The sequence below is a fragment of the Virgibacillus kekensis genome, from assembly GCF_042654125.1.
GTDB classification, from domain to species: domain Bacteria; phylum Bacillota; class Bacilli; order Bacillales; family Amphibacillaceae; genus Lentibacillus; species Lentibacillus kekensis.
In genome coordinates, this window is the sequence record NZ_JBHSFU010000009.1 from 1 (window position 1) to 115,343 (window position 115,343).

Below are 115,343 nucleotides of genomic sequence, written 5' to 3' on the forward strand. Positions count from 1 at the left end.
TTTGAGAAAAACCAAGAAATTGTACATAGGTGTCCAAAATTAGGGGGCTGGACCGGATTCGATGATATTTCGCGATTCTGCCAAAAATTCGATGATAAACGCTTGTGATTCGATGATAAAACTCCTCGGAGAGTCTACTTTTGAATTCCAATATGCCAAAAACCGCCGCACGAGCATCTTTGCTCCTGTGGCGGTCTTAGATTACGTCAATTAATCGTCCCATACAGCACTTTTCAGTGTATTGTTTTTTTCATGGCGGTCAATAGCCAATTCAATCAGCTCGTTGATCAGTTCCGGATAAGAAATTCCGCTGATTTCCCACAGCTTCGGATACATGCTGATTCGAGTAAATCCTGGCAAGGTATTGACCTCGTTTACATAGATTTCTCCATCCTCAGTCAGGAAGAAATCCACCCTAGCAAGACCTTCGCATTCGAGAGTTTCAAAAACCTTCACCGCTGACGTTTGGATTTTAGCTACCAATTCATCAGATAGTTTCGCAGGAATCTCCAGCTTGGCCCCGCTCTCATCAATATACTTGGATTCATAGGAGTAAAACTCAGTTTGCGGCAGAATTTCCCCTGGCAATGAAGCCTGTGGATATTCGTTACCTAAAACGGCACATTCAATTTCACGTCCCACGATATTTTCTTCGATAACCACTTTATTATCGTACTGGAAAGCCTCGTCAACTGCCTTTTCGAAAGCTTCCTTGTCGGATACCTTACTTACACCGACGGAGGAACCCTGGTTGGCAGGTTTTATGAACATTGGCACACCGATCTGTTCTTTAATCTGTTCAAAGTCAATCTTATTTCTTTTCGCACGGGAGAATGCCACGCCGTTCGCAACATTGATTCCCGCCTCTTGCAACAAACGCTTTGCGATATCCTTATCCATACATACAGCAGAACCAACAACACTGGAACCGACAAACGGCAGATTCGCAATCCGCATCATTCCCTGAAGACTGCCATCTTCACCTAAAGTCCCGTGAACAATTGGAAAGACAACGTCAAGCTGATCCAGTGCACCGGCACTTGTAGCATGGATAATCTGATTATTTGTTTCTCCCGGGACAACGGCGACCGGATCATTTGATTTGTTCAATTGAATCAGTTTCGGGTTCTCTTCGTTAAGTAGATATGAAGACTGGTCATTGATATGCCATTTCCCCTGCTTATCAATCCCAATAAGTACAACATCATATTTATCCTTGTCAATTGCGTCAACGATATTCTTGGCTGACTGCAGTGATACTTCATGTTCCGCGGACTTCCCGCCAAATATAATACCAACTTTTTTCTTTGTCATCCTCAGAACTCCCTCATAAAAATCATATATATCTAAAATAGCACAAAACAGCTTGATTGAAACAGCGTATTTTGAACTGTTTCATTATTTTTTGAAAAAAGCCTTGACATCGAAAGCGGAATCCACTATCATTATTTTCAATCAATTAAATCGATTGGCGTAGACGAAGATTAGTAATCTGCTGGAACACTGAAGAGAGCTGGTGGTTGGTGCGAACCAGTGTGGGAAAACAGATGAATGGACTTCCGAGCCTCCAAACCGAACATTCAATTCAGTAGGCTTTGGCGACCATGTCTCATCGTTACACGAGACAACTATTAAGCGGCTAACGCTTAGTAGCCAAAGTGAGCTGATTACAGCTAATAAAGGTGGTACCACGGTCCCTCGTCCTTTTTCGGATGAGGGGCCTTTTTGTATGCAAAATTGAATATTAATTAAATCGTTGAGTAAGAGGAGTACGCTTTGTCTTAGTGGTCAAGAGAGCCGGTGATGGTGGGATACCGGCACACGGACAAAGCCGAATGGACTTACGAGAGGTTTCCGGAAAAACAAGTATGGAAACACGGAGTTCCGCCGTTACACGGATAGGATATAGGAGTAAAAGCGAAAGTACCCAATTTGAAGCTTTTCTCTCCCGTATCCGAAACAAGATGGAGATAGAATTCCTGTATCTCCAAAAAGAGGTGGCACCGCGGTCACAATCGTCCTCTGCAGACACATTCCATATGTGTTTGCAGAGGATTTTTTTATTCGCTTAAAAAGGAGTTAGTGCAAATGACAACAGAATCCCAGGAAACACTGTCCTACAAATTTATTAAACAGAATGCCGATACACTGACACCAATCGGCATATATAAGAATCTTACCGGCAAAAAGAAATTCCTGTTGGAAAGTTCATTCCAGCACGAAACAAAAGGAAAGTATTCATTTATCGGGGCGGATCCTTTCAAAGAAATTCGCGGCACCGGTCACAGTACTTCTGTCGCAAACAATGGCAGCACCGAGGAACATGACCAGCCAGCACTGGAGGTTTTAAAAAAGGAACTTCCCGAACTGAATTATGAGCTCCCCTTCCCTTTCTTTGGCGGAGCGGTCGGTTATATCGGCTACGATTCCATTCGGAGCTATGAGGATATTGGTGAAGCTCTTCTTGATCAGATTGGGATGCCGGAAGTTCACCTGATGCTTTACCAGAATGTCATTATTTTTGACCATAGCGATGAATCGGTCTACCTGGTTGTAAACAATTTGGACCATCAACCGGAACACATGCTTGATGAACGTATCGACCAGTTAAAACTTGCGCTGATTCCAGGTCAATTTAATGAACCAGCAGCTGATGAAAATATCACGTTCCACCCGGATATCGATAAAGAAACCTTTATGCAAAACGTCGAAGCTGCAAAGGAACATATCAGACAGGGGGATATTTTCCAGGTTGTTTTATCACAACGGATGAAAGCGGAGATGCACGGGGATTCATTTTTCTTTTACCGGAAATTGAGGAAAGCCAACCCGTCTCCCTATATGTTTTACATCGACTTTGACGACTATCTGGTACTTGGCGCATCACCGGAAAGCCTGGTGGAAACCTCGGGCAGGCATATCATCACAAACCCGATTGCTGGAACGCGCCCCCGTGGTAGTACACCCGAAGAAGATGCAACCTTGGCGAACGAACTGCTGGCCGATGAAAAAGAAATATCGGAACACCGGATGCTGGTCGATTTAAGCCGAAATGACCTTAGCCGTGTCTGTGAAGCAAACAGTGTATCGGTGCCGGCGTATATGAATATCGAAAAATATCAGCACGTCATGCATATCGTTTCCGAGGTTCACGGCAGGCTTCGTGAAGAGTTCACAAGTATTGATGCATTGATAGCCTGTCTTCCTGCCGGTACTGTCTCAGGTGCACCAAAAATCAGAGCAATGCAAATTATTAATAACCTGGAAAAGGTCGCACGGAGGGCATACGCTGGCGGAATCGGCTACATCAATTTTAATCACGATATGAACATCGCTTTGGCCATCCGCTCCCTAATTGTTAAAAATAACGCTGCTTACCTGCAGGCAGGCGCTGGAATTGTCTATGACTCTGATCCGGAAACCGAATATAACGAAACACTGCACAAGGCAAGGTCACTGATGGAGGTGAACAATTATGATTTTACTAATTGATAACTATGATTCTTTTACCTATAACATTTTCCACTACCTGGTGAGCGAAGGAGCTGAGGTTAGGGTTTGTCGAAACGACCGGATCACCACAGAGGAGCTTGCTGCATTGGATCCACAGGCGATTGTCATCTCACCTGGGCCGGGAATTCCCGCAGAGGCTGGAATTTCAGAAGCTGTTATTCGGGATTTTCACCAGACAGTCCCGATTTTGGGCATTTGTCTGGGGCATCAGGCCATTGCCAGTGCATTCGGTGCATCAATAATCCGCGCTGGATCCATTAGACACGGCAAAGCATCCATGATCACCCATGACGGCAACGGCTTGTTCGACTATATGCCACAGCCCCTTGAAGTGATGCGCTACCATTCGTTGGCAGTTGATCGCACTACCCTACCGACACAACTGAAAATCACCGCCACATCAATGGACGATAAGGAGATCATGGCGATCAAACATCGGAAGTACCCGGTATATGGCATCCAGTTTCATCCAGAATCGATCGGAACCCTTAATGGAAAGGAAATGATTCGTAACTTCCTGAAAAAAATTGGAGAGGAGAATTACGTTGAAACAATATCTTGAAAAGTTACTGCGAAAAGAAGACCTGACCCTAAACGAAATGAAAGAGGCATCTGCATACTGTTTTACCAGCGAGGCAAACGAAACAGAATTGGCAGCATTCCTGACTGCCTTGAAAGCGAAAGGGGAAACTCCTGAGGAAATGGCCGGTTTGGTCGAAGTAATCCGTGCCCAATCCAGCCAGACCACCGGAACATTGATGAATGTCATGGATAACTGCGGAACCGGAGGCGATGAATCATACAGCTTCAACATTAGCACCACTTCCGCATTCGTCATTGCAGGGGCTGGCGTTAAAGTCGCCAAGCACGGCAACCGCAGTATCACCAGTAAAACCGGAAGCGCGGATGTGCTGGAACATTTGGGTGTTTCCTTATCTTTCTCTAAAGAACATGTTGAACAGCTGCTCGATGAAAACAACATAGCTTTTCTATACGCACCGCATGTTCATAAGGCTATGAAACGATTTGGAAAAGTACGGAAAGAATTGCGGGTACCAACCATCTTTAATCTAATCGGCCCATTAACAAATCCGATTAACCTGGACACCCAGCTTCTCGGTGTTTACCGCAGTGATATGCTGGAGGCTCTTGCCGAAACACTTCACAAACTTGGCAGAAAACGAGCACTTGTAGTTAATGGCGCAGGGGGAATGGATGAAGCATCACTTGCCGGAGATAACCATATCACCCTGCTTGAAGAAGGTGATATCACATCATTCACCTTACATCCGGATGATGTCGGGCTACCGGTTTATGATAACACACAAATTCGCGGTGGTGACTCGAAAGAAAATGCAGCAATCCTGTTAAAGGTCTTAAAAGGTGAACCCGGAGCCCATCTCGACACGGTTCTTTTAAATGCCGGACTTGGAATTTATGCAAATGGAGCAGCTCCATCCATCACTGAGGGAATCAATCAGGCCAAAGAAAGTATCGACAGCGGGGCGGCACTTGAACGATTGCAGCACCTGGTTAGCTTCAGTAATAAAACCGCAAGTGAGGCGATATAAATGACGATTTTAACTAAAATTCTCAAAAAGAAAAAACAGGAAGTGGAACAACTGAAAAAACAACCCGGACCGCTTAGGGAAACCGGCACTAGTCTTAGCAGCATACCTAAAATTGCCGATACCTTCCGGAACAGGGAGCGGATGAATATTATCGCAGAAATTAAACGGGCCTCCCCTTCCAAGGGTGAAATCGACATGACTGTTAACCCGGCAGCAAGAGCAAAGCAGTATGAATCATACGGGGCAAGCGCAATTTCCGTACTTACCGATAAAACTTTCTTCAAAGGATCAATGGATTATCTGCAGCAGGTGCGCACAGCCGTTAATCTCCCAGTCCTTTGCAAAGATTTTTTTATCGATAAGGTTCAGATCGATCAGGCTAAATCTGCCGGAGCATCCGTTATTTTGCTAATAGTCGCATCTCTACAGGAAAAGAAACTAAATGAACTCTATACCTACGCAACAGAGCTTGGACTGGAAGTATTGTGCGAAGTCCATAACGAACAAGAAATGGAAACAGCTCTCCGAACCGGGGCAAAGATTATCGGGATTAACAACAGAGACCTGAATACGTTTGAGGTAGACCTGGAGACAACTGGAAGGCTGTCCTCGATGGTAAAAAACAGCGACACCATCCTGATCAGCGAAAGTGGAATCAAAACCGGGAAGGATGTACTCCAAGTGGCAGGTCATGGTGCAAATGGCATCCTGATTGGCGAGACGCTAATGCGTTCAGAGAATTTGCAGGCTACCTTTGAAGAATTACGGAAGCCGCTAACAAAGGAGGGTCAATTCAATGCTCGTTAAGATTTGCGGAATAACCACCAAAGAGGCTGCCAGGGAAGCTGTCACTGCAGGGGCCGATTTTATCGGATTTGTTTTTGCCAGGAGCAAGCGGAAGATTGACCCGGAGGATGTTCGGCAAATCGTGTCGACACTACCCCCTTCCGTTAAAAAGGTTGGTGTATTTGTTAATGAGAGCCGCGATAAAATCGTGCAAATAGCGGATCAAGCAGGCCTAGATTACATTCAACTGCATGGCGATGAACCGGCAGATTTCGCTGAAAGTCTTCCATACCCGGTTATTAAGGCTTTTTCCATTGAAAAAACGGAGATTTCAGCAATCAATTCCTACCCATGTGACTATTACCTGATTGACAGTCCCGCGGGTAAATACCGCGGTGGGAATGGGACTACTTTTGACTGGACGCTCTTAAAAGAATCCAGAATTGATCGGGAGAAAGTTATTCTGGCCGGAGGGCTTAATCCACAAAATATACACGAGGCAATAACCACTGCCCGCCCTGCTGGAGTTGACGTTTCGAGCGGCGTGGAGACAGACGGATATAAAGACCTTCTAAAAATAAAACAGTTTATCACAAACGCGAAAGGATGATTAATAATGACAACCTATACAATGCCTGACACTAAAGGCAGATACGGAAAATTTGGAGGACGATTTGTTCCTGAACTGCTTATGCCGGCAGTGCTCGAACTAGAAGAAGCTTATGAAGCTGCAATAAAGGACCCTGACTTTTTAGAAGAACTTGATTATTATTCCAAAAACTATGTCGGCCGTGAAACGCCACTCTATCACGCCAAAAATCTATCAGAAAAACTTGGCGGACCGCAGATTTATTTAAAACGTGAAGATCTGAATCATACAGGCGCACATAAAATCAATAATACGGTTGGGCAGGCTCTACTTACAAAACGGATGGGCAAGAAAAAAGTTGTTGCGGAGACCGGTGCTGGTCAGCATGGCGTGGCAACAGCTACAGTCTGTGCGCTGCTCGACCTGGAATGTGTCGTCTTTATGGGTGAAGAAGACATTCGCAGACAAAAGCTAAATGTATTCCGGATGGAACTGCTAGGTGCAAAAGTGGAGAGCGTTTCGCAGGGGAGCGGAACATTAAAGGATGCAGTCAATGAAGCACTACGATACTGGGTGAGCAATGTGGAAGATACCCATTATATTATTGGATCAGTGGTAGGTCCTCATCCGTTTCCGAGAATTGTTCGTGATTTCCAGTCCGTAATTGGCGAAGAGACAAAACGACAACACCAGGATGAAACAGGAAAACTGCCAAATGCAGTAATTGCTTGTATTGGTGGCGGCAGTAATGCCATGGGAATGTTTTATCCCTTTGTTGAAGATGAAGATGTTAAGCTTTACGGGGTAGAAGCAGGCGGCAGCGGGCTTGAAACCGGGAAGCACGCTGCTACGCTAACAGCAGGGAATGTCGGCATTCTTCACGGAACGATGACCCACCTGCTTCAGGATACGAATGGTCAGATAACAGAGGCTCACTCCATTTCTGCTGGCCTCGATTACCCGGGAGTTGGACCGGAGCACAGTCATCTGCATGACACAAACCGAGTGACTTATGAATCGATAACCGATGAAGAAGCATTGGACGCTTTTAGGTTTCTTTCCCAAACGGAAGGAATCATCCCCGCCCTGGAAAGCGCGCACGCGGTGGCATATGCTTTAAAACTAGCTAAAGAACTGGATGAGCATGAATCTATCGTTATCTGCTTGTCAGGCCGGGGCGATAAAGATGTCGAACAGGTTAAAGATGCAATAGGAGGGAATGCAAATGAGTAATAACAAATTAAAACAGGCATTGGAAGAAAAACGTCAAGCCGGCGAAAGCATTATTGTCCCATATATTATGGCAGGAGACGGTGGCCTTGATGTATTGGAAGACCGCCTCACGATTCTTCATGAGGCGGGAGCCGCTGCGGTTGAACTAGGTATACCATTCTCCGACCCTGTTGCCGACGGACCCACCATTCAAGAGGCTGGAAAGCGAGCACTCGAAAATGGAACTACTCTCTCAGGTGTGCTGGGAACATTGAAGACTATTAAACGGTCAGTTCCTATTATTCTAATGACCTATCTGAATCCAATATACGCGTATGGACTTGAGAAATTTGCCAGAGATTGTGCCGAGGCTGATGTAAATGGCGTCATCATTCCCGACCTTCCGATTGAAGAGGAGGATGTCATAACTGGTTATTTAAAAGAATATCAGATTTCAAGCATTCGTCTTGCTGCCATGACCAGTCCGGATGAACGGCTGGCAATGATTGCTGGCCGAACAGAGGGATTCCTTTATGCCGTATCAGTGACAGGAACTACCGGTGCCCGGGCAAGCCATGGAGCCAATGTAAAAACATATCTCAAAAAACTAAGCGGAAAAACCAATACGCCAGTACTTGCCGGATTTGGTGTTTCCACTTCCGCTCAGGCGCGCGAGCTGGCTGCCGACTGTGATGGGGTGGTGATCGGCAGCACAATCGTCAACCTGTTTTATGAAGGGAAGTCAGAGGAAGTAAAGAAACTAATTAGGGAAAGCTCTCTGCCCGTCCGGCCTGTCACCTCTTAAGGTGGCAGGTTTTCCCTGTTTAACCTTCCCGTTCCTTCCAGTAATCACCTTGTTTAGAAAACTTACATCTCAGGGTATATACTAACCTGTATTATCATAGAAAGAAAGGGAGCCTTAATCCTGTATGAATAAGCAGCTGAAAAGCTTTATATGGAAACTTGCGGCGCTATTAAGTGTGGCTGGTTTATTAATATTACTAAATAAAGTATACTTCCATATTACTCCTAAGCAAATAGAAATGTGGATTAACGGGCTCGGCTTCTGGGCGCCGGTCATAATTCTATTGGTTTTTACTATCAGACCTTTTACATTAGTTCCCCTTTCGATTTTCGCAATTGCTACAGGGATGATTTTCGGTCAATACATGGGTACCCTTTATATTGTAATTGGCACGGTTCTGGGTGCTACCGCCTCCTTTATAGTCATGAAAAAATTCTTTAAAGACGCAAAAATAGAAGATGACAGCAAAGAAACTTTACGGCAATTAAAAAAAGACCTCGAGTCACATGGATTCAAGTCAGTTCTAATGCTTCGGGTTGCCCCAGTCTTGAACTTTGATTTGGTTACGTTCGTCTGTTCAAAAACAGACGTTTATCTTTGGAAGTATATTGCAGGAACGGCACTCGGGACATTACCTGGTTCCTTCATGTTTGGATTCTTCGGTTCAAGCCTCCTTAAGCTGAATCCAGTCAATCTGATAATACTCACAGTGATCATTATCGTGATAGCTGGTCTCAGTTACGTTATGTACAAGCAGCTTGGCAAAAAATATAATCTTCTGAAGTTGCAGGAAGAAATTAAAGAACTTAAAAATGGAAACTAAGCTAAAGACTATAAAACCAAAATCTTACCCCCATTATCAAATCAGGGGGTAACTTGCTTATCGGGATCGCCTTCCCAATACTTTACGTCTCCGCTGCCTCCATATTGTAAGTTCCAGAGCTGTTATACATGTAAACAGCCAGGTTAAACCGATTGCCAGACCTGCCGCTATATCAGTCACATAATGAACACTCAGAAACACACGGCTGAATGCAACAAGAAAGATTACTACAGCCAGCAAACTATTAATTGTCCATTTCCACTTTTTCTCCAATGGACTTATTAAAATAAGATAGATTATAAACCCATAGAACGTTATGGCTCCCGTAGAATGACCGCTTGGAAAACTGAAGCCCGTCCCATCAAATTGCGCTAGCACCTCTGGACGCTGCCGCTCGAACAACAGCTTAAGTCCCTTTGTCAATCCACTTATCCCTATCATATTTATCGCAAAAGATATTGCGACCCATCGGCTGAATTTGGAAAAGAACATCAGATAGATGAACAAGATAACAGAAGCAATTGACAGCCAGATGACTGAACCGGCTTCCGTTATATAACCCATCGTGTCCTGCAGCCAAGGTGTATTGAACGATGCAATAAAATCATTAACCGTAGCATCAATTATAAATTTCTCCTTCTCCATCACTTCTTCCGCCAGAGAAAGAAAGAAAAATACAGAACTACCGATTATTACGAACCCCGCAAGTATAAGAATGATGGAAACCTTTGATAAATCTTTTATATGTGTACCCTTAAAAAGCAATGGCATTCCTCCTTCTATGTAAATAATAGACCTTCATACAAAGTAATTTACAAAATGTACTATATCGTCAAACATGGCAGGATATATAATGATTTCTTCATCAAAAACTAACATTTCATTTAAGTTATTACTCAATTTTTATAGTAAAATACTGAAAACTTAGACAAATGTGTACTTTCATTGTTTTCTTTTAAAAAAACCCAGTCTGCCCTATCTCTTACATACCCATTTAATACATCAACAACACGAACAATCTACAAAATATCGCTTTTTATAATAGTCGTTCAATGTTTTTCTTCACGATGTTCTAATAGAGAGAGAAAACCTTATCAAGTAGAGTTTAGAACTGCTATCTTTTTAAATGATCCTTGTTTTATAAAACAATCGGTTCCAATCTAATGGTAAACTAAAATGACTCTTGAAATTCTAATGATTAAAACAACTATACTGAAATAAATGCCTCTGGCTCAGAACTGTTCTACATGTTGCTTGGAGTTATTTTATAATGCCGGGCACTAGGTGATGGGCGCTGGAGCTGGACGTGACTCTTGCTGGCAAAGAGCTTTATAGAGCCAAGATTATATACTTTCTTACCTTGTTAAAAATACCTATAGTTATAGTGTCCTTTTAAAAGAGAAAAGCTAGCTTGAGTCCTTCAGTGTTTGTGAAGTAAAATTCCTGTTAAAACGCCTTCTCACAGACTAATGTGTTAACTTTAATTAACGGTAAACCCCTCTGTATTAACCAAGAGGGGTGTGGAAAATTTAATCATTTGATAATTATGAAGACTACTATATTAGAAGTTAGTAAACCATGTAAATTTGCTTTATAAAATTGACAGGCAGAACTACCGATTCTCCTACCTCCTATTCAATTACTTCAAACCATAACTTAGATTCATCATTAGGATCTCCATTATAATTGACCATTATTTCTTCTTCCTCTTCAATATGTGTCAATGCATAAAAGTCAATTGTTTTTTTAGCGAGGTTATTAACAAATTTAGCATTAGGTTTGTAAGAGTGGTTATATAACGATCCATAGCCTAGTGCAATGGCAAAACTTTCATTGTTTTTTTCCCAGTTAAAAAAGTACTCTGAGATCTTTGTTTTTTTGATATGCCTCCGTTCAAAACCTGGTAGGATAATAACAGGTGTAGATTCGATTAGCTCTCCTTTTTTGAACTGACGCAAAGCAAAAACTCCTCTGCCATACTTACCAGTATTCTTAATATAGATATCACTCAAGACAATTCCCTCCTTTCTATCACGATTATTGATTACGATTCATACTTTCATTTCACTCAACAGTTACTATATCTTATAGAATCTTGTATAAATTGATACAACTATTTAATTATAACGATATAGTTAAAATGCTTTTATTGTGAGCTGACAATCAAGCTTTCTTATATTGAAACAGTTGAGTTGCTCAATTGATGTTTGGAAATCATTCCGTAAATTATAAATCCAACTACTTACTGTTATTCCGTGACGTTTTACTTATTTTCGAAGGAAAATAGACTAATAAACAGACAAGATTCCTTAATGTACATACTCTACTAGTGCAATACCAAATAAAAAAGAAAGGAGAGATTTAAACATGAGTTGTGGACACAAAAAAGACGGTGAAAACTGTGTATGCGATATTGTAAGAGAGATTGTTGCTGTACAAGACGAAGTTGTCGATAAAGGCGGTTGTTGTGTAACTAGCTGTGAGCGTTCCATACGAGATTTGCTTTCACCTACAACTAACGGCAATGGTCCTGTTGCTACTACAATTCCATTCATTTTGTATTGTAAGGGAGACTGTGACGCGTTTATTCCAAGCGGTGTCTTCCAGGCTCCAATTGGTGGTTCAGGCATGAATGCATTTCAGTGTGTGGAAACTCCAATAGTTCGTGCCAAAAAATTTACTGATGAAGATGAATGTTGCGTTAAACTCGAGTTACTTCTGCCTGTTACGGAAGGTGGTAGTACTCCTGGACCTGGTGGTGATAATGTGTGTGACTTCTTCCCTGGAGAAGAAGGAAACGCCATCCGCGATCTTCAGGCAACCGGCATCTGCCTAACTGTAGACCTTGACTGTTTCTGTGGTATTCAGTGTCTTGATCCGGTCACACCACTTCCAGTTTCTGAGTTTTTGAACGGAAATGGCGGTAAGGGAAAAGGCAAAAGTAAATAAATTATCCACAATCTGTGAATGACTCTGACCTTCCTCCCATAAATTAACCCCGTAGCACTAGCTACGGGGTTCTCTTCATTCTTCTTACTTCCCTTCACCTGGAAACTTCCGCTCGCTCGAGGATGCGTCCTGTGATTTATGTTTCTTCCGTTCCTGACGCTGTTCAATCTTGACATCTTCTTGGGGCATCTCATCGTCTAGGGTAGGATTATCAAACTTATCGTCCGGCATAACTTCCCGCTCGTGCTTCATCTGCCTGGAACTCGTCTTTCGTTTATCGTCATTATTAACCATATGATCACCTCAATCTTTTTAAAGTTGTTTTTCCTTATTATCGGGTAAAATAAACATTAGGAGGGATCGGTATGCGCACATTTGAAAATCTTGACTCCATGGATGATGTTAACCAATTTATTGAAGGTCACCCGTTGACCCTGCTCTATATTTCTCGGCCCAACTGCAGTGTCTGTCATGGACTTCTGCCACAAGTACAAGACTTGCTCGGTCATTACCCAAATGTTCAATCCGGTCATATAAACGCCGCGGAAGTTGAAGAAATAGCTGGCCGTTTTGATATTTTCACCGTACCGGTTATCTTGGTGTTTTTTGAAGGAAAAGAGTATATTCGTGAAGCAAGAATAGTCCATATGGATTTGTTTGAGCAAAAACTTCAAAGGTTATACGACAATGCTGTATAACACAAAAACCTGCTCTCTCTTTAGAAAGCAGGTTTTTGTTTGAGTCGTACTTTACCTTACAAACGATGTTAAAGAGCAACTATTTCTTAAGGTCCATAGAGTACATGTGAAGAAATGCATCCTCATTAAGTGGTTTCTTACTCTTAATATAACCATGGTATAAAGTCTTTCCTGAAGATCCCTCGATTACGTGGAAACTGGATGAACCCTTGGTCAGCGCTTTTCCATACTGGGAAGTAAACACATACACCTTTCCATCCTGTATCCTTACAATTGATTGGATATCCAAAGGAGCATTCTCCTGCAAGGAAGGCGTTGGGATTGTGAATGTGTTCTTCACCCGCTCCTTCTCCATATCATATACCGCAATTTCGCCCTGGCTCTCTGACCGCTCCATTAAATAAAGCAGCGAACCGTTGGATGCCATAGGAACCTTACTTTGATGTTCTTCAGGAATTTTAATTTCCATTTTCTCATCTTTTTTTAAATCATATGCGATTAATTCAACCTCAGGTTCAGGCCTTTCTGTTTGATCACGCTTCCCCTCAGCTCCAGGTTTTAACCCTTCCTGCGTTTTTTGAAAAACAATTACTTCATGACCTGAGATGTCTTCTGCGTTCACCACGTTCATATGTGTATAATAATCTGTATCACTGTCATCAGCAGATAGAACCGTCTCACCATCAATCAGTTTCTGCTTACCTATATCAAAAGTATAGATGTGTGTCTCCTGGTTAGCAATTGATGACTGGTTACCTGCATTCCGTAAAAAGTTTTGTGTCACAATCTTAAGCTGTCCATTAATCATTTGTACATCCTCCACATATATCTGATGATACATGGCACGGTTTGGGACAGGAACAATAAACTCAGTTACTTGGTCCGTCTTTTTATTAAGAACTTCAACGGTGAATTCCAATTCACTTGTAGTCCCATTAATAAACTGATTGCTGACATTCGCGTAGGCAACAGCATTCTCTCCCTCGTAATAGGATGAAAGGGAACCTCCTTTACCGCGCATAAAACCCCGGTATTTATCAATTAGACTGCTCACTTCCGGACTGTACATATGCTTCAGACGTTCAAACAGTGATAATTCACTACTGTATTCAGCCCCCTCATTTGTCAGTCTGATGCTTTCACCTGCCCCGTTTACAACAGCCTGATAATTACCAAACAGGACAACAGGTTCTAGTTCAGAAGGATTGCCACTTACTTTTTTAAAGATAAATTCTGGATTATTGCCCGCTGACAGTGCTGATTGAACATAGAATGTACTGATAGATAATACAATTACTACCGCAATAGCTATTAGCCTCCAATATCGTTTCATTACAATACTCTCCTTATACTGTTATTTTCTTATTCAGAAGGTGATTACCCAACCAGATTGAAAAACACATTACCACAACCCCGAGAATGATTTCCGCGGCCAGCATTTCCAGAGGATAGAGATAATCTTCCCCAGTGAAAAGGATTGTCAACAGTGGTGTCAGGAATACAACCGCTGATAATACTACATAGCCAACCCCAATTAGAATACCTTTCCATCTAAAACTCCGTTCAAAGAGTATTGCCGCGAACAGCATTGTGATCACCATAAACCCGGCACCATAATAAAGCACAAATTCGAGGAAACTTTGCGGCAGTAAAATACTCAAGTACGGGAAATTTTGGATGATTTCCTGTATGGGTAAATCTGCTCGGAACTCAGCAGGAACCCGCCAATTCATGATCGCTGTCTCGAATGGTAGGAGAATGTATTGAACTGAAACCAACCCAAGTACCATTAGAAAAATAGATGTTGCTTTCGATAGCAAAACATTTAACCTTGCAGTCGGCAGCATCAGTAGCCGGTAAATAAATGTGTTTTTACCAAACCAGTCCCGGTACCAAATCATAAAGATATAAAATATCAGAGCAGCCGCGCTCAATGCGATTGGTCCCATAAACCAAGTGGTCCGTGCTATATTTAGAAAAGAAAATTGCCCGTATTGCTCAATAAATTGAGTCGCAGGGACTAATTCCTCATAAATAGCCTTGTTTGCCCGGCCGAGATATTCATTCGCCGTTAGAATAACACCTGCTGTCTGCGCCAAAATAGTAATCACAATTAATGCCAGATAGACCTTCATAAACCGTTTTAATTCAAAGTTAACTAATTTAATATACCTGTTCATTGCTTATACACCTCTCTCATCACATCAACCACCGACTTACCTTCACTCGCTCTGACTTCTTCACTGTTGAACTGTTTAAGGACAACCCCATTATCAAGCAGAACTACTTTATCGATCAGATGCTCAATATCATTTATTTCATGGGTCGTAATAATAACCCCGCGGTCCTCGACAAGATGACTGGTAAACACTTCAGCAATCTGTTCCCGACTGAAAATATCAATCCCGGAGAACGGTTCATCCATCAGGACAAAATCAACATCTAATGCAAGACCAAGCAGCAGGTTAACCTTCGCTGAGTTACCCTTTGACAAACTGGACAGCTTTTCCGTTTCCTTCAGGCGGAAAAAACCAAGCAGCTCAGTTGCCCGCTCCTGATTCCAGCTGTTATAAAAGTCATCCATGAATTGCATCGCTTCGGCAATGGTCATTTGCGGCAGCATGGTAATGGCATCAGGGATAAACGTTACCTTTTCATAGCTGTTTTTATTGATTTTTTCTCCGTTAATAAGAATTTCACCTTTACTAAAAGGCGTGAGGCCCATTATCGAATTCAAAATGGTGGTTTTACCAACCCCGTTGATTCCGATTAGACAGGTGATTTCACCTCTATTGGCAGTGAAACTCACCCCGTCGAGTACTGTCTTCCGGCCGAACTTTTTCCGGACATCCTTTATTTCAATCATGATTCTTCCCCCTGTACGTCGTTTGCATTTTTATACTTTTCTTTCACAAGATCGACAACCTCATCGACTGGCACATTGATGCTGCGGATTGAACTAACAAACGCGTCAACCGCTTCCAGAATAAGTTCTTCCCGTACTGCACCAAGGATTTGTTCATCTTTTGTAATACGACTAGGCAAGTTCCGTTCCGTATAAATCAAACCCTCTTCCTCCATTTCCTTATAGGCCCGCTGTGCGGTGTTTGGATTTATCTTTATCCTGTTTGCAAGTTCCCGTCTGGACGGGATCTCCTGCCCCGGCTCAAGCATCCCGGTTGCAATCTGTTCTTTAAAATAGCGAATCACCTGCACATAAACCGGGTCACGGTTGTTCAAATTAATTTTCATAAACACAGCTCCCAGAAGTATTCATTTCTTCCAAGTGTATTAATAAGTTAATACACTTCACTCAAAAAAATATCGCGTATTAAGCATGTAATACACCGTATGAATGTATTATAGTCTTAATACACTTGGAACGTCAATACAATTTTGAAAAAAATTTGACAGACCATCTTAAAGCAGCAGTTTTTCGTCTATGATAAAATTAAGGTATAAGTATTTTAAAGGTGGCATTAACTATGTTTCGTGATATATCATTTCCCGAAGTACTGGAGAAGCAAGAGAAAGAAAACCATACACTTATCGACGTCCGCTCCCCGAAGGAGTATGAGGAGGCTACCATACCAGGCAGTGTCAACATTCCGGTCTTTACCGATGAAGAGCGGGCTGAAGTCGGTACACTATATAAACAGGTCGGTAAAAAGGCCGCTAAACAGCGGGGCCTTGAAATTATGTCGGCTAAGCTCCCCGAGTTCATCACCCGTTTTCAGGAAATTGATACCCCTAAAACTGTTTTTTGCTGGCGGGGTGGAATGCGCAGCAAGACAGCAGCGACACTGGTTGATTTGATGGGTGCTGACGTGAACCGTTTAACTGGCGGATATCGTTCCTACCGGCAATGGGTAGTCAGTTTTCTGGAGAAAGAGGATTTTAAGCCTGAACTGCTGGTTCTAAACGGGAATACAGGCTCAGGGAAAACAATCCTTTTAAAGAGGCTGGCTGATGAAGGCTATCCTGTTATGGATTTGGAAGGCATGGCCAATCACCGCGGCTCTATTTTCGGTCAAATTGGATTGAATCCAAGCAACCAAAAAAAATTCGATTCCCTATTAGTGGACAACCTACTACGCTTCCAGGAATCCCGATTTGTTTTTGTCGAAGGGGAAAGCAGAAGAATCGGTAGGATAACCATTCCTGAATTCCTTTACCGTAAGAAAGAACAAGGCATTCAGCTGTTCATCGAACTTCCTGTTGAGGAGCGTATTAATAATATTCTTGAGGATTATCAGCCATGGAATTCTCCGAAACGATTCATGGAAGCATTCCAGCTAATCAGGCGGAAAATCCATACACCGATTGCCAAAGAAATAGAGTCGGCCCTTACCGAGGGACACTACCGTAATGCGGTAAAGCTCCTGCTTGAATATTATTATGATCCGCGATATGAACATGCCGCTGATCAGTATCCTGAGGAGCGGAAAGTCCATCTTCAAGCAAATACGATGGACGAAGCCTACCAGCTTGTGGTTGACTGGTGTAATTCCCGTAAGCTCACCTCTCTTACCTAAAAAAATTGCCGGACATGCTTACCTTCCTTATGAACGGATAAATAGAAATCTTAGAAAGATAAGTGATTTCGCGTTACTTATTCTTTCATGAAAAAATTCTAATCGGAGGTGGAGCAAGATGGCTAACAAGTTCAAAACAGGCGAAAAAGCACCTGAGGGCGGTACGTATTAAGATAGAAAGTCTTGTAAGCGGTGGAACAAATAACGATGATACAACTATTCAGATCGAGAAAGATGAACAATTCCCACCTTCCCCTTCAGAAAATGAAGCGGCATATTGGGTAAAAGTATAAAGCAACAAGAAAATATTACGGTTAACCCCCTGTGACGGAAAGTTACAGGGGGTTTTACTGTAGGTATCAGGTTTATTTTAATTGCCTACGGGTATTAAAAATGCCAAAGCACCACTGCATTCAAAATACTTCTCTACTTCTATGTCAGGATTTTGAAGCAAACAGTGGAAGACTTCTTCAAGTCATTAATCAAAACTAACACACCATGCCGGTTCAACTAAATGGCATGGTGTTTCTTAACCCTAACATACAATCTGCAATGAGAGGTGACAGAAATGAGTTCAACAACCAAACATTACTTTTCGCAGGACTTTGAGCAATCACGTGAAACATTCAGAGGACATTTGGAAAAAATAAAGAAAAAATGGCCGGATGCTGAACTGACATCAACATCAATCGGTAAAGAACAGGACAATACAATTGATATGATTTATTCCCAGGCAACAGGAAAAAATGAGAATGTTATTTTCATGTCATCAGGTGAGCATGGGATTGAGGGTTATGCAGGTGCTGCATCAATCCATGTATTCGTTGATGAATTTCTCGATAAAATTGATCCGGAAAACAACGGCATCTGCCTTATCCATGCCTTGAATCCCTGGGGAATGCGAAACTTCCGCCGCGTAACCGAAAATAATGTCGATCTGAACCGCAACTATGTTTATAACCGTTCTGAGCTTCTGGAAGACGTAAATAAAAAGTATGAAAACGAGGAAGAACTGTTTGTGCCTAGCCATACAATTAAAGATTTGAAAAAAGAAAAGGCCAAGCTGTATACCGACCTATCAAAAGCACTAGCAAGAGAAGGATACAGCGGTGTCAAACAGGCTAAAGGGATGGGACAATTCGAATTTGAGAAAGGTGTCTATTATGGTGGTAAGAATGTTGAAGAAAACACGCTGTTTCTGAAGCGCGTACAACAGGACCTGCTTGGCAATTTCCAGCGTGTCATTCATATGGACTGGCACACCGCACTGGGGCCAAGTAATGAAGTTGCAATGGTTCTACCAGGGACTGACAGCCGTGACACCGAGGAAGTCAAAGATAAATATGGCATGAAAAATATCGTCAGGTCTTCTACCGACACTATCAAAGGTGATTCCAATAACCATTTTTACCTTGTTAAAGAGGATTATCCGGAAACGTATCTTTTCTCCGCCCTTTTTGAATTTGGCACATTCGGTGAAGGCAAAAAAGCAGAATTGCGAGAGCTAATGACAATTGTCTTTGAAAACCAGCTGTACTGGGAAGGTGCCGAAAAGGAAGAAGACCGGCAATATATTATGGACGAGTTTATGGCTATGTTCTATCCGCAGGAAGAAGAATGGCAGGAGGACGTCATTAAAGAAGCACGTTATGCAATTGAATCCTTATTAAAAGGTGAAAAAGTATTGTAACATTATTGGCAAAAAAGGCTACCCGGGGCTGAATGCTCCGGGTTTTTCTATGGTTTGTTACTTATGACGGGCTGTACTGCAAGGGACATTCTGCTAAAATTGAGATATGTTACTACGATAGTAAAGGGAGAGACTAAAAAAAATGAATACATACAGTAAAACGCTATTGCGCGTCTCAGCGCTGTTCGCGTTAGTCGGAGCATTTCTAGGTTCCCACATGGCTGGAGCGGGGAGCATCGCATTTAAAACGGTACACGCCCACATTCTGGTCGTTGGATGGCTCACATTGTTTGCCTGGGCGGTCTACTACAAGCTCTTCACTCCAGCCAATAGAATAGTTGCAGCTTTTCATGTATGGTCTGCAATCCTTGGAGCAATAGGATTAACTGCTGGTATGTGGCTTTACTACCTGCGCCCGTTTGAAATCAATGATGGCTTTGTAACCGTATTTTTCATCGTCGGCGGGTCTATTATGCTACTAAGCTTCGTCTTTTTTGCACTGCTGACGTTTATGCGTACGGAAGAAGATAACTAAAAGTATGGAGGAATTAATATGAATAAACTGATTCCACATATTCGTATTAAAAACTGTAAAGAAGAGTTACCCTTCTATCAGGAAGTTTTTGGGGGAAAAATAAAAAACACCCAATTAGCTGACGGCATCGAGATGTTCAAAGGATATGAAGGTAAATTCATTCATGCCGAGCTGCACATCAATGAATACTGCATTATCTACTTTGCAGACGTATTTGGTGAATCATATGCCGAAAATGGCAATATCCTGCTGGGGCCTGACCTGGAGAGTGAAGAGGAAATCAACACAATTTACTCAAGACTGAAAGAAGAGGGTACGGTACAAATGGAGTTGAAGGATACTTTTTTTGGGGTGCCAAGCATGCCATCGTAAAAGACCGTAACGGGATCACCTGGGAACTGAATTACACGAAAGAGAGCTAATTTTATGTGGTGCCTGTCGCAATTGGATAGGCACCATTTCTTTATTGCTTTATCCTTAGTGGCTGACTTGTTTTTGAAACCATAAACTGCGGCTTAACAGCGTGTAAAAGACTGGGAATTTGTGTTAATAATAGAATGAGGTTCCGGGCGTCCATCAAAGTGGAACCTCATTCCGTTAAAAGGCAGAAAAGTGGCCCCTGGTGAGACTAAGAGGATCCTGGTTCCGCTATATGACAAATTTTGTCGATTTTGACGATGAAAAAGGCAAATAGCGGAAGGAGGTTCCATATGAAAAGCAAAATGACAAAAATGTAGAGGATAACGGAATGACGTTCCTCAAAAGCGTCGACTCAGTTCCACCTAATACATTATCTGAAAGTATTTCTCCTTAGCAGTGCATCTCCACTTATCAGACGACCGGATGATAAACAACTTTTCATTACGTCACAGTTTATATCGACTGCGTGGGTTAACAAGCAACGCTTATTAGAAAATAGCTTTATTGCTTAATTTTTTTAAGATAATCAATAATACCAAGCGCACTTACTTGCATGTCTAAATTAATCAGCACATATACATCATGTTCTTCCCGAACACCAAGCCCGCTTAGATGTTCTCTGACTATAGCAAGTAGCCGCTCGGCCAAAACATCATATCCTTTACCTTCCGCCACTGCCTCTTCGCCAATCTCCATAAAAATATCAAGCCATGCGGAAACTTGACCAAGTGCTTGTTCAACATTTTCGGTCATTCCAAAGTGTCCGTAATATATTTTATCCAGATTCATTCTGCGCATACGGTCAATAGCGGTATGCATATCGTTTGGATCAAATTGGTTTGGCGAGGTGGATGGCAGGTACAATTCGATACCTTCCTGGATAAGCTGCTCATAACGTATACCCACCGTATCACCGGTGAAAATACCATTACTAACTGGATCATAAATACTGAAATGATGCTTGGCATGACCTGGGGTATCCAAAAATGAAAGGATGCAGTTTTTGCCAATCTGTAAAGTATCTCCTTCACCCTTTTCAATAAGCCGTTCCTCAGGAATTGGAACAATCGGGTCAAACAGTTCGCTGAAGCTTTCGCCGTAAACTGCACGAGCACCTGCAGCAAGTTTTCTTGGGTTTACCAGATGTCTAGCTCCTCGCGGATGTGCATAGACCTTGGCATTAGGGCACTGTTGCAGAAAAAGTCCTGCCCCACCTGCATGGTCCAAATGGACGTGGGTGACGATAATGTGTTTTACATCCTCAGGTGAAAAACCCAGTGTAGCAAGCCCTTTTTTAAGGTATTTCACCGAAGGGCTTGGACCTGTTTCAATCAGTGTCAGTTCGTCCTCATTTATCACATATGTACCTGTGCGTGATGGAACACCTAAATCAAATCCGTCAATGAGATAGATTCGGTCGTTCAGCTTTATAGGATCCCTTTCCTCCATTTTTCTCCCTCCAACTTTTGGTCTTTAAGGGTATAGTAGCATGAAAACCTCTTTTCTTCTATTCGACGACTTACTCAGATACCTTGTCTTAAGGGTTTATTTTCTATACATATTGAGGGGTATTTAGCTCAAAATAACTATGAATACTTTAAGGAGGTAAGTTCTTATGCACAATCAGGAACAGCAAAATTTAAAAGGTACTTCCCAAATGCCGCCTCAACAGCATTACGGCGGGCACGACATGTTTGATGCACATGAAGCTATTTCAGGACTTGTTGGCGCTATGGACCAGGGAATGCTGTATGAACAGCATATCCAGGATCCCGAGTTAAAGACCATGTGCCAAAAACACCGTGCTTTCTGTTCACAACTTTACAATACAATGGTTGATACGCTTAAGTCTGGACAGGATCCGTCCGTTCCTACCCAGCAGTACAAAATGGATCAAGATAATAATGTCCAGTACGGTATGCAACCCGCTTCACAGCCAACAACACCGATTCAGTCGGTAAATGAACTGAGTGACCAGCACATTTCCAGCTTCATCCTTGGTTCTCTAAAAGCGAATGCATCTGCATTTACAATGGCATCGCTTGAGATGACCAACCCTGTAATGCGCCGGATTATGGCGGACAGTGTGCCAAACCTTATCGAGATGGCATATGAAGTATTCCTTTATCAGAACAAGAAAAATTACTACCAGGTTCCCCAGCTGCAACAGCAGCACATGCAGGCTTTTCAGAACGGCTATGCACCAACACAGGGAACAATGCCTCACTAAAGTAAATGCCCGCTCTAATAAGCGGCGTTTAACTAAAACACCTGCTTGCAATATGCAAGCAGGTGTTTTTTTGTTTAATCAAGCAGCCGGTTATTCTCGTCCGTGGACATAACTCTTGCGGTCCTGTTAGCATCAGATGCATCGTATATTCCGTCACCATCACAAACACTGCACCTGTACTGCCAGCCTTCCTGATCAGAAAGAAGCCCGGTACCTTCACACGCTCTACATGTACTGTTACGATCCATTTACGTTCCTCCTTATTTCTGGCTATGACGGTCTTTAACCCAGTTAATAATCCCGCCTTTTATCATGATGTCGATTTGCCGTGCTGAAAGTGCATGGCTGACATTTATTTGTTGGTTCTTTCCTTTGACTTCGATAGAGAATTCATTTCCATTACGAATTTTGTTCCGTAAATCTGTTAGCGACAGAACATCACCCTGTTCAAGCAAATCATAGTCTTCTTCATTTACAAACGTTAATGGCAATACACCAAAATTAACAAGGTTTTGCCAGTGAATCCGCGCGAAATCTTTCACAAGTGCCACTCGAAGGCCAAGGTACCTTGGTGCGAGTGCTGCATGCTCGCGACTTGAACCCTGTCCGTAGTTAAATCCACCAACGACTGCATGGCCACCCTTCTCCACAGTCGATTTTCCGCGGTCATAATACGTATCATCGATAATCTCAAAGGTGAATTTACTTATTTCCGGAAGGTTGCTTCGGAACGGAAGAACCCGTGCCCCGCCAGCTAGAATTTCGTCAGTGGAAATGTTATCGCTCATTTTTAGAAGAATAGGAAGCTCCAATTGATCGGGCATTTCATCCATTTTAGGTATGGATGCAATGTTCGGCCCTTTCTCAAGCTGAACCTTTTTTGCTTCTTCAGGTGGAAGTGGCTCATCCAACAAATTCACGTCGGTCGTTGGCTTTTTCGGATCCTTTACTTTTGGGTAATCCATATCAAGGGTCCGCGGATCGGTAATCTTTCCGGTCAGAGCTGATGCTGCAGCTGTTTCTGGACTGCAGAGAAATACACTGTCCTCGCGCGTCCCTGATCGTCCAGGAAAGTTTCTTGGTGTAGTACGCAAACTGTTTCGTCCGGTCGCAGGGGCTTGCCCCATTCCGATACAACCGTTACATCCTGCCTGGTGAAGACGTCCGCCTGCTTGCAACAGGCTGGCAACGTGACTTTCCTTAACAAGGTCGGTCAGCATTTGCTTTGATGTCGGGTTAATGTCGAACGAAACTCCTTCGGCAATGTGTTTTCCATTGACGATCTCTGCTGCAATGGCGAAATCACGGTAACCCGGATTAGCGGATGATCCCACGTACGACTGGTAAATAGGTGTTCCTGTCAGTTCGGAAACAGGTACCACATTTCCTGGACTTGATGGCTTAGCGATAAGCGGTTCTATTTCCGATAGGTCAATTTCTTCATAAATGTCGTATGTTGCACCTTTATCAGCCTTCAGTTCAATCCAGTCATCTTCTCTGTCCTGTTCTTTCAGGAATCGCTTAATTTCCTTGTCAGATGGAAAAACCGTTCCAGTTGCACCCAGTTCTGCACCCATATTGGCAATAACATGCCGGTCCATCGCACTCAAGGTATCAACGCCTGGTCCGAAGTATTCAATTACTTTACCCACCCCGCCTTTAACATCGTACCGGCGTAAAATTTCCAAAATAAAATCCTTGGCACTTACCCACTCAGGGAGTTTTCCGGTCAGTTTGATTCCCCAAACCTTTGGCATCTTAACGTAAAAAGGCTCCCCGGCAATCGCCATGGCAACATCAATTCCACCTGCACCCATTGCAAGCATTCCCATACACCCATTTGCACACGTATGACTGTCAGACCCGAGCAATGTTTTCCCCGGTTTAGCAAGCTTCTGCATATGTACCGGATGGCTTACCCCGTTTCCGGGTTGGCTGTAGTGCAAGCCGAATCTTCTGGTTGCACTCTGGAGAAACAAATGGTCGTCGGGATTTTTACTGTCCACCTGAATCAAGTTATGGTCCACATATTGTGCCGATGCTTCTGTTTTAGCCCGGTCTAGCTCCATTGCTTCCAATTCGAGCATAACCAGGGTTCCCGTAGCATCCTGGGTCAGTGTCTGGTCGATTTTCAGGCCAACCTCCTCGCCTGGCACCATTTCTCCTGAAACCAGGTGATCCTTTATTAACTTTTGCGTTACATTTAACGGCATGGAATTCCTCCTGTCCAAACTAATTATATTCGTTTAAGACTCCTATTAATCATTTGTAGTATATGAAAAAAACCGGTAATTATTTGCAGAAAGAACAAATTATTACGGACACTTTTTAACAGAAAAAACCAATTATATTGGACAGCTCCCTAGCGCAAACTATTGGGGAACCCATTAAAAAAATGAGGTGAAGCCGATGGGCAGAGATGAACACAATAAATCACGCGGCCGCAACCGTCTTGTACAGACACCCAAAAATGAAAAAACAGACGGACGCGATGTGGAATTTTCGAGGGAACTAGCCGATCAGGAAGACATGGAAGCGTTGGAACGAAGCCGACAGGCGGATCAGCGCGTAAAACGCAGCTAACGCTATTAAAAAACGTCCCGGGTTGTCCGGGACGTTCTTTTAATACCTTGGCGTTACCAAACTTTATGATTTTCGGTATAATTGAAACAAACAGGACTTGAGGTGTAGAAATGTCAAAAAAGAATGTAGAAGATTACCTAACGGAAGGAGTTTATGGCACACCGGAAATAAAGCGTTCAGAGCGGAAACAGTTTCTGGGAACAATCCGCGAACGGGTCGTGGTCGCGCTAACCAAAGGTCAGGTTATGTCTGATAAAGGGCTTATTAGACTTGGCGAGGAAATGCAGAACAATAAAGGAGCAAAACTTTTGATTAACGGCCATGTATCGTCTAAATTTCTGAAGCAAGAAAAAGAACTGGCTAAAAAATATAATATTCCCTATACCGTTGTAACCAACAACGAGGCCGATACAGATATCGGAGCGGTACTTACTTACGACCATGCAATCGATAAAGAAGAAATTTTTGTAAAAGATATACCTGAAAAGAAACAAAAAACGAAGCCGGAAAACCTCCTTACCAAAATTAAAAACCTTATAACATAAACCCGACCAGGAATTTGAAATCCTGACCAGGTCTATTTTTTTAATTCTTGTCTTTGCGCATTCGGTGATGTTCCCTGACTTGCTTCAGGAACGATGCACCCATGAGCATTATGACAACGGAGAATGGGAGCGCTGCTATTATGAGCACGTTTTGAAGCCCCGCTGTACCACCAAAATAAACAACAATTGCAGCAACTGCAGTCTGTGTAAGTCCCCAGGTAATTTTCACTGAGTTCGCAGGATTAATATGTCCCCTGGTTGTCAACATACCGAGAACGAATGTTGCGGAGTCAGCAGAGGTGATGAAGAATATTGCCACCACAAAAATGGTAATGAACGACATGAGCGTTCCAAGTGGGTATTCAGCCAGAACCCCGAATGTTGAGGTTTCAAGTGAGAACTCAGAGATTTTCGCTATACCATTTTGCTCCAGATTTAGCGCGGAGACACCAAATACTGCGAAAAATATGAAACAAACTAATGCAGGAACAACCAGCACACCTAGCATAAATTCTTTTACCGTACGCCCTTTTGAAATACGGGCAATGAAAATGCCGACGAATGGTGCCCACGAAATCCACCATGCCCAGTAGAAAATCGTCCAGGCATTGATCCATCCGCGATTACCTTCATTAAGTGGAGTTAATCGCAAACTCATTTCAAAAAAGTCGGTAATATAATTGCCTAGTGTATTGGTAAACATGTTAAGAATGTACAACGTAGGTCCGGCTATAAACAGCATAATCAATAATACACCAGCCAGTCCCATATTTATGTTACTCAAATACTTGATTCCTCGACCAATTCCCGACCAGGCTGATCCAATAAACAATATCGTAGCAACAATTAAAACGACCAACTGCATGGAGAATGTTGCAGGTGTACCGAACAGAAAGGCCAATCCGCCGCTAATTTGGGCGGACCCAAACCCAAGCGTTGCTGCGACCCCTACTACTGTGGCCACAACTGCAAGCGTGTCAATCAATATTCCAGCTGGACCACGCATGCTTTTTTTGCCAAATAAGGGCTCAAGCGTTGCACTGATGAGACCTGGTGACCCTTCATGGAATTTAAAATACGCTAGTACTAGCGCGACAATTCCATATACAGCCCACGCATGTACTCCCCAATGGAAAAAAGAAAACTGAAGTGCATCATTTATTGCCGCATCACTACCCGGTTCTGCTATCGGTGTTGATTTAAATGCATGGGAGATCGGCTCAGCCGTTGTCCAGAACACCAGACCCATTCCCATACCTGCACTGAATAACATTGCAAACCATGTCGGCAGACTGAATTCAGGCTTGTCACCTTCTTTTCCGAGTTTAATTTTCCCAAACCGGGAGAAAATCAGGTAAACGCAAAAAAGAAGCATTAGCATGATGATTAACAAATAATACCATCCAAAGTTAACAGAAATCCACTCGGTTGCGTTATCTGTAACAGTGTTCAAATTATCTTTATCAACAACACCCCAAACTACCACAGCTGCACATATAATAACCGATATCCAAAATACGGAACTAACTTCTTTCAAAATACCACCTTCTTATATGAGTCTTCCTCTAGATTTACGTTCTCCCCACTCGTTATGTTTATACCCATGGGACAGTATAAACTAACCAGTAATAATCTTAAAGTCTTAAGGAGTGAATTCGGTTTATTCTGGGATAATAAAACTGGAGGTGATTAAAGTGACACAACAATATCTTTGTCCGAATTGCAGAACGAATCGTTCACGTTTTAACATCATCGAACAAGTAGCAAAGTCTGTCAAAGTAGACCCTCAGACAGGTGAAGTCACGAATGAATATACGAACGAAACTATCGATGCTTTTCATACCGCCTACAATGGTCCACAATTCAAAGTCCAATGCGGAGTTTGCGGTGTAATTGAAGACGAACAGAGGTTTATACAGTTCGCCAAACATAACAATCAATAGCACACTATATTCGAAATGAAAACTTCCCTTTGGTACACTGGTTATACACTAGTTCGGAGGGATTTCATGCGACTAAAGGATAAGAAAATAATCGCCCTGGTAGAGAATGACTTTGAGGACCTTGAACTTTGGTATCCAGTCCTGCGACTTCAGGAAGAAGGGGCCAAGGTAGATTTGATAGGTAAAGAAGCAAATAAGAAATACATTGGAAAGTATGGTGTGCCAGCGGAGTCAGCCTATGCATTTTCCGATATAAATATTGATAGTTATGATGCAATTCTCGTTCCGGGAGGATGGGCACCAGATAAGTTGCGCCGCTACCCGGAAGTGTTGGACTTTGTCCGTGCGATGGACAAGGCAGAAAAACCAATCGGCCAAATCTGCCATGCCGGGTGGGTGCTTATTTCTGCTGATATATTAAAGGGAAGAAAGGTAACAAGTACCCCTGGAATAAAAGATGATATGGCTAACGCAGGGGCCACATGGGTCGATGAACCGGTTACTGTGGACGGTCACATCTTCTCCAGCCGGCGCCCGCCTGATCTTCCACCATATGTGAAAGCATTCGCTGACAAACTAGCAAGTCAATAAATAATTAATTCCCCGCGCTTTGACGTGAGGGAATTTTTTATTAAGAATAATAGAGTTGCGATGGGTACTAACACTACTCAAAAATAGCGTCGCTTTACACAAGGTAAACGGTTACAATATAATGAACATATTGACTATCCAAACCGGGAGGGGTTCGATGAGTGAAATAGCAGAAGGCACCCTGTTATGGGAGCCTGACGAAAAACGAAAACAGCAATCAAACATTTATAATTATATGAAGTGGCTTAGGCAACATAAAAACCTGCATTTTGATGACTACCATTCGCTTTGGAAATGGTCTGTCGATGAACTCGAGACTTTTTGGAAATCCATTTGGGAATATTTCGACCTCCAGGCAGAAAAACCTTATCAAACAGTACTAACCTCCCATGAGATGCCTGGGGCAAAGTGGTTTCCTGAAGCAACCATCAATTATACCGAGCATATTTTCAGGGATCGTGATAAAGATAAACCTGCAATCATTCATGCTTCTGAAACACGTAATACAAATGAAATTACATGGGGAGAACTATACCGGCAAACCGCCGCTATGCAGCAGACACTTATGGATCTCGGGGTAACGAAGGGTGACCGTATCGTAGCGTATACCGCTAATATTTATGAGACTGTTGTAGCGTTTCTTGCAACCGCAAGCCTTGGCGCAATCTGGTCTAGCGCATCGCCGGATTTCGGAACCCAGAGTGTTATCGACCGATTTAAGCAGATTGAGCCAAAGGTAATGATAACCGTTGATGGCTACAGTTACGGCGGTAAGAAATTTGACCGGACAGAGGTTGTGGAAAACATTCAGGCTGAACTTCCGACATTGGAATCCACCATTGGCATTCCATTCCTTAATGTAAATGCAGATTTTAGTAACCTGAAAAATGTTACGCTATGGGAAGATGCTGTCAAATATAGTGGCAAAAATCTTACATACGAACATGTTCCGTTCAATGATCCATTATGGGTACTGTTCTCTTCAGGAACAACTGGTAAACCGAAACCGATTGTGCAAAGTCAGGGCGGGATTTTATTAGAGCACCTTAAAGCGCTAACCTTTCACGCCGACCTTGGAAAGGACGACAGATTCTTCTGGTTTACAACTACCGGTTGGATGATGTGGAATTTTCTTGTCGGTGGACTCCTTACCGGAAGTACGATTGTTTTATATGATGGAAACCCAGCCTATCCGGATAAAAAAATGCTCTGGAAGTTTGCGCAGGATACCAAAATGACCGTATTTGGCACCAGTGCAAGCTATATAACTGCCTGTATGAAAGACGAGGACCTGGTTCCCGGAGAAGAATTCGATTTAAGCCACCTGGAAAACATCAGCTCCACAGGATCACCACTTCCACCTGAAGGTTTTGAGTGGTGCTATGACAATGTTAAAAAAGACCTCTGGATTGCTTCTGCAAGTGGCGGAACCGATGTATGTACAGCATTCATTCTTGGTGTCCCGACCCTGCCCGTTTATGCGGGTGAATTGCAGTGCCGAGGCCTAGGTGCCAAAATAGAGAGCTTTACAGATGAAGCGGAGCCGAAAATTGAGGAAGTCGGAGAATTGGTTCTGACCGAGCCATTTCCATCCATGCCAATTTACTTCTGGAATGATGAGGACGGCAGCCGTCTTCATGACAGCTATTTTGATGTATTCCCGGGTACTTGGCGACATGGCGACTATCTCAAAATCACTGACCGGCATACCTGTGTCATATACGGTCGTTCGGATGCAACGATAAACCGTGGAGGCATCCGTATTGGTACAAGTGAAATCTATCGGGCAGTTGACCATGTAAAAGAAGTAGCTGATAGTTTAATAGTTGATGTCCCAGGGGATAATGGTGACTCTTATACCCCATTGTTCGTCGTAATGAAAGATGGCGAAGAACTGACCGATGAAATTAAGCAGTCGATTAAGAGTAAAATCAAAGCCCAGTGTTCACCTCGGCATGTTCCTACAGGTATATACGAAGTGCCTGAGCTACCTACAACATTGAACGGCAAAAAACTGGAAATACCGGTTAAGAAGATACTGATGGGCAAGCCAATCGATAAAGTAGTGAACAAGGGGTCATTAAGTAATGAGAAATCTTTGGATTATTTTATAAAGTTTGCGGAAAAACGACTTAAAGTAGAAAAATAAAGGTATTAATAAGAGGCTCGGATAATTAACCGAGCCTTTTAATTTTGCTTGTTCAACGTGTTTTTTCTCCGCTGAGGATCCGCTATCCGTTATTTCGTCAATTTTACTTAGTAAAGCGTGATTTTGGATCGTGATTCCATTATTTGTCTTTTTCACCTTCAAATTCTATGGATATTATCACTTAACGGAACCAGAATCCACTTCACCCCTATAACGGCCACTTTTTTCCTCTGTTAACGGAATAGGTTCCACTCCAAGAATTCCAAAATCCTCATCTCAGCTATTTTTCTCGCAAGCTCATAATCGAATATCATTAAAGAAGGGATGCCAAACGCGATTTGCGATTTGCATCCCTATTACTACATTATTTAGTGTAATCTTCTCTAAAACTTCAGTATGATCCTGCTTACTTTCTATTAACCTGCCATTGTCTATTCGACCTCGTATATAAATTCAGTTTTTTCGCCAGTAATGTTGCGGAATTGAAATCGCAGAAAGTCTTGTTAAAATGGCCGTTTGATTTCTTCAAGGTTTCAGTTGTCCCATTTATCTCTCGCATAAGTACGAACATCAGGTCAACTCCTAAGTTGAATTCAGCCATGTTAAAAGCTGTTAACTATATTTTCGCATATTTTTACTGTTATTCAAAGGGTTATGGCAAAATTTTCTGAAACTATCTACCAACTTGGGTGCTACATCCTGTTTCGCAATAATTCAATAAAAACTTCTAATGCCTTTGTTTGGAATGGCGATTTGGTTATAAACGTAAATTGCCGGGTAAAGGGAAAACCTTCTACTGGTAATATTCTAAGTTCTCCGTAGCGTACTTCTTTCTGTATGGCCCACTCAGACAACTGGGTTATACCCAGTCCCGCCCCAACTGCCTCCTTAATCGGCTGCGTACTGCTGAAACTCATCTTTTCAGTTGGACTTATATCATACTCCTCAAACATTTTTTCCATCGCTTCACGGGTCCCCGATCCCGACTCTCGCACAATCCACCTTTCCTTTTCGAGAGCTTCTCTTCTTACCAAATCATTCTGTGCCAATGGATGATCCGCCGCGGCCACTATATACATCTTATCATTTGCAAGGTTCTCGATGTTCAGCTGTTGCTCCTTAAAATGCCCTTCCACAATTCCAATATCCAATTGGTGAGTCGACACCAGTTCGGCGACTTCTGCAGTATTTCCTATTGTTACATCAGGATGAATATCCGGATAGGTCTTTTGCATAACGGCAATAATACGTGGAAGCACATATTCACCGAATGTATAGCTTGCACCAATTGAAAGCGAACCACTGGCTTTATGTGTCAGGTCATCGATAAGATTCTGCATCGATGTATAAAGACCTAAGATTTCCTTGGCATGATGATAGACGATTTCACCCGCTTTATTAAGTCTCACATATTTATTTGTTCGTTCAAGCAGCCGTGTTCCCGTACTTTCCTCCAGTGACCTGATGTACTGACTGACTGCAGGCTGTGTCATATGTAATTCCTCAGCCGCCCGTGAAAAGTTCTTTTTTTCCGCGACAGTAGCGAATACGTGTAATTGATGGTCCACAACCAGCCCCTCCTTTTTGTTTTATTTTATAATAAATTACTTATGATTACTATTATAATTATTTATTTTTCTTATGGTAAGCATACCTTTAATCTAATTATAGAGGGAGGTCTCCCAAAATGGCATTTTATAATAAAAAATTTCCTGCATCCGGTGGTTGGATAGGCGGTGTCGCCTTTACCTTCCTGATTGCTTTTCTTGGGTATCTTCTCGCCCTGATACCCGGATTTTCAATGGTTGGGCAATTGGCATGTGCAATTATAATCGCTATCATTTTCCGCCAGCTGTTTGGCTATCCGGAACAGCTCCGCAAAGGGATCAGGTTCTCCACCAAACGACTTTTGCGTGCAGCCATCATCCTTTATGGGCTTAAACTAAATATTGATATCGTATTACGCGATGGGCTGGGCTTACTGGTGCGGGATACCGGTGTGATACTGTTCGCTATTTTTCTTACGATATGGCTAGCCAAAATGTTAAAAGCCAATAGTACTATTTCGTTATTACTTGGTGTTGGAACAGGAGTATGTGGTGCAGCAGCCATCGCGGCGGTAGCACCTATCGTAAAAGCAAAAGAGGAAGACACTGCAATCGGGGTAGGGATCATAGCGCTGATGGGGACTGTGTTCGCTATTGGCTATACGATACTGAGACCGTTTCTGCCGCTGACCTCAGAAGAATACGGAATTTGGGTGGGATCCAGCCTGCATGAAGTAGCCCACGTGGCGCTTGCCGGAGCTCCTGGAGGCGAAAGCGCATTAGCAATCGCCTTGCTTGCAAAGCTTGGACGTGTATTTCTGCTGATTCCACTTTGCCTTATTTTAATTTATTTGGTGAAACGAAAAAACAGAGGCTCGGAACAGCCGGATACCAAACTGGAATTCCCAAGGTTCCTTGTAGGATTCATCATCATGAGTCTTCTTGGAAGTTATGTACTGGGCGATTCTATCCCGGTCTCCGAGGAATTTATGGATATAGTTTCCGTTATTACAACTTGGCTACTGACAGCTGCAATGGTTGGGCTAGGCCTTAATGTCAGTCTTCGTGACTTACGGACAAAAGCATTAAAACCACTGATTGCAATGACTATTACATCAGTTCTCCTGTCGGTTATAGTGTACTTTACGGTTTAGATGGTTGTTTAAAAGATTGCTGTATTAGACAGAAAAAACTAGAAACTGCAAAGCTGAATTAATATGGCTCTCTGACCACGCAGTTGGAATACACTCGCTGTCCCACAGGGGCCTCGCATATTCCAACTGCTGGTTTAAATGCTTCAGAGACTTTGCTTATATCCACTGCAACAATATCTTTTATTTCACAAGATATAGGGAAACACATTCAGCGTAGGAAATACACGGAGACTCCTGCGGGAACAGCGACAGTGTGAAGACCCCACAGTGAGGGACGAACGAGGAGGCTGAACCGTTGCCCGGCGGCAAAGGAGACACTGCGAAAGTATGAGCAGATGTCGTACTTGCACCCGGAGCGGTGAAAGCGAAGTGTATTTCCGAAGCGACGAAGACGCACGCATCAATAGCGTTTCCTAGTCAATTGAGTTTTCACTACGTCGCAATTTATATTAACTCTGTGCCTCAATAAGCTAGAAAATTTACACTAAAAAACGGAGGAAGTGCATCATCACTTCCTCCGTTTTTCTAAATCATACGCCGTGTACTCAGACTTACAGCCACATATACGAAGAATGACACTACGATGGGCAGCACAACCGAGTGCATTCCGAATGGCTGCGGGAAAAATGAATCGGATAATACGTATAACCCGATACCTGCAATCATCGATGCAAGCGCGCCGTATTTATTCCCATTTTTCCAGTATAGTCCCATAATCACCGGCCATATAAACGCAGCTTCAAGCCCACCGAACGCAAATAAATTCAGCCAGATGATTAATTCCGGCGGATTAAGCGCCATTAGAAAAATGATTACCCCCAAAACAGCCGTAATCCCTATACTCATCTGTTTAATCCGCTGGTGGGATGCATCCGGCTTAACGTAATTCAGATAAAGGTCCTTAACGATTGCCGAGCTTACTAATAAGAGCAGTGAATCAACCGTCGACATGATCGCCGCCATCGGAGCTGCCAGCACAACACCAGCAAGCCAGTTTGGCAGCACCTCAAGCGCGATCAATGGCATTACCTTATCACCAATCTCGATACCAGGCAGAACAGCCCGTGCAAACACACCAATCAGGTGCATGTTCAGCATAATGAATCCAACCACAATCGTACCGATAATAAGAGCGCGGTGCATTGAACGGGAACTTTTATAGGACATTGCCCGCACTGCAATTTGCGGTAACGCCACTACCCCGACACCAACCAAGATCCAGAAAGAGGATACATACGCTGGCGTGAGACTGCCATCTGAACCGAATGGTGTAATCAGGTTGGGATTCTCCGTGCTGAGGTCGGTCACAATGTTTGAAATTCCTCCCCCCGCAATAATGGTTGCAATCAACAGAATTAGTGTCCCGAAAAACATGATAGTTCCCTGGACAGCATCTGTTAAGGCAACCGCACGGAACCCGCCAATAGTTACATAAATCAACACTGACAGCGCAAAAATAAACAGCGCACTAGTATAGGAGATGCCAACAAGTGACTCAATTAACCGTGCCCCACCAATCCACTGGGCTGCCATCGCTGAAAATAAAAAGATAATAATGCTGAATGCGGACAGCAGAACAACCCACTTGGACTGATAACGTTCTTTTAAAAAGTCAACCAATGTCACTGCGTTATACTTTCTGGTCACAATGGCGAATTTTTTTCCCAGTATCATCAGAACAAAATATCCGGTCGCCACCTGTGTCATTGCGAGCAACACCCAGCCGAGTCCATGATTGTATGCGACACCAGGACCACCGATAAAACTGCTGGCACTTCCGTATGTAGCTGTCATAGTCATCGCCAGTACAAAACCCCCGAGATTACGGCCACCAAGAAAGTACTCCTGGAGGAATGTATTTGGTGATTTCATATATTTTCCTGCCCATACCCCAACCAGAAAAATAACTACCAATAAACATATTAACGGAATCATAGCCTGCCAATTCATTTGTCTTCTCCCACTTCATCATCCAGCGGTATTTCCGTAAACCATTTCTTCACTACAATTGTGACCAGAACAGCCATCACTACAAATCCGAGTACACAACTGTAAAAAAACCATGCCGGTAAGCCGAATACATAGGAATATTCAGAAGGGTCCTTTCCACCAAGTCCGTATGCAAATGCGAACCACCATACAAAATTGAAAATAACCAATCCAACCCCGATCAAAGCTTCCCGGTTTGCAATCTTGTAACGATGGTCATCGTCTTTCAAGTTCTCTTCCATAGTCACGTTCCTCCCCGTATTAAACAATTACTTTTTGACCTGATACTGTGCCAGTTCCAGCTTATAGGTTCCCTCCTGGAAAACAATCCCTTCGCCCTCAAGTGACATTTTTTGCACATGTGCCATCTCTTCATCCTTAATACTGATTTCGCCCTGTGCATTTAAAACTCTGTGCCATGGCAAATGATATTTCCTGCTCATCGAATGCAGAATACGGGACACTTGTCTCGCTCCACGAGGACTTCCAGCGAGTCGGGCAATTTGGCCATATGTCATCACTTTTCCGCTGGGTATGTCGTTTATTATTTTTATGACGTCTTTCGTGAATCTTTCCAATGTAAGCCTCCAAAAATTGTGCTGTTATGGCTATTTTAGCATGTTACTCGGAAAAAGAAATACTAGTGAATATTTGTTTTTCCCATTGAAAGTTCCGCCATTTTCAAGACAAAGCCTCGCGTAACTAAATAAGGCCGGCTCCATTAATGGACCGACCTTTTTATCCTAATGATTTTTCACATATGTCCAGACGCGATCATGGTTGGAATTTTGCGGAAATTTATCCCCAGCTCTCAACCGGACCATTTTAGGATCATTAACATTACTTCCGGTTTCTCCAATCTCTCTGTATACGCCATTATTCGGGGCTTTTTGCCCAAACCGGAAATGCGTGAATTCACCCATATCATCACTCCTTGTCCTGTTTCCCATAATATGTGTGAATAGCTGCAGTTTCATGCAAAAAGAAGGGCCCAGCACTATAAGCTGAACCCCTTTCAATAAATTATTTAAAGCCTTTTCCTTTACTGACGTGAAGACTAACTTTTAATACTTTACCATTAAAGTCCTGCATAACAAATTCGGCGGCATCTTCACCGTTCGTTACAGTTAAGGTCACTTCTTTTTCCTTCAGAATGTCCACCTGCTTCTTATTCAATAGTAATTTGCGTGGTTTTTTATCATTCTGAATGTCAATAACTACTTGTACGCCACTCTCCAGTGCCTGTAAATCTTCTGTGTGTACTGTAGCTGTTCCATTATTATCTTTCGGTGATACCACTACTTCCTCTGGTTCTTCTTCTCCAGACGCCGTGGTAATGCGTCCTTCCGGTCCATATTCAATTGGATTTTCAGGCGTGCTGTTGAGTCTTGCTACAAAGTTTACCGTAGCCTCAAGATCAGATGGACCCATAACAGGATTTTCACCGAGCTCTCCGATCGGAGCATATTTTTCACCTGTTGAGGTTCCCATATAATTATTTACTGTTAGTGTGTACGTTTTATCCATATCAATTGGGGTTCCATCCGGCAACGTAATATCAACAACCTGATTTGTTTCCGGATCCCATGTATAGTGGAAACCGCTGATGCTGTAATCCGGGCCATAATACGGTGAAAGCTGTGCCTGGATAATTGGATACAGATCTGCACCCTGAATTTCAAACATCATTAGTGTATTGCCAAATGGCTGAATGTTGTAGAGATCTCCCCAGGTGATTTCCCCGGCAAGAAGATCATCACGTATTCCGCCGCCGTTCATCATGGCAAAGTCACTGTCCATCGCCGCATTCATACCGTCAGCAATCAGGTTTCCAAGTCCATGGTCGCCATCATTCGAGTAATCACCGGTCAGGTCTGTTGCATTGTAGCCGAGTACCTCGTCCATAATTGGTGCAATCTGCTCAGCATACTTTTGGAGAATCGCAGTAACAGCCGAATCCGGCGTCACAGAACTCTGATCCACAAAGACAACCTCTGCTGATTTTTGAACAATATCGCCGGTAGTCCGGTCAATTTCCAAATCAACGTCGGCAAAAGCTTTACCATATTCAGATGCCTGGACGATTAGCTTGTTATCGACAATTCCGTCGTTAACCAGATGGTTATGCGCGGAGAAAATAACGTCCACTTCGTCATCGACAGCATTTGCCAAATCAGCTGCCTGCCCTGTTACCGTGTTGCCACTCTGTTCACCCGGAATGTGAGAAAGCACGACAATCGCCTCCACGTCCTGAGCCTTTAAGTCAGCAACAGAATTATTGACTGCTTCTACGGCATTGGTGAATTTGATGTCCTGAATTCCAGCGGGCATAACCATGCCTGCAGCTTCAGGAGTAATGACGCCGATAAATCCAATTTTCTCACCGTCAACTTCCTCCACGTGATAGGAAGGCAAAATAGTTTCACCGGAATCTTTGTAAACACAGTTGGCACAAAGAAGCGGGAAGTTCATGCCATCATAATTTTCGGTACCTTCCGGGTGCTCGCCGCCATTAACCATTCGTAGAAGTTCTTCTGTTCCCTCATCAAATTCATGGTTACCGACTGTGCCAACATCAAATCCGATTTCTTCCATAATTTCTACTGTTGGTTCATCCTGAAGCAAGCCGGATACCGGTGCACTTCCACCGATCATGTCGCCTGCATGGACAATCAATGTGTTTGGATTTGTCTGCTCACGTGCTTTAATTGCACCGGCAGTATAGTCCATTTTTCCATACGTCCCAAAGGTGCCATCACCGTCTGGGTCAAGCTCATATTGCTGATCAATTTTTCCATGAAGATCGTTCATACTCAGCAGTTGGACAGACAAGGTATCAGAAGTCCCCCCGTCTGCTGTTCCTGAAAATGTGTAACCATTTTCCTGTGCATCTGCTTCAGTCCAGAAGAAAACACGCTTTTCCACCGGAACATCCGCCCAATTTGCAGGCTGTACATATTCTCTTGTGTCCGAGTTACCAACATATTTGTCAAATTCATCGTTACTATCATTCGTGCGGAAGACAAATGGAAGTTCCAGTAATGGATTTTCCGGACTCCATATGCCATGTCCAGCCGCTTTTGCTTCTTTAACAGCATTTTGATAGGTTGGATAAACCTCTTCGTTAAATGGTGCAATAAAGTATGTGACCGCATAGCCCTGACGCACCATTTCAACGTTTACATTAAGGCTGTCATCTTTGCGGATAACCTGCGCAAGCAGTCTACCATAAGCATCGGTAGGCTCCTCACCAATTTTTAAAAGAACTTCATCTCCAGGCTGCAGCAGTTCATTCATATATGCTTTTGCCGCTTCGCCATGCGCTTTCTGATTAGCATTGATTTCATCCCGTGCCGGGTCATCGTTTGCTGCTGGGTAAGTTTCTGGTGTATCCATGTTCAAGAAACGAACCTTTGTCGAGCCAAGCACTGGAGATTCTAGGTGAATCGTGTCACCGTCTGTAACCTTTGCAACGGTAGATTCATAGGTTCCAGCTGCAGATGGCGGTTCTGGCTGCTCATCAGCAAGCTGAATGTCTCCCTGTTCAGTCGGTAATAACTGATAGGAATTATACTGACTTACAATAGCTGTTACGTCATACCATTTTTCCGACTCAATCTGTGATACATCAAGCGCATTCTCCATCGCGCGGAGCGTCGTGCCATTAAAATCAGCATCAATCATGGAAATATTGTATCCACCACCTGCAGGGCTGGACGGAATATTGTCAATAAATCCGTTAACCTGAACGAGTTCACCTTCATATGATTCAGCTACCGCCGGATCCTGTAGGTCTGTTAGTGTAATAGATTGTGGTTCGGGAAGTGCTTGTCCGGTTGCAAGAACTTCAATTGTGGAAGGAACTACTTCTTTTAACCCGTTATAGGAAGCAAGTTCACCGGAAACTCGTACCCGGTCTCCTTCATTCAGTTCAGGAAAGTCTCCCTGTTCAAATGCAAACAAGTTAATGCCACCTGTTTCGTCCTGTATGTACGTGGTGAGCTGGGTGCCAGTACTGATTGCATTACTATTTACTGTTACTACCCCTTCAACCGTGACGGCTGTTCCATCACTGAGCTCGCGGGCCTCAGCGATAGAGTATTCCGCTCCTGGTTCGCCTGGGTCTGTCGGGGGTTCGTCCGTTTCCACACCATCCATAGTATGGCTGCCAAGATATGCAAAAGTATTCTGGGGATACTCGGTCCATTCAGTGGTATCAAATGTACCTGTTGCACCGGTAACAGATGCCTCCCGAACGAACGTTATGTCTTTTGCATACTCACTGTCATCCCCTACAGTTCCGACCACATCAACAACAGTATCATTCTTTTTCAGGACAACTGCATCGTCGCCGTTAAAATTAGCAACTGGATCATTTAAATCAGTCGCTGCCTGTATTTCTTCAGCTGCATTGGCATGTGATAAAACAAAAACCTCGCCATGTGCAAGGGTTCCAGATAAAGCAACTGAATTATTCGCTTCTGTGCCCCCATTATTATATAACTCTAGTGAATAAATCGATAAATCTACTGGATTGCCTGTACCATTATAAATCTCGATTGCCTTGTTATACGAGCTTCCTTCAATGTACTCTGAGATAAACAGGCCTTCTGCAACTGCTCCACTGTCTTCAGCACTGGCCATAATTGGTGCATAATTCGTAAACACCAGTGTGAAAATCAGTAGTAGACTCAGCATTTTTCGCACAGTCGATGTTTTCATTGGTACCCTCCATTTAGAATAATAGTGTAACGCAATAGAAATAGCGCTCACTATAAATATGTCATATCGAAAAAGAGTATACAATTAAGTTTTCGTAAATTTGTAGTTAATTCTTACTATTTTTACTATTAATGATAAAAAAGAGGAAAAAGTACCTACGTGAGGAATCAGTCATTCCTCCCAGGAATAGACAAATACCTATTGGATAAACTAATGGAAAATAAGATGGAGGGCTCCACATGCGGATAAAGAAACTTTTGGCCGGACTCCTGGTGGTAATCCTATTTACTGCTGGATTGTCCACTCAACAAGTAAACGCTGATAAGCTTAAGGATGAAATAAAAAGGAGTATGCAGGAGACAGAGAAACGTAAAGAAGCGCTTAGCAACTTTCACGAAGAGATACATAAAAAATTCGATGCAGCCGGGTACGATGCCAGCCTTTCTTTCTCTAATGACCCGCTGTTCTACCAGGAAAAACTCGAGGTAATTGTTCATATAAAAGATTCAAACCTTATGAAACAACGAGAAAAGATAGATGCGATTGTTAAAGAAGCCGCAAAAACTCACAAACTTGGCAAAGTAGAAGTACGTATTGAGAAAGCCCAAAAAAATTATGAGAGTGAGCAAGACAAAAAGCTTCGAAAACTGCACAATAAAATATTTACGGTTACAAAAGATATACTGAAAGAAAAAGGGCTTGAAGCTAGCGGGATGATTATCAGTTCTACACCAAACCAGAATATCAGAATAGAAATTCGCCAACACGACAAAAGCATTAATATAAGCAAACTGGAGGAACTGATTCACGACGAAATATATGCAGCGACTGAAGAGGACATAAAAGTGGAAGTAAGAGAGCATATCGAATCAGCCGAAAAAGAAATTGCTTGGATGCCTATTCTTCAAGCGGTCCATCAGGAAATGAGGAAACATTTCGATGAGGTTTCCGGTTTTGCACATTCCTTCCACCCCGCCCCACTTCAGATTATCATCAAGACGACGTTGGCAGATAACCGGAAGACACGCAAAACGGCAGCAAGAATGGAGGAGTATGTTCATACCATCATCGATGTTAAACGGGAAGAATTGAACACTAAAAAAGAACCCTATACCGTGATTATTCGGGACAAGAAGCATAATAAATTGAACTAAAAACTACGAAAGAGGCTGGGAAAAAAGTTTTTTGTCAAAGTAAAATCCGAATGATCATTTTTTGTCGAGAAGAAAATATTTTATAGCGTCGCTCCGGCAATACACTTTGCTTTCACCACTCCGGGTACACGTCTAACATCTGTTCAAGCTAAAGCTTTCACAGTGTTTCCTTTGCCGTTGGACTCACCACGAGCCTCCTCGTTCACCAAAACCGCTCACTGCAGGGTCTCTTAGGCTAGTTGTACCACAGGAGTCTACGGTATTGCTTACGCTTCAGGCCCATAATTAATAAGAGTTTAATCATGCTTCCAACGGGCTTGCACTGATCCCCTTCTATCTCCTTCGCTAACTAGGCGTTGATTGGAGCGTAGGACAGTCGACTCCTGCGGGAAAAGCAACAGCTGAAAATCCCGCAGGAAGTGGTCTTCTTCCGAGGAAGTTGAAGCGTTGCCCGGCGGCAAAGGAGACACTGCCAAAGTATGAGCAGTTGTCGTACTTGCACCCGGAGCGGTGAAAGCGACTGCGCGAAGCGGAAATCAACATAGCTAGCTACGTCACAGTTTATAAATAAGATTCAACTAAAAGAGGATAACATTATAATGCTTCGTGCCTAATTCGTTCGTCTTTAAAATGTTAAGTTATGTCCCAGCTTCTTACTGTTTTAATTATTCAATGGTTATGGACTGTTTTGGCTCCGAGCGTCGCGCAAGTGCCATGATTCCAGCAATCAGGTAGAATAAGCCACTGATTATCCCTGCACCAAATGTTACAATGGCACCTACTACAGCTGTCACTATAAGCAGAATACCTGCAGCTTTAGGTTTTTTATCTCCCTTCAATAATACGGCAGCAACAATTCCAAGAATCGCACCGATTACCGACACAATCAGAAGGAACCATCCGCCATTACCAATCATTCCCATTACGTCATCCAGGTTGGCGGCAGTTAACTGTGGATCCTGCTGAATCATTTGCTCTGAGGCTCCCCGCCATAATTCTTCGTTGTTGGAAATCCATACGGTAGCACCACCCAACAAAGCCAGAATAAAATAAAGAATTACACCTATTATCGTCAATACCATTTCACCAATTCGACTCATTATAAAGCCTCCTTTCGTATCTCCGCTATCCTATGCACACGTTAAAAGAAATTATTCCAACAGACTTACCACATACTTGTCAAGTCGTTCTTCCATCATATCATCAGTCAGACCCGTTACGCCAAAGTCTGCCCATCCTGCATAAACTTCTGGAGGTCCACCAAGAATATCAATCAACGTCCTTAAATCCCAGTATGGGTCATACAGGAAGTCACTTGCGTACCGCTGATATGCCTGCAAAAACCCATTCGCCGCATCCACACCATAAAGTATAGCCAGGTTCCACCGGCAATGCGCCACATCCACTCCAGCTGGTCCCTTACAGGCATTCACCCAATCGACAATCCCACTAACTCGGCCATTCTTCCAAAGCACATTGGCCGGGTGATAGTCCCGGTGAATGAAGCATTCCTTCACAGGTGGACGAGATCCAGCGACTATTTTGATAGCCCTTTTCCAATATTCAGGAACCCTAGACCAAGAAGGGAACTCAATTGTGTTGGGATCATTGTATGGAAAATAATCATACGGCATATTGTCACCAGCTTCCTGATGAATTTTTACCAGGGATTCTGCAAGCTGATTAAGCCAACTTTCCATATCCGAAGGCTTCAAATCCACAGCACCATCTTGCATTGTCATTAAAACTGCAGGTATTCCGCATTCTATACCCGTTTCATCAATAGCAATAACTTCCGGAGTAGGTACTGGAGCATCTTCCGCAACCTGTAAACTTGCGGCTTCATGTATTGCCAGGTCAGGCTCTTCCTCCAGCCACTCTTGATTATCCAACAGCCGTATAACATAATTCTCAGTACTGTTCTCTACCCATAATGAAATACGGAATAACGTGGAAGAAGTACTGCCTTTCAGTTGGGCAGCAGAATCGAACGCAGCAGTTGGGCTGAACTGTCTCAACACCCAATCTAGTACTTTTTCGGGCAATCCTCCTGTATTCTTCTCCATGTTTCTCACCCTTTGCAATTGCTTTCTCCCTTATCCTTTATACGACTAAAACCTGAATTGGTTTCAGAATAACTGTTGTTTAATAATACCTCATTCCGGCAATATCTTTTGTAACACCATGAAAAAAAAGGAAGGGAGAACAACATGAAGGCAGTTACGTTTCAAGGAAAAGAATCAATGGTTGCAAAAAAAGTGGACGACCCCAAGATTCAGGATAAGGGAGATATAATCGTCAAAATTACCGCTAGTGGGATTTGCGGATCCGACCTACATTTATATAAAGGCGGGATACAACCGGAAGAAGACTATGTCGTAGGGCACGAACCGATGGGTATAGTGGAAGAGACAGGCCCAGATGTTAAGAATCTTAAGAAAGGTGACCGTGTCGTTATCCCGTTCAATATCGGTTGTGGCGAATGCTTCTTCTGTAAAAATCAGATGGAAAGTCAGTGCGACAATTCCAACCCGCACGGCGAGCTTGGCGGTATTTTCGGGTACGGTGAACAGAACGGAAATCATCCAGGTGGCCAGGCCGAATACCTAAGGGTCCCGTATGCAGACTTCACTTCATTTAAAGTACCTGAATCAAGTGAACTGGAAGATGAACAGGTGCTATTCCTGTCTGATGTTATTCCTACTGCGTATTGGAGCGTCGAAAACAGTGGCCTAAAAAGCGGCGATACCGCAATTATCCTGGGAAGCGGTCCAATTGGTCTGATGGCCCAGAAGTTTGCCTGGATTAAAGGTGCAAAACGAGTGATTGCCGTCGATCAGGTTGACTACCGTCTCGAACATGCGAAACGAACGAACAATGTGGAAACCTACAATTTTAAGGAACATGAAAAAATCGGCGAGCTCCTCCATGAAGAGACCAAGGGTGGAGCAGACGTGGTGATTGATTGTGTTGGCATGGACGGTACCGTACCGCCAAACACGGAATTCGGTTCTGAAATGGATAACCAGTTTGGTACAATAAGTCCAATTATCACCGCATCACAATCCGTCCGCAAATTTGGTACTGTTCAGCTGACAGGCGTTTATGCGACAGATGCAAACAACTTTCCACTGGGAGACTTTTTCACACGAAATGTCTCCGTGAAAATGGGGCAGGCACCTGTTATCCATTTAATGCCGAAGTTGTATAACATGATCGAAGACAAAGAATTTAATCCAACAGATATCATTACCCACCCAATATCCCTGGACGAAACAACCAAAGGTTATGAGATATTCGATAAAAAACAGGATCACTGCATCAAAGTAATCCTGAAACCATAATGAAGAAGAATCCCGATCCTCAAAACACTGGATCGGGATTTTTGTATCCTGTTATTATTTTATCTTCTATTATGATCAGCGTATTCAGCCATTGCATCCCGGATAAAGATCGCAAGCCCTTCACCATACTTATCAATATTTTTGGTAAAGCGTTCGTCATCCACGTACATCTGTCCAAGCCCTTTAAAGGCGTCGAGAGAGTAGTTGCCTACCTTGCTCAGATAATCATACCAGACCTTAATGCCCGCCTGGGCTTCATCTGAATCAGGTGACATATGCCGGATTGCCGCCAAATCTCTATAAATAGCATCAAATTCCTTCCCTAATGCTTCTCTTTTGCTGTCTGACAGCTTGTTGATTCTGGCATTTGACTCATCAACCGCTTTGTCGCCCCAGCGCTCACGTGCTTCCTGCTCATATGGGTTTTTGCTGAAATCAAATCCCTCAAACATTTCCTGATCGCTAATATTAATCTCTCCTTTCGAATGTTGAATTGTTTTATCTAGAGTGTTAATCATCCGGTCGAGCCGGGCACGTTTCTCGAGTAATAATTTCCGGTGAAGTTGCAATGCTTCGTTCTGGTTAAATGAGGGATTATGGATTATCTCTTTTATTTTTTTCAAAGAAAAACCTACCTCACGGAAAAATAATATTTGCTGCAACATTTCCAGATCATTATTCGAATAAATACGGTAGCCCGCCTCCGTAGTATTCTCGGGTGATAACAGGCCAATTTCATCGTAGTGATGGAGTGTACGTACACTTATCCCCGCCAACTCAGCTATTTCCTTCACTTTCATGATATTCAGCCTCCCTTTACTATTACTATAGAGTATTACGTAACGTTAGGGTCAACACTTTTTTTAAAAAATAAACACCCCTGTGTTAACTGCCTATACACCATTAGACTAATCCCCATATAGTGAACAGAGAGACTTTAAAGGAGGATAAACGCACATGAATTATAATCAGCCACCAAATGGCAACCAGCAACGCAATTTTCCGGGATTTTTAAATAACCTGTTCGGCGGAGGTTTTCCCGGAGGCGGACAGCCATTCGGCCCACCGGGCGGAGGACCGCCCCTAGGAGTGCCAGGCGGGGGACCACAACAGCCGGCAGGAGCACCGACTTCACCCCCGCCATCATTCACCCCATCACAGCAACAGGCCCAAACGTTTGGAACTGGCCAATTTGGAGTTTATGCAGTCGATCCGGGTGCAATTCGTGGGTGCCTGTATCGCTTTACCTATATATGGCTAAGATGGGATTCATTCTGGTTCTTCCCGGTCTTTGTAGGACGTCGTTCCATTTCCGGATTTAGATGGTACCGGAACAGATGGGTCTATTATGGTGTAGATTTGGATAATATCGAATCATTCCAGTGCTACTAACGGTTTGAATATTCCTTAGATATGCATTGTCCCCATTTACCCAAGAAATGGGAAGGAGGGATTGTATGTATTATGTTGCCCTGCTTTATCTGGCATGTATATTGGCCGGATTCGCGCTGGCCAATGTCCCGGTTTCCTCAGTTGTCACCACTGGATTAGCCAACTTTCTCGATATTATCGGCGGTTTGGTGATCATCGTGTTTGCAGGGGCGCTCATTTATTACGGTTTAAGAGTCCTTTTCGGCAAAAACTAATACCGAGAATTAAAGCCACTGCTCATTGTGAACAGTGGCTTTACATTAGTCATTAGTTATTTCTTCTACTATCGTTTCAACTTCATTCCGTGAAATTTTTTCCCGCCCGGATTTTAATGCCTTAACAGTCCGCTTGGCCAGTGCCAGAGGGATATCACAGAATACTTTGATTGTCCGTGTATGGATATCTTTCATATATTCATCGGCCTGGGCCAGATTATGCTCCGTATAGCGGAACATATCCTCCCTATCCCAGCCGTCAGGGAAAAACCCTACTCCGCGTTCACGGTCCTCGTCCTGATTCCGAAGTATGTTAACAGCCTGCAGTCCTCTCCCATATCCAATTGCGAGTTCACGATCCGTCTCGGTTCCGTCATACCATTTCCATATATCCGAAAGCATAACACCGACAAGTCCGGCGACATAGTATGTATAATCATCCAGGTCCTCCCTGGTCTCAATTTGCCAATCTTTTTCTGCCCAGTCAGCCATTCCTTCAGCCATAATCGCTGTGGATTCTTTGACCTTACCCACAATTTCCACTGGACAGACTTCAAGCCAGTCACCCAGTCGCAGCGTAACTTCGGGTAAAATGGACGCATATGGATTCACTAACTCAGCGTACAGTTCATTATCAAATTCATTTCTTAACAAGCCGCTGGTTGACCGAAGCAGATGTTGTTTGGTTGATGAATCTAGTTCCTCATGATCCTCAATTTCATCCACTGCTCGCATACATAGATATGCTGAGCCAACTGTTTTTTTCAGCGCCGGTTTAAGTAGGGTTATTGGTATGTAAAAAGTCCTGCTTGTCTCTTTCAATACACGCATAGCATCTTTTTGCAGTTTTCTTGCATCGTTCACCTGTGACGCCTCCCTCAGTAACCTAAAGTATAACAAAAAAACAGAAAGATTACATTAAAAGTGGAGTACCTCGGCTGTACTCCACTAGTCAAATGCTAAAGTCTGTCTGTTTTATTTTTTCTAGGCCGTTCCCATAACAGCCCTTGTTCTAGTGCCATCTTTCTTGCTATCTGCGGTGCGTTCCATAGCGGGGGCAGCAGCAAGAATGATACCGGTACAGCGGTGATCACAATCGAGTTCTGGATAGCCGTAATACTACCTTCCCCAATCGTAAGGATAACAATTGTGGTTCCACCGAAAATAAGTGCCCAGAAGACACGCAGCCAGCGGTTCGGATGGTCATTACCGGTCAGTGCTACAGCGACTGTATAGGACATAGTGTCTGTGGTGGTAGCAACGAAAATAATCGAAATGATTAAGAAGGCAACCGCCATCACCAAGCCTAACGGCAGTTGGTCCATAATCGCCATTACCGCAGCAGGCATACCAGCTTCACTCAATGGACCGGATATGGATCCTGGATTTTCTATTTCAAAAAATACGCCGGTTCCGCCTACAACCGAGAACCAGAAATTGGTTACCAGCGGCGCAATAATCGAAACAGCAATAACTAAATCGCGAATTGTCCGTCCTCTGGAGATACGGCTGATAAAAATTATCAGCATAGGCCCGTATCCGATGAACCAACCCCAGAAGAATACAGTCCAGTAGGCAAGCCACCCACTGTCCCCACGATAAAAATTCATGGTGAAGAAATGCTGCAGCTGAAAGCCCATTCCGCCAATAAAGGCATCAATGATAAATAGAGTCGGACCTATGAGAAGTACAACAAATCCCAGGAATATTGTCATTCCTACATTCACCCGGCTCAGCATCAGAATCCCCCGGTCTACACCAGTTGCTGCCGAAACCGCCGCGATGATTACCAAGATTAGCACAACCATAATACTTGTTGAAACAGTATTTGGTACGGCGAATAAATGGTTCAGCCCATACGCAATCTGGAGACCGAGAAAGCCAAGAGGTCCAAGTGTCCCAGCAGCCGTTGCAATAATGGAAACAATATCAGCCGTAGAACCAAGGATGCTTCGTTTAAATATCTTTTCACCAAAAATCGGATATAATAAGGATCTCGGCCGCATCGGATACCCCTTGCTGTAATGAACGTACATCATAACAATAGTTGCGAGGGTTCCTAAAATAGCCCATGCGACAAAGCCCCAGTGGAAAAATGCCTGGGCAAACGCTGCTGGTATATTATTAAATTCCCCTCCACCGAATAAAGGCGGGGTAGTCATATAGTGATACATCGGTTCAGCTGCTGCCCAGAATACCCCTCCACTGGCCAGTAACGTAACCAGAATCATTGCCACCCAGCGGTAATAGCTGTATTTTGGTCTATCCAGCTTTCCAAGTCGTACTTTTCCGTATCTGGAGAAGGCCAGAAACAGGCCAATCACAAAGTTGCCAAATAACAAGACCTGCCAAAATGCACCAAACCAATCTGCTGAATAACCAAACAGGGTATTGATCCAATTACCGACCGCCTCACTGTTAATAAATGATAAAATGATAAACAGAATCAGAAATCCGCCACTTACAGCAAAAACTGTCCAATCAAGTTTTACTTTTTTATTCTCTTGCACGCTTTTCCTCCCGTTTTTAGGAGCAAGTGTCCATAATTTTTTCCTCAACCATTAATTACAGACCGTTGGATGGATAATGAATCAATCATTATACGCCGTATCCACCGGCTTGCCCGTATTTTATTAATACATAGTTTTTTATTATAGTTTTGTTCCAAAATACAGTCAACTATTAACAAAAATCTTAAAATTGTTGGGCATAGGCTGATTCATAAAAAAATCGCTACAATTTGGGATCTGGGGAGAAATTGAGAGATTAGTTTATTGAGTTGTCCGGACTTTCTGCTATCTTTCTCACTTGATCATGATTTCCGACGCTGATCATTAAAGAAGGATGCCAAACACGATTGGTTTGCACCCCTTATGATGATGATATTAAAATTTTCTCCCTTAAACTGTTAGCTGGCGAATACTTTATGTCTGGACAATGCCTGCTTCAGTGAGCTATATGTCTGTATGTTGGAGAAGTCAATTCCCAGGCTGATTATAGTCTGAGCTACTTCCGGTCTGATTCCCGCAATAATGGTTTTAACTCCAACCATGTCCAGTGACTGAATGATTTTAAAAATATTGTAGGCTACCATGGTATCTACCATTGGCGTGCCAGAGAGGTCCATGAATAAATGTGTAATGTTACGCTGACCAGCCTCTTTCATGGCTTTATTCATAATCAGCTCCGCCCGCTCGGTATCCACTCCTCCAATAATCGGCAATACTGCTGTCCCCTCCATGAGCGGTACTATTGGAGCTGACAGTGTCAAAAACTGATCATGTTCTTTTTGAATGGCTTTTTTAAATGACTCAATATATGCTGAACTGAACGAGTAGACAGCATCATCAATCAGCGGATTAATTATCCGAGCAACTTCAAAAATCGTTTCGACCGATACGTCGCTATCAATAAGCACCTCTTTGATCGACAACCATATCACATTGCGCATCCGTGAAGTGTTCTTCAGAAAATCATCAAAGGATGCACCATACTCAAGGGCCAGTTCACCCGTTCTCCTGCCGAAAACAGAGACTCTGTCCGATACACCTTTTTCCGAATGAAAAGCATCAATAAGAATCTGCAGGAACTCCAGACGGACAGCCATCGCCTCTTCGCTTTGACTCCCACCTTTCGCCATTTTTGCGGCAATTTCATGTTTTAGTTCACTAATTTTTTCGCCTACAAAACTCACTTCCTGTTGAATCATCTCATCATTTGCCATTTATGTATCCACCTTAAAAATGATTTAATATGTTAATTATATACCAATTACCTGAAAATAGGCTATAACCTTTAGTCCTATCCTAAAAAGCCCTATGCTGCCTCATCCGATAAATCATACTTCCTGAAACGAAAGATCCAAGCGAGAAAAGTAATCTGCAAAACAAGACTAATGATCACGGCAACTATTATATATCCCTGCAACAAAGCTCCATGCATATTAAGGGTAAACGATTGCAGGATTTGAATTACAAGCATGGTGACTATGTATATTCTTAAAAACACCGATGTCCGATTGATAAGTTCTTCCTCTCCGCGCTTGCGTGCAATTTCCATTAAAAGCTGGAAGATATAAAAGACCAGCACAAGATTTATGAGACTTAGAACTAGGGAATATACACCCGTCGCGGTTAGTGACTGTACGATTCCATTTCCACCAATTTGCTGAATGAATACTCCAGGGATGGATATAACGCCAAGAAATACAGCTATATTATATGCTTTTTTACCGATGGGAAAGTCTTCAATGATCGAGGAGATTCCTGCAGCGATCAATGCGTATCCGAGTGGGTCCGGCAAAATATCGATAACCAGGAAATGTATTTCAATCAGCGTAATTAAAAACCCCCAAAACATTCTCATGCATGCTTTATGCATCATCATCACCTGCTTTCCTGTCGATAATCCTTTCCACATCTTCTTGCGTCAATTCAGGCCGGTCATGTATCATAACCGGTTGAACAAATGGTGAACCAGTGCTATCCGTTCCTTGTATTTCCATCTCAAATTCAAAATAGCTGTCATGATTTACAGCGGTCATTAGCCGCATCCACTCGTTTTTCTTAAGTGTAATTGGGAGTGTATCATTTCTTAGCAGTTTGCCATCGAAATCCTTCCACTTCTTATTACCTCTTAACCATTCCGGTATTTTTCCGCCATTTTTTACTGCGCCCAGCTCTTTCAGCCTTTCTTGTTCCACATCCACTTTTATGGAAACATGTTCACCAGCTTCAGGAAACGGGATTACTATATCATTTATGGTGACAGGCTCCATCGCCGTCATTGCCGCTTGATTAATGTGTTGACTACTGCTACTGGTCATACGAAAATCGAACACTTTTCTTTCCGGCTCATGCGCACTCAAAACTACTTTTCCAATATCTGCAGTAATTTGCTTGCCGTTTGTAAAGCCAACTTCGATTTCGGAAAATGACCAGGCTTCTTTTCCAGCAACTTTTTCCGGTAGTATCTCCGCCGGGAAACTGATTCTTTCACGCATCAGATAATAGTGGCTGTATTCCGCTTCGTGCGGTATATAAGTCGGGTTCTGATTTAACGTCATAAAGCCGCTCCCTGTAGTAGAAGGATAAAATTGCGCTCCATCGATTTGCACATAACTCACCTGTAAAGGTTCTTGCTTATTTGTAAGATAAAAGAATGTCAGTTGATTCTCGTGCAGATTAAACGGTTTTTTTATGTAATGATCAAGGAATATCGGTTTGCTTAATTGTTTAGTTTCAAAATAAACATAGTTAGCAACCCCACTTATTATTATTAAAATAATTCCTATCCAAAGAAACTTCTCTTTCAAGCTAGAATCCTCCCCCTTACTTATATCTATTCAACATGTTCCTATAAAATCCTTTATTAGAAAATTTGGCATTCATTTAGGGATTTCTGTTTAGTGAGTCCTAATACTTCCGGCACTAATTCAGAAATAATTTATTCATTATTTTCCACTACAAAATAAAACCCGTACCAGTTGTACGGGTAACTTCTCGTAAACTAATTGTTCACATATTCTATAAAGGTAAATTCACCATGCTCCAATTCCACATCTTTCGGGACATGCAAATATAGAATTTCCTGCGACCTTACCGGGCGGTTACCCATCCATCCCTCGCCAGAAAACTGTCTGGTGACAAAGGAATTTTTATAAGTGTACAAATCAATTACGGCCGGTTCCGGTTCGGTAATTGTTAATCCATTGCCGTTAAAACTTAATACAGGGGCATTTATTCGTTCGGTAAAATTGATACCTTCTATTACAACCGGAGCCTGGTAAAATATTATTTCGACAGTATTGTTAAGTTCTTCGCTTGCTTCCACAAAAACAGGAATTTCATTCCAGGATGTATTCAACTCTAATTTTTTAGCATTCAGTTCATATTGCCATTTTTCCTTAACAAGCTCATTTGGAAGGGTATCCATCTCTCCTCGTTTTGCCTTCTCATAAAGGTTGAAAGAAGCGTTCTTTGAGTCGCTTTCCTGTTTTTCTAAGACAAATTGTGTCGCATCAGGCAGGAGATAGAAGATACCCATGGCTACTAACAGTAAGATGACATAGATCCCGAATATCCATTTTACTTTTGCTATATAGGTGGAAGAACTTTGTCGCTTAGGAAGCCGTTTAACGCTAAATACAACTGCAAAAATAACTGCAACAATAACAAGCATTATCAGAATTGGTACGAAAACCGTAATACCCCCCATTATCTTACCTCCAACCGGTTTGAAATCTTCATCGATGCAGCGAACAGTAGTGCAGAAGTGGTGATTACCTTAAGACACAACAGCCAGAATGAGTCTTCGCCAAAATAAAATTGACTGATTTCGAGAATTAGGTGTGTCTCTGCCTGCATCTCCACAAAAAAGACAAGCCCTATTCCAACAACCGGAATCAGATAGGCAAATGGCTTGAACAAATGCACCAATGAACCAATAAGATAACCGAGACTACTGAACATGACTATGTATAAAATGGTCGCAATTATTCCCGCTGCATATATATTCCATCCATAATTAATACCACCCAGCATGAGTGCCTGACTGTCCTCAGAAATAAAAAAGACAACAACCTGCAGTAAATACCCTGCCAGATATGCAGTAACTCCACCTGCTATTCCTGCAGCCATTAGAAATAATATATTCGATAAATTACTGCTGACCCGGTTGGTGATAAAATTAAAGTCATCTTCCCGGTATGCTTTGGTTTTGATTAGAATCGCATTGATAAAGGCCCATAGCATCGTGAAAACAATAACAATATCAACTGAATAATACCTGAATTCATATGTCATCGAAGATCTGGTTCCACCCATCATCCCTGAACCGCCCAGTGAAAATAAAACAGCGAGCGTCTGCAGAATTACCAGTGTAATAAACATGCCACTGAAAGACTTTAATTTAAACCGGAATTGTTTTACTATCGTCCCTGATAAACTAGGCGCGGTTAAAGACATCATCAATCCCTCCCTTGTGTGGGTTTGTCAGGTAAACTGACAGATCGCTTGGCGGGACAGTCTTGACATTAATACCTTCTAGCCTAATCCGGTCAAGCTCCTTTACTGTAAAACTATTTTTAACAACCACATATCTGTCGGTTGACCCGTCCGACTCCGTATAAATAACTTCCCTGCCGGTAATCCAGTTTTCAACAGCAGTGTGCTTCCCGTTTAATCCAACAGCATATTCTTTCATCTCCTCGATTGGCATATGAAGGAACGCTCTCCCATTTTCTATTAACAATATTTCCTCTAATACATCTTCCAACTCATCCAAGTAATGACTGGAAATAATAATTGACCGGGGATATACAATATAGTCCTTCAAAAGGGCCCGGTAGAAATCTCTCCGTACTGCAAGATCCATCCCATTTGTTGGTTCGTCAAAAATAGTAAGCGGACACCTAGACGCAAGCCCAATAATCATATTAAACGTGCTTCGCTTTCCTTTCGAAAGGTGGCTATGAATCTGTAGGGAATCAAACGAAAAGTAGTTAAATAGTCGAAGCGCGAGTTCCATGTCCCAGTGTTCATAGAATTGTCCTGCCTCAATCAGAATCTCCTTTAAAGTCAGTGCTGTCGGGAAATTCATTTGATCATCCACAAAAATAGTATTGGCTGAAACTAGTAGGTCATTAAATGGACGACGCGATAAGACTCTTACCTCCCCAGATGATTCATGCCAGAATCCTGCAAGTATTTTTAAAAGAGTAGTTTTCCCTGCACCATTACGACCAATCAAGCCGGTGATTTTATCTTCTTCAATGGTTAGGGATAAATTTTCCAAAGCTTTCATCCGCCCATGATGCTTCGTCAGTTCCCTGCACTCTACAACATTCATTCTGCATCCCCCTTACGTATTTTTGTAACCGCCTTGATCATATCAATCAATTCCTCCGTGCTTACATCCAATCGCTCAGCTTCGATAACCGTGTCACGGACCAATCCTTTAAGTGTCTGATTTTTTCGCTTATCTAAAATTAGTGCTCTGGCCTCTCTGGACACAAACTTTCCAAGACCACGCTTGTTATAAAGAATTTCCTCGTCTGAAAGCAGGTTCAGACCTTTCGCTGCAGTGGCCGGGTTAATGTTGAATATCTCTGCAAGTTTATATTGCGAACAGACTTTTTCATCCTCTCGAAAGTTGCCGTTCAATATTTCGTTCTCAATCCAATCTGAAATCTGTATGTAAATTGGTTTATTGCCATCAGCACCAATCATCAGAACACCTCCTCAGGGAAGTTAGTGCATTAGTCGTGTAATGTAGTATATTACTAAATACGGAAAAATACAACCTTTTAAAATTTGTCATCCGAAAAAACACCACATGAAAAAGGTATCTACTAGTTGACAGATATCTGATTTTGCCGTTATTATCACTATCAATGAAAGTTTCAGGGAGCGAATAAAATTGAAGATTTACGTGGATGCCGATGCTTGTCCAGTTAAACAAACAATCATATCTATGGCACATGAACACGAAATTCCTGTGGTTCTTGTTAAAAGCTTCGCCCATTTTTCCCATGATGATAACCAACCTGGCGTAGAGACCATATATGTGGACACTGGTGCTGAGGCTGCTGATTACCGAATCATGCAGCTTGCACATAGGGGCGACATGATTATCACACAAGACTACGGGCTGGCCTCACTGGGGCTCTCCAAAGGTTGTATAGTTCTTCATCATAAGGGGTTTGAATACTCTAATGATAATATTGACCAGCTCCTGCAAAGCCGCTATGCCAGCGCAATGGCCCGTAAGAGCGGGAAGCGCACTAAGGGGCCAAAGGCGATGTCTGCTGAGGATGTACAGAAGTTCAGTGAACTGCTGCAGAGTAAGCTCGGGTAGGATTTGTATTGATGTAAAAGATAAACGACCCGCTGCAGGGGCTTCAGACACATACTGTTGTCGCATAGGATCATCGGTTATACCTGCGGAGGAAATACACGTAGACTCTTACGGGAAAGCGAAGACGTTGAGACCCCGCAGCAATCGTTCTTTGCGAGCGAGAAGGCTCGGCGCGAGCCCTAGGAAAGCGAATTGTATTTCCGGAGCGAAACACGGCTGTTACATCACAATTTATAGATATTAAACGAAAACATCCTAACAGAATAAGCCGAACTACTTCAACTATTTATTGAAGATAGTTCGGCTTATACACTTTATCCGATCCTCCACTTATAAATGGCTATGGATGACTAACTCAAAGTCCCACTACTTTACTTCGCCTCTCGAGAATGACGACATCCCGCCATTCACCGTCCAGCATACCAAGACGTTTTCTAACTCCCACAACGGCGAATCCACATTTCTTATGTAGCCTGATACTTGATTGGTTTTCAGGAAAAATACTTGTCTGCAGTGTCCAGAAACCTTTATTTTCACTGCATTCTACCAGTTTCTGTAGTAGCTCGGTTCCTAGGCCTTTGCCGATGCTTAAACTGCTTAAATAAATACTTACTTCCGCTACCCCCCGGTGTGCTGAACGGTCAGAAATTGGGCTTAATGCAGCCCAACCAATCACTTTTTCGCCCTCTCGGACAACCAGCCTGCATTCCTCAAAGTGTCCGGCATCCCATATTTCCCAGGACGGTGCCTCGGTCTCGAATGTCGCATTTCTAGTCTCAATGCCTTCTATAAAAATATCACGGACATCGGCCCAGTCTTCTTTTACCATTTTATTGATTACAATATTTTTTGTCATATGCTCACCTGCTGTTAGTTTGTCTATCTATTATAATAAGCAAACGAGCACTTTTTGCCAACCTAGTTGTCCTGACAGACCATCATTTTGTTACCATCCGGATCCTTGAAAACAAACCAGTGATCATGCTGAATATCTGTAACCAGTTCAACACCCTTTTCTTTCATAAATGCATAAGAAGCTTGAATGTCATCCGTTCCAAACTGGATTGCAGGTACATTTAATGGCTGCAGCTGCTCGTTTTCGTCCCGCCACATTGGCATGGTATCCAGGAGCATCCCAGTACCATCCATTTTAGCTGCAAATAAGTTATCAAACATGAATTCGCCTTCTTCAATATTCAGCATTTCCGTATACCATTCTTTTGCCTGTTTAATATCACTTACCGGAATAAAAACTAGATTTACCTTATTTTTAATTGGACTCTTCATTCAACTTCCTCCTTGAATTTTTCTTTGAATTGGGGGCTTAACTCGCTCCATACATCAAACATATTTCCATCAGGGTCTTTAAATACGAAATTTCTTCCGGTATGTCCCCTGTCTTCAATATTACCTATTGCTATCCCTAGTTCACGGAAACGATTATGTATTAATTCCAAAGATGCCAGACCGTCAACTTCAAATGTCAGTAAAAAATGCTCTTTCCCGTTTGCATCGTAAAAATTACTGCTTTGTCCAACTTCAGCATTCACAAGAAAAAAGCTTTGATTGGCCAAGTCAAGAATAGCTTTGTCCTGATCCCGGTAGTTAAGTGCCGCACCAATTGTTCTGTACCATTCCACCGATACATCCAGATTCTGCACCGGTATATATGTGGTCCCAACCCGCATTAACCGTTCATCCATTTATCTGTCCCCCCCTTCCGTTAAAAATGTCCAATTAACTATTTCGATAAGTGTTCTTATATTCCTTTTTATAATTTAAAAAATACCTTTAAGGCAGTTGTAACCTCAAGCCTTAAAGGTATCCTCTTCTTCACAGTTTCCTGATTCGGAAATTATCCTGCAGCACGGCCCAGTTTTCCGGAAACGGAATTCCAAGTACCCAATAGCTGACACCGCGTAATCCGTAATCTTTAACCGTCTGGTATTTTGCCTGAACACTGCGCGCATCCTCAAACCACACCTCATGCTCTTGACCATTTTCATCGACATACCGGAAAAATGGTGATTCATATGTCTCGTTATATTGAATTGGCACCCCATATCTACGTGCAAGCTGTACAGCTTCTTTCGGGGAAACAGTTCGTGCAAACGTCCCCTCTATCCACGGAATTCGCCAGTCTCGGCCATATAATGGAACTCCCATCAGAATCTTCTCCGGCGGAATAGCCGTAACGGCGTAATCGAGTACTTCTCTGACTTCGTTTATCGGAGCAATTGCCAATGGTTCACCACCTGCCCATCCCCACTCATACGTCATAACAACGACAAAATCCACTATTTCACCATGTGCAGCATAATCATGCGCTTCGTATAGCAATCCTGGCTGGTCAGCCGAATCTTTTGGTGCGAGTGCTGTGGACACAACGAAGCCTTCGGGATGCAACCGGGCAACTACCCGACGTAGAAACGCATTATAATTTTCCCGGTCCTCCGGGTAAATGTATTCAAAGTCAAAGTTAACCCCTGCATAATTTTTAGCTCGCAAGATTTCGAGCATGTTGGTGATCATTGTTTCCTGCAAATCCGGATTTCTCAGTAACGTTGCTACCAGGTCTGAGTTAAAATTGCTTTCAATGAAGTTTGTAATTACCATTAATGGTGCAGTATTTGTCGCTCTTGCGGCTGCAAGCACTGGCTGCTCTTCCAGTTCAGTCAAAGTACCATCCGCCTGAATGCTGTATGTGAACGGGGAAACATAGGTAAGATACCTTCCGAGACTCAGTATTTCAAACCTTCCCTCCTGACCCAATTCGGTTATATAGGCATTCACCTCCGTAACCGGCTTTTCAGGCACCGGAATTCTTAGTGTCTGGCCAGGCAAAATCCTGCCCGGATCCGTAAGCTGATTTGCCTGGACAATAGCGTCGATTGCAACTCCATTACGCTGCGCAATAGCCCAAACAGTATCTCCTGGTTGGACCACATATAAGAAATATGGTAACTGAAGCAGCTGCCCAATAAATAATAAGGAAGGGTTTGTAATGTTATTTACCGCTGCAAGTTCTTCAACCGAAACCCCATACTGCTGAGCAAGCTGCCAAAGGGTATCCCCCGGCTGGATAACATGCTCCCGTCCAGTTTCCGGTATTACCAATGACTGTCCAATCACGAGTGCATCCGGATTATCCAACTGGTTAAGCAGGATAATCTGGTTTATATCTGAACCGTAGTTCTGCGCAATCCGCCATAATGTATCACCTTGCTGTACTACGTGTATTTTCATATTTAAACCCCCAGTTACAGTTTCTACATACCATCCTATTCACTGGGTGATTGTCCGTGTAACAAACAAGTCCTTAAAATTGACAGTAAAAAAACGCCCCGGAAAGAGCGTTATTTTACAGTGATACCTTCCATTACAAATCTGCTCTTTGGAATGGACGGCATTCGCACCAGGCTATAATTTAAGTCCTGTTTAGGGACATTATATTCAATCCGATTTGCCAGAAATTCAAGACTTACTTTCATAATCTCCACAGTAATCCATTCTCCTGCACACCGGTGGCCAATGTCATAATCGCCCCCGCCCTGTGGGAGGAAGTCAAATGGGCTTCCCTGCCACTCTTGGAATCGCTCTGGATTAAACTCATGTGGATTTTCCCATAAGTCTGAGTCATGATTGGTACCATAAACATCAAGCAGTACCAGTCTACTCTTTTTGAATTTATGGCTGGCCCATTTAAAATCATTTTTTACACGAGCACCAAGAAACGGACCAAACGGATAATACCGACGCACTTCCTGCACAAACATCCGCGAATATTTTTCATCACCAGAGCGCAGCTTCTCCTTTGTTTCCGGAAAATCATGTAATCCAAGCGCACCAAAAGTAACAAACCTTCCAATCGCAACAATTGGTCGCACTACATTCAGCAGTTCGACTGCTGCCATCTGAAGACTCAGCAGTTCCCCGTTCAGATCCCGGTGCCATGCGACCTGGTATAGAGGGGTCTCCTTGGAAGGGTTCCGCTCGCCATATCGCACCTGACGGATGATACCACGAATCCATTTTTCCGACCGGTCACGCGCTGTCCGCCCCTGCCAGTGCCTTGGCCCGACAGCTCCAAATGCATCAATCATAGCTGACATATCTTCCGTCCGCTGTTTCAATTCTTTAGCCCATAACGGAACCCCTGCCCACTGACAGGCAATACGGCACATCACTTTCTCAGCTTCCCTGAACAGAACAATCCTCCCTTTCTTCTGCCAATCTTTCACAGCGATATCCCATTGTTGTTCCGCAATTGCCAGCAGGTCATCAATCCGTTCAGGAGTCATCATTGACATAAACATTGCTTTTCTGTGTTTATGTGCTGCCCCGTCCATTGTCTGAACGCCATTTTCACCAAACAACGACTTCTGGATACGTTTCGGGGCAGCACCTTTACGTTTGAATTTATCATTATCATAAAAGACTTCGGCTGCTTCTTCTCCACCCATACATATTACCTTCTGCCCAAGCAGACGGGTTTCAAATATATTTGAACGGAAGCGGTTTCTTCGGTTGGCAATATATTTATATCCTTCCATCATCATTGTCAGTGTATGATCTATACCCTTTTCCTTAGGTATCCCCATATATTTCACTACTCCTCTCCAAAAAATATGTCATATAGACTCTTTTTTCCTTAAAGCGGGTAAAGTATTCCTATTATTTGTTTACAAATTGTTTTCCTCTATAATGGTAACCAGGATAATAAAATTGGCTAACAAGGGGGAAAAAGCGTGAAAATCGTATCAATTGAACCGACGCCAAGTCCTTACTCCATGAAAATTAACGTGGATGAAACCTTACCGGACGGCATAACGGAAAACTATAAACAAGATGACGAACGAAACAAGTTCCCAGAATATGTACAACAGCTGTTTGAGATAAATGGTGTTAAAGGACTTTACCGTGTTACAGACTTTATCGCGCTGGAGCGCAACCCGCGCGTCCAATGGGAAGACATCCTCCCGGAAGTACGTAATGTGCTTGGTTCATCAGAAGAAATACCTATGAGTGTAACGGAAGAAACTGCTTCCACCGACGATACCTATGGAGAAGTAAAAGTATTTATTCAGAAGTTCCGAAACATTCCCATGCAAGTAAAACTGGAAGAGGGCGATCAGGAACATCGATTTGGCCTGCCGGATCGCTTTATGAATGCCGTAATGGAAGCATCTACCGCTTCTGATAATATGCTGATGGAGCGGAAATGGGTGGAACAGAATCCGCGTTATGGTGAGGTGGAAGAAATCGGACAGGATGTTGTGGCTGAAATAGAAGCAAGCTATGATACTGAGCGCGTGGAAGAACTTGTGAAATTTGCGAAAACCGATGAACCGGACGGAGACCAGAAAGCAGCACCTAGGGAAGAGGTAACACTAGAAGTATTTGACCAGCCAAACTGGAAAGACCGCTATGCGGCACTTGACCGGATGGACCCTACTTTAAAAGATTTACCTGTGCTGGACAAAGCGCTCGATGATGAAAAAGCCTCAATCAGGCGATTAGCGACTGCTTATCTGGGTATGATTGAGGAACGTGATGTACTGCCATATCTTTATAAGGCATTAAAGGACAAAGCGGTAAACGTTAGGCGCACTGCTGGGGATTGCTTGTCCGACCTTGGATATAAGGATGCAATCCCTGAAATGATTGATGCACTGTCTGACAAGAGCCGGATTGTCCGCTGGCGTGCAGCCATGTATTTATACGAAGTCGGTGATGAGACTGCAATCCCCGCACTACAGGAAGCGATGGATGACCCCGAATTCGAAGTGCGGATGCAGGTCAAGATGGCGCTGGCCCGAATCCAGGGTGGCGAGGAAGCAAAAGGATCCATATGGCATCAGATGACACAGGCCGCAAAGGAAAAATAAAAATTGATAGAAGAAAAGCTGCCGTCATGATGGCAGCTTTTCTATTCAACTATAATTCAAAGCAACCGTATTTACCTTCATGCTGCTAATCGCTTCTAGAAGATGTTCTTTTGTAAAATCGGGAAAATAAACATCCGAGAAATAAAACTCGGAACTACATGATTGCCAAAGAAGAAAGTTACTTACCCGTTTTTCACCACCAGTTCGAATTACAAGGTTCGGATCAGGGAGTTCCTTCGTATAAAGGTGCTGCTCCATCAGCTCCTCACTGACATCATCAAGCGCCATACTTCCATCACGGACCTCCTGCATCACCCTTTTGGCTGCTTGCAAAATGTCATCCCTTCCACCATAATTAAACGCAAAGTTGACGATGATTCCACTATTATCCTCCGTAGCTTTGATTGCCTTTAGGAATACCTCTCTGGTAGCTTCCGGTAAACCTTCCATATTCCCTGAAATTTTAATTTTAATATTTCTCTTGATAAATTCAGGAAGTTTTTGTTTAAAAAACTTAACAGGTAACTGCATCAGATAATTTACCTCTTGCTGGGGCCGAGACCAGTTCTCAGAGGAAAAAGCATACAACGTCAGGACTTTAACGTGCAGGTCAATGCTGGCGTCGATGATATCCTGCATTGTCTTTGCACCGGCATAATGACCTTCACTTCGGCTGAGTCGTCTTTTTTTACCCCAACGGCCATTTCCGTCCATGATTATCGCTATATGTTCAGGGATACACAAATCCATTACGCTTCCTCCTTTACTGTCTCTCAAGATCAAGCTTCATCAGTTCCTCCCGCACATCACGTTTCGTAAAATTGTATGACTGCCATGAATTCAGTGTCTGTTCTTTCATATGAAGCTGTCGGTAATATAGGATTCGTTCAAGCTCAGGATATTCAGGCTCCTGTTTATACAATTCGATTAGGCCTTCAATCCCTGTATAGCCCAGCGTGTTCAGGTAATGAATATCGAGTTTCCCAGTGTCTTCGTAACGTTCCAGATTCTCCTCGACAACAAGTTGCTCGATATGCACAACATTCAAGACCGTATAGCAGATAAGACCTGCAATCAGGTAGAAGTGCAGCAATTCAATTCCCTCAATCCAAACCCTGATCAATGTATAAGCAAAAATCACCATCAAAAAAATCATAAACGCGTGTGCAAGTAACCGGTCCAACGTAAATCCGTAAGCCGCTTCATACATGCTTAGCCGCTGGTAGGCTGAGGCAAGCATTACACCGCTGACAATAATCAGCAGGGAATACATCAATTTGAGGAATCGCTTCATGGAGTCCCTCATATCTGTAATCAATTTGAGGCAGCAAATCAGAATCGTCCAATTGATCATCGTGACAATCACCAACTCAAAAAAGCCCCGGCGTGCATATTCGGCAAAAGTATAGCCTTCCTGCAGACCGTCACCGAAAAAATAGGTGAACTGCACGACTGCAAACAATACGTATACGGTATTCAGCAGGATTAGGATAGTGACGGCAGTAACGCTGTTCAAGCTAATTGCTGTTGTTCCGGATTCCTGCACAGGTTTTGGTGAAGACTTTTTGGTCTTAACTACGAGCACTTGCAGGATTCCAAAAAAGAGAAACGTAAAAATCATGACTGCAGCGGTGCGGAATACACTTTCTAAAAAGTTCAGATCAAGAATAAACATTGGCAGTTCGAGAATCATCTCCTGAAAAACTGCATCGGCTGACATAAGTAACGCGGTAATCAGAAACAATAACGGAACACCAATAACCAGCCCAACAAGTACCCGTTTTACTGTCTGGGCAGTCTGCTCGTTCAGATTACGGAAAACCCTTCTAAAAGTCTTATTGAAAAAGAATGCGCAATACTTCATTCCCTGTCCGAATTTTGCTGCAAGCCGTACCGCAAATTTTGGCCTGCTCCACTTCAGGTTGTTCGGGCTGGTGATCAAGACAATATGGAAATACACGAGAAATGGAATCGCCAACAGATTTAACACATAGAAGAATACATTATCATACAGCAGATATCCTGCCGCCAACATCCAGATACAGACCATAACTAAAAGTCCAATCCGCCGATGTGTAAAGGTCTGCCGGAATCGGTAAAAAACGACTCCATAAAATCCTGTTAGAAAAACTAAATAAGAAACACCTATCATCCCATGGAAAAAGCTGAGTTCAGCCAGCACGCCAAGCCCAAGACAAACCAGTAAAAACATCCAATCCTTCTGTTTTACTTCCGCATCCATCCTTTATCCTCCTATACTGTGTAAATCTATATACTATGTAATTCTATGTATACAGACAAAAAAATATGGACTAAGAACAGGACCGATTTTCAATCCAACCAGTCCTCTATACTGAAATTTTCCGGCCCCATCGGAACCCTGCTAGACAGACAGGATACAAAAACCCTGTAAAAATAATGCAGGTCATAATAAACGGAAAACTCAACAACGGGTCAAACCAGCTGTACGGAATCACCCTGAATAGAATTAGATACATGAAAAGGAGATTCGGTACAATGGAGAGTATAAACGTCCTGCGTAAAAGTTTACGCCCACTCCCGCCAAATTCCTTGCCGATTTCATACCCGAGCAGTCCCCAGAACAGAATGTACCCAACCATAATAATAAAGGGTATATTCGTAAGCAATGTCCAAAGAAATTCGGCCCATTCCCATTGAAAAAAGTTATAGCTGAATGTGAGTACAATTCCACCAGTGAAAATTCCGATGTTCAGGGAAACAAACAGCCACTGCATTTTGTTCGGCGTAACCGTTTCCTGCCGCCATGCTCGAGCTAATTCTTCTGGTGTCCCCATCCGCTGGACAAGTTCATCATATACCTGACGATTATCATGTTCACGCTCCTGGAGCAGATCATCGACGTGCATTCGATAGTCTTCCATAATCTGCTGTTTCTCAGGATGGTTCCCCAGCGCTTCCTCCAGCTCACTGAGAAATGTTTCGGCAGCTTCCTTCATGACTCATTTCTCCGGATCAAATTATTCATGACCTGCACGTAGCGGTGCCATTCATTTGTCCGCTCCTTGAGTATTTCTTGTCCCTCTTCGGTAATTTTATAGTATTTTCTGGCCGGACCCTTTTCGCGGTTTTGCCAATAGCAGTCAATATACCCCTGTTTCTCAAGCTTATGAAGCGCTGGATACAAGGTCCCTTCTTTTATCTGCAGGTTATGTTCACTGCGTTGGTCCATTTCTTTCACCAGTTCATAACCATACATATCACGCTCATCCAATAGCTGCAGAACTAGAAGCGATGTACTGCCTTTCACCAGTTCACGATTAAACACGTTTTTCACCTACCTAGAATTATTAGGTATCTAAACTATATATCAATTATTCTTCCGTGTAAAGTCGGTATCATTAACCAATCAGAAGCCGAATCTGCTGGTCCCTGTCCTTTCGTTCTTCTTCACTTGCCAGATCATATTTTTTCAGGAGGTGAAATAAATCATTTAAGGTTTCCTGCGAATGATCGTCTGTTAAAAAAGTACGGGTTTTTCCAGCTAATTCCCCTGGGAGAAACTCTTCCTGATTCTCCAGTTTAGTAATAACGCTTTCACGTGAATGGTCGATATTACATTTTCCCATCAGTAATCAGCTTCCCTTCCAAAATTTTTTTGATTGTATGTCAACGGTAGCCGAAATAAAGATACAAATCAATCATCAGCGACTCCTATTTTTTGACTACGGAAGTCAAGTGAATTATAATTATCCTGAATTCAAAGTAATTTAGAACGGAATCCGACATGGAGATGAGCCAATGGGAAGAAATCTGTCATTAAATGCTTTTGTTGTGCTTATGCGCGCATCAAAATCTGTCGAAGAACGAGTAAAAAAAGATATTAAGCGCTATGATGTTAGTGTCACGGAATTCACTATACTGGAGGCGCTGTTCCATAAAGGGGATCTGACTGTTAATCAAATCTGTGACGCTGTTCTGATCAACAGCGGATCGATGACCTATGTGATTGACAAACTTGAAAAGAAAGGTTTGCTTGAACGAACGGTAAGTGAAAAAGACCGGCGTGTTGTTCATGTTTCCATAACGGAACAGGGAAAAGAATTGATGGATGACATTTTTCCACAGCATCAGCAGGTTATTGAGGAAATTTTTGAATCTGTATCTGACGGAGAAAAAGAAATGTTAATCAGTATTCTTAAACGAGTTGGCCTGGAAGGAACGAAAAAATAAACTCTGGAAGGAGCATAACGATGAAACATATTTTTCAAAAAGGAAATGACCAATCAAAGACCTTATTACTGCTGCACGGCACTGGAGGTACCGAACAAGATCTTCTTCCTCTCGCTAAGGAAATAGACCCTGATGCCAACGTATTAAGTGTTCGCGGCAATGTCTCCGAAAATGGGATGCCGCGTTTCTTCAAACGTCTGGCAGAAGGGGTTTTTGACGAAGAAGATCTGATAGCCCGCACGAAAGAGCTTAATGAGTTTCTCGACCAAGCAGCCAAAGAGAACAATTTCGACCGTGATAATATCACAGCTGTCGGATATTCTAACGGCGCAAACATTGCAGCAAGTCTTATGTTTCACTATAAAGGTGCGTTAAACAGTGCGATTCTGCATCACCCAATGGTTCCTAGACGTGGGATTGAACTTCCTGATCTGTCCGGGAAAAGAGTCTTTATTGCTGCAGGGACAAATGACCCTATCTGTCCATCAAAAGAATCAGAGGACCTGAAAGCCCTGTTGGAGGAAGCCGGTGCTGATGTGGAACTGCACTGGGAAAATAACGGCCACCAGTTGACCTATAATGAAGTTGCAGCTGCTGCTAAATGGTACAACAAAAGATTTGATTTATAAACAACGAAAAACCGTGCTGCGCAGCTTGCTTTGCTGTTCAGCACGGTTTTTAATTTTTTTAGCCTTTAAAAACATATAGACGAATACTATTTCCTGCAGGGTCCTCGGTGCGATAGTAATCCGCTTCCTCAGTCACTTCGGCACCGACCTTCTTCAGGCCGGCAATTGCTTCGCTTCTAGCATTTTCATCCGGAAAAATAAGCGTATACCAGTTTAGCCCTGCACTTTTGGAGGAAGGCTTTTGTGCGCCTTCACCATTCCAAATATTAAGTCCCATGTGATGGTGGTAGTCACCTGTTGAGATGAACAACGCACCTGGATAGGTTGTGACCACGTTAAATCCAAGTCCATCGATATAAAATTCTTTTGTCTTGGTCAAATCAGCAACATGAAGATGGATATGCCCCATTACCGTAGCTTCTGGCAGGCCGTTCCATGGTTCGTTACTTTCAGCCAGCAGGCTTTGCCCTTCCAGCGGTTCAGTTGCCATCGCAACTTGCCCATTTGCCCAGTTCCATTCTTCAGCTGGGCGATCACGATATACTTCGATGCCATTTCCGTCCGGATCGGAAAGGTAAAGCGCCTCACTTACATAGTGATCAGATGCTCCGAGTCGGATTCCGGTTCTGGCTATATGGTTTAAAAATGATGAAAGTTGTGATCTGTCTGGTAAAAGAATAGCAAAATGATAAAGTCCGGTTTTCCGGTCTTCTTTTGGCAGAACACCATCAGGCTGCTCCAGTGTAAGCAATGGCGTTTTACCGTCTGCGGTAAGGACTGCTTTATTATTCGTTTGTTCAAGCACCTGAAAACCGATTATACGTTTGTAAAACTCAAGTGATGTTTCCAAATCTGTTACATTTATATTAACCTCACCTACGTATACTGTCGGTGGTTGAAAAAATTTTTTCTCCATTTTGGAACCCCTTTTTTATTATAATTACCAATACTTATTAAGTTACTTTATGTAAGTTATTATAGCTTAGAGTTGCAATTCTGTCAAAAAAACCTTATAACAGCAACAAAGAATGCAACAGAAAGGGTGTTTCACATGATTGTTCGAGAGCATTCTTCGGGATTTATCATGATTGAACAGGACCATCATGCTCATTTGTCCGGTGAAATGGCCATGGCACTCCGCAATGAATTTTTTGCGGGCAAAAAGCTGCGCCAATCGGTTGAATATGCTATTCATCAACATGATTACGGGTGGAAAATGCTAGATAAACAACCGTTTTGGAATGATAAACAACAGGCTCCATACACTTTTACCGATTTCCCTGTATTACCGAAAATGGTGTTTTATAAACATGGGATTGACGAAGTGGAAAAACAGGATGCCTATGCTGGTCTGTTATGCAGCAGGCATTATACCGGATTTCTTTTAAATGATTCCTCAAAAGAGGCAAAGTCATTCGTTAAGGAGGAGAAAAATCGTCAGAAGCAGATTTTTGAGGATCTGGAGGATATTGACCGGGAGACATATAATTTTCATTATGGGCTTGTACAGCTATTCGACAATTTGTCTCTGTTTCTCTGCTTAAATGAACCGGGCGCCTCCAAGGATAATGAGCATCCTTTCTTTCGTGAGGGCATCCCGCTTTCGGAGTCTCTGGCGGTGATTGGAAAAGATAAAATGGACATATGGTGGGAAGATGTCCATACAGTATTTATTGGTAAACCGCTGTTTGATACTGCCATTAATCTCAATCTTAGACAGAAGTACGTGACAAAAGAATCCATTGCAGCAAAGGGACTAATTGAAAGTTATCAGGTAGCAAAGACAGAGGAAAAAACTATCGAAATCAAAGCAAAGGACCGGTGAAAAAACCGGTCCTCACTATACGGGGATATTAAACTGCCAATGACTTCAATGCCTCGAAATTCAGCACTTCTATTTTACGCTGGCCGGTCTGCCGGATCAGTTCTTTTTTCTCAAATCTTAACACCTTTAGAGCATACCGTCATTGATATGTATAAACTTTAAAAGTGAAGGAAAGAGTTTATAGAATTTCTTCCCTGTAGAATTCAACAACAAACATAATCAGGATATCTCGGGGGAGAATAACAACTAATTGACTTTTAGGGAGGGTATAAAGGTTGGCAGATGATAAGAAGCACGAGACACATATTGAGAACGAAGATACATTGACGAACCGGCAGGGGCATCCTGTGACGAACAACCAGAACATACGAACAGTCGGCAATAGAGGACCAGCTACACTGGAGAACTATGATTTTGTTGAAAAAATAAGCCATTTCGACCGGGAAAAGGTTCCGGAGCGGATTGTCCACGCTCGAGGAGCAGGGGCACATGGTTATTTTGAAACGTATGGAACAGTTGGCGATGAGCCTGTTTCCAAATACACACGAGCAAAAGTTTTTCAGGAAAAAGGTAAACAAACACCGGTATTTGTTCGGTTCTCAACCGTGGTACACGGAAATCATTCTCCAGAGACAGTACGGGATCCGCGCGGCTTTGCTGTTAAGTTTTATACTGAGGATGGAAACTGGGATCTTGTAGGTAACAATCTCAAAATCTTTTTCATCCGTGATGCCATGAAGTTTCCAGATATGATTCATGCATTCCGTCCTGACCCAGTCACCAACTACCAGGACAGTGAGCGGTTCTTCGACTTTTGTGCCAACTCTCCAGAAACATTCCATATGGTTACATTTGTATATTCGCCATGGGGAATCCCGGCAAATTACCGGCAAATGCAGGGCTCCGGTGTAAACACGTATAAATGGATTAATGAAAAAGGCAAATCTGTCCTGGTTAAGTACCACTGGGAACCGAAGCAAGGAATCAAAAACCTCACCGTTAAAGAGGCGAGTGAGATTCAAGCACTCAATTTCAACCATGCTACACAAGATTTATACGAATCCATCGAAGACGGTAACTATCCTGAATGGGAATTGTTCGTTCAGATTATGAGCGATGAGGAACACCCTGAGCTGGATTTTGATCCACTTGACGATACCAAATTATGGCCAAAGGATCAGTTCCCATGGCACCCTGTTGGAAAGATGGTACTGAATAAAAACCCGGATAACTATTTCACCGAGGTGGAACAAGCTGCATTCGGTACCGGTGTACTGGTTGACGGGCTTGATTTTTCGGATGACAAAATGCTTCAGGGACGTACGTTTTCATACTCCGATACACAGCGCTACAGGGTCGGGGCAAATTATCTTCAGCTTGATATTAATAAAGCAAAGAAGCGAGTTGCGACAAACCAAGAAGGCGGGCAAATGCTCCATGAAGCTGAACGCTCGCCTAAGAAAAATCCGCATGTCAATTATGAGCCCTCATCGCTCGGCGGGTTAAAAGAGGCAGAGCAGCTTGGAACTGAGCACACCCCACAAGTAGAAGGTAAATTGGTTCGAGAGTCCATCGACCGGCAGAGCAATACAAAACAAGCTGGTGAAACTTACCGTGAATTTGAGGACTGGGAAAAAGATGAATTGATCTCCAACTTGGTTGGCGACTTGTCCGAATGTGCCCAAGACCTGCAGGATAAAATGCTCGCGTTGGCCGAGGAAGCCGATGAAGAGTATGGACGCCGCCTCCGGGAAGGGCTTGCTGAAGCAGCAAAGCATAAATCATCCAAGAGTTCCAGCCAAAATCCACTTGGCATGAAGGATGCCGAGAAGGCTCCTGAGCAGGCAGAACAAAAAGGACACGACGCAGATCCGTATTAAAAATTTAAGCTGCGCCCATCAAAAGAGTGAGTTGACGTTTTTAGTCAAAACCTTAATAAATTTGATATTAACACAAAATCCCCTTTCCAAATCAGAAAGGGGAATTATTGTTTTTTAAAAGCAAACTGCGCAACAGCATTCAATGATCGAGCGTCAGCCCTGAGCTTCGCAGGGCTTCATTCTACCCACCAATATAAGACATTTCAATTCGCTTCCTGTTCTTAGCTGTTTCGGCTGTTCGTTCGTCTGAATAACGATCAGTTCGAGTATGCCATGTCGGTGAGAATGCTTCTCCTGTATAAAACAAAAGTCCAAAAACGTCTCACTTGGCATTCTTGCTGCCCCCTTTGTTAACTTCCTTTCGATAAATTAACACTGCAAGCGGGAACAGCAACAAATTGAAGCTCATATATAGCAAAACATCCCCGAAATTTTGGTAAAAAAACTGATGAACCAGCAACTGAGTAAATACAATATTCATGAATAAAACAGCAAGCAAACTAATAACTCCAAGATAACTACGCTTCATAACGTTTCACCCTTACTGCATAGATTGCCCCTTCTTTTACCTTTAGTGCAATTTCCGGAAGTGGGCGTCTTGGCGGACCAGCAGTAGGGGTGCCATTTGTAGGATCAAACTTGCCATGATGACATGGGCAAACCATCTCCTTTTCCTCTTTTATCCAGTATACAGGACAGCGCAGATGAGTACATGCATTTTGATATGCAACAAACTTATCTTCCTTTAACCGAATCATAATTGCACTGTCATGCTCCGTTGGAAAATGAAAATCAATAGAACTTCCGACCGAAACATCTTTAAGTTCAGCAATCTTGTGATGAGGATATTCCTTGTCAGATAGTCCCATTAGTTCCTTCGCTGCTATAGCCCCCCAGGGAAGTGAAGAGACTGCAAATAGCCCAGCTGCACCCGCCATTGTTTTCATAAACCCTCGTCGATCCAATTGCCTCTCATTGTTTGTGTTTATATTATGTGTGTAGTTATCATCGTTAGCTGATATCTTATTTTGCCATTCTGTCATGATATTCTCTCCTTAAAACAGTTTCGTAGTTCCCTGCAGGATTCTTGGAAGGTTAACGCGTACGTTAGTTTCGCCTTCCAGATAGGGCATGCTGGTAACCCATTTGTCGTTGCCAAGGTCATGCTGTTGTTGTTTCGCTTCAATTTCTTCTTCAGTTAGCCATTGCAATGTATTAGAAGGACAAACACTCGCACACATTGGCGGAATTCCGTATGGACATGCAATCGTACAGTTTTGGCATCCAATACACTTTTCGGTCAAGGCTGAAAGAACTGCACCTGTTTCATGAATCTGGATTGCCTGAGCAGGACAGCTTCTGGCACACGCCGGATCCACACAGTGCAGGCACATTAACGGCATTGTCTGGCGGTTTACGAGCGGATTTACATCATCATCATCATATACATAGTTTCTGTTTTTCTGTTCATGCCCGCCGCACTGGGTACAGGCAGCAAGACATGAACGACATCCGATACAATTTTCGAGTTCAATATATAGTCGTCGTTTTTCTATTTAAAGCACCTTCCCGGAACTGAGTTTCTCTATCTGTGCAGCGCAAGCTTTGAATTCCGGCATCCGTGACATCGGATCAAGCGCCGGGATTGTCAGCAGGTTAATCGAACGTTCATGGTCGAAATGATACGGAACGAATACGGTGTCTTCGCGAATCGCTTCAGTTATTTTCACTTTATAAGTGGTTTTGCCACGACGGGTATAAAGGAGTATCTCTTCTTCATGCTTAATCCCGTACTGTTCAGCGGTAATCGGGTGAACTTCCACGTATGGGTCCGGACACATATCATTCAGAAATGGAATCCGGCGGGTTTGATTTCCCGAAAGATAATGGTAAACCACACGCCTGGTTGTCAAGCGCAGTGGATATTTCTCACCTGGCTCTTCCGCTGGTGGTCGGTACGGGAGTGCACAAATTTTCACTTTACCATCTGGATGATAGAATTTTTTATCCAGGAACATGTGTGGCGTCCCTTTATCCGCTTCATCTTTACACGGCCAAAATACGCCATCCTGTTTGTCGATTTTGTCCCATGTAGCACCGTAATAATCAGCTGAACCACCCTTGGATGCGAGACGGAACTCGTCCGCAACATCGCGCGCTGTTTTCAAATGAGAGAAATATTTTCCTTTTCCAATACGCTCAGCAAGCTCCACCTGAATCTGCCAGTCTGGTTTGGACTCTCCAATAGGTTCCTGTGCTTTATTAATTTTAATGATTCTTCCTTCCAGGTTTGTGACCGTTCCTTCATCCTCTGACCAGGTAACCGTCGGCAGGATAACATCTGCAAACTCTGCTGAGTCAGATAAGAAGAAGTCAGCACACACCATGAAGTCAAGATTCTTCAAGGCTTTCCGCACAACATTCAGATTAGGTGCGGAAACTGCCGGATTTGAGCACAATAGATACAGTCCACGTATCGTTTTTTCATTCATCAGTTCAAACATTTCATAAGCAGAAACGCCGGGCTGTGGCATTTCTGAAGGGTCAATCCCCCATACTTCACTAACTTCTTTTACATGCTGCGGGTTGGTAAGTTTACGATAACCTGGAAGCAGGTCGGACTTCTGACCATGTTCCCGGCCACCTTGGCCATTTCCCTGTCCGGTGAACGTCGCGACGCCTGCTTTCGGACGGCCTATTTTGCCGGTAATCAGGGCCATATTGGTGTATGCGGATACGTTATCCACGCCTTTATGCTGCTGCTCGATTCCCCGGGCAAACATAACAATCGCATTAGGGGCTTTTCCGTAGATCTCTGCGGCCTGTTTTATTTTTTCAACAGAAACACCAGTGATAAAGCTGGTATTTTCCGGCGTGAATTCTTTTACAAGTTCTTTTGTTTCTTCAAAGCCGTTTGTATGGTCGTTAATGAAGTTTTCATCCGCATAACCATTCTGGATGAGTAGGTTCAGAATTCCATTAGCCAAGGCAAGGTCAGTACCAGGACGTAAATCCAAATGGATCTGGCAAGCGGGGTTTCCCTTGGGTCAGCAACAATCAGGTAGCCCCCGCGTTCCTGTACTGCCCAAATACGGAACATGGATGTCGGATGACACTCTGCAGTATTGCTTCCTGCGATGAACAAGCAATCCGTTTCGTGTACATCAGTCCATGGAAGGGTGGAACCACGGTCGACCCCGAAACTTCTTAAGAAGCCGCCAGCAGCACTTGACATACAGAAACGTCCATTATAATCAATATAGCGTGTACCAAGTCCAACCCGGGCAAATTTGCCGGTAAGATAACACTTTTCATTCGTCATAGATACACCACTGAATTCGGAGAGTGTATCTTTTCCATACTCCTCCTGCAGCTTACCGAATTTCTCTGCAATCAAATCGTATGGATCCCAACTCGCCTCACGGAATCCTTCTTTGGTCCCTTTTAAAGAAGCATCGTCCCGAATCAGCGGTTTCATGATCCGGTCCTTATGGTTAGTTTGTTGATATGCAGTAACCCCTTTAGGACACATTTTTCCAAGGTTAACCGGCCATTCGTAACGTGGCTCTACACCGATAATTTTGTTAGTTCGGGTATCTACCCTCAGATTCATCCCGCACTGCATTCCACAATAGCTGCAGTGTGTTTTTACCAAGGTTTCATTTGGGTGTCTGACATTCTCTATATTTCTAAAAAACTTATCCTCTTGCATTCTGATTTGCCTCCTTGACTGGCACTTTATGGGGCTCAAAACCTGAGAATCTGGAGATGCGGTATTTTCTTCGGCAAGGAAGACACAGTTCTGCCAGATTAAAACCATCTTTCATGTTGAACTCCAAATTATTCTGTCCGAGTACATCGATTACGTCACCGGATTGTTCCATGGAAACAAACGCTGTTCCGCAAACCTTACATTCTTTCATTTCTTTTTCGCCGTAATGCTCCCGGTAATTCCGTGCTAATACGCTCATTGGCCGGAATGGGATATGCGCAAGCTTTCCAAATGGCAGATAAATCAACGTAATAATGACGGCGAACTGGTGAATCAGGGACATTACGTAGTGGCCCGATCCATGCAGGAACACATTTATGAAAGTCAACGCAAGTCCAGTTATACTCACAAACAAAAGCATGTATAATGGCAGAAAATCATACATAACCTGGTATTCTGCACGTGCCTGCATGTTCTTCAAGCGACGGTAAAGAACCATGGATACCCCGGTGATAACCATAATTGCACTGATGTTCAAGGCATTATAGGACATAAACGCGATGAATCCATCAGCTGGCACAACCATCAGATCCAAACCGAATAGCACGATTGTATACATACCGCTCTCTTCCATCGTGAAGTACATCCAGCTGAAGACGAGCGGAAATGTTACCATACACGCCAGAATACAACCCCATCCGATCAGCAGATGCTGGGTCCATCGGTAAATTCCCCTATTCCAGATGAACCGGAATGTTGCCAGATGTTCAACCGATGTTTTCGGTGTTGATTTCCGAAACACCAGCTTGATTCCTTTTTTAATGATTATTTTTGTTGGCGGCCGTTCCCCCCCAGGCGATAAACCGGTAAAAGAACCCGCCCAGAAAAACAACCGTGCCTACTATGTATCCGTATAGGTTAAGGTCAACGTGCGTGAACATCCTGGTTCCGATAAACATCAGGATCAGCAGGCCGCTTATGGTAAGAAACATCGATTTAGCGAAATGTGATGCAAAAGCATTATCAATAGAATTTTTCTTTGATTTTTTAATAGATTCCTTAACTGCAGTACTTTCCATCTGAACTCTCCTCCGCATGTGCGTTTGCTTTTTAACTCTAGTTTAAGTATAGAATGCGGAGCGATTTTTGGTAATTAGGGAAACTCCTAATTTTACAGGGGGAATTCCCCTATATATAAAAAATTGTTTTCTCTCTATTGAGGACCTAAAGATTTTTTCTAAACTATTATTCCTGTCCAGAAGGAATACGTTATATGGCAGAAAGCCCCGATAACGGTATGGAAAATAGTAAGCAACTGATGAACTCCCTAATCGATTAATGTCATTATTGTTTAAAATATTCAGCCAATTATGTATAATATATTAAGTTATATTTGATCAGAAATGCTTGAGTACTGAATTCAAACTTATTTTGGGAGGTATTAGCTTGTCTTTAAAAGTAGGCGATGTGATAACATTTGAACGGACTTTCACAGAAGAGCATGTTGAATTGTTTACGAAGGTTTCAGGGGATGAAGGATCCCATCATATTACTCCTGATGAACAGGGTAGACTTGTCGTTCAGGGGCTATTGACTGCTACATTACCGACAAAAGTTGGCGGAGACTACAGTGTACTAGCGCGTAATATGGATTTTGAATTTTTGAGGCCAGTGTTCACTGGAGATACAATAATCTGTGAGGTTACGGTAGAGAAATATGAAAAGCAAGAAGGCAGAAACAGAAAATCTATTTTGGCATCTTTCCTATGTACGAATCAGAATGAAAAACAGGTTTTGCGAGGAAGCTTCTCGGGAGTAATATTGTAAACGTGTATTTATGGCTTTTTAAAGAAAAAGTAATTAGGGAGTTTCCCCATCTTACCCGGGAAACTCCCCTATTTTATCTTTAATAATTTTGTGAATGAGAGACCTTACTGGCTGTTCGCTGCTGGTTGGACTGGAGTGGAGTATTCTTATAGGGTTTATTCCTAATTTAATGTGAGATAAATTTTGTAAATAGTTGAAGCCAACCATGCTTATGATTTATTCTCTTATTGAATTGTGAACCATCCAACCATAATCCTCGCTCATTTGCTTTCTTTTGTACCTCTGCCTGTCGGGCTTTCATTACATAACCGACCGCATATTCGTTAAAATTCATTTATAACGCCTCCTTGGATTGTGTTTCCTTATGCTTACATCATATCCAGAAAACCGGATTAAATCGTCGGCACCCGGATTGAAATTACACGCCCAAAAAACCGTGCCATCAGCGTAGCGCTGCCTCCGACCAGAGGAGGAGGATGCTACTCCCTGTATGCTACAATAGGGATAACAGATTGAGAGGTGCCTTAAATGAATAAGATAGACTTGGGAAACAGTGGATTAGTCGTATCGGAAATCGGACTGGGATGTATGCGGATGAAAGATCTTTCTGTTGATATGGCCCGCCAGGTAATTGAACGTTCGATCGAGTCGGGAATTGACTTTTTTGACCATGCTGACATTTATGGACAGGGAAAAGCAGAGGAGATTTTTGCGGAAGCTTTTAAAGGGACCCAATATAACCGGGATGATATTGTCCTTCAGACAAAATGTGGTATACGCAAAGGATTCTTCGACTTTTCCAAAGAACATATTCTAAACGCTGTCGACGGAAGCCTGAGCAGGCTTAATACCGGCTATATAGACATTCTGCTGCTTCACCGCCCGGATACACTGATGGAACCGGAAGAAGTTGCCGAAGCTTTCACGAAACTTAGCGAGAGTGGTAAAGTAAGGTATTTCGGGGTAAGCAACCAGAACCCAATGCAGATTGATCTTTTGAAAAAATATCTGAAACAGGATTTGATTGTTAACCAGCTGCAGTTCGGCCTGATGCACACTGGAATGATTGACGCCGGGCTTAACGTCAACATGACAAATGAACCTGCCCTGCTGCGGGATGGCAGTGTACTGGAATACAGCCGTTTGAATAACATGACAATCCAGGCATGGTCTCCTTTTCAGTATGGAATGATGGAAGGTGTATTTATAGGGAACGAGCGATTCCCTGAACTTAATGCCAAACTGGATGAATTTGCTGAAGCGAAGGGAATCACGAATTCGGCAGTTGCTGCAACGTGGATTTTGCATCACCCCGCCAAAATACAACCTATTGTTGGTTCTATGAATCCTGAACGGCTTAGAGGAATCGCGGAAGCTACCAATGTAAAAATGACGAGAGAAGAATGGTACGAGCTATACCGAGCAGCAGGGAATAATCTACCATAAATCAGAAAGGGTTATCGCCATAGTGGTGCCAAGCCATTCTTACTGTAGCGCCTTCTTCTAGACACTGTCGGAACCTCATTCCGCAATATGCCCATTTCACCCCCAAATTTGATCGACATGGCACACTTAGCGGAACCAGAATCCACTTCCCCGCGTTCCGGGCGACTTTACACCCTATTAACGGAATGAGGTTCCACTTCGCTGGATTGCTGGCGTCACATTTCGCTATCGCTGAAAATTCTCATCAATTAGTTGCAAACGGAAAATTTAATGCATCTCCTATTAAAAAAATGACTACCGATTGGTATCCAAAAGGTAGTCATTTTAATTCAGATTATATTGCTATTACTCTATTTCGCCCAACTTACCTTCAATCTGAGTCATAATCTCTCCAGCCTTTTCCCAGTTGCCTGCAGAAAGTGCCTGCTGATATGCGTCAAACAGTTCAGCGACCTGGCGAAGTTGTTCTTCAGCTCCGGTAATCTGCTGTTCGGAATCATCCGGCTGTTCAGCGTCGCCATTTTCCTGCTGCTGATTGCCTTCACGATCCGGGTCGATGATGTTGAGCATTTCATCAAGTGCCTTATCAAAATTCTGTTCCATCACGATATAGTCACCATAAGCGAGGATTACTCGTTTCACCTCAGGAAGTGAAGTTTCATTGGCTGATTCAATATAAATCGGCTCGACATACAGGACGGTATCCTCAATTGGTACGGCCAACAGGTTGCCACGAATTACTTCAGATCCGCCTTGTGACCACAGGTTCAGCTGCTGGGAAATCGTACTGTCCTGATTGATTCTGTTTTCAATCTGTTGTGGTCCATAGATATTTTTTTGCTTCGGAAAACGGTAAACAAACATTTCACCGTAATGTTCCCCATCGTTTCTTACCCCCATCCAGGAGATCATATTTTGCCTGTTTTTAGGTGTATATGGGACCATCAAGATAAATTCCGCCTGGTCCGAATCCGGCAGTTTCATTGTCATGTAATATGGTTCCATTGTAATATCTTCGTTGTAATATTTCTCGGTCGGGAACTGCCAGTAGTCCTCACGATTATAGAAGATTTCCAGATTGGACATGTGATAGGTACCATACATGGATGCCTGTATGGTAAATAACGTTTCCGGATATCGGAAATGTGCCTGAATATCTTCTGGTATTTCTTCACTGAATAAATCCGGGAAGATATCTTGAAACGTTGCCAATAAAGGATCTTCATTGTCCACCCCATAGAAATTCACTTCGCCTGTATAGGCATCAACTGTAACTTTCACTGAATTCCGGATGTAATTGTCTTCCTTATCATGCGGTTCAGAATAAGGATAACGTTCAGCAGTTAAATAAGCATCCAAAATCCATACCATGCTGCCATCATCCCGGACGACGATATATGGATCCTTATCATACGTAAAGAAAGGGGCAATACGATTAACACGGTCCATAATATTTCGCGTTTCCAGGAGCTGACTTTCACCTGTTACCTGATCAGATACCAGCATACGGAAAGAACCCTCACTGAGTGCAAAAAGCAGTCGATTAATCCCTGAAAGCTGGATGCCACTATCTGCTGTATAACGTGTGTCCACATTGGAATCGCCGGCAGGATAGTCAAACTCATCAACCGAGCTGTTTACGATGACATTCTGATACTGCTCTTCACCAAAGTAGACCTGTGGACGTTCGACCTCGATAGATCCTTTTGGTGGAAGATTTTTCACCATATACTCTGGTTGACCCTGAGCTGTGACCTGGTTTACATGGCTCATTGCAATCCCGTATCCATGCGTATAACGGAGATTCTGGTTTACCCATGTTTTAGCCTGGCCTGGCAGGTCATCAGTGTTAAGTTCACGCGCACCAAGGAAAACCTGCTCATACTCCCCGTCCACCATATAACGGTCAATATCCACATCGTTAAATTCATAGTAAGTTCGGAAAGTTTGCAGCTGGTTATAGACATCAAGTAACGGTCGTGAATCGTTCATCCGTAAATTGTCAATTGTTTCTTGATTGCGTTTTACCATTTCCTCACTTAGCGAATAGTTACCAGGATGTTCTTTTACGTTAATGCTATCCAAACCGTATGCCGTTCGTGTGAATTCCAGATTATGTTCTAGATACGGCTTTTCCTTGGAAAATTCGTTTGGTGACACAACAAAATTCTGGACTGCTACAGATGCAAGCTGGCCAACCACAAGCAGACCGATATATATGGAAACCGGGATAATCATCGCCCGAAGTCTCCCTTTCAACAGCGCAACAATAATCCATACAGCCATGACAATTGCCGCTGCTGCCAGGACATACGCCTTTGGTATATTGACCACATCATCCGTATAACTAAGTCCATAAACAACACTTTCCTGGAACAGATTCACCTTGTTTGTCGATAGTGTAGCGTAACGTGTCATGAAATGATACGCAGCAAGTAAAACTCCAATAAACCCAAGTGTTATCCCCATATGGAGCTGGGCAGACTTACTCATCCGGTACATATGGAAAACAGAATACATACCGACTTCAATCAGAAGAAGAAATACAGCTAAACCTATCAGCAAGAAAATAATAAAATTAATGAATGGCAAGATAAATAGATAAAAAGAAATATCCATATTAAAATATGGGTCCGTCTGACCGAATGAAGCATGATGAATAAACTTCAGCATCCGTTCCCAACCAAGGCCTTCAACAATCACACTTCCAATCAGACCCGCAACGAACGAAACACCGGTAATAATTAATGATAGCAATTTCTTGGTCAGCATAAACTTAGGCAGCTGGCCCGGATCAAAATGTTTAACATATGAGCGCCGGATCCAAACTAACGTAAACAGCGTACCTAGTCCAAACAATATAAACCCGGCTGTTCCAAGAATTATTTTGCTTTCCAGTATGGTCGTGAAGACTTCTTTATAACCAATTGAATTCATCCATATATAATCTGTAATAAGCTGGACCGCCAGCGAGCCGATTATAAAAATCGGAATCAACGCTATTAATATGTACCCCACCCAATTAAGACGTTTTTTCCATTGTGCCATTTGTGCTTTGGTCATGGTTTTATTTTCTGTCACACTGTTGCCCCCTGTTTTTTTAGAAAACTATTCTCGCTACTTAATACGCCTATGCGGGTGTAAAGGTTTCATCAGTTTTCACAAAGTAATGGGACGATTCACGGATAAATTGTATTAATTGCTAATACATCCTAAAACCCACTAATAAACTTTGAGATTCGCTAATAAAAAGCCGAATCCATAATACTCTCCGAAAAACCCAGAAATTCTTTCCTCCCACACCTATCCTAACCCTAACCATAAAATAAGCTGCAGCACCCGTTGATACTGCAGCTTATTTGGTTATATTATTTTGCCGACTCTAAAGCCTCACTGATTGAGTTCGAAGTAATTTTGGAATGTGAGGTATTCCATAGTACTTGCTTATCTTTTATCAGGAAAACCTGCGGTGACTCATGCTTTACACTGGTCTGATCAGCAATCTGATTGGAGACGTCTCTATTTTCAATCACCTTCACCATATATCCTTCTAGACCCTCATCGGAATTACTGAGAAATTCCTGATATTCTTTAAAAGCACCTGCACTGATTGGACACGTTGTACTGTGCTTGAACAGCAAAACAGGTTTATCATCTGACTGGTCCCATATCTGACTTAGTTCCTCAGTGGACTGCAGTTCCTTTAATTCACTCATGGTTATCCCTCCACTAACATAATAGCGCTCATACTTATATTGTAAATCATCTAGGGGATTCTAACCACCAAAAGAATTGCCTACACTTCCTTTGTCAGGCATTTTGTCCCCAACCTTTCTTCCTATTTAAATCTATTTTTCTATCCTTTACCATTAGAAGTGACAAAATTTTGAAAGGGGTTACAGTATGGGAGCACATAAATCGGCAAAACTATCATTTATTCTGCTGGCAGTTCTGTTTCTCGCATTCCCGTTCGGTGCAATACAATCCAGCGCCGAAACTACGGAAGACGCGGTAGTGGACCTGCGACTTATGGAAACAACTGATATTCATGTCAACCTAGTAAACTATGACTATTATCAGGACCAGCCTACCAATGAATTCGGACTAGCCTTAACGTCAACACTAATCAACCAGGCTCGTACTGAAGCAGAAAACACAATGCTATTTGATAATGGAGACTTGATTCAAGGTAATCCATTAGGTGACTTCACTGCAAAAAATGGTCTGGAAGAAGGCGAAGTTCATCCAGTCTATAAAGCTATGAACCTGATGGGATATGATGCCGCAAACATAGGTAACCACGAATTTAATTATGGGATTGACTACTTAAAGGAATCCATCGACGATGCAAATTTCCCATATGTTAATGCCAACGTTTATTATGACGATGGCGACAGCGATCCAACTAACGATCAAAATTTCTTTGATCCATACAAAATAATTCCAAAAGAAGTAACCGACCAGAACGGCAACACACATACAGTTGATGTCGGGGTGATCGGGTTCGTCCCTCCACAAATCATGCAGTGGGACCAGACGAATTTAGAAGGAAAAGTAATCACAAAAGGCATCCATGAATCTGCCGAAAAATATGTTCCGCAAATGATTGAGGATGGAGCAGACATAGTTGTAGCTATCCCGCATTCCGGACTAGGATCGACTGAACTTCGTGAACGCGAGGAAAATGCAACATACGATCTGACAAAAGTCGAGGGAATCGATGCTATCATGTTCGGTCATGCCCATGAAGCTTTTCCTAGTGAATCTTTTGCAGGAATTCCGGGAGTGAATCTGGAAAACGGGACCATAAACAGCGTTCCGTCAGTGGAAGCAGGATTCTGGGGAAGCCACCTAGGCATCATCGACCTGCAGCTTCAGAAAAATGGCGAAGACTGGGATGTCATTGATTCAAGTTCTCAAGTTCGTTCCATTTATAACGAAGAGACAGGTGAAGCGACTGTAGAACCAGACCAGAAAATTCTCGATGCGGTTGCTGATGAACATCAAGCAACACTTGAATATATCCGGTCCGAAGTAGGTAAGACAACCTCACCAATTTACAGTTATTTTGCATTAGTAAAAGATGATCCATCGGTGCAAATTGTGTCAAATGCGCAGAAGTGGTATACCGAAAAAGCTGTCGAAGGAACACAGTATGAAGGATTGCCGATTCTATCTGCGGCCGCACCATTTAAAGCTGGAGGCCGGGGCGGTCCTGGTTATTACACATATATCCCGGAAGGCCCAATCGCAATTAAAAATGTATCTGACCTGTACGTCTATCCGAACACCATGAAAGTTGTCAAATTGACTGGCGAACAAGTTCATGAATGGCTTGAGATGTCTGCTGGTCAGTTTAACCAAATTGACCCGTCAAGCAGTGATCAGCAAAAGCTTGTGGATCTCGACTTCTCAACGTATAACTTTGATATCATCGACGGGGTAACCTATGAAATCGATGTTACCGAGCCTGCACGTTATGATAATGACGGAAATCTCATCAATCCAGATGCACAACGGGTAACCAATCTTAAGTATAACGGTGAACCGGTTAAAGACGATCAGGTATTCCTTGTAGCGACAAACAATTACCGTGCTGGTGGCGGCGGAAACTTCCCTAACCTTGACGGAAGCCAGATTGTGCTATCACCACAGATGCAAAATCGTCAGGTGATCATCCAGTACATTCAGGAAAAAGGCACAATTGACCCGTCAGCTGATGGAAACTGGTCATTTGCGCCAATTGATGGCAACCCGCTCCTTACGTTCCAGTCCTCACCGGATGCACAACAGTTCATCCAACCGGACGGAAATATCTCCCATATTGGAGAAGGAACAAACGGGTTCGCCAAATACGAAATTGACTTGTCTGCTCCTGTTTCATTGCCTTCCCTCAAGGAGGATGTCGTTGAACTGACTGAAGTGGGTGAAATTGAGCATCCACTGGCAGTTAAACTTACAAATAAACTGAAACAGGCTGAGCATCATGCAGACAAAGGCAATAAAACTCAGGCGGTTAAAAAAATAAACGGATTCCTGAAACATCTGAACAAAAAAGCGATGAATAAGTTTATTACGGACGATGCCAAAGAAGAATTAAATAATGACGCTGAGGAACTTACGGAGAACCTTGACTAACCAAAAAACCCCTGACTGGAGTTTCCGCTCCAATCAGGGGTTTTTTTACCCTTCGATTACTTTTACATGTACCGTTCGTTTTCTTGGACCATCGAACTCACAGAAATAAACACTTTGCCAAGTGCCCAGTATTGGTTTTCCATCTGATATGATTAGGGTTTCGCTCGCCCCCACCACAGAGGATTTCATATGACCATCTGAGTTTCCTTCAGCGTGCACGTATTCCGGTTTATTCGGAAATGTTTCATCGAGTCCTAACTTCAAATCTCTTTTAACATCCGGATCTGCATTTTCATTAATAGTTATGGCGCCGGTTGTGTGCGGACAGTAAACAACCATAATCCCATCGTTAACCCCGCTTTTTGATAATGCTTCTGTTAAATAGTCGTCCAGATTTGTGAAAGATTGCTTTTCATTAGTAGATATCGTAAAAGAGTGTAGTGATTTGCTCATGTAATCATCTCCTTTTCCTATTTATCCTTGTACCTTCTTTTCCCTTTAAAAAAAACCGAAAACCAACTTACCAGTCACGTGGTGGTATCTGCAGAAGTCTCATCCGATATGCATTCCGCGCTGTTTTACCAAGCTGGTCAAGAAGGTTATGATTGGCATAGGCTCCGACTATAGCTCCAAGCCCGGGAACCAGTTGCAGCATTTTGATCAGGTCGATGTAGTCCCGGTACTCCTGCTGAAAAACCTGCCAATCCATTTCAGTGAGGTTATCTTTCTCGTTTTCCCAATTCTCCAGTATAAAAAAAGTCTCGCGTCGTCTTTCATCACTTGAAAATGCCAATTGAAATACATGCAGGATATAGAGCCGCTCCTCATACTGTTTCGTATCAAATCCATAAATCGAAGCCACCTCAAATAAAAACTTCATTTTAATAGACAGAAGTAATGGGAAATCGGCCAGCCCAAGGAGAATCCCACCCGCACCTGTCCCGGCTCCCTCTACAACGGCAGTTCTCCTGTAAGTGGAAAGCTTTTCCTGAATTAACTCCTCCCGCTCTTTTAGAGTTAAGTGTTTCTTCCTATAAGGTCGTGTGGTGATATCCGACCCAAACAGCGTTGCTTTTACCATGTTCTTAATGCTTTCTGTAACAACACGGTGAAATTTTTCTGGAATCATTTCATTTATCCGGTTTTGAGCCCGTTTTGATACCCGCCCTACGATTCCGGAACGCTTCAGAACTTCTTTTCGCCAGCTTTTCAGTTCTTCGTAAACTTTTAACTCGTATTCCTTCACCGCTTAACCTCCCGGATGTCACTCATTTTTCATAATTCCATTTTAACCTTTCATCTCGCAATACCCAAAAACTAAACGTGACCAGGGATGATTATAGTGATTACTTGTTGGGTATATATCCCGTAGCAGGATGAAAGGAAGATAGCTTTTGTTACTGACATCAACCATTATATTTATCTTATCAGCAGTAGTTTCAGTATTTGCTGCTATCCGACTTGCAACATACGCAGATATAATCAGTAAAAAAACAAAAGCCGGTGGACTCGTCGCCGGTACTGTACTTTTAGCGGTGGCAACATCACTGCCCGAACTTACCGCAACTTCATCCGCAGCACTTATCGGCAGTGCCGATATAGCGATGGGGAGTGGAATCGGGAGTATTACATTCAACATCTTTGTTTTATTTTTATTCGATATATATTTCCGTAAAAAACGACTGTTTTTAAATGTATCAGGAAACCATCTCTATACCGGTTTACTCGGAATCATCCTTTGCTTAATTGTAATGGGATCACTTTATTTTGATATATCAGCAAGCATCCTGACAATCGGACTGCCAAGCATTGCGCTTGGCGGTGCTTATCTTATCGGCCTGGGGCTTATTTCAACCAAACATCAGAATGAATTGAAAAACGAAGAGCCTGAACCCGAGCAGCAGCCTAAAAAAGATATTTCTGTCAAAAGTGCTGTACGGAGATTTATCCTTCACTCGATTACAGTATTCATCGCCGGCAGCGCCTTAGCAATATCAGGCGATTCGATCGTCCAGAACAGCGGTGTAAGTGCAAGTGCAATGGGAAGCCTCCTGATTGCCGCAACCACTTCATTGCCCGATGCAGTTGGTGTTCTGGTTGCATTGCGGATGGCCAATGCCAATCTGGCCATTGGTACAATTCTGGGCAGCAATGCCTTTAATATTAGCATTATAACCGTAGCAGATATTTTTTACTTGAAAGGAAGTATTTGGGCAGACGCGTCCAATGAACATATTTCCACGGCTGGCACAGCACTCCTACTAAGCTTAGTCGTAATAACGATTCTGGAACGAAAACAAGCAAAAAACACACTCACGTACCTGACACCATCGCTAATCGTTATAGCCGGATATCTTATCCAGTTATCACTGCTTCTCACCTAGATATGGAGTTATTCGCCTTCTCCTAATGTATAAAAGACGGCTTCGAAGGCAAATTAGCTAATAAAAGACAGGAGGAGAAGGCAATGCATTCCAGCAAGGACGATATCGAATCTGTACGTGAGTATCTCGATAATGCACGACTTGCAATTGAGCGGGCACAGGCTGATCAGAATGGTCGTACCGATGCCCAAAAACAAATGAAACTTGCAGAAGAAATTCTCAGCGAAGCTAAGCGCAATCCCGCCATTAACAACGAGGGGAATGCGCACGAATTGCAACGGGCCGCTGACCTTCTTCGATTACTGGAAGAAACTAACCAGGCCATAAACCGTCACTAAGTTTAGTAGCAGTTTTATAGTAAAGAAATTATGCACTGCGACAAAAGTTACCGCTACGGAAATAGACAAATCGAAACACATTGCCACAAACGGCGGTGTGTTTCTTTTTATGGAAAAATAAATGTGATATCCAATACGGATGATGAATAGATTGGTACAAGTCCGTGCTTGCAAAGGAGTGAATCAATTTGGGTGTATTCATCAGTTATATTCTGCTTGGGCTATCACTAGCCGCACCAATCGGTCCTATTAATGCGGCCCAGATCGACCAAGGGATCAGGAACGGTTTTATCCATTCGTGGTTAATTGGACTCGGTTCAATTGTAGCTGAGCTATTTTTTATTACGGCGGTATTCTTCGGAGTGGTTCACTTTCTGGAGATACCCCTGGTTAAAACGTTTCTATGGTCGTTCGGCGCATTTGTGTTATTTTACACGGGTGTGGAAAATATTATGAGCTCAAAGGAAATTCAGTTTAATGAGGAACGGAGCAAGGACCCTTTCAGAAAAACATTTTCCACCGGTTTCCTGCTGACTATTAGTAATCCGCTGTCCATCCTGTTCTGGCTTGGCATTTACGGATCAGTTCTCGCCAATACAATTGACCGATATGATAATTTTCACCTGTTTCTTTACGGCGCCGCTATTTTGTTTGGCCTGATGCTGTGGGATGTTACTATGGCAGGAATTTCCAGTGGATTTCGTAAATTCCTTACCGTACGAACCTTAAAAGGAATTTCAATTTTCACCGGACTAGTCATGTTCGGATTTGCATTTTATTTTGGCTCGCAGGCGTTTAAGCTGTTAATGCATTTTCACTAATTTGAACTACTTATAATAAACATCCTTACTTTGGAGATTCTACAACGTAGAGAAACAATGAAATTCCGGAGGGTGTTCAGATGAGCAATAATAAAACAAGCCAAGGAAGTAATTCATCCTCGTCCGGCAATCTAAGCTGGTGGCATCTTTCACTGGTAGGTGTCGGTTGTACAATTGGGACAGGCTATTTCCTGGGCTCCAGTATTGGAATAAGCCTTACCGGACCCTCAATTGTATTTTCATTTCTTCTGGCAGCAATCGCAACGTACATTGTTTTTAATCTGCTGGCCAGGATGACTGCTGACGATCCTCAGGAGGGGTCGTTTTGTTATTATGCTGAGAAGGCCTTTGGCAGGTGGGCGGGATTCAGCAGTGGCTGGAACTATTGGTGTTCCAATGTGCTAATTATGGGAAGTCAGCTGATTGCACTCTCTATTCTCTCGCAATTCTGGTTTCCCAAGGTACCATTATGGATTTTTGCAGCGGGATTTGCCCTCCTTTCCATTGCCGTCGTCTTGTTAGGAACAGAGGGATTCGATAAGGTTGAGGATATCTTTGCAGTAATTAAAACAGCCGCAATTGTTATTTTTATTTTCCTTGGTGCCGCGGCTCTTATCGGGTGGATTCCCGGTGAAAATAACGATATGCCCGGGGTTCCAACCAATGCAGGCAAACTTTTCCCGGAAGGATTTCAGGGGTTCTGGGCCTCGCTCATTTACGGGTTTTATGCGTATGGGGGCGTGGAGGTAATCGGTCTGATGGCAATGCAGCTCAAGAAAAAGGAAGAGGCTCCGAAAGCTGGAAAAGTAATGATGATCGGTCTCATGATAATCTACGTACTATCGCTGGTACTTGCGGTAACTATGGTACCAGTAAAATCATTCAGCCAGGAGGAGAGTCCGTTTGTCACAGCGTTGGCGGATTATAGTCTTCCACTGTTCCCCCACCTGTTCAACGGCGCGATTATTATCGCTGGTTTTTCCACTATGACAGCCGCATTATACGGGGTAACGACGCTTATGGTAACCATTGCAAAAGACGAGAATGCCCCCTCGTTGTTCGCAAAAAAAATTAAGAAGTTCAAGAATCTCCCTCTGCCGTCATTAGGGCTTGGCGCTGGCGGCCTGTTTGTTTCGGTGATCACGGCACTTCTTTTGCCAGGAAAAATCTATGAGTACATTACCACTGCTGCCGGTATTCTTTTATTGTACAACTGGGCTTTTATCATCATTTCATCGCTGAACATTCTTCCAGGCAAAAGCAGGAGGGATTCCATATATGCATGGATTGGCCTGTTGCTTCTGGCCAGTGCTGTTACCGGTACACTTATGGAAAAGAGTATCCGGCCGGGGTTCTTAATCAGCCTTATATTTGTCCTGGTGATTGGTACTGTGACATTCTTTTTAAATAAAAAATGGAAGAAGAGCCCTGACTAGAGTTAAAAAATCCACTAGTTTACCTGAGTTAGTCGATCTATCGGATTCTCATTCCGTTATTTCCCTGCAACTTTCGGGCCGTGTTATATTGGAAAAATAAAGATCAAACCGCTATGCGATTTGATCTCCTAATTCATGCCTAAATTTAACTACTCTCATACTGGTTGACTTCAAATAGATCGATTAGCTCCACATCCGGATGGTTATCCTTGAACCATCGCAGTGAAAATTCATTTTTAAACAGTACCAGATAATTATCTTCACGGTCACGTACAAGGAGGTTACGCTCATCAAATAGTGACTCATCAACCTTATCGGCGGTTAGCCAACGGGGAATCCGCTCCCCGATGGACTCGAGCATAACTTCCACATTATACTCGTTTTTCATCCGGTATTTAAAAACATCATACTGGAGCTCGCCGACAGCCCCCAGAATATAGGACTCGGACCGGAAGTGCTTAAATAACTGAATTGCACCTTCCTGAACAAGCTGGTCAATCCCTTTTTTAAACTGCTTGGACTTCATCACGTTCTTCGCTGTCACTTTTTTGAAAAGCTCAGGCGGGAACTGTGGGAGTTCAGCATATTCGAAGTCCCCTTTTCCTTCAATAAGCGTATCACCGATCCGATACGCATTTGGATCATACACTCCAATAATATCGCCGGCAAACGCCTCTTCCACAGTGTCCCTCGACGAAGCAACGAATTGCTGGGTCTGCGCCAGTTTTATTGTTTTACCGGTCCGGGCCAGTTTCACGGTCATTCCCCGCTCAAATTTCCCTGAACACACACGCAGGAATGCAACTCGATCACGGTGGGCCGGATTCATGTTGGCCTGGATTTTGAAAATGAACCCAGAGAAGTCAGGATTATCAGGACTCACGACACCTTCAGTCGATTTCCTCGGTGTCGGGGCAGGTGCCATCGATACAAAGGTATCAAAAAACGTCTGTACGCCAAATGGCGCCAAGGCGCTTCCGAAGAATACCGGAGTCTGTTTCCCTTTCAACACAGCCTCTCGTGAAAAATCATCACCCGCTTCGTCAAGCAGTTCTAGTTCTTCTTGGGCCGTACTGAAGGAAGCATGTTCCGTCATCTCTCTGTAGTCTGGGCTATCCAATTCCGCATATGGAATAACGGTTTCTTCTTCATTACCATTGTATTTAATAAACTGCTCCCCATACCTGTCGAAAATTCCGAGGAATCGCTTGCCCATCCCTGCTGGCCAATTCATAGGGTATGTCTCGATATCAAGTACCTGTTCAATCTCTTCCATTAACTCAAACGGTTCTTTCCCCTCGCGATCGAGTTTGTTGATAAACGTGAAAATTGGGATACCGCGCATCCGGCAAACCTTAAATAGCTTAATCGTCTGCGCCTCAATACCTTTCGTCGCATCGATAATCATCACTACACTGTCCACTGCTGTCAGGGTCCGGTATGTGTCCTCACTGAAATCTTCGTGTCCTGGTGTGTCCAGGATATTAACCTGATAGTCGTTATACGGGAAATTCATTACGCTTGAGGTTACCGATATCCCACGCTGCTTCTCGATTTCCATCCAGTCGGACGTAGCATACTTACCCGTTTTCTTTCCTTTCACCGTTCCTGCAGATCGGATTAGGTTACCAAACAGGAGCAGCCGCTCTGTCAGCGTTGTTTTCCCGGCATCGGGATGGGAAATGATTGCAAAGGTCCTTCGTCTTGTTACTTCATCATGTATACTCATAAAAAATCCCTTTCCATTCCGTATTTAATTCTGCGCAGCAACTGCTGTGGGATTTTATTTTACATCCGGGTTATTCTCCTTTCGCTTAAGATTACCCAATAATTACTTTTTCTTTCGGAAAATGATATAAGTCTGTTTTTCCTTCTCCTCTGATTAAAAATAGGAATGAAAAGATTCCTACACGGCCGATAAACATAAGAATCATCAGAATACATTTGCTGAATACCGTGAGATCCTGGGTAATCCCCATCGAAAGACCTGTCGTTCCAAAGGCCGATGTAATCTCAAACATAATTGCCAACAGCGGAAAATCTTCAACCATAGAAACAAGGATAACAGCAGATGATACGAGCATAACACCTGTTGTTACAACGATGAACGACCGGTGTATGTCATCTTCTTCAATTTCTCTTCCAAATATTTTAATCCCCCTGTTTCCTTTTGCAAAATTGTAGATTGCAAGGAGCATAATCGCAAAAGTTGTCGTTCGGATGCCTCCTCCAACACTACTCGGAGAGGCTCCGATGAACATTAGCGCACTGAGTACAAGTAATGTAGGAATGCTGAACCCATTCATATCCATTGTGGTAAGCCCGCCACTTCTTGAAGAAACCGATTGAAACAGGCTGTAAAATATTTTCTCATGCCACGTTTTATCCGAAAAAAAGTGATTATATTCCAACGCAAAAATCAGTACCCATCCTATTATAACTAGCACCAAAAAGGTAGTGGAAGTTATTTTAGTAAAGAGTGAGAAATTATATTTATGTGTCACTTTATTATATTTTCCACTAAGAAGTTCTTTGACCTCAATAAGCACGGGGAAGCCAATTGCCCCGAGTATGATTAGTATGATAACTATAAATTGGACAAAATAATCACCGGCGAAGGGGATGAGCGATTGTCCCGTTATATCAAAACCTGCATTGGTAGTTGCGCATACTGAAGCAAAAAACCCTTGGATAAACGCCTCTTGCCATGTATCAAAGTAATTCAGGAAATAAAAACTAAGAATCAATCCACCAATCAGCTCGATCAGTAACAAAATCCGGAAAATGGAGATCATTAGATGAACCAGATCAGCAAACGTACCTCTGTTCTGGTCAGCCCTGATTAACTTTCTCCCTCGCAGACCAACCCTATTGCCAAACAGCATCCAAATGAATGTACCGAACGTCATTACCCCTATCCCGCCCAACTGCAGAATAATAATAATAGCAATATAACCAGCAGGATTGAACGTTTCTGCAATTGTAACCACTGTCAGACCCGTCACCGTTATCGCACTCACTGCCGTAAACATTGATTCCAGAAACGTTAATTCCACCCCGTCACGGTGCAGTAAAGGGATGCTCAACAGCAATGTAGCACCTACAATTGCAGTTATGTAAAATATAGCGATAAGTTGTACAGTAGTTAACTTATGCAGTAAGGAGCGCACGGCCCGACCTCCAATCCATTACATTATTGAATCCCCATCATTACCCCAAAGTAAAGCGAGAGTGCCATTAACAGAGCTGCAATAAAGGACACTGGTGCAGACCTTCGTTTAACAGATGCTACTATGGTAATCCCCATAAACACAATACCCAACAAGAATAATATATAACTTTGCAATCCGAATGCGATGGATATATTGAAGACACCGGTTTTTTCGGCACTCTTTATAGCTTCAACCAGTTCCCCGCCATAAAGCGCCTTGAATAACGGAGAAGCTCCATAAGAATTAACCAGGCTGTAAATCTGGTGCGGAGGCCATGATTGTCCCATAAAGGCGGTTGTTCCAAATACAAAAAATGCATAAACACTTTCGACCTTTACCCACTTCACTGGGCTAAATCCGGGCTCTTCAGACTTTTTCCTGAAAAGAATGCCATTTATAATTGCAAACAGAATTAATGATAGAACCAATAAATGTTTAATAAATAAGGCCTGTCCATAGTTAACGATCAGACTGTTCTGGTATTCCTGTAGAATGGTGGCATCCGGGTCATCATAGGAATTAATATCAATACCCATTGTAAAGTAACCGGATACTAGCGCTACAGTAATACACGCAACAGCCAGAGGTGTAAACCATTTTAAAAATGCCTGCCAGTTCGATTTTTCTGATGCAAAAAAACCTACTGTGAACAGAATTCCTATCCAGACGGTAACACTGAGAAAATGAAGGGTATGATAGATAAAACCGCTCCACTCCGTTATGCTCGCGGCATGACTGGAGTTAGTATAACCGAGGAGGATCAGTATAGTCAGAGCCAACGCAAGTCCGGGGAGCATTCGATTTGACCTGAAACTTTTAACAACCAGAATTCGAATCAAGATTGCCGTTACAATCACAATAAATATCCAGGACTTACCGATTTCAAATGTAAACAATACATTTTTGAAAATAAAACTGAAACTACGGTTAGCTGCCAGGATTTGCGCTGTATTTATGACCGGCAGCAATGCAGCAAGCGGAATAACAATTGCCGCTATGTACAGTAATTTCTTTGGAACGTAAACCGGTGGACGTCTGTCTTCCGGTACCAGCATTAGGATGAACGAACCAATAAGGATCGAAAAACAGATATACAGCAGTAATTCGGTAAATGAAATCAATATTGTCATACAACCATCCTTTTATTTTTTAGACCGGCTGAAGCTCATCCAGGCAATCAGCCCAGCTCCTGCCAATACAAGCAGTATAATAATAACATAGGACCCGGAATTATTACCGGTTTCGGTTTCGTCAGAGGACACTTCTGAATTGTCCTGTTGTGAATTGCTTTCGGTCTCTGTCTGAGTCTTCTCGGAATCTTCTTTATGCTGATTTATATCCTGACCAGCGGAAACAGTAAAGGAATACTGATTGCTAATTATATGTCCATCCGCACCGAGAACCTCCCAGTTAACCTGATAGACGCCGTCGCTCAGATCTTCACTAAATTTAGCTATAAGCGTTTTATCCTTTATTTCAACAGTAGCAGGCTCCACTTTCTCCCCTTCCTCTGTTGTGAGATAGAGTGAACTCCCATTTTCAATCTTAGTATTAAACCACAACTCCACAGTATTTACTGGCTCGTCCAGCTCAGCACCTGCAGAAGGCGTGGCCTCTTGCAGAACGGAGTGAGCACTTACAGGGGCAATTCCAATAAAACCGGATAATACGAGCAATAAAGCTCCAATTAGCTTTTTTTTCACCATTATCATTCGATACTCCTTTTTCTCAACAGTTAATTTTACGAACGAAATCTTCATGAAAAAATCATGCCTCCACGTTGTGTTAGGGCATGATTTCTGACTTTCCGATATTCTCATTATATCAACGTTGATGATTAGCGTCACACATTAAAGAATTATTGTGTGGATGCGTTGCAGTCTCCAGTTGAATGGTGACATGTCCAACACCCTTTTCTTCCAGTTTTTGCTCAATTGTTTGCAAAAGAAGCTGGCATTTGTTGACGGGTAAATCTCCATCTACAACCGCATGGCACGATAGCGCATTTATTCCACTGGTGATGGACCATACATGAAGGTCATGAATACCCTGTACCCCATCAACACGCTCCATTGTTCGTACGATATCATCGAGATCAACGTTTTTAGGAGTACCTTCCATCAGGACATGGATAGCGTCTATTGTAACCCGCCATCCGCTTATCATTACCAGTAGTGCGACAATCACACTTGCGAGCGGATCAGCCCATCCCCAGTTGAAGAACATAATAAGTAAGGATGCAACGATGGCTCCTACCGATCCAAGCAAATCGCCCAGTACATGAAGAAAAGCAGCTCGGACATTCAGATTTTCCGATGTATCGCCGCGGTTTAGAATCCAGGCGACAACAAGATTTACAATTAAGCCGATTATGGCTATCGTCAGCATACCAGTGGAAGCAACTTGTGGAGGGTCCATGAATCTGTGATACGCCTCATAAAAAATATAGATTGCAATCAGCGTTAGTGTTACCCCGTTAAAAAGTGCAGCAAGTATCTCAAAACGCCTGTATCCGTATGTTTTACTGAAATCAGCAACTTTTTCACCAAATTTAAACGCCAGAACCCCTACCCCAAGCGAGACAGAATCACTAAGCATGTGGCCAGCATCAGAGAGCAAGGCGAGACTATTTGTAACAAATCCGCCGATAGCCTCGACTATCATAAAACCGGTTGTAATAATAAAGCTGATTAACAGAGCCTTTTTGTTGGCTCCATGCGAATGGTCATGTCCGTGTGCCACAATATACCTCCTGACTGGCATGTTCATCTTTAGTTTGCATTCAGGCTGATATAACATGCATTACCTTTGACTAAGCAATCCAAAACCTAAAAGAAATACCCCCTGAAGCCAGGGGGATTAACCGCTATTCACTGTATTTTGTACGTATGAGCCGCAATGAATTAAGCACAACAAGCAGTGTAGCACCCATGTCAGCAAAGATTGCAATCCACAGTGTAAGCCAGCCGGGAATAACAAGTAATAAAGCGAGCACCTTTAGTCCGAGCGCAAACACTACATTCTGCCGGATTATTGATAAAGTTTTCCTGCTAAGTTCCATGGTATATGGAAGTTTATCGAGGTCATCAGCCATTAACGCGATGTCGGCTGTTTCAATTGCCGTGTCAGTTCCAGCACCACCCATCGCAATTCCGACGGAGGAAGTTGCGAGTGCTGGTGCATCATTCACGCCGTCACCTACCATCGCCACATTACCATGTTCTTTTTTCAATGCTTTGATTGCATCCAGTTTATCTTGTGGCAGCAATTCAGCCTTTGTTTCACTTACTCCCAGTTGACGGCCGATTGTTTTACCTGTTGCCTGATTGTCACCCGTCAGCATCACTGTCTTTTTTATTCCTATCTTATGCAGTTTTCGAATAATGGCAGCACTACCTTTTCTTACGGTATCTGCTGCGGCAACCAGTCCATGAAGCTCCTGGTCCGTTCCAAGAAGCATCACTGTCTTTCCCTCACTCTGCATACCGGCAATTCGATCTAAAACCGTTTCTGGGATGTCGATAACACCCTCAAAAAGCGCCGGACTGCCGATATAGTATTTTGCCCCATTAACAGTTGCCTCTGCGCCCATTCCAGTAATCGACTTAAACCCTTCAGCCTTAATAGGCGTTAATTTGTTGGTAGCGGCTTTTCGGCTGATCGCAGCTGCGAGCGGATGCTGTGAAAATGATTCAATAGCTGCTGCGATTCCGATAACTTCTTCCTCGGTCATTCCAGATAGCTGAACAACATCCGTTACCTCAGGTCTCCCCTCGGTTAGTGTACCAGTCTTATCAAATGCAACCACTTTTAATCTTCCTGTCTCTTCTAGGTGAATTCCGCCTTTAATTAGTACTCCTTTACGGGCAGCATTACCAATTGCCGTTACAATCGCGACTGGGGTCGAAATAACCAGGGCACATGGACAGCCGACAACTAGGACGGCAAGCCCGCTGTATACCCACTCCGACCAGGCACCACCGAAAAATAACGGAGGAATAATCGCGGTTAATACCGCCACAAGCATAATTGCCGGGGTATAGTATTTTGCGAATCTGTCGACGAACTGCTGGGAAGGCGCCTTCTCGGCCTGTGCTTCTTCCACGAGATGGATTATCTTTGCGATCGTCGTATCCTCTGCACGCTTGGTCACACTGACTTCCAAAAAGCCTTCCTCATTCAATGTGCCAGCAAATACCTCATCCCCTGGTACTTTGTGAACTGGGATGGATTCCCCGGTGATCGCGGCCTGATTGACTGATGTCTGGCCACCTGTTACTTCCCCGTCCATTGCAATCTTTTGTCCAGGTTTAATCAGCATAACATCGCCGATCCGAACATCTTCCACATCCATTTCAATCGTCTCATTACCACGACGGATAATTGCTCTGTTCGGGGCAATATCCATCAGTGACCGGATCGAATTACGGGCCTTATCCATCGAATATCCTTCGAGTGCCTCACTCAGCGCGAATAGAAAGACAACGACAGCCCCTTCGCTCCATTCGCCAATAATAACGGCACCGATAATGGCAATCGTCATGAGGGTCTTCATATCGAACCGAAGTTTGGTAAGGTTTTTGAACCCCTCTTTAAATAAATCGTATCCGCCAATAAGTATTGCCAGCCCGAATGTACCGATGGTTAACGGACTTTTTTCGCCTATCTGAAAAGAAAGCATGTATCCGGCAATAATAAGAATCAGTGCAATTCCTGCTGTGATGTTCTCACGCTTTTTCCAGAACGGCACATTATTCTCAGGAGTACGCTGGCGTTCCGGATACACTTTTATTCCGTCAAACGCTCCAGCACGTTCCAGCTGTTCAATCGTCGCTTCACCATGGACCGTGATTTTGGAAGCGCCAAAGTTTAATTGCACATCGTCAACCGTGTCAATCTCACGGATGTTTTTTTCGAATTTAGCTGCACAGTTCGTACAGGACAACCCCTGTAAGCGATAAACATTCTGATTATCTTCCACGGTTAACACCTTCCTCCGCATGTGTAATGGCAATTGAAACCAGCTGACGGACATGGTCGTCTTCCAGCGAGTAAAAAACCAGCTTGCCTTCTCTACGGTACTTTGCCAGCCCCATATTCCGCAGTAATCTCAAGTGATGGGATGCTGTTGCAGTCGTTGACCCGATAATATTGGCTATATCACAAACACATAATTCCGGTTCCAGGGTTAGTGCGTATGCCACTTTCAGCCTTGTGGCATCAGAAAGAGCTTTAAAAATCTGCTCCACACCAGCTACCTGCTCAATTTTCGGCGCAACCCGGTCGACCACTGCCTGATCATAGCAGAATGTTTCGCATACATCCCCGGTATTTTTCACAATTTTTGTCTCGCTCATTTATTTACACCTTCATTCTAACATTTATTTGATTGTTTGTTTATAGTGTATGCACAAACTAATAATATGTCAATTAATGAACGCAAAAAAAAAGCAAGCATATGCTTGCTTTCGACTTAACAATGATTTCGCCAGCTATTTATCCGTGGATGTCGGACGTTTATCCGTGGTTCCAAGCCATTTATCCGCGGTTCCACCCCATTTATCCGCGGGTGCCGGACTTTTATCCGCCGATCCCACTCTATATATCCGCGGGTGCCGGACTTTTATCCGCCGATCGGCTATTCCCGAGGTCACAAGTTTTCTTCAGCTAGCTGCAGTTGTAATTTCACCTGCTCAGCTGCTGTTCCTCCCTCACTGTTCCGTGCATTCATCACATTTTCAGGATCCAGATAATCATACACGTCTTTCTCAAACATGGCGCTGAACGATTTATACTCTTCCATTTCGAGGTCCAGCAGATACTTGCCATTCTCAATTGCATAAAGAACGATTCTGCCGATTACTTCGTGCGCCTCCCGGAAAGGCATGCCTTTTGTTGCCAAATAATCCGCAATATCGGTCGCATTGGAATAATCCTGCGTTACCGCCTTACGCATTTCCTCCCGCTTAACCGTCATGGTCTCAAGCATTGGGGCAAGCAATGAAAGAGAGCCCTCCAGCGTATCGACTGTATCGAACATGCCCTCTTTATCCTCCTGCAGATCCTTGTTATAGGCGAGCGGCAACCCTTTCAATACTGTCAAAAGACCAACAAGGTCGCCAAACACACGCCCGGTTTTCCCTCTTAAAAGTTCAGGGACATCGGGGTTCTTTTTCTGCGGCATAATGCTCGACCCGGTACAGAAGGAATCATCGAGCTCGATAAACTGAAATTCCTGACTGCTCCATGTCACCATCTCTTCTGCTAGTCTTGAAAGATGAACCATTACAATGGAGGATGTCGATAAAAATTCCAGAATGAAGTCCCGGTCGCTGACTGCATCCATACTGTTAGGGTATACGGAATCGAATCCAAGCAGTTCAGCAACCCGTGCCCGGTCAATCGGAAAACTCGTGCCGGCAAGCGCACCCGCTCCGAGCGGAAGGACATTTATCCGCTTCAGACTGTCTTGCAGCCGCTCCTTATCGCGCTGAAACATCCAGAAGTAGGCAAGCAAATGATGGGCGAACGATACCGGCTGGGCTCGCTGGAGATGAGTATACCCCGGCAAAATTGTACTAACATTATCTTTTGCCTGCGTGACAATCGCTGCTTGAACAGATTCCAGCAGCTCGATAATCAGCTGAACCTTATTCCGCAGATACAAATGCATATCCGTTGCTACCTGGTCGTTCCTGCTTCTGCCGGTATGGAGTTTACCGCCGACTGAACCGATTTCATCAATCAGCAGTTTTTCCAGATTCATATGAACGTCCTCATGTTCGACTAAAAACTCCACTTCTCCTTTTTCCAGTTTCCCCCTAATCGATTTCAGGCCATTCTGGATGGTTTCACTTTCTTCCTCTGAAATGATTCCTTTTTCACCGAGCATCTGAACATGCGCCAGACTTCCCTGAATATCCTCGAAAGCCAATTTCTGATCAAATGAGACAGAAGCAGTGAATTCATCGACAAGCTTATTTGTTTCTTTAGTAAACCGGCCGCCCCAAAGTTTTGCCATGGTATCCCTCCTTCTATAAATCTATGATTTAATTGTTACGTTATTTTTTGCCTGATGTACTTCAGAATATACTTTAGTGGAAAGCCCCCATAGATTAATGAATCCAACTGCCGCATTATGGTCGAAGGCATCACCCTGTGTATATGTTGCGAGTTCTTCATTATATAAACTGTAATCGGATTGACGTCCCACTACCGTATGTGACCCTTTATGAAGTTTAATCCGTACTTTACCGGAAACTGCTTTCTGGGATTCATCGATAAAGGCCTGAAGTGCTTTCCTGATTGGCGAATACCAGAGTCCGTCATAAATAATTTTGGACATCTGCTGATCGACCGTTGTTTTAAACTGGGAAACCTCACGGGCAAGTGTTAGAAATTCCAGCTCTTTATGCGCGTTGATCAGGATTAGGGCACCTGGATTCTCGTAGACTTCACGGGATTTAATACCGACAAGACGATTTTCAATATGATCAATACGTCCAACCCCATGTTTTCCTCCAAGATCATTCAACGTCTCAATCAACTCCACAATCGGCATTTCGTTTCCATTTAATGCAACAGGCACGCCTTCTTCAAAAGAAACCTCCAAATACTCCGGTTCATCCGGGGTCAGCTCAATTGGGTTGGTCCATTCGTATGCTGCTTCAGGCGCTTCAGCCCAAGGATCTTCCAGCACACCAGCTTCACATGCACGACCCCAAATATTTGCATCAATCGAAAATGGATTATCCAAATTCACGGGAACGGAAATCCCTTTTTCTTTGGCATAGGCAATTTCTTCATCACGCGTCATCCCCCACTCTCTGACAGGAGCGACAACTTCCAGATTTGGGTTAAGCGCCTTGATGGAAACCTCAAAACGAACCTGATCATTACCTTTACCAGTGCATCCATGGGCCACCGCTACAGCACCTTCCTGTTCAGCGACTTCCACAAGCAGCTTGGCAATTAACGGACGGGAAAGCGCAGACGACAACGGATATTTCCCTTCATATAAAGCATTAGCTTTCAGTGCTGGTAAAATATAATCCTTTGCCAGCAGTTCCTTTGCATCAATAGCGATCGACTTAATTGCACCCACATCAAGCGCCTTTTGTTTAATAGACTCTACGTCTTTTCCTTCTCCGACATCAAGACCAAGGGCAATTACATCGTACCCGTATTTTTCTTGAATCCATTTAACAGAAACGGAGGTATCCAGTCCCCCGGAGTATGCTAGAACAATTTTCTCTTTTGCCATGTATATCCTCTCCCTTGTGTAATCTATTTTCAATCTCCCAAAAGATTTTTCAAAACTGCTTTTTGTGCATGAAGCCGGTTTTCTGCTTCGTCGAAGACTACAGAATGAGCTCCATCAATTATTTCTGCTGTTACTTCTTCACCGCGATGTGCCGGTAGACAGTGAAGAAAAATATAGTCATCCTTAGCGATCGAACAAAGATTTGAATTTACCTGGTATGGTGTTAAATCGTTAATCCGCTTCTCTTGTTCATCTTCCTGCCCCATACTGGCCCACACATCAGTCACTATGACATCTGCTTGGGCAGCGGCTTCTTTATAGGAGTCTGTGATGGTGATGCAACTTCCGGTAGTTGCTCCAATTTGCTTGGCTTTTTCCAGTATAGCTTTATCCGGTTTGTATCCTTCCGGGCTTGCGACAGCAATGTCCATACCGGAGCAGGCAGCACCTTCAATAAGTGAATGACACATATTACTGCTTCCGTCACCGGTAAAACACATTTTCACCCCGGATAAATCGCCCTTGTGCTCAAAAATGGTAAGCAGATCAGCCAGCACCTGTGCCGGGTGATGTTCATCAGTGAGGCCGTTAATTACTGGAACATCTGCATTCGCAGCAAAATTTTCAATCGATTTATGTGCAAATGTACGAATCATCAGACCATCAACGTAGCGTGACAATACTTTAGCCGTATCTTCAACTGGCTCACCTCGGCCAAGTTGAATATCATTGGAGCTTAAAAAAATTGCCTGCCCGCCCAGCTGCAGCATACCGACCTCAAAGGATACCCGTGTCCTCGTTGATGACTTTTCAAAGATCATCCCAAGAATTTTACCGGCTAAATAAGGGTGTGGGACGTTTTTCTTCTGCAGATCCTTCATTTGAATTGCCTGTTGCAAAAGATGTTCAACACCATCCGGGCCCACGTCAGCCAGTGTCAGAAAATCCGCACCACCAACCGGAGTCTCCATTACGTTAACTGTCGGTTTGCCTTCACTCATAAATCCACTCTCCTACTAAAATTGTATTGGGCTTTCGTGTACGTGTGATTAATCTATTCCTTAAAAACTGATACGTTTGTTTATTTATACATAATTATGTATAAAAATTCAACTTAGTTAATTTTTAATTATACAGCTTCTTTTTTTGAAGTCAAGGGAGAGGCACCAAATAAATTTGCTTGTTTATTTGAAAGGCAATCAAATCCCCGGATAATAAAGATGAGCGGTAAACTGCCATGATAAGTCGTTTTGTTTACGATACAAAGGGAATCCTACTTTCAAGACCTGTATAAGGAGGCGTTTTTAGTTGATAAAAGAACGCAGATGGCCATGGGTGGCAAGGCAGGTATGGAGAGATTTACTGTTTATGCACTGGCCTGTACCGCTATCAAATATTCGCCCTTATGTTCCTGCTCCTTTCGAAATCGAAACATATAATGGGCAGGCTTGGATCAGTATTGTTCCGTTTCGCGCAACGTTTAACGGACCTCGAGGTATGCCTGGAAAAATCCCTTTCAGTGACTATCTGGAACTGAATGTGAGAACCTATGTAAACTATAAGGGAGAATCCGGGGTTTTCTTTTTCTCCTTTGACGCCAATAGTATGATAGCTGTAACCGGAGCCCGCAAACTATTTTCCTTGCCATATATTCATGCATCCATGTCTGCTAAGAAAGATGGAAAGAGCATAGAATTTATCAGTCACAGAAAGCACAATGGTTATCCGGAAGCAATATTATCTGTTCGCTATACCCCTGTCAATGAAAGGCCAACAACCGCCTCAAAGGGCTCTCTTACCGAATGGCTTGTCGAACGTTACTGTTTCTGGACCTTAATTGGCAAAAAAATATACAAAGGACCAATCCTGCATTCTCCGTGGGACTTGCAGCGAGTGGAGGTTGACACACAGATGGACCAACTATTGGACTTTCTGGGAACGGAGCATTTCAAAGAGAAGCCTCTTACCCACTATTGCAAACAAAAAAAGGTAAAGCTCTTCCCGTTTGAGAATAGAGGAACAACAGACTCTACCTTTGATGTACTAAACTTCCTGAAAACGATGAATCGCTAATCCGGTTCATCTGAAAGATAAGGGAGGGTACTACAATGTATGCCTATATTCTGTTAATCTTTGTTGTCATTTTTTACTCCGGGAACATTCTTACCGGCAGGGCAATCAATGAGCTGCCACCCATCACCATCGCTTTTTTTCGTCTGCTTGTCGCCTTTATCGCTCTACTGCCGCTGGGCGCCCGAAAAGCCTGGAAAACGCGTCAGTTATTTTTTACATATAAAAAACCTTTTCTACTCATGACACTGACAGGTATTACCCTGTTTAACACATGTATTTACGGAGCTTTACAATTTTCAACCGCCACTAGGGTATCCGTGCTAGAAGCTGTTATTCCTGTGGCAACTGCGTTGTTAAGCGTCTGGGTCCTAAAAGAGAGATTGATCGGAATCCAATGGGTTGGCGTGTTGCTGTCATTTACAGGGGCAGTATGGGTCATAACAGAAGGGGACATTTTCACCCTTATACAGAGCTGGAATACAGGTGACATTTTGATGATCGGGGCAATTTTACTGTGGGCAGTCTACTCCGTAAACGTAAAAAATTATATGCACCTTTTTCCTTCCTATGCTGCGGTCTTAGTGATGACGGGTATATCGGTAATCGCACTGCTCCCTATACTGTTGGTGGAATGGGCCTTAGTGGGAGTGCCTTATATTACCACGCCAGGCAATATGGCAGGTCTTCTTTACCTGGGAATTTTCCCGTCATTTATAGCTTTGATTTTGTATAATCGGGCAATCGACTTACTTAGTGCTTCAAAGGCATCTGTGTTCCTGAGTTTTCTTCCGGTGGTAACCATGATAGGTGCAGCATTGTGGTTAGGTGAAAAAATCAATTCTGTACAAATCATTGGAGCTCTTATCGTGATTGGCGGAGTATTTTTAACAAATAGACCTAAGAAAACCAAAAGAAGTTACAGCTAAATCCTTTGACAAAAAAATTGAGAGCCGTATGTTATACGTTCCCGTTTTTGGATTGGAAATTACATTAACTAATGATTTACCTTATTAATCGAAATTAAAAAAGCACGCTATTCTAAAGGAACAGCGTGCTCTTCGTTAATATAATATCTTATTGTCATTCAACAAAATTGTTGAGTGACAATAAAGTTGGAAACTGACTCTTTTAGAAAACCTCCCACGCCCGCTTGTATACACCCTTGAGAATTTAAAAAAATAAAAAAGCCTAATTCCTCCGTATTTTTATTGAGGAAATAGACTATACATCTACAAGTGGTTTTTAATTCCCTTTATTTTAAATCCTTTAACTCTTGCTCCAGTTTACTTATATTTTTATTATGTCCTTCTATATTTTCCCGTTTATTTTCCATAACTTTCTTTGAAATCTCCCTGAGATCGATAGCCCTTTGCCCAAGTCCGCATATACTCACAGAGCATGGTGGGCGAATAACTCTAATGGCCACACAAACGTAAGAAATGTAGTATTAGGAGAGGGTTTCACTTTCATCAAACCTGACTAAAATAAAACCACCTCTGTTTGGAGACTGTCGGTGGTTTTCTATATAATACAACTATTAAGCTGATTTTGGGATGATCTTTGCTACATTACTTGCTACTTCATTAGCAAACGCACCATTTTTAGTAACTGCATAGACAGCTCCATATGTAACTCCCGAAGTTACAATAACCCCACATGTGACTGCACCAAATGCAAAAATTTTCCCGTTTTCCTTCACAAAGTCTCCACTCATTTCAAAGCTGAATTTCACTTTCAAACTTTCATCTCCCCTTATTTTGTCTTTATATTAATTCCAAAACATTATATTGGTCTTCTTCAACAATCCTGCTCCGTTAAATAAAGAACAATCCTTCACAAACTCTACATTAATTTTACCATAAAATTACAATTAATCACTAAATCAACATAGTAAATAGCATGTTACTTAAGATAGTAGATGAAGTATGGAGAACAAAAGATGATACTCATAATGCCATAAATATTCCATACAATCATATCGCTTTTGTACAAAGAGAAATAGAGATGGCTAAATGATATTTGATTACTTTGTGCTTTAATAAAGATAACGAGTTTAGAGGGAATAGGTGGGACTAAAAATGCAAGGTGCTCTCGGTTATAAAAAAATCGCCCATTGAAGGGGCGATTTTTTTATTGTTGTTCCTCAAATTCCTCTTTAACTTGGAAATAATACTCCGGCTTTGTACTCAATATGCTAAAGTCGGGAGACGGATTCCCATCACTATTGGTGCACTGTTGAACAAATACCTTAGCTGGTGTTCTCATTGCTCCAGGATCGTTATATGTGCTTATGATGTTGCATTGATAGTCATAATCGCCACTCTTATAATGAATTACTTCTCCGTCGAATTTTAGAGAGGCGGTTTTTGTATCGGAATCATTAACTGTAGTAATGTTTAAGCTGATATTTTTAGCTTTTTCATCAACCTTTTTATCAAAAGCAAATACCTTCTCTAAACGATGAACTTTATTGAAACCCGCTTCCCGAGATTCTACTACTACATGGCCGGCATCTAGCGCTTCCTGCATTGTGTACTTCTTAGGTTCCTTCGTTTCTTTTGCCTCAGGCGACTCATCGTTATTACAACCTGTCAAATATCCGATCACCAATATTCCTATCAAAAGCATTACTTTCTTCATACAAAATTCCTCCGCTCATTTAAATAATAAATTACCATTAATTTCAATCTTTAAACAGATATAAAGTCATAATTTTTCAGCTAATTGCCCAGGTTTCAGAGTATTCAATTTTGATTGTTCCGGATGTCATCTATTGTTTCAGGGATTCCATTAATCCATCATCACGAATCAACATATGAGTTATTTTTCCATTTTCGTTCAACTCGGTTTCTCCCGTAATTACTATAGTTTCTGAGTTTCCACCTTTTTGATATTGAATCTTCATCTCAAAATTGTAGGTATTTCCTCTATTTCCTTTTTTTTCTATATCCATTTTGTTTATTTGCAGCTGATACCCATTCTGATAGGCGGCTTGCAAAAAAGTTATTCCATAAAATCGAAAATACTCACTATATGCAGCTTCCGAAAAATACGGTTCAAATGTTCTAAAACTATATTGCCCGATAGCTAATAGTGTCTCAGCAGCCTCTGGATCGGTTGTTGCATTTTCATGAGCTTTTAAAACCCTCTCTAATTCACTATTCGGACCGATAAAAGTATTGTTTAAAACAGTTTTAATAGAGGAAATATCCTTTTCCTCCCGTGTATTCTCTGCACTATCGTTTACAGTATCAGGGTTCTGCGCTGTCCGGGGATTTTCTCCTAGATTCATGATAAGCACTGTGAATATTAACAGAGCTACAGCTCCAACCAGTCCACCTGTAACACGATTTAAGCGTCCACTTCTTAGTTTCTTCTTTTTACGCTCTTCCGCAAAGCGGATAAGGTTGTTATGAATCTCATCCTGGGCCTCTCTATTGAATTTTTTTCCATAATCCGGTTCCGGAAGCGAGCGAATATCCTCAACTAAGTCCTTAAATTCCTTGTTATTTTTCATAAAGGATACCCTCCATTTCTTTAGAAAGCGTCTTTAATGCTCGATGATATGTAATGCGCACTTTGTTCTCATTCCAATTTAAGATTTCCGCACTTTCTGATACCGTGAGTTCCTTGATAGCCCTTAGGATAAGGACGTCCCTGTAATTGGGTTTCAAGGATTGGATAGTTTTATACAGTTCTTTATTTCTTTCTGTCAAATGGAGAATGTCTTCGGGGGTGTCCTCCTCTTGTGGTTCTTGATTCCTCAAACCTACTACATACATGATTTTTGAACGTTTTCGCCGTCGGATTTCATCGATTCCTACATTACGGGCAATGGATAAAAGCCATGTTTTCGGAGTTGAATTCCGTTGAAAGGAGTCATAGCTCTTAATTGCCCGGATAAAAACTTCCTGGACGAGATCTTCCACATCCCCTGCGCCAATATAATAAACTAGGTAATGGTATATATCTTTGCTGTAGTGATAAAACCATTCCGATATTTCACGTTGAAGCACTTTCATCCCCCCCTATTTTGTTGTCTCAATAATTAGTCGTATTGACCCGCAAATTATTTCACTTTTTAGTAATTTTTTCTAAATTTTCTTCCCAACTTTTTTTAATAAAGCTTAATTATCGTAAAGGAGAAATGGTTTCATATTCAGTTACTCTCCGGATATTATGCCTTTTCACCCTGTTGAAAACCGTAGTGCGAAAGTACCGCCTTCTGCTAGCCTCCCCATTCTAATCCGTATTAAATGATTTCCTTTAACTTGATTTATACATTTCATGTTTTTTGGCAATTTTTCTGGTTTTTTTGAACAACGCCAATATATTTAGCCGCCTCCCAATAGAAGTAATCGTAACCAGAACCCGCCTTTCTACAGGTCTTTACATGGGGTTTATAGATTCAGTATTGAAACCTATCGTCTGATGATAACAGGTTCCGTCTTATCTCAGTTATGTCCTTTAACAAATTACCCTCCTGCACCATCTCGGTTAGTTTTTCCTTCCTAACAGGTTGACCCACGGAACTCTCATGAATCGAGTAACAGGACACCCAAATGGTATTTCTGATCCTATTTACTCTTTTATAAGTGATTCGGTAATTATGTGTCGTGCGAAGACTAAAAAACCGTAAAACGCAAACAATATAATCTTGATCCATTAGCTTACATACTCCATAAAAAATTACTAAAAGCCAATCTTTTGTATAACAAGATTGGCTTTTAGTAGATAATCGATTTAATTCAAATTAATCCTGACCTTTTCTAATTCAACAGGAATATTGGTACTTAATAATCCCATATTAACTCTTATCACATAGTTATCTTTACTGAAACCATTTATTTCACTAATATCAAATGTACTTTTGAATTTCAAATCCTTTTTGTTGGTTACTTTGACTGAGTGTTTGATCGGCTCCTTATAAATGTCTTTTTCTGACTCTTTAACCAAAGATACGTCATTGCTAGCAAAGTTTTCATAGAAAGAGATATCTTTATCCATGTTATTGCCATTATTAATTTGAAATTCAAATGTAATGCTCTTATCCTGAACAGCAATATTTTTTATTTCAACCGCTAAATCTTGCCTTTTAGCATTAATCTCAACAGGCATTGCTTCATCTAATCGGATAAAATAATCATTTTCACTTAATGCCACTTTAGGAACCACCTCTATATAGCTGGTTTCTTCCTTTATTGATCGTGGTATAATACTTCTACCTTTAACGATAATTCTATTGTTCTCTTCGACAGTTTCCAGATCTATCCCGTCTGTGGAGATATTTATTTTCTTACCTTGGTCGTCATAAACTTCAAGTCGAACCTGATCATGTTTTCCTTCAATCGGTAAAGTAGCAGTATAATTAATAGCCGTAGATGCTTTACCTTTAATAATGGAATCAAAATGAATATTTACCCCTGCATCTTTTTCATTAGTTCCTTTGTCAACACTCACTGTCTGATATGGTAATTGTTTTATCGGAACGTTGAACCGCCAACTTCCTTCCTTTCCACCTATCATTTTGAATTCAAGTGGAAAAGAGGTTTCAGAAGGTAATTCAGTTTTTGGATAGCTTAATTTTATATGTCCGATATAGCCATTCTCTGATCGCTCCATATATATCAGTTCCTTACTATCAGAAATGCCTCCCTTACCATCAAATATTTCATAAATTCCTTGAATACTGCCGTTTTCTTCTGTTCTTACATTACCTTTAACAGAAAAAGTAACTCCCACGACAGCTCCATCATAATAAGCGTTTGTAATAGCTACATCTATACCTTTATAACTAGAGGTTTGTTTCAATTCTGTTATCAAATCTTGTGAATGTAAACTTCGACCTACGGCATCATTAAAAGTAGTATACACATTCCCAATTATCGGTACATTCGCCATTACGTGAGATAAGGAAGGAGAAATGAAGCTTGTAGAGATAAATATAGTGGCAGCAGCCACTGAAGACCATATAATTTTTCTTGCGTTTTTATTATTTTTAGATACATTATGGCTAGCACGTGCTTTTCCGGTTTTTATTGCATCTAAAACTTCATCTTTAGGTACTTCAATCTTCTCATATATTTCGTGTAACAACTTTTTCTCCATTGCGGTTCAATCCTCCTAACAATTTTTTTAATCGTTCTTTTCCTCTACTCAAATATGTTTTCACCGTATTCTCAGGTATGTTCATCACTTTAGCTACTTCACTTATAGGGAGATCCTGAAAATAAAAGAGAATGATGGCATTTTTGTGCTTTTCATTTAGCTTATTAATTGCCTCTAATAAATCTAGGTTCTCCTCTCTTTTTTCCCTTTTATCTGCAGTGAGCTCCACCGTACTGTTCAAAGGCATTTCTTTCTTACTCTTTTTTAATACATCATAGGAACAGTTTATAAGTATTTTTGTTAGCCAAGTTAAAAAGAACTTTTCATTCTTTAATTGACCAATTGATAAAAAAGCTTTGTAGGATGTCTCTTGGACAGCATCCAGAGCATCTTCACGATTCCGCACGTATAAGTAAGCAGTACGGTACAATTGATCGCCGTGTAAAATAAGAAGTTCCTCCAGACAATCCTTGTTTCCCTTTTTCGCCTTTTTAATAAGTTTAAGTTCATCCATCAATTTGGTCTCCTTTCCACATATTAGAGTGAATTTATTATAAAAAAGTTTCATTTTTTAATTCCAGGAGAAACAGAGGTGCTGTAAACATAAAAAGAGAGCGTCTCATGACGTCTCTTCTAATATATATTTATATCATGTTTTTTCGCAGTTTAAAAAATCTTCTTCGAATAATCTGTACCGCTAGATTATGAATAATCTATCATAATCTTAACATATATTTTAACATAAAATTCCATTACAACCCTTCATGCTTCGCGTGAAAAAGACCGGCTGCGCATTAAACGTTTAGACACAAAAAGAGGTGAAAAAACAGCCTATACTGTTCTTTCACCTCTAAAAATTATATTTCAGTTACCGTCTTTTTTGTCGAGTTACCAACTTTTTTGTCCGGTTACCGACTTTTTTGTTCAGTTACCAACTTTTTTTAATTCAACATAAATGTTGAGTGACAATAAAGTTGGAAACTAATACTGTTGATTTTGCTGGGTTTTAGAGACTTGGATAAATTCGAGTTAAAAAATAAAGTTGGAAACCAGCTTTTAATATTAGTGAATCAACTGACAAATAAAGATGGAAACTGACTCTTTAAGAAAACCACCCACCACCCACTTGTATACAACCTTGAGAGTTTAAAAAAATAAAAAAGCCTAATTCCTCCGTATTTTTATTGAGGAATTAGACTATAAATCTACAAGTGGTTTTTAATTTCCTTTATTTTAAATCCTTTAACTCTTGCTTTAGTTTATTTATATATTTCTTATGTCCTTCTATATTTTCTCGTTTATTTTCCATAACTTTCTTTGAAATCTCCCTGAGATCTTGTAGTTGTTTTTTCTTTTCTTCTGATTTCGTAATGGTCATAAAATATTTAGATTGAACATACACAGTTTGAGCGATGAATTCTTCATATGTCTGCTGTGAGGCCACATAGTCAGGTGCTTCGGAATTTAATTTAATCAAATTTTCTTCTACAAACTCATCTATCGTATTCCATACAGGCTTATCTGTTACAAAGTCTTCAATTGGAACCCCTGTATTATCGTTATTATCATTAGGATTATGCTCTGGTATATCTTCCTCCGAATACTCCCCGAACAGCTCCCGGTAAATAGAATTAGCCTTCTCCTTATGGACGGAAAAAAGCTCTTCTATCTTAACAACACTTGGTGTTTCCTCCTCTTTTCTGGCAAGAGAGATGGCTTCAGAAACTTGTTCTGAGACCTTCTCAGGAACTTCTCCAAGCGCTTGGAAGTGTTTTAAATAGATGTAAAATCCATGAGTAAGTGGATCTATAATCCTTTTATCAAAACTTTTCTGTTCAGCCACATTATTAAATTCATGGGTATATATTTTTATAAACGTCTCAAAACTTTGGAACTGAGGATCAGGGAGTATATTTCCTTCCAGGTTTGGTGTTGGTTGTTCAGTAGGCCGGTTTTCCGGCTTACTGACATTGCTTCCATTATTGTTGAATGGAATAATTAAAAAGGCAAACAATACAACCGCAATAAGAGCTCCGCCTGGAACCATTGCCTTACTAACAAAGCCTTTGAACGCTGTATTCCTGCGATTTGTGCTTTTGTTTGCCGCCCCTTTATTGATAGCGGCTTCTATATTACTTTTTGCTTCTTCGTCCAAACGGCAGTTTTTTGGAAACGAGTTTAATTTCTCTATCATCCTCTGTTCCTTATTCATTAACCAACCCTCCCAGTTTTTTTTCGAGTGCTTTTAGTGCCCGGTGATATGTAACTTTCACTCTGTTTTTATTCCACTTTAATACCTGGGCTGTTTCATTAACGGTAAGTTCCTGGATTCCCCTTAAGATTAGAACCTCCTGGTAACTCCTTTTTAAATAACCTATTCCTCGGTAGATTTCCTTATTTGTCTCACTGAGCTGATATACTTGCTCCGGTGTTTCCAGTGGTTTCCTGTCCATCATTACCTTCATACGAACGACTTTTTCCTTTTCTCTGGTCTGTTTCCTTATCTCATCCACTGCGAGATTACGGGCAATACTGAATAGCCATGTCTTAGGGCTTGATTGATCGTTAAATGTATCCACTTTCCGTAATGCTTTAATAAATACTTCCTGCACTATATCCTCGACATCTCGCTGTCCTGTATAATAAATAAGAAAGTTAAAAACATCATCGCTGTATTTGCGGAACCAATCTGTTATCATCTCGCTATTTGTCAATTGTTTATCCCCCTGAATCATCGAGCGTACAAATTAGACGATTGTTTTCATAAAAAATTACACTTGGTGTTAACAAAGATAATTATGGAAAGTAAGTTGTCCCCCTCTTTTAAAAAAGGGGTGGTCATTAAGAAATCCTTTTCCAGCAAAGTAAATCTTTCCACACTGTTTGGTTTTTAAGAATATTGTTATAATCTCATTTATATATGTACTGATCTTAATGGAAAAGACAATAAATATAAAAACTTCAAGGAGGAAGTTAAATTGGAAGTTTATTTTCAAATAGAAGATAGCGATTTAATTGCTTTACAGAAGAATGGAATTGAAACGTCTATTTATCACCGAAGAACACTTAATCGACTTCGGTGGTTCTCTTCTCTTCTCATTTTCTTTTTAACAATTCTCATACTCAAGGAAACTTTTACTCGACAGTCCTTACTTATTTTGTCGACTGCAGTGATTCTTTATTTCATTGTATTCCCTGTCTACTACCGGACTCTTGCGATAATCAAATTAAAAACTATGTTGAGAAGAACCAATACTTCTAATATGACGGGGGACTGTAAGTTAATTATTACAGAAAAAGGAATTAACAAAGAAATGGAAAGTACGAAATCATTTTTTGATTGGAGTGCCTTTGAAAGGATGGGCCAGGATAATAAACGTCTCTTTCTATATTTTGGAGATATGCAAGCATTAATTGTTCCTAAAGAGTTACCTCAGTTAAACCAAGAGAAAAGGGATGAATTTTACAGTTACCTAAGAGATTGTTCTCTTATAAAATAAAAATATAAAGGGTGTAGGCTACCTTGCTACACCCTTTATGATTACAAATATTTGCGAATCAGTTTATATACTCTTGGGTCTTTGACCCTTTGGCTCAATGTTCGCATGCCTAGCACACTAAAAAAAGGACTCGTCAAAGATAGACGAGTCCAACCACACCTATTGAAAAGAGCATGATGAAAGGGATATTTTAAAGATTAGAGGTCTCCTACTCTCAAATTAAGCCATTATCATAATAAATGTAATAAAGAAAAAGATGTTAAGACTGATGAGCACCCATTTCTTCCATCCTTTTACCCAGAAAGCACTAAAAAGACTAATAAATGGGCTTAGGAGCAGTATTATAATCCAAAACAAGCCTATCCAACCACTAATATATGGGTGTAGAAAGAATGTACTTAAATAAGTAACTATAAAAAGGATAGCGAAAATCAAAGAGACATGATAGCTTTTTATGATTCCGCCTACCCATTCTTTAGCCACATGTAAATAAAATTCCTGCTCATCTTCTTCTAGAATGTAGCGATTTGTTACGAATGCATTTATTAATTTTCTAGTTGATCTATTAGGACCTGCTACTGGACCTTTGGTAAGGTCTTCATTTAGTTGGTGAGAATCAATAAAGGTTCGTTGTCCTCTCTTCATTAGATTTTGAATATCTTCAAATACATTTTTATTTTTAAGTTTATCGCCATACATAATAAATAAAAGCTTTAATAATAACCTTGTGAACTCCACCATAAAACCGGAATAAAATTTATTTAGCATATATATCAACCTTCCTTGTATGTATATATTATCATTTCAGTCATATACTAACTGGAAAATTACCAATATAAAAGCCGCAATACCGTTATTGGAATTGTGACATAAATATTATGATGAATACCATTTCAATAGCATGGATATTACAAAGAGGATGAAACAGCTGTATTTGCTACCCTTATTTCCCATCAGCACAATTTCCATTAAGTTAACAAAAAACAAAAAAGCACACTACTCCATCTGGAATAGCGTGCTTTTCGTTAGGACAGAATTTTTTTGTTAAAGACAGATCTTTCTTGTCAACCAACACAAATAATAGTTTTTTCTAAACCTTCACTTACTCAACTGTTACGCTTTTTGCCAAATTACGTGGCTTATCGACATCACAGTCGCGATGCAGAGCTGCATAATATGCAAGCAGTTGAAGTGGCACAACAGATACCAGTGATGTCAGCAGTTCATGTACTTCAGGAATGACGAATGCATCAGTATCCTGTTCCAAACCTTTCATGCTGACTACCATAGCATTGGCCCCACGTGCTACAACTTCCTGCACGTTACTACGAATTCCGTAGTTAACTTCTGACTGTGTAGCCAGGGCAATTACCGGGGTTCCTTCCTCAATAAGCGCGATTGTACCGTGCTTCAATTCGCCACCGGCAAAGCCTTCCGCCTGAATATAAGAAATCTCCTTCAGTTTAAGCGCACCTTCCACACAGACGTAATAGTCAGTGCTTCGGCCGATAAAGAATGCATTACGGGAAGTTGCCAGATAATCCCTGGCCAGTTCTTCCACGGTTTCTTTTTGATCAGTTAGTGCCTCCATCGCGCTTGCAACAATCGCAAGCTCCTGCATTGGGTCAAAGCTAAGCTCTAGACCTTTCGCACGGGCAGTATCCACGGCAAGGATAGCCAGTACTGCCATTTGAGCTGTATATGCTTTTGTAGATGCAACGGCAATCTCAGGGCCTGCATACAGGTTCAGTGTATAGTTTGCTTCACGGGAAAGCGTGGATCCCGGTACATTCGTGATGGTCAGTGCTGGATGACCCAGTTCTTTAATCTTTACCAGTACGGCACGACTGTCGGCGGTTTCTCCACTTTGCGAAATAAAAACAAACAGTGGTTTCTCAGACAGCAATGGCATATTGTATGAAAACTCACTGGCCACATGCACTTCCACAGGTATTTCAGCAAGTTTCTCAATGAACTGCTTACCGACTAGACCTGCATGGTAGCTGGTACCTGCAGCGATAATATAGATTCGGTCACATTCCTTCATCGCTGCACGGATGTCCTCATCAAGCTTCAGGTCGTTATTTTCATCCTGATATTCCTGAATGATTTTACGCATAACGAATGGCTGCTCATCGATTTCTTTGAGCATGAAGTGTGGGTATGTGCCCTTTTCCGTGTCACTCACATCGATCTGAGCCGTGTATGGCTCGCGTTCCACGGTTTCACCATTAAGTTTCTGAATTTCCACATAGTTACGGCTTACCAGTACAATCTCCTGGTCATTAATCTCCAGATACTGGTCTGTTTCTTTTAACGTAGCCATTGCGTCACTGGCAACCAGGTTGAATCCTTCCCCAAGGCCAACAAGCAGAGGGCTCTTATTTTTTGCAACATAGATGGTTTCCTGGTCTTCATTATCGATCAGGGCAAGTGCATAGGAACCTTTCAAATGGCTGACAGTTTCACGAAATGCTTCCGCTGTGTCATTGGTCTTTTTGAAGTTTTTTTCTACAAGTTGAACGATGACCTCTGTATCAGTTTCACTAACAAATTGAACGTCACCAAGATAGTCACGCTTCAGGTCCTGGTAATTCTCGATTACCCCGTTATGGACCAGTGTAAATCTGCCTGACGTGCTCTGATGCGGATGGGCATTTGTTGCACTAGGCACTCCATGTGTTGCCCAGCGTGTATGACCGATTCCCATAGTAGCTTCCACAGAATGATCAACACGGTCACGCAGCGCCGCAATACGTCCTTTTACTTTAAAAAGGTTAAGTCCTTCATTATTTAAAGTTGCGATACCCGCAGAGTCATAACCTCGGTATTCCAGTTTCTCAAGTCCGTTCAGTAATATTTCCTTTGTATCTTTACTTCCTATATATCCTACAATTCCACACATAGTTGTATCCTCCTTGATAAAGAGGCAGACAAATATCCTTGTATATGGTTATACAGGGGCTTTGTGCTGCCCCTTTCCCGTGTTTATATATTATGTCATCCTGCAGCTCCGTATTGTCCAGCAAGTCACCTTACTGTTTTAACAGCCGCTGCCTGTCGGTTGGGATGTACAACCGGGAGGAATCCGCCGATAAATTCGATTAGCCTCCACCTCGTCAACTACCTTTATACCGTCCAAAGATAGTTCAGGCGCTTTAGTTATATGAAGTTTTCCGGTCCACCTTTCTGTATTTGACTAATTGCTTCCACCCTTTTGGTTTTCCTGAATTAGCTGAAATTAAACATAGTTTGTTTAAAAGGGCTCATTAAATTTTAACCGACAGTAATAGAAATGGTCAATCCTTTTCTAAATTTGTGCTGTAATATAAGTATGCCCAGACAGTTTGGAATGTGTACACCGCCCCGTTTCTTCCTGTATACTGGTAACAGTTATTACCATAGGGAGGGTGCTTCCAATGAATCTTTCAGAAATACCTTATAACATGAAATTTACTTTTGGACCTAATCTCCGGGAAATCCCGGTAAATAAAATGGATATGCTTCATGGAATGATGTATATTCAGAATGAGTTACGAAAAGAAGATACATCTACTAATGAAGAAAAAGGGAACCTCCACGGTACCCTCGGATCTTTTTTAAGGATAATCGGTGAACTCGATGATAGTGAACGGCATATAAAAAAAGCTATCTCTATCGCAGAAAACACCGGCAATATAGGAAGCGCGTTTTATAATAAGCTTAGGCTTGCTCATACGCATCAATGGAAAAATGAATTTGATATATCCAATCGAATCTTCCGTGAACTGATTGACCAGGCAGAGGAAGACCCTGACTATTCGGCATACCTGGATTTTGCATACGAACACCAGGGTAAGAATCTGTTTGATCAAGGGAAGTACGATCAGGCGATCGAATACTTCCAAAATGCGCTCGATATACGGAAACAGGATGGAAATGAAGAATTGATTAAATTAACTGAATCAGCAATTGAATCAACCCGTAAAAAACAGAATGAGCTGGATCATAATACTAAAAGCAGGTAGCCCCCGCGGGAGCGCCTGCTTTTACATTGTTTATCCGTGATGCTTGTCGAGAAATTCCAACATCCGGGAATATACGTTTATTTCATTTTCCTTTTTTGAAAAACCATGTCCCTCGTCTTCTAAAACCATATATTCAACATCGCGGCCAGCTTCTTCAAGCTTGGCAACAATATTGTCCGATTCCTCCTTTACAACCCTCGGGTCTTTTGCCCCCTGGATGACAAGCATCGGCTTTGTCATACCATCCAAATACGTAACCGGAGAATCCCGGACAAAGCGCTCTTTATCCCGCTCTGGATCGCCAAGCCAGCGATCCATAATCGGCTTCCAGTGTGGCGGTACCGAATTGACAAAAGTAAACAGATCGGACGGCCCAAAGATATCGACACACGCCTTAAAATATTCCGGATGCCGCCCGTGAAGGAGCAGCGTCATATAGCCTCCATAACTTCCACCGACCAAGAACAGTTTATCCCTGTCTGTCACATCGTTTTCAAACAACCATTCGATTCCTGCTACACAATCCAGCCGCGGTCCTTCCCCCCAGTCCTGTTCGACCAGTTTGACAAATGATGAACCATACCCGGTGCTGCCGCGGAAGTTAGGCGCAAAGATGGTATAGCCGCGGTTCAGGAAACATTGGAACATCGCACGGAAAAACTTCCGCTCAGCGGCCTGTGGTCCCCCATGTGGCCAGAAGATGGTGTGACCATTATCGTATTCGGGCTTAGCTTTAAACAGCAATGCCTCGATTTCCATACCATCAAACGATTTGTAAAATACAACATCCGGCTCGACCATATCCCCGCTGCTTAGCCCAAGAACACGATTATTGGTCAGTCGTTTCCATTTGCTTCCATTTTCTGATTTGTAAATATTATGAGGAACTGTGGCACTTCTGCCAAGAACATACAGATTACCTGATTTTTTTACCTGCAATTTCTCAATCACATCGACTGGAGTCGACAACTTTGCCAAATCGCCTGTCTCGGTCTCAAACCGATACAGACAATCTTTTACACCATTCTCCGTCACGAGATAAAGTGCATTTTTCCCTTTATGCCA

The 115,343-nt window shown here is 42.4% G+C and carries 114 protein-coding genes, 2 pseudogenes and 2 other annotated features (1 of these 118 running past the window's edge); of the genes and pseudogenes, 43 read left to right on the forward strand and 73 right to left on the reverse strand.

The features are described 5' to 3' along the window. Window positions 1-210 precede the first annotated feature (210 nt). On the reverse strand, window positions 211-1,314 hold the full coding sequence (gene ddlA, locus ACFO3D_RS14935; RefSeq protein WP_390297758.1) for a D-alanine--D-alanine ligase: 1,104 nt from the start codon (window positions 1,312-1,314) through the stop codon (window positions 211-213). 151 nt (window positions 1,315-1,465) lie between these two features. Beyond that, window positions 1,466-1,709: a binding site (T-box leader), on the forward strand. A 38-nt stretch (window positions 1,710-1,747) separates the two neighbouring features. Then, window positions 1,748-2,026, forward strand: a binding site (T-box leader). A 62-nt stretch (window positions 2,027-2,088) separates the two neighbouring features. Here ddlA and trpE point away from each other — a divergent pair. The 8 genes from trpE to ACFO3D_RS14975 all read left to right on the forward strand — a co-directional run bounded on the left by trpE (window position 2,089) and on the right by ACFO3D_RS14975 (window position 9,299). Then, complete coding sequence (trpE, locus tag ACFO3D_RS14940) at window positions 2,089-3,492, forward strand: anthranilate synthase component I (RefSeq protein WP_390297761.1); 1,404 nt, start codon at window positions 2,089-2,091, stop codon at window positions 3,490-3,492. Beyond that, entirely contained in the window at window positions 3,476-4,075 is a 600-nt protein-coding gene (locus ACFO3D_RS14945; RefSeq protein ID WP_390297764.1) for an anthranilate synthase component II, read from the forward strand. Before trpE ends, ACFO3D_RS14945 begins: the two co-directional genes overlap by 17 nt. Beyond that, window positions 4,059-5,084 (forward strand): anthranilate phosphoribosyltransferase, encoded by a 1,026-nt coding sequence (gene trpD, locus ACFO3D_RS14950; protein ID WP_390297767.1) that lies wholly within the window; start codon window positions 4,059-4,061, stop codon window positions 5,082-5,084. The genes ACFO3D_RS14945 and trpD overlap by 17 nt, the downstream gene beginning before the upstream one ends. After that, window positions 5,085-5,891, forward strand: coding sequence for an indole-3-glycerol phosphate synthase TrpC (trpC, locus tag ACFO3D_RS14955; protein WP_390297770.1), 807 nt, complete (start codon window positions 5,085-5,087; stop codon window positions 5,889-5,891). Next, window positions 5,881-6,480 carry a phosphoribosylanthranilate isomerase gene (locus tag ACFO3D_RS14960; RefSeq protein ID WP_390297773.1) on the forward strand — a complete coding sequence of 200 codons (600 nt, stop codon included), beginning with the start codon at window positions 5,881-5,883 and terminating at the stop codon, window positions 6,478-6,480. Before trpC ends, ACFO3D_RS14960 begins: the two co-directional genes overlap by 11 nt. Before the next feature lie 6 nt (window positions 6,481-6,486). After that, window positions 6,487-7,692 (forward strand): tryptophan synthase subunit beta, encoded by a 1,206-nt coding sequence (gene trpB, locus ACFO3D_RS14965; RefSeq protein WP_390297776.1) that lies wholly within the window; start codon window positions 6,487-6,489, stop codon window positions 7,690-7,692. Next, window positions 7,685-8,476 carry a tryptophan synthase subunit alpha gene (gene trpA, locus ACFO3D_RS14970; RefSeq protein ID WP_390297779.1) on the forward strand — a complete coding sequence of 264 codons (792 nt, stop codon included), beginning with the start codon at window positions 7,685-7,687 and terminating at the stop codon, window positions 8,474-8,476. The genes trpB and trpA overlap by 8 nt, the downstream gene beginning before the upstream one ends. 124 nt (window positions 8,477-8,600) lie before the next feature. Beyond that, window positions 8,601-9,299 (forward strand): TVP38/TMEM64 family protein, encoded by a 699-nt coding sequence (locus ACFO3D_RS14975; protein WP_390297782.1) that lies wholly within the window; start codon window positions 8,601-8,603, stop codon window positions 9,297-9,299. A 57-nt stretch (window positions 9,300-9,356) separates the two neighbouring features. Here the strand turns inward: ACFO3D_RS14975 and ACFO3D_RS14980 are convergent, their stop codons facing one another. Both ACFO3D_RS14980 and ACFO3D_RS14985 read right to left on the reverse strand, forming a co-directional pair. Continuing rightward, entirely contained in the window at window positions 9,357-10,064 is a 708-nt protein-coding gene (locus ACFO3D_RS14980) for a phosphatase PAP2 family protein (RefSeq protein ID WP_390297785.1), read from the reverse strand. Between the two features lie 866 nt (window positions 10,065-10,930). Continuing rightward, window positions 10,931-11,311, reverse strand: coding sequence for an SET domain-containing protein (locus ACFO3D_RS14985; protein WP_390297788.1), 381 nt, complete (start codon window positions 11,309-11,311; stop codon window positions 10,931-10,933). A 355-nt stretch (window positions 11,312-11,666) separates the two neighbouring features. On the opposite strand from ACFO3D_RS14985, the gene ACFO3D_RS14990 reads away from it, so the two are divergent. After that, the gene (locus ACFO3D_RS14990; protein ID WP_390297791.1) at window positions 11,667-12,248 is read left to right on the forward strand and encodes a CotY/CotZ family spore coat protein; all 582 of its coding nucleotides are present in this window, start codon (window positions 11,667-11,669) and stop codon (window positions 12,246-12,248) included. An 84-nt stretch (window positions 12,249-12,332) separates the two neighbouring features. On the opposite strand, the gene ACFO3D_RS14995 is transcribed toward ACFO3D_RS14990, so the two are convergent. Beyond that, window positions 12,333-12,542 (reverse strand): hypothetical protein, encoded by a 210-nt coding sequence (locus ACFO3D_RS14995; protein WP_390297794.1) that lies wholly within the window; start codon window positions 12,540-12,542, stop codon window positions 12,333-12,335. Between the two features lie 71 nt (window positions 12,543-12,613). Between ACFO3D_RS14995 and ACFO3D_RS15000 the strand changes: the two genes are divergently transcribed. After that, on the forward strand, window positions 12,614-12,946 hold the full coding sequence (locus ACFO3D_RS15000) for a thioredoxin family protein (RefSeq protein ID WP_390297797.1): 333 nt from the start codon (window positions 12,614-12,616) through the stop codon (window positions 12,944-12,946). A gap of 79 nt (window positions 12,947-13,025) precedes the next feature. On the opposite strand, the gene ACFO3D_RS15005 is transcribed toward ACFO3D_RS15000, so the two are convergent. Genes ACFO3D_RS15005 through ACFO3D_RS15020 form a run of 4 tightly spaced genes read right to left on the reverse strand, consistent with a single transcriptional unit; the run spans window position 13,026 to window position 16,198 of the window. Next, entirely contained in the window at window positions 13,026-14,279 is a 1,254-nt protein-coding gene (locus tag ACFO3D_RS15005) for a hypothetical protein (RefSeq protein ID WP_390297800.1), read from the reverse strand. A gap of 13 nt (window positions 14,280-14,292) precedes the next feature. Next, window positions 14,293-15,126 carry a hypothetical protein gene (locus ACFO3D_RS15010; protein ID WP_390297803.1) on the reverse strand — a complete coding sequence of 278 codons (834 nt, stop codon included), beginning with the start codon at window positions 15,124-15,126 and terminating at the stop codon, window positions 14,293-14,295. Further along, window positions 15,123-15,812, reverse strand: a complete 690-nt coding sequence (locus ACFO3D_RS15015; protein WP_390297806.1) for an ABC transporter ATP-binding protein — start codon at window positions 15,810-15,812, stop codon at window positions 15,123-15,125. The genes ACFO3D_RS15010 and ACFO3D_RS15015 overlap by 4 nt, the downstream gene beginning before the upstream one ends. Further along, on the reverse strand, window positions 15,809-16,198 hold the full coding sequence (locus tag ACFO3D_RS15020; RefSeq protein WP_390297809.1) for a GntR family transcriptional regulator: 390 nt from the start codon (window positions 16,196-16,198) through the stop codon (window positions 15,809-15,811). The genes ACFO3D_RS15015 and ACFO3D_RS15020 overlap by 4 nt, the downstream gene beginning before the upstream one ends. 233 nt (window positions 16,199-16,431) lie before the next feature. Here ACFO3D_RS15020 and mnmH point away from each other — a divergent pair, with 233 nt between their 5' ends. The 5 genes from mnmH (at window position 16,432) to ACFO3D_RS15045 (ending at window position 20,078) form a co-directional block, all read left to right on the forward strand. Then, complete coding sequence (gene mnmH, locus ACFO3D_RS15025) at window positions 16,432-17,481, forward strand: tRNA 2-selenouridine(34) synthase MnmH (RefSeq protein WP_390297812.1); 1,050 nt, start codon at window positions 16,432-16,434, stop codon at window positions 17,479-17,481. 62 nt (window positions 17,482-17,543) lie between these two features. Continuing rightward, window positions 17,544-17,774: a YjzC family protein gene (locus ACFO3D_RS15030; protein WP_390297816.1), complete on the forward strand. Its 231-nt coding sequence runs from the start codon at window positions 17,544-17,546 to the stop codon at window positions 17,772-17,774. A 275-nt stretch (window positions 17,775-18,049) separates the two neighbouring features. Then, entirely contained in the window at window positions 18,050-19,171 is a 1,122-nt protein-coding gene (locus tag ACFO3D_RS15035) for a M14 family metallopeptidase (protein WP_390297819.1), read from the forward strand. A gap of 142 nt (window positions 19,172-19,313) precedes the next feature. After that, entirely contained in the window at window positions 19,314-19,706 is a 393-nt protein-coding gene (locus ACFO3D_RS15040) for a hypothetical protein (RefSeq protein WP_390297822.1), read from the forward strand. An 18-nt stretch (window positions 19,707-19,724) separates the two neighbouring features. Continuing rightward, window positions 19,725-20,078, forward strand: coding sequence for a VOC family protein (locus tag ACFO3D_RS15045; RefSeq protein ID WP_390297825.1), 354 nt, complete (start codon window positions 19,725-19,727; stop codon window positions 20,076-20,078). Between the two features lie 549 nt (window positions 20,079-20,627). On the opposite strand, the gene ACFO3D_RS15050 is transcribed toward ACFO3D_RS15045, so the two are convergent. Then, window positions 20,628-21,575: an MBL fold metallo-hydrolase gene (locus ACFO3D_RS15050; RefSeq protein WP_390297828.1), complete on the reverse strand. Its 948-nt coding sequence runs from the start codon at window positions 21,573-21,575 to the stop codon at window positions 20,628-20,630. A gap of 166 nt (window positions 21,576-21,741) precedes the next feature. Between ACFO3D_RS15050 and ACFO3D_RS15055 the strand changes: the two genes are divergently transcribed. Beyond that, the gene (locus tag ACFO3D_RS15055; protein ID WP_390297831.1) at window positions 21,742-22,356 is read left to right on the forward strand and encodes a spore coat protein; all 615 of its coding nucleotides are present in this window, start codon (window positions 21,742-21,744) and stop codon (window positions 22,354-22,356) included. Window positions 22,357-22,430: 74 nt separating this feature from the next. Here ACFO3D_RS15055 and ACFO3D_RS15060 read toward each other — a convergent pair whose 3' ends face one another. Beyond that, the gene (locus tag ACFO3D_RS15060) at window positions 22,431-22,604 is read right to left on the reverse strand and encodes a hypothetical protein (protein WP_390297834.1); all 174 of its coding nucleotides are present in this window, start codon (window positions 22,602-22,604) and stop codon (window positions 22,431-22,433) included. Between the two features lie 12 nt (window positions 22,605-22,616). Next, the gene (locus tag ACFO3D_RS15065) at window positions 22,617-24,569 is read right to left on the reverse strand and encodes an aconitate hydratase (RefSeq protein WP_390297837.1); all 1,953 of its coding nucleotides are present in this window, start codon (window positions 24,567-24,569) and stop codon (window positions 22,617-22,619) included. 196 nt (window positions 24,570-24,765) lie between these two features. Between ACFO3D_RS15065 and ACFO3D_RS15070 the strand changes: the two genes are divergently transcribed. Both ACFO3D_RS15070 and ACFO3D_RS15075 read left to right on the forward strand, forming a co-directional pair. Next, the gene (locus ACFO3D_RS15070) at window positions 24,766-24,939 is read left to right on the forward strand and encodes a YfhD family protein (RefSeq protein ID WP_390297840.1); all 174 of its coding nucleotides are present in this window, start codon (window positions 24,766-24,768) and stop codon (window positions 24,937-24,939) included. A 110-nt stretch (window positions 24,940-25,049) separates the two neighbouring features. After that, on the forward strand, window positions 25,050-25,484 hold the full coding sequence (locus ACFO3D_RS15075; RefSeq protein ID WP_390297843.1) for a YueI family protein: 435 nt from the start codon (window positions 25,050-25,052) through the stop codon (window positions 25,482-25,484). Window positions 25,485-25,524: 40 nt separating this feature from the next. Here ACFO3D_RS15075 and ACFO3D_RS15080 read toward each other — a convergent pair whose 3' ends face one another. Then, window positions 25,525-27,021 (reverse strand): BCCT family transporter, encoded by a 1,497-nt coding sequence (locus ACFO3D_RS15080; RefSeq protein ID WP_390297846.1) that lies wholly within the window; start codon window positions 27,019-27,021, stop codon window positions 25,525-25,527. Between the two features lie 157 nt (window positions 27,022-27,178). On the opposite strand from ACFO3D_RS15080, the gene ACFO3D_RS15085 reads away from it, so the two are divergent. The 3 genes from ACFO3D_RS15085 to ACFO3D_RS15095 all read left to right on the forward strand — a co-directional run bounded on the left by ACFO3D_RS15085 (window position 27,179) and on the right by ACFO3D_RS15095 (window position 30,167). Further along, window positions 27,179-27,427, forward strand: coding sequence for a DNA alkylation repair protein (locus ACFO3D_RS15085; protein ID WP_390297849.1), 249 nt, complete (start codon window positions 27,179-27,181; stop codon window positions 27,425-27,427). Window positions 27,428-27,493: 66 nt separating this feature from the next. After that, the gene (locus ACFO3D_RS15090) at window positions 27,494-28,018 is read left to right on the forward strand and encodes a type 1 glutamine amidotransferase domain-containing protein (protein WP_390297852.1); all 525 of its coding nucleotides are present in this window, start codon (window positions 27,494-27,496) and stop codon (window positions 28,016-28,018) included. 157 nt (window positions 28,019-28,175) lie between these two features. Further along, complete coding sequence (locus ACFO3D_RS15095; RefSeq protein WP_390297856.1) at window positions 28,176-30,167, forward strand: acetoacetate--CoA ligase; 1,992 nt, start codon at window positions 28,176-28,178, stop codon at window positions 30,165-30,167. A 406-nt stretch (window positions 30,168-30,573) separates the two neighbouring features. Here the strand turns inward: ACFO3D_RS15095 and ACFO3D_RS15100 are convergent, their stop codons facing one another. Then, window positions 30,574-30,738 carry a hypothetical protein gene (locus ACFO3D_RS15100; protein ID WP_390297859.1) on the reverse strand — a complete coding sequence of 55 codons (165 nt, stop codon included), beginning with the start codon at window positions 30,736-30,738 and terminating at the stop codon, window positions 30,574-30,576. Window positions 30,739-30,859: 121 nt separating this feature from the next. Continuing rightward, window positions 30,860-31,735 (reverse strand): LysR family transcriptional regulator, encoded by an 876-nt coding sequence (locus tag ACFO3D_RS15105; protein ID WP_390297862.1) that lies wholly within the window; start codon window positions 31,733-31,735, stop codon window positions 30,860-30,862. A gap of 119 nt (window positions 31,736-31,854) precedes the next feature. On the opposite strand from ACFO3D_RS15105, the gene ACFO3D_RS15110 reads away from it, so the two are divergent. Next, window positions 31,855-32,868, forward strand: coding sequence for a YeiH family protein (locus ACFO3D_RS15110; RefSeq protein ID WP_390297865.1), 1,014 nt, complete (start codon window positions 31,855-31,857; stop codon window positions 32,866-32,868). A gap of 525 nt (window positions 32,869-33,393) precedes the next feature. On the opposite strand, the gene panF is transcribed toward ACFO3D_RS15110, so the two are convergent. The 5 genes from panF to ACFO3D_RS15135 form a co-directional block, all read right to left on the reverse strand. Then, a complete protein-coding gene (gene panF, locus ACFO3D_RS15115; protein ID WP_390297868.1) occupies window positions 33,394-34,818 on the reverse strand; it encodes a sodium/pantothenate symporter in 1,425 nt (474 codons plus the stop codon). Next, window positions 34,815-35,099, reverse strand: a complete 285-nt coding sequence (locus ACFO3D_RS15120) for a YhdT family protein (RefSeq protein WP_390297871.1) — start codon at window positions 35,097-35,099, stop codon at window positions 34,815-34,817. Before ACFO3D_RS15120 ends, panF begins: the two co-directional genes overlap by 4 nt. 27 nt (window positions 35,100-35,126) lie before the next feature. Continuing rightward, window positions 35,127-35,435 carry an MGMT family protein gene (locus ACFO3D_RS15125; RefSeq protein ID WP_390297874.1) on the reverse strand — a complete coding sequence of 103 codons (309 nt, stop codon included), beginning with the start codon at window positions 35,433-35,435 and terminating at the stop codon, window positions 35,127-35,129. A gap of 165 nt (window positions 35,436-35,600) precedes the next feature. Further along, window positions 35,601-35,780 (reverse strand): YjzC family protein, encoded by a 180-nt coding sequence (locus ACFO3D_RS15130; RefSeq protein ID WP_390297876.1) that lies wholly within the window; start codon window positions 35,778-35,780, stop codon window positions 35,601-35,603. A gap of 100 nt (window positions 35,781-35,880) precedes the next feature. Further along, window positions 35,881-39,579, reverse strand: a complete 3,699-nt coding sequence (locus ACFO3D_RS15135; protein ID WP_390297879.1) for a 5'-nucleotidase C-terminal domain-containing protein — start codon at window positions 39,577-39,579, stop codon at window positions 35,881-35,883. A gap of 239 nt (window positions 39,580-39,818) precedes the next feature. On the opposite strand from ACFO3D_RS15135, the gene ACFO3D_RS15140 reads away from it, so the two are divergent. Beyond that, complete coding sequence (locus ACFO3D_RS15140) at window positions 39,819-40,733, forward strand: hypothetical protein (protein ID WP_390297882.1); 915 nt, start codon at window positions 39,819-39,821, stop codon at window positions 40,731-40,733. Window positions 40,734-41,398: 665 nt separating this feature from the next. Here the strand turns inward: ACFO3D_RS15140 and ACFO3D_RS15145 are convergent. Then, entirely contained in the window at window positions 41,399-41,833 is a 435-nt protein-coding gene (locus ACFO3D_RS15145) for a DUF4064 domain-containing protein (protein ID WP_390297885.1), read from the reverse strand. Window positions 41,834-41,884: 51 nt separating this feature from the next. Further along, on the reverse strand, window positions 41,885-42,799 hold the full coding sequence (locus tag ACFO3D_RS15150) for a phosphotransferase family protein (protein ID WP_390297888.1): 915 nt from the start codon (window positions 42,797-42,799) through the stop codon (window positions 41,885-41,887). 144 nt (window positions 42,800-42,943) lie between these two features. Between ACFO3D_RS15150 and ACFO3D_RS15155 the strand changes: the two genes are divergently transcribed. After that, entirely contained in the window at window positions 42,944-44,077 is a 1,134-nt protein-coding gene (locus tag ACFO3D_RS15155; protein ID WP_390297891.1) for an alcohol dehydrogenase catalytic domain-containing protein, read from the forward strand. Between the two features lie 59 nt (window positions 44,078-44,136). Here the strand turns inward: ACFO3D_RS15155 and ACFO3D_RS15160 are convergent, their stop codons facing one another. Next, window positions 44,137-44,877 carry a MerR family transcriptional regulator gene (locus ACFO3D_RS15160; protein WP_390297894.1) on the reverse strand — a complete coding sequence of 247 codons (741 nt, stop codon included), beginning with the start codon at window positions 44,875-44,877 and terminating at the stop codon, window positions 44,137-44,139. Between the two features lie 157 nt (window positions 44,878-45,034). Between ACFO3D_RS15160 and ACFO3D_RS15165 the strand changes: the two genes are divergently transcribed. Continuing rightward, a complete protein-coding gene (locus ACFO3D_RS15165) occupies window positions 45,035-45,469 on the forward strand; it encodes a hypothetical protein (RefSeq protein ID WP_390297897.1) in 435 nt (144 codons plus the stop codon). Between the two features lie 65 nt (window positions 45,470-45,534). Then, on the forward strand, window positions 45,535-45,723 hold the full coding sequence (locus tag ACFO3D_RS15170; protein ID WP_390297900.1) for a hypothetical protein: 189 nt from the start codon (window positions 45,535-45,537) through the stop codon (window positions 45,721-45,723). Window positions 45,724-45,768: 45 nt separating this feature from the next. On the opposite strand, the gene ACFO3D_RS15175 is transcribed toward ACFO3D_RS15170, so the two are convergent. The 9 genes from ACFO3D_RS15175 to ACFO3D_RS15215 all read right to left on the reverse strand — a co-directional run bounded on the left by ACFO3D_RS15175 (window position 45,769) and on the right by ACFO3D_RS15215 (window position 53,954). Further along, window positions 45,769-46,587, reverse strand: coding sequence for a squalene/phytoene synthase family protein (locus ACFO3D_RS15175; protein WP_390297903.1), 819 nt, complete (start codon window positions 46,585-46,587; stop codon window positions 45,769-45,771). Window positions 46,588-46,682: 95 nt separating this feature from the next. Further along, on the reverse strand, window positions 46,683-48,233 hold the full coding sequence (locus ACFO3D_RS15180; protein ID WP_390297906.1) for a BCCT family transporter: 1,551 nt from the start codon (window positions 48,231-48,233) through the stop codon (window positions 46,683-46,685). A gap of 398 nt (window positions 48,234-48,631) precedes the next feature. Beyond that, complete coding sequence (locus ACFO3D_RS15185; protein ID WP_390297910.1) at window positions 48,632-49,447, reverse strand: STAS domain-containing protein; 816 nt, start codon at window positions 49,445-49,447, stop codon at window positions 48,632-48,634. A gap of 92 nt (window positions 49,448-49,539) precedes the next feature. Then, window positions 49,540-50,103 carry a hypothetical protein gene (locus ACFO3D_RS15190; RefSeq protein ID WP_390297913.1) on the reverse strand — a complete coding sequence of 188 codons (564 nt, stop codon included), beginning with the start codon at window positions 50,101-50,103 and terminating at the stop codon, window positions 49,540-49,542. After that, the gene (locus tag ACFO3D_RS15195; RefSeq protein ID WP_390297916.1) at window positions 50,096-51,037 is read right to left on the reverse strand and encodes a hypothetical protein; all 942 of its coding nucleotides are present in this window, start codon (window positions 51,035-51,037) and stop codon (window positions 50,096-50,098) included. Before ACFO3D_RS15195 ends, ACFO3D_RS15190 begins: the two co-directional genes overlap by 8 nt. 194 nt (window positions 51,038-51,231) lie before the next feature. Then, window positions 51,232-51,939, reverse strand: coding sequence for a hypothetical protein (locus ACFO3D_RS15200; RefSeq protein WP_390297919.1), 708 nt, complete (start codon window positions 51,937-51,939; stop codon window positions 51,232-51,234). Continuing rightward, window positions 51,939-52,688: a hypothetical protein gene (locus ACFO3D_RS15205; RefSeq protein ID WP_390297922.1), complete on the reverse strand. Its 750-nt coding sequence runs from the start codon at window positions 52,686-52,688 to the stop codon at window positions 51,939-51,941. Before ACFO3D_RS15205 ends, ACFO3D_RS15200 begins: the two co-directional genes overlap by 1 nt. Beyond that, window positions 52,669-53,571: an ATP-binding cassette domain-containing protein gene (locus ACFO3D_RS15210; protein WP_390297925.1), complete on the reverse strand. Its 903-nt coding sequence runs from the start codon at window positions 53,569-53,571 to the stop codon at window positions 52,669-52,671. Before ACFO3D_RS15210 ends, ACFO3D_RS15205 begins: the two co-directional genes overlap by 20 nt. Beyond that, window positions 53,568-53,954, reverse strand: coding sequence for a GntR family transcriptional regulator (locus tag ACFO3D_RS15215; RefSeq protein ID WP_390298144.1), 387 nt, complete (start codon window positions 53,952-53,954; stop codon window positions 53,568-53,570). Before ACFO3D_RS15215 ends, ACFO3D_RS15210 begins: the two co-directional genes overlap by 4 nt. Window positions 53,955-54,141: 187 nt before the next feature. On the opposite strand from ACFO3D_RS15215, the gene ACFO3D_RS15220 reads away from it, so the two are divergent. Further along, window positions 54,142-54,579 (forward strand): YaiI/YqxD family protein, encoded by a 438-nt coding sequence (locus ACFO3D_RS15220; protein WP_390297928.1) that lies wholly within the window; start codon window positions 54,142-54,144, stop codon window positions 54,577-54,579. A 355-nt stretch (window positions 54,580-54,934) separates the two neighbouring features. On the opposite strand, the gene ACFO3D_RS15225 is transcribed toward ACFO3D_RS15220, so the two are convergent. The 5 genes from ACFO3D_RS15225 to ACFO3D_RS15245 form a co-directional block, all read right to left on the reverse strand. Further along, complete coding sequence (locus ACFO3D_RS15225) at window positions 54,935-55,435, reverse strand: GNAT family N-acetyltransferase (RefSeq protein WP_390297931.1); 501 nt, start codon at window positions 55,433-55,435, stop codon at window positions 54,935-54,937. A 62-nt stretch (window positions 55,436-55,497) separates the two neighbouring features. Then, window positions 55,498-55,866 carry a VOC family protein gene (locus tag ACFO3D_RS15230; protein ID WP_390297934.1) on the reverse strand — a complete coding sequence of 123 codons (369 nt, stop codon included), beginning with the start codon at window positions 55,864-55,866 and terminating at the stop codon, window positions 55,498-55,500. Continuing rightward, a complete protein-coding gene (locus ACFO3D_RS15235) occupies window positions 55,863-56,282 on the reverse strand; it encodes a VOC family protein (protein WP_390297937.1) in 420 nt (139 codons plus the stop codon). The genes ACFO3D_RS15230 and ACFO3D_RS15235 overlap by 4 nt, the downstream gene beginning before the upstream one ends. Window positions 56,283-56,412: 130 nt before the next feature. Continuing rightward, window positions 56,413-57,825 carry a LysM peptidoglycan-binding domain-containing protein gene (locus ACFO3D_RS15240; RefSeq protein WP_390297940.1) on the reverse strand — a complete coding sequence of 471 codons (1,413 nt, stop codon included), beginning with the start codon at window positions 57,823-57,825 and terminating at the stop codon, window positions 56,413-56,415. Between the two features lie 110 nt (window positions 57,826-57,935). Next, complete coding sequence (locus ACFO3D_RS15245) at window positions 57,936-59,180, reverse strand: cytochrome P450 (protein WP_390297943.1); 1,245 nt, start codon at window positions 59,178-59,180, stop codon at window positions 57,936-57,938. Window positions 59,181-59,327: 147 nt separating this feature from the next. Between ACFO3D_RS15245 and ACFO3D_RS15250 the strand changes: the two genes are divergently transcribed. Further along, a complete protein-coding gene (locus tag ACFO3D_RS15250) occupies window positions 59,328-60,467 on the forward strand; it encodes a conserved virulence factor C family protein (RefSeq protein ID WP_390297946.1) in 1,140 nt (379 codons plus the stop codon). Window positions 60,468-60,512: 45 nt separating this feature from the next. On the opposite strand, the gene ACFO3D_RS15255 is transcribed toward ACFO3D_RS15250, so the two are convergent. From ACFO3D_RS15255 to ACFO3D_RS15275, 5 genes are all read right to left on the reverse strand, one after another. After that, the gene (locus ACFO3D_RS15255) at window positions 60,513-61,217 is read right to left on the reverse strand and encodes an isoprenyl transferase (RefSeq protein ID WP_390297949.1); all 705 of its coding nucleotides are present in this window, start codon (window positions 61,215-61,217) and stop codon (window positions 60,513-60,515) included. Between the two features lie 13 nt (window positions 61,218-61,230). Continuing rightward, a complete protein-coding gene (locus ACFO3D_RS15260; RefSeq protein ID WP_390297952.1) occupies window positions 61,231-62,709 on the reverse strand; it encodes a DUF4153 domain-containing protein in 1,479 nt (492 codons plus the stop codon). Window positions 62,710-62,815: 106 nt separating this feature from the next. Further along, window positions 62,816-63,445 (reverse strand): HAAS signaling domain-containing protein, encoded by a 630-nt coding sequence (locus tag ACFO3D_RS15265; protein ID WP_390297955.1) that lies wholly within the window; start codon window positions 63,443-63,445, stop codon window positions 62,816-62,818. Further along, window positions 63,442-63,774, reverse strand: a complete 333-nt coding sequence (locus ACFO3D_RS15270; RefSeq protein WP_390297958.1) for a PadR family transcriptional regulator — start codon at window positions 63,772-63,774, stop codon at window positions 63,442-63,444. Before ACFO3D_RS15270 ends, ACFO3D_RS15265 begins: the two co-directional genes overlap by 4 nt. 73 nt (window positions 63,775-63,847) lie before the next feature. Next, on the reverse strand, window positions 63,848-64,075 hold the full coding sequence (locus ACFO3D_RS15275; RefSeq protein ID WP_390297961.1) for a hypothetical protein: 228 nt from the start codon (window positions 64,073-64,075) through the stop codon (window positions 63,848-63,850). A gap of 172 nt (window positions 64,076-64,247) precedes the next feature. Here ACFO3D_RS15275 and ACFO3D_RS15280 point away from each other — a divergent pair, with 172 nt between their 5' ends. Continuing rightward, window positions 64,248-64,679, forward strand: coding sequence for a MarR family winged helix-turn-helix transcriptional regulator (locus ACFO3D_RS15280; RefSeq protein WP_390297964.1), 432 nt, complete (start codon window positions 64,248-64,250; stop codon window positions 64,677-64,679). 20 nt (window positions 64,680-64,699) lie between these two features. Further along, a complete protein-coding gene (locus tag ACFO3D_RS15285; RefSeq protein WP_390297967.1) occupies window positions 64,700-65,308 on the forward strand; it encodes an alpha/beta hydrolase in 609 nt (202 codons plus the stop codon). 58 nt (window positions 65,309-65,366) lie between these two features. Here ACFO3D_RS15285 and ACFO3D_RS15290 read toward each other — a convergent pair whose 3' ends face one another. Further along, window positions 65,367-66,224 (reverse strand): VOC family protein, encoded by an 858-nt coding sequence (locus tag ACFO3D_RS15290; RefSeq protein WP_390297970.1) that lies wholly within the window; start codon window positions 66,222-66,224, stop codon window positions 65,367-65,369. Window positions 66,225-66,359: 135 nt separating this feature from the next. Between ACFO3D_RS15290 and ACFO3D_RS15295 the strand changes: the two genes are divergently transcribed. Beyond that, on the forward strand, window positions 66,360-67,133 hold the full coding sequence (locus tag ACFO3D_RS15295; protein ID WP_390297973.1) for a DUF3891 family protein: 774 nt from the start codon (window positions 66,360-66,362) through the stop codon (window positions 67,131-67,133). Window positions 67,134-67,408: 275 nt separating this feature from the next. Next, window positions 67,409-69,013 carry a catalase gene (locus ACFO3D_RS15300; protein ID WP_390297976.1) on the forward strand — a complete coding sequence of 535 codons (1,605 nt, stop codon included), beginning with the start codon at window positions 67,409-67,411 and terminating at the stop codon, window positions 69,011-69,013. Between the two features lie 322 nt (window positions 69,014-69,335). Here the strand turns inward: ACFO3D_RS15300 and ACFO3D_RS15305 are convergent, their stop codons facing one another. From ACFO3D_RS15305 to ACFO3D_RS15325, 5 genes and pseudogenes are all read right to left on the reverse strand, one after another. After that, window positions 69,336-69,542 (reverse strand): hypothetical protein, encoded by a 207-nt coding sequence (locus tag ACFO3D_RS15305; protein WP_390297979.1) that lies wholly within the window; start codon window positions 69,540-69,542, stop codon window positions 69,336-69,338. After that, complete coding sequence (locus ACFO3D_RS15310) at window positions 69,532-70,056, reverse strand: Rieske 2Fe-2S domain-containing protein (protein WP_390297982.1); 525 nt, start codon at window positions 70,054-70,056, stop codon at window positions 69,532-69,534. The genes ACFO3D_RS15305 and ACFO3D_RS15310 overlap by 11 nt, the downstream gene beginning before the upstream one ends. Before the next feature lie 12 nt (window positions 70,057-70,068). Beyond that, window positions 70,069-70,569, reverse strand: coding sequence for a 4Fe-4S dicluster domain-containing protein (locus ACFO3D_RS15315; RefSeq protein WP_390298147.1), 501 nt, complete (start codon window positions 70,567-70,569; stop codon window positions 70,069-70,071). Continuing rightward, window positions 70,570-72,725: pseudogene (locus tag ACFO3D_RS15320) on the reverse strand (molybdopterin oxidoreductase family protein). Next, a pseudogene (locus ACFO3D_RS15325) lies at window positions 72,712-73,753 on the reverse strand (hypothetical protein). Before ACFO3D_RS15325 ends, ACFO3D_RS15320 begins: the two co-directional pseudogenes overlap by 14 nt. A gap of 418 nt (window positions 73,754-74,171) precedes the next feature. On the opposite strand from ACFO3D_RS15325, the gene ACFO3D_RS15330 reads away from it, so the two are divergent. Continuing rightward, window positions 74,172-74,552: a hotdog domain-containing protein gene (locus tag ACFO3D_RS15330; RefSeq protein ID WP_390297985.1), complete on the forward strand. Its 381-nt coding sequence runs from the start codon at window positions 74,172-74,174 to the stop codon at window positions 74,550-74,552. 166 nt (window positions 74,553-74,718) lie between these two features. On the opposite strand, the gene ACFO3D_RS15335 is transcribed toward ACFO3D_RS15330, so the two are convergent. Beyond that, on the reverse strand, window positions 74,719-74,886 hold the full coding sequence (locus ACFO3D_RS15335) for a hypothetical protein (protein ID WP_390297988.1): 168 nt from the start codon (window positions 74,884-74,886) through the stop codon (window positions 74,719-74,721). A gap of 194 nt (window positions 74,887-75,080) precedes the next feature. On the opposite strand from ACFO3D_RS15335, the gene ACFO3D_RS15340 reads away from it, so the two are divergent. Continuing rightward, window positions 75,081-75,998 carry an aldo/keto reductase gene (locus ACFO3D_RS15340; protein ID WP_390297991.1) on the forward strand — a complete coding sequence of 306 codons (918 nt, stop codon included), beginning with the start codon at window positions 75,081-75,083 and terminating at the stop codon, window positions 75,996-75,998. Window positions 75,999-76,343: 345 nt separating this feature from the next. On the opposite strand, the gene ACFO3D_RS15345 is transcribed toward ACFO3D_RS15340, so the two are convergent. Further along, a complete protein-coding gene (locus tag ACFO3D_RS15345; RefSeq protein ID WP_417891976.1) occupies window positions 76,344-79,061 on the reverse strand; it encodes a UPF0182 family membrane protein in 2,718 nt (905 codons plus the stop codon). A gap of 305 nt (window positions 79,062-79,366) precedes the next feature. Then, complete coding sequence (ytxJ, locus tag ACFO3D_RS15350) at window positions 79,367-79,714, reverse strand: bacillithiol system redox-active protein YtxJ (protein WP_390297997.1); 348 nt, start codon at window positions 79,712-79,714, stop codon at window positions 79,367-79,369. A 187-nt stretch (window positions 79,715-79,901) separates the two neighbouring features. Between ytxJ and ACFO3D_RS15355 the strand changes: the two genes are divergently transcribed. Continuing rightward, entirely contained in the window at window positions 79,902-82,136 is a 2,235-nt protein-coding gene (locus tag ACFO3D_RS15355) for a bifunctional 2',3'-cyclic-nucleotide 2'-phosphodiesterase/3'-nucleotidase (protein WP_390298001.1), read from the forward strand. A gap of 45 nt (window positions 82,137-82,181) precedes the next feature. Here the strand turns inward: ACFO3D_RS15355 and ACFO3D_RS15360 are convergent, their stop codons facing one another. Further along, window positions 82,182-82,589: a secondary thiamine-phosphate synthase enzyme YjbQ gene (locus ACFO3D_RS15360; protein ID WP_390298004.1), complete on the reverse strand. Its 408-nt coding sequence runs from the start codon at window positions 82,587-82,589 to the stop codon at window positions 82,182-82,184. 67 nt (window positions 82,590-82,656) lie between these two features. Beyond that, a complete protein-coding gene (locus ACFO3D_RS15365; protein ID WP_390298007.1) occupies window positions 82,657-83,382 on the reverse strand; it encodes an EcsC family protein in 726 nt (241 codons plus the stop codon). Window positions 83,383-83,530: 148 nt separating this feature from the next. Here ACFO3D_RS15365 and ACFO3D_RS15370 point away from each other — a divergent pair, with 148 nt between their 5' ends. The 4 genes from ACFO3D_RS15370 to ACFO3D_RS15385 all read left to right on the forward strand — a co-directional run bounded on the left by ACFO3D_RS15370 (window position 83,531) and on the right by ACFO3D_RS15385 (window position 87,115). Then, complete coding sequence (locus ACFO3D_RS15370; RefSeq protein ID WP_390298010.1) at window positions 83,531-84,520, forward strand: sodium:calcium antiporter; 990 nt, start codon at window positions 83,531-83,533, stop codon at window positions 84,518-84,520. Window positions 84,521-84,603: 83 nt separating this feature from the next. After that, window positions 84,604-84,858 (forward strand): hypothetical protein, encoded by a 255-nt coding sequence (locus ACFO3D_RS15375; RefSeq protein ID WP_390298013.1) that lies wholly within the window; start codon window positions 84,604-84,606, stop codon window positions 84,856-84,858. A gap of 188 nt (window positions 84,859-85,046) precedes the next feature. Then, a complete protein-coding gene (locus ACFO3D_RS15380; protein WP_390298016.1) occupies window positions 85,047-85,679 on the forward strand; it encodes a LysE family transporter in 633 nt (210 codons plus the stop codon). Between the two features lie 80 nt (window positions 85,680-85,759). Continuing rightward, entirely contained in the window at window positions 85,760-87,115 is a 1,356-nt protein-coding gene (locus ACFO3D_RS15385) for an amino acid permease (RefSeq protein ID WP_390298019.1), read from the forward strand. Window positions 87,116-87,260: 145 nt separating this feature from the next. Here ACFO3D_RS15385 and ACFO3D_RS15390 read toward each other — a convergent pair whose 3' ends face one another. The 10 genes from ACFO3D_RS15390 to argF form a co-directional block, all read right to left on the reverse strand. Continuing rightward, a complete protein-coding gene (locus ACFO3D_RS15390; RefSeq protein WP_390298022.1) occupies window positions 87,261-88,844 on the reverse strand; it encodes a peptide chain release factor 3 in 1,584 nt (527 codons plus the stop codon). Window positions 88,845-88,935: 91 nt separating this feature from the next. Then, window positions 88,936-90,285: a TrkH family potassium uptake protein gene (locus tag ACFO3D_RS15395; protein WP_390298025.1), complete on the reverse strand. Its 1,350-nt coding sequence runs from the start codon at window positions 90,283-90,285 to the stop codon at window positions 88,936-88,938. A 23-nt stretch (window positions 90,286-90,308) separates the two neighbouring features. Continuing rightward, the gene (locus ACFO3D_RS15400; protein ID WP_390298028.1) at window positions 90,309-91,457 is read right to left on the reverse strand and encodes a copper resistance D family protein; all 1,149 of its coding nucleotides are present in this window, start codon (window positions 91,455-91,457) and stop codon (window positions 90,309-90,311) included. A gap of 12 nt (window positions 91,458-91,469) precedes the next feature. Continuing rightward, on the reverse strand, window positions 91,470-92,033 hold the full coding sequence (locus ACFO3D_RS15405; RefSeq protein ID WP_390298031.1) for a copper resistance CopC family protein: 564 nt from the start codon (window positions 92,031-92,033) through the stop codon (window positions 91,470-91,472). Window positions 92,034-92,151: 118 nt separating this feature from the next. Continuing rightward, window positions 92,152-93,069: a cation diffusion facilitator family transporter gene (locus ACFO3D_RS15410; protein ID WP_390298035.1), complete on the reverse strand. Its 918-nt coding sequence runs from the start codon at window positions 93,067-93,069 to the stop codon at window positions 92,152-92,154. Between the two features lie 124 nt (window positions 93,070-93,193). Next, the gene (locus tag ACFO3D_RS15415; protein ID WP_390298150.1) at window positions 93,194-95,329 is read right to left on the reverse strand and encodes a heavy metal translocating P-type ATPase; all 2,136 of its coding nucleotides are present in this window, start codon (window positions 95,327-95,329) and stop codon (window positions 93,194-93,196) included. Further along, complete coding sequence (locus ACFO3D_RS15420; protein ID WP_390298038.1) at window positions 95,298-95,684, reverse strand: ArsR/SmtB family transcription factor; 387 nt, start codon at window positions 95,682-95,684, stop codon at window positions 95,298-95,300. Before ACFO3D_RS15420 ends, ACFO3D_RS15415 begins: the two co-directional genes overlap by 32 nt. Window positions 95,685-95,977: 293 nt before the next feature. Beyond that, on the reverse strand, window positions 95,978-97,348 hold the full coding sequence (argH, locus tag ACFO3D_RS15425; protein WP_390298042.1) for an argininosuccinate lyase: 1,371 nt from the start codon (window positions 97,346-97,348) through the stop codon (window positions 95,978-95,980). Window positions 97,349-97,369: 21 nt separating this feature from the next. Then, on the reverse strand, window positions 97,370-98,590 hold the full coding sequence (locus ACFO3D_RS15430; protein WP_390298045.1) for an argininosuccinate synthase: 1,221 nt from the start codon (window positions 98,588-98,590) through the stop codon (window positions 97,370-97,372). 29 nt (window positions 98,591-98,619) lie between these two features. Then, entirely contained in the window at window positions 98,620-99,591 is a 972-nt protein-coding gene (argF, locus tag ACFO3D_RS15435; protein ID WP_390298048.1) for an ornithine carbamoyltransferase, read from the reverse strand. Window positions 99,592-99,898: 307 nt separating this feature from the next. Between argF and ACFO3D_RS15440 the strand changes: the two genes are divergently transcribed. Together ACFO3D_RS15440 and ACFO3D_RS15445 are read left to right on the forward strand one after the other, a co-directional pair. Next, complete coding sequence (locus tag ACFO3D_RS15440) at window positions 99,899-100,663, forward strand: YqjF family protein (RefSeq protein ID WP_390298051.1); 765 nt, start codon at window positions 99,899-99,901, stop codon at window positions 100,661-100,663. Window positions 100,664-100,698: 35 nt separating this feature from the next. Continuing rightward, entirely contained in the window at window positions 100,699-101,589 is an 891-nt protein-coding gene (locus ACFO3D_RS15445) for a DMT family transporter (protein WP_390298054.1), read from the forward strand. A gap of 611 nt (window positions 101,590-102,200) precedes the next feature. On the opposite strand, the gene ACFO3D_RS15450 is transcribed toward ACFO3D_RS15445, so the two are convergent. From ACFO3D_RS15450 to ACFO3D_RS15485, 8 genes are all read right to left on the reverse strand, one after another. Further along, window positions 102,201-102,401 carry a hypothetical protein gene (locus ACFO3D_RS15450; RefSeq protein WP_390298057.1) on the reverse strand — a complete coding sequence of 67 codons (201 nt, stop codon included), beginning with the start codon at window positions 102,399-102,401 and terminating at the stop codon, window positions 102,201-102,203. Between the two features lie 392 nt (window positions 102,402-102,793). Further along, entirely contained in the window at window positions 102,794-103,303 is a 510-nt protein-coding gene (locus tag ACFO3D_RS15455; RefSeq protein WP_390298060.1) for a hypothetical protein, read from the reverse strand. Window positions 103,304-103,433: 130 nt separating this feature from the next. Then, window positions 103,434-104,180, reverse strand: a complete 747-nt coding sequence (locus ACFO3D_RS15460) for a hypothetical protein (RefSeq protein WP_390298063.1) — start codon at window positions 104,178-104,180, stop codon at window positions 103,434-103,436. Then, window positions 104,170-104,679, reverse strand: a complete 510-nt coding sequence (locus tag ACFO3D_RS15465; protein ID WP_390298067.1) for an RNA polymerase sigma factor — start codon at window positions 104,677-104,679, stop codon at window positions 104,170-104,172. The genes ACFO3D_RS15460 and ACFO3D_RS15465 overlap by 11 nt, the downstream gene beginning before the upstream one ends. 727 nt (window positions 104,680-105,406) lie before the next feature. Beyond that, window positions 105,407-106,771, reverse strand: a complete 1,365-nt coding sequence (locus ACFO3D_RS15470) for a DUF4179 domain-containing protein (protein ID WP_390298070.1) — start codon at window positions 106,769-106,771, stop codon at window positions 105,407-105,409. Next, a complete protein-coding gene (locus ACFO3D_RS15475; RefSeq protein ID WP_390298073.1) occupies window positions 106,740-107,285 on the reverse strand; it encodes a sigma-70 family RNA polymerase sigma factor in 546 nt (181 codons plus the stop codon). Before ACFO3D_RS15475 ends, ACFO3D_RS15470 begins: the two co-directional genes overlap by 32 nt. Before the next feature lie 714 nt (window positions 107,286-107,999). Further along, a complete protein-coding gene (locus ACFO3D_RS15480) occupies window positions 108,000-108,983 on the reverse strand; it encodes a hypothetical protein (protein ID WP_390298076.1) in 984 nt (327 codons plus the stop codon). Beyond that, on the reverse strand, window positions 108,976-109,485 hold the full coding sequence (locus tag ACFO3D_RS15485) for an RNA polymerase sigma factor (RefSeq protein WP_390298079.1): 510 nt from the start codon (window positions 109,483-109,485) through the stop codon (window positions 108,976-108,978). The genes ACFO3D_RS15480 and ACFO3D_RS15485 overlap by 8 nt, the downstream gene beginning before the upstream one ends. Before the next feature lie 264 nt (window positions 109,486-109,749). On the opposite strand from ACFO3D_RS15485, the gene ACFO3D_RS15490 reads away from it, so the two are divergent. Continuing rightward, a complete protein-coding gene (locus tag ACFO3D_RS15490; protein WP_390298082.1) occupies window positions 109,750-110,271 on the forward strand; it encodes a YcxB family protein in 522 nt (173 codons plus the stop codon). A gap of 219 nt (window positions 110,272-110,490) precedes the next feature. Here the strand turns inward: ACFO3D_RS15490 and ACFO3D_RS15495 are convergent, their stop codons facing one another. Both ACFO3D_RS15495 and glmS read right to left on the reverse strand, forming a co-directional pair. Beyond that, on the reverse strand, window positions 110,491-111,039 hold the full coding sequence (locus tag ACFO3D_RS15495) for a hypothetical protein (RefSeq protein ID WP_390298085.1): 549 nt from the start codon (window positions 111,037-111,039) through the stop codon (window positions 110,491-110,493). A 334-nt stretch (window positions 111,040-111,373) separates the two neighbouring features. Continuing rightward, window positions 111,374-113,176, reverse strand: coding sequence for a glutamine--fructose-6-phosphate transaminase (isomerizing) (glmS, locus tag ACFO3D_RS15500; RefSeq protein WP_390298088.1), 1,803 nt, complete (start codon window positions 113,174-113,176; stop codon window positions 111,374-111,376). A 514-nt stretch (window positions 113,177-113,690) separates the two neighbouring features. On the opposite strand from glmS, the gene ACFO3D_RS15505 reads away from it, so the two are divergent. Then, window positions 113,691-114,278 (forward strand): tetratricopeptide repeat protein, encoded by a 588-nt coding sequence (locus ACFO3D_RS15505; RefSeq protein WP_390298091.1) that lies wholly within the window; start codon window positions 113,691-113,693, stop codon window positions 114,276-114,278. A gap of 30 nt (window positions 114,279-114,308) precedes the next feature. Here ACFO3D_RS15505 and ACFO3D_RS15510 read toward each other — a convergent pair whose 3' ends face one another. After that, window positions 114,309-115,343: the 3' portion of a S9 family peptidase gene (locus ACFO3D_RS15510; protein WP_390298094.1), read on the reverse strand. 756 nt of this gene lie beyond the right edge of the window; 1,035 of the gene's 1,791 nt are visible here — the last part of the coding sequence; the start codon falls outside the window, past its right edge; it ends in the stop codon at window positions 114,309-114,311.

What these genes read in the sequence shown, in the direction of transcription:
- ddlA (WP_390297758.1), bottom strand. Translation starts at nt 1,314, where the DNA reads ATGACAAAGAAAAAAGTTGGTATTATATTTGGCGGGAAGTCCGCGGAA.
- trpE (WP_390297761.1), top strand. Translation starts at nt 2,089, where the DNA reads ATGACAACAGAATCCCAGGAAACACTGTCCTACAAATTTATTAAACAG.
- ACFO3D_RS14945 (WP_390297764.1), top strand. Translation starts at nt 3,476, where the DNA reads ATGATTTTACTAATTGATAACTATGATTCTTTTACCTATAACATTTTC.
- trpC (WP_390297770.1), top strand. Translation starts at nt 5,085, where the DNA reads ATGACGATTTTAACTAAAATTCTCAAAAAGAAAAAACAGGAAGTGGAA.
- ACFO3D_RS14960 (WP_390297773.1), top strand. Translation starts at nt 5,881, where the DNA reads ATGCTCGTTAAGATTTGCGGAATAACCACCAAAGAGGCTGCCAGGGAA.
- trpB (WP_390297776.1), top strand. Translation starts at nt 6,487, where the DNA reads ATGACAACCTATACAATGCCTGACACTAAAGGCAGATACGGAAAATTT.
- trpA (WP_390297779.1), top strand. Translation starts at nt 7,685, where the DNA reads ATGAGTAATAACAAATTAAAACAGGCATTGGAAGAAAAACGTCAAGCC.
- ACFO3D_RS14975 (WP_390297782.1), top strand. Translation starts at nt 8,601, where the DNA reads ATGAATAAGCAGCTGAAAAGCTTTATATGGAAACTTGCGGCGCTATTA.
- ACFO3D_RS14990 (WP_390297791.1), top strand. Translation starts at nt 11,667, where the DNA reads ATGAGTTGTGGACACAAAAAAGACGGTGAAAACTGTGTATGCGATATT.
- ACFO3D_RS14995 (WP_390297794.1), bottom strand. Translation starts at nt 12,542, where the DNA reads ATGGTTAATAATGACGATAAACGAAAGACGAGTTCCAGGCAGATGAAG.
- ACFO3D_RS15000 (WP_390297797.1), top strand. Translation starts at nt 12,614, where the DNA reads ATGCGCACATTTGAAAATCTTGACTCCATGGATGATGTTAACCAATTT.
- ACFO3D_RS15005 (WP_390297800.1), bottom strand. Translation starts at nt 14,279, where the DNA reads ATGAAACGATATTGGAGGCTAATAGCTATTGCGGTAGTAATTGTATTA.
- ACFO3D_RS15010 (WP_390297803.1), bottom strand. Translation starts at nt 15,126, where the DNA reads ATGAACAGGTATATTAAATTAGTTAACTTTGAATTAAAACGGTTTATG.
- ACFO3D_RS15015 (WP_390297806.1), bottom strand. Translation starts at nt 15,812, where the DNA reads ATGATTGAAATAAAGGATGTCCGGAAAAAGTTCGGCCGGAAGACAGTA.
- ACFO3D_RS15020 (WP_390297809.1), bottom strand. Translation starts at nt 16,198, where the DNA reads ATGAAAATTAATTTGAACAACCGTGACCCGGTTTATGTGCAGGTGATT.
- mnmH (WP_390297812.1), top strand. Translation starts at nt 16,432, where the DNA reads ATGTTTCGTGATATATCATTTCCCGAAGTACTGGAGAAGCAAGAGAAA.
- ACFO3D_RS15035 (WP_390297819.1), top strand. Translation starts at nt 18,050, where the DNA reads ATGAGTTCAACAACCAAACATTACTTTTCGCAGGACTTTGAGCAATCA.
- ACFO3D_RS15040 (WP_390297822.1), top strand. Translation starts at nt 19,314, where the DNA reads ATGAATACATACAGTAAAACGCTATTGCGCGTCTCAGCGCTGTTCGCG.
- ACFO3D_RS15045 (WP_390297825.1), top strand. Translation starts at nt 19,725, where the DNA reads ATGAATAAACTGATTCCACATATTCGTATTAAAAACTGTAAAGAAGAG.
- ACFO3D_RS15050 (WP_390297828.1), bottom strand. Translation starts at nt 21,575, where the DNA reads ATGGAGGAAAGGGATCCTATAAAGCTGAACGACCGAATCTATCTCATT.
- ACFO3D_RS15055 (WP_390297831.1), top strand. Translation starts at nt 21,742, where the DNA reads ATGCACAATCAGGAACAGCAAAATTTAAAAGGTACTTCCCAAATGCCG.
- ACFO3D_RS15060 (WP_390297834.1), bottom strand. Translation starts at nt 22,604, where the DNA reads ATGGATCGTAACAGTACATGTAGAGCGTGTGAAGGTACCGGGCTTCTT.
- ACFO3D_RS15065 (WP_390297837.1), bottom strand. Translation starts at nt 24,569, where the DNA reads ATGCCGTTAAATGTAACGCAAAAGTTAATAAAGGATCACCTGGTTTCA.
- ACFO3D_RS15070 (WP_390297840.1), top strand. Translation starts at nt 24,766, where the DNA reads ATGGGCAGAGATGAACACAATAAATCACGCGGCCGCAACCGTCTTGTA.
- ACFO3D_RS15075 (WP_390297843.1), top strand. Translation starts at nt 25,050, where the DNA reads ATGTCAAAAAAGAATGTAGAAGATTACCTAACGGAAGGAGTTTATGGC.
- ACFO3D_RS15090 (WP_390297852.1), top strand. Translation starts at nt 27,494, where the DNA reads ATGCGACTAAAGGATAAGAAAATAATCGCCCTGGTAGAGAATGACTTT.
- ACFO3D_RS15095 (WP_390297856.1), top strand. Translation starts at nt 28,176, where the DNA reads ATGAGTGAAATAGCAGAAGGCACCCTGTTATGGGAGCCTGACGAAAAA.
- ACFO3D_RS15100 (WP_390297859.1), bottom strand. Translation starts at nt 30,738, where the DNA reads ATGTTCGTACTTATGCGAGAGATAAATGGGACAACTGAAACCTTGAAG.
- ACFO3D_RS15110 (WP_390297865.1), top strand. Translation starts at nt 31,855, where the DNA reads ATGGCATTTTATAATAAAAAATTTCCTGCATCCGGTGGTTGGATAGGC.
- panF (WP_390297868.1), bottom strand. Translation starts at nt 34,818, where the DNA reads ATGAATTGGCAGGCTATGATTCCGTTAATATGTTTATTGGTAGTTATT.
- ACFO3D_RS15120 (WP_390297871.1), bottom strand. Translation starts at nt 35,099, where the DNA reads ATGGAAGAGAACTTGAAAGACGATGACCATCGTTACAAGATTGCAAAC.
- ACFO3D_RS15130 (WP_390297876.1), bottom strand. Translation starts at nt 35,780, where the DNA reads ATGGGTGAATTCACGCATTTCCGGTTTGGGCAAAAAGCCCCGAATAAT.
- ACFO3D_RS15135 (WP_390297879.1), bottom strand. Translation starts at nt 39,579, where the DNA reads ATGAAAACATCGACTGTGCGAAAAATGCTGAGTCTACTACTGATTTTC.
- ACFO3D_RS15140 (WP_390297882.1), top strand. Translation starts at nt 39,819, where the DNA reads ATGCGGATAAAGAAACTTTTGGCCGGACTCCTGGTGGTAATCCTATTT.
- ACFO3D_RS15145 (WP_390297885.1), bottom strand. Translation starts at nt 41,833, where the DNA reads ATGAGTCGAATTGGTGAAATGGTATTGACGATAATAGGTGTAATTCTT.
- ACFO3D_RS15150 (WP_390297888.1), bottom strand. Translation starts at nt 42,799, where the DNA reads ATGGAGAAGAATACAGGAGGATTGCCCGAAAAAGTACTAGATTGGGTG.
- ACFO3D_RS15155 (WP_390297891.1), top strand. Translation starts at nt 42,944, where the DNA reads ATGAAGGCAGTTACGTTTCAAGGAAAAGAATCAATGGTTGCAAAAAAA.
- ACFO3D_RS15160 (WP_390297894.1), bottom strand. Translation starts at nt 44,877, where the DNA reads ATGAAAGTGAAGGAAATAGCTGAGTTGGCGGGGATAAGTGTACGTACA.
- ACFO3D_RS15165 (WP_390297897.1), top strand. Translation starts at nt 45,035, where the DNA reads ATGAATTATAATCAGCCACCAAATGGCAACCAGCAACGCAATTTTCCG.
- ACFO3D_RS15170 (WP_390297900.1), top strand. Translation starts at nt 45,535, where the DNA reads ATGTATTATGTTGCCCTGCTTTATCTGGCATGTATATTGGCCGGATTC.
- ACFO3D_RS15185 (WP_390297910.1), bottom strand. Translation starts at nt 49,447, where the DNA reads ATGGCAAATGATGAGATGATTCAACAGGAAGTGAGTTTTGTAGGCGAA.
- ACFO3D_RS15190 (WP_390297913.1), bottom strand. Translation starts at nt 50,103, where the DNA reads ATGCATAAAGCATGCATGAGAATGTTTTGGGGGTTTTTAATTACGCTG.
- ACFO3D_RS15200 (WP_390297919.1), bottom strand. Translation starts at nt 51,939, where the DNA reads ATGGGGGGTATTACGGTTTTCGTACCAATTCTGATAATGCTTGTTATT.
- ACFO3D_RS15205 (WP_390297922.1), bottom strand. Translation starts at nt 52,688, where the DNA reads ATGTCTTTAACCGCGCCTAGTTTATCAGGGACGATAGTAAAACAATTC.
- ACFO3D_RS15210 (WP_390297925.1), bottom strand. Translation starts at nt 53,571, where the DNA reads ATGAATGTTGTAGAGTGCAGGGAACTGACGAAGCATCATGGGCGGATG.
- ACFO3D_RS15225 (WP_390297931.1), bottom strand. Translation starts at nt 55,435, where the DNA reads ATGACAAAAAATATTGTAATCAATAAAATGGTAAAAGAAGACTGGGCC.
- ACFO3D_RS15230 (WP_390297934.1), bottom strand. Translation starts at nt 55,866, where the DNA reads ATGAAGAGTCCAATTAAAAATAAGGTAAATCTAGTTTTTATTCCGGTA.
- ACFO3D_RS15235 (WP_390297937.1), bottom strand. Translation starts at nt 56,282, where the DNA reads ATGGATGAACGGTTAATGCGGGTTGGGACCACATATATACCGGTGCAG.
- ACFO3D_RS15240 (WP_390297940.1), bottom strand. Translation starts at nt 57,825, where the DNA reads ATGAAAATACACGTAGTACAGCAAGGTGATACATTATGGCGGATTGCG.
- ACFO3D_RS15245 (WP_390297943.1), bottom strand. Translation starts at nt 59,180, where the DNA reads ATGGGGATACCTAAGGAAAAGGGTATAGATCATACACTGACAATGATG.
- ACFO3D_RS15255 (WP_390297949.1), bottom strand. Translation starts at nt 61,217, where the DNA reads ATGGATTTGTGTATCCCTGAACATATAGCGATAATCATGGACGGAAAT.
- ACFO3D_RS15260 (WP_390297952.1), bottom strand. Translation starts at nt 62,709, where the DNA reads ATGGATGCGGAAGTAAAACAGAAGGATTGGATGTTTTTACTGGTTTGT.
- ACFO3D_RS15265 (WP_390297955.1), bottom strand. Translation starts at nt 63,445, where the DNA reads ATGAAGGAAGCTGCCGAAACATTTCTCAGTGAGCTGGAGGAAGCGCTG.
- ACFO3D_RS15275 (WP_390297961.1), bottom strand. Translation starts at nt 64,075, where the DNA reads ATGGGAAAATGTAATATCGACCATTCACGTGAAAGCGTTATTACTAAA.
- ACFO3D_RS15280 (WP_390297964.1), top strand. Translation starts at nt 64,248, where the DNA reads ATGGGAAGAAATCTGTCATTAAATGCTTTTGTTGTGCTTATGCGCGCA.
- ACFO3D_RS15285 (WP_390297967.1), top strand. Translation starts at nt 64,700, where the DNA reads ATGAAACATATTTTTCAAAAAGGAAATGACCAATCAAAGACCTTATTA.
- ACFO3D_RS15290 (WP_390297970.1), bottom strand. Translation starts at nt 66,224, where the DNA reads ATGGAGAAAAAATTTTTTCAACCACCGACAGTATACGTAGGTGAGGTT.
- ACFO3D_RS15295 (WP_390297973.1), top strand. Translation starts at nt 66,360, where the DNA reads ATGATTGTTCGAGAGCATTCTTCGGGATTTATCATGATTGAACAGGAC.
- ACFO3D_RS15305 (WP_390297979.1), bottom strand. Translation starts at nt 69,542, where the DNA reads ATGAAGCGTAGTTATCTTGGAGTTATTAGTTTGCTTGCTGTTTTATTC.
- ACFO3D_RS15310 (WP_390297982.1), bottom strand. Translation starts at nt 70,056, where the DNA reads ATGACAGAATGGCAAAATAAGATATCAGCTAACGATGATAACTACACA.
- ACFO3D_RS15335 (WP_390297988.1), bottom strand. Translation starts at nt 74,886, where the DNA reads ATGAATTTTAACGAATATGCGGTCGGTTATGTAATGAAAGCCCGACAG.
- ACFO3D_RS15340 (WP_390297991.1), top strand. Translation starts at nt 75,081, where the DNA reads ATGAATAAGATAGACTTGGGAAACAGTGGATTAGTCGTATCGGAAATC.
- ACFO3D_RS15345 (WP_417891976.1), bottom strand. Translation starts at nt 79,061, where the DNA reads ATGACCAAAGCACAAATGGCACAATGGAAAAAACGTCTTAATTGGGTG.
- ytxJ (WP_390297997.1), bottom strand. Translation starts at nt 79,714, where the DNA reads ATGAGTGAATTAAAGGAACTGCAGTCCACTGAGGAACTAAGTCAGATA.
- ACFO3D_RS15355 (WP_390298001.1), top strand. Translation starts at nt 79,902, where the DNA reads ATGGGAGCACATAAATCGGCAAAACTATCATTTATTCTGCTGGCAGTT.
- ACFO3D_RS15360 (WP_390298004.1), bottom strand. Translation starts at nt 82,589, where the DNA reads ATGAGCAAATCACTACACTCTTTTACGATATCTACTAATGAAAAGCAA.
- ACFO3D_RS15375 (WP_390298013.1), top strand. Translation starts at nt 84,604, where the DNA reads ATGCATTCCAGCAAGGACGATATCGAATCTGTACGTGAGTATCTCGAT.
- ACFO3D_RS15385 (WP_390298019.1), top strand. Translation starts at nt 85,760, where the DNA reads ATGAGCAATAATAAAACAAGCCAAGGAAGTAATTCATCCTCGTCCGGC.
- ACFO3D_RS15390 (WP_390298022.1), bottom strand. Translation starts at nt 88,844, where the DNA reads ATGAGTATACATGATGAAGTAACAAGACGAAGGACCTTTGCAATCATT.
- ACFO3D_RS15400 (WP_390298028.1), bottom strand. Translation starts at nt 91,457, where the DNA reads ATGACAATATTGATTTCATTTACCGAATTACTGCTGTATATCTGTTTT.
- ACFO3D_RS15405 (WP_390298031.1), bottom strand. Translation starts at nt 92,033, where the DNA reads ATGGTGAAAAAAAAGCTAATTGGAGCTTTATTGCTCGTATTATCCGGT.
- ACFO3D_RS15415 (WP_390298150.1), bottom strand. Translation starts at nt 95,329, where the DNA reads ATGCGGAGGAAGGTGTTAACCGTGGAAGATAATCAGAATGTTTATCGC.
- ACFO3D_RS15420 (WP_390298038.1), bottom strand. Translation starts at nt 95,684, where the DNA reads ATGAGCGAGACAAAAATTGTGAAAAATACCGGGGATGTATGCGAAACA.
- argH (WP_390298042.1), bottom strand. Translation starts at nt 97,348, where the DNA reads ATGGCAAAACTTTGGGGCGGCCGGTTTACTAAAGAAACAAATAAGCTT.
- ACFO3D_RS15430 (WP_390298045.1), bottom strand. Translation starts at nt 98,590, where the DNA reads ATGGCAAAAGAGAAAATTGTTCTAGCATACTCCGGGGGACTGGATACC.
- argF (WP_390298048.1), bottom strand. Translation starts at nt 99,591, where the DNA reads ATGAGTGAAGGCAAACCGACAGTTAACGTAATGGAGACTCCGGTTGGT.
- ACFO3D_RS15445 (WP_390298054.1), top strand. Translation starts at nt 100,699, where the DNA reads ATGTATGCCTATATTCTGTTAATCTTTGTTGTCATTTTTTACTCCGGG.
- ACFO3D_RS15455 (WP_390298060.1), bottom strand. Translation starts at nt 103,303, where the DNA reads ATGAAGAAAGTAATGCTTTTGATAGGAATATTGGTGATCGGATATTTG.
- ACFO3D_RS15460 (WP_390298063.1), bottom strand. Translation starts at nt 104,180, where the DNA reads ATGAAAAATAACAAGGAATTTAAGGACTTAGTTGAGGATATTCGCTCG.
- ACFO3D_RS15470 (WP_390298070.1), bottom strand. Translation starts at nt 106,771, where the DNA reads ATGGAGAAAAAGTTGTTACACGAAATATATGAGAAGATTGAAGTACCT.
- ACFO3D_RS15475 (WP_390298073.1), bottom strand. Translation starts at nt 107,285, where the DNA reads ATGGATGAACTTAAACTTATTAAAAAGGCGAAAAAGGGAAACAAGGAT.
- ACFO3D_RS15480 (WP_390298076.1), bottom strand. Translation starts at nt 108,983, where the DNA reads ATGAATAAGGAACAGAGGATGATAGAGAAATTAAACTCGTTTCCAAAA.
- ACFO3D_RS15495 (WP_390298085.1), bottom strand. Translation starts at nt 111,039, where the DNA reads ATGCTAAATAAATTTTATTCCGGTTTTATGGTGGAGTTCACAAGGTTA.
- glmS (WP_390298088.1), bottom strand. Translation starts at nt 113,176, where the DNA reads ATGTGTGGAATTGTAGGATATATAGGAAGTAAAGATACAAAGGAAATA.
- ACFO3D_RS15505 (WP_390298091.1), top strand. Translation starts at nt 113,691, where the DNA reads ATGAATCTTTCAGAAATACCTTATAACATGAAATTTACTTTTGGACCT.